96 protein-coding genes, 1 tRNA gene and 2 pseudogenes (2 of these 99 running past the window's edge) are annotated in these 115,343 nt (G+C 61.3%); 46 read left to right on the forward strand and 53 right to left on the reverse strand.

What is annotated here, in order from left to right; translation table 11 throughout:
* The 3 genes from PY254_RS13555 to PY254_RS13565 all read right to left on the reverse strand — a co-directional run.
* Positions 1–497: the beginning of a glycoside hydrolase family 30 protein gene (locus PY254_RS13555; protein WP_281012573.1), read on the reverse strand. The gene continues 1,354 nt to the left of window position 1, outside the view; only the first 497 of its 1,851 coding nucleotides appear in the window; the start codon lies at positions 495–497; its stop codon lies beyond the left edge, outside the window.
* 54 nt (positions 498–551) lie between these two features.
* Complete coding sequence (locus PY254_RS13560) at positions 552–3,143, reverse strand: glycoside hydrolase family 3 protein (RefSeq protein WP_281012574.1); 2,592 nt, start codon at positions 3,141–3,143, stop codon at positions 552–554.
* A 74-nt stretch (positions 3,144–3,217) separates the two neighbouring features.
* The gene (locus tag PY254_RS13565; protein WP_281012575.1) at positions 3,218–6,154 is read right to left on the reverse strand and encodes a TonB-dependent receptor; all 2,937 of its coding nucleotides are present in this window, start codon (positions 6,152–6,154) and stop codon (positions 3,218–3,220) included.
* A 761-nt stretch (positions 6,155–6,915) separates the two neighbouring features.
* Between PY254_RS13565 and PY254_RS13570 the strand changes: the two genes are divergently transcribed.
* The gene (locus PY254_RS13570; protein ID WP_281012576.1) at positions 6,916–7,464 is read left to right on the forward strand and encodes a peroxiredoxin family protein; all 549 of its coding nucleotides are present in this window, start codon (positions 6,916–6,918) and stop codon (positions 7,462–7,464) included.
* A gap of 7 nt (positions 7,465–7,471) precedes the next feature.
* Here the strand turns inward: PY254_RS13570 and PY254_RS13575 are convergent, their stop codons facing one another.
* A complete protein-coding gene (locus PY254_RS13575; protein ID WP_281012577.1) occupies positions 7,472–8,311 on the reverse strand; it encodes an endonuclease/exonuclease/phosphatase family protein in 840 nt (279 codons plus the stop codon).
* 387 nt (positions 8,312–8,698) lie between these two features.
* Between PY254_RS13575 and PY254_RS13580 the strand changes: the two are divergent.
* The 3 genes and pseudogenes from PY254_RS13580 to PY254_RS13590 all read left to right on the forward strand — a co-directional run.
* Positions 8,699–9,598 (forward strand): annotated as a pseudogene (locus tag PY254_RS13580) (bifunctional enoyl-CoA hydratase/phosphate acetyltransferase); the annotation flags it as partial.
* Positions 9,595–10,782, forward strand: coding sequence for an acetate/propionate family kinase (locus tag PY254_RS13585; protein WP_281012579.1), 1,188 nt, complete (start codon positions 9,595–9,597; stop codon positions 10,780–10,782). The pseudogene PY254_RS13580 and the gene PY254_RS13585, both read left to right, overlap by 4 nt.
* Before the next feature lie 121 nt (positions 10,783–10,903).
* Positions 10,904–11,251, forward strand: a complete 348-nt coding sequence (locus PY254_RS13590) for a RidA family protein (RefSeq protein WP_281012580.1) — start codon at positions 10,904–10,906, stop codon at positions 11,249–11,251.
* A 42-nt stretch (positions 11,252–11,293) separates the two neighbouring features.
* Here the strand turns inward: PY254_RS13590 and PY254_RS13595 are convergent, their stop codons facing one another.
* From PY254_RS13595 to PY254_RS13610, 4 genes are all read right to left on the reverse strand, one after another.
* On the reverse strand, positions 11,294–11,686 hold the full coding sequence (locus PY254_RS13595) for a VOC family protein (protein WP_281012581.1): 393 nt from the start codon (positions 11,684–11,686) through the stop codon (positions 11,294–11,296).
* A gap of 174 nt (positions 11,687–11,860) precedes the next feature.
* A complete protein-coding gene (locus PY254_RS13600) occupies positions 11,861–13,750 on the reverse strand; it encodes an amidase (protein ID WP_281012582.1) in 1,890 nt (629 codons plus the stop codon).
* Between the two features lie 175 nt (positions 13,751–13,925).
* Complete coding sequence (locus PY254_RS13605) at positions 13,926–14,690, reverse strand: Npun_F0296 family exosortase-dependent surface protein (protein ID WP_281012583.1); 765 nt, start codon at positions 14,688–14,690, stop codon at positions 13,926–13,928.
* 481 nt (positions 14,691–15,171) lie between these two features.
* The gene (locus PY254_RS13610; protein ID WP_281012584.1) at positions 15,172–16,782 is read right to left on the reverse strand and encodes a tetratricopeptide repeat-containing sulfotransferase family protein; all 1,611 of its coding nucleotides are present in this window, start codon (positions 16,780–16,782) and stop codon (positions 15,172–15,174) included.
* Positions 16,783–17,018: 236 nt separating this feature from the next.
* Between PY254_RS13610 and PY254_RS13615 the strand changes: the two genes are divergently transcribed.
* Together PY254_RS13615 and PY254_RS13620 are read left to right on the forward strand one after the other, a co-directional pair.
* Positions 17,019–18,257: a hypothetical protein gene (locus PY254_RS13615; protein WP_281012585.1), complete on the forward strand. Its 1,239-nt coding sequence runs from the start codon at positions 17,019–17,021 to the stop codon at positions 18,255–18,257.
* A 3-nt stretch (positions 18,258–18,260) separates the two neighbouring features.
* Positions 18,261–19,103 (forward strand): hypothetical protein, encoded by an 843-nt coding sequence (locus PY254_RS13620; RefSeq protein ID WP_281012586.1) that lies wholly within the window; start codon positions 18,261–18,263, stop codon positions 19,101–19,103.
* 375 nt (positions 19,104–19,478) lie between these two features.
* Here the strand turns inward: PY254_RS13620 and PY254_RS13625 are convergent, their stop codons facing one another.
* Positions 19,479–20,054 carry a PEP-CTERM sorting domain-containing protein gene (locus PY254_RS13625; protein ID WP_281012587.1) on the reverse strand — a complete coding sequence of 192 codons (576 nt, stop codon included), beginning with the start codon at positions 20,052–20,054 and terminating at the stop codon, positions 19,479–19,481.
* A gap of 396 nt (positions 20,055–20,450) precedes the next feature.
* Entirely contained in the window at positions 20,451–21,521 is a 1,071-nt protein-coding gene (locus tag PY254_RS13630; protein WP_281012588.1) for an alpha/beta fold hydrolase, read from the reverse strand.
* A gap of 690 nt (positions 21,522–22,211) precedes the next feature.
* Here PY254_RS13630 and PY254_RS13635 point away from each other — a divergent pair.
* Complete coding sequence (locus tag PY254_RS13635) at positions 22,212–22,799, forward strand: PEP-CTERM sorting domain-containing protein (RefSeq protein WP_281012589.1); 588 nt, start codon at positions 22,212–22,214, stop codon at positions 22,797–22,799.
* Positions 22,800–23,604: 805 nt separating this feature from the next.
* Here the strand turns inward: PY254_RS13635 and PY254_RS13640 are convergent.
* Both PY254_RS13640 and PY254_RS13645 read right to left on the reverse strand, forming a co-directional pair.
* On the reverse strand, positions 23,605–23,829 hold the full coding sequence (locus PY254_RS13640; RefSeq protein ID WP_281012590.1) for a hypothetical protein: 225 nt from the start codon (positions 23,827–23,829) through the stop codon (positions 23,605–23,607).
* 128 nt (positions 23,830–23,957) lie between these two features.
* Positions 23,958–24,323 carry a DUF6164 family protein gene (locus PY254_RS13645; protein ID WP_281012591.1) on the reverse strand — a complete coding sequence of 122 codons (366 nt, stop codon included), beginning with the start codon at positions 24,321–24,323 and terminating at the stop codon, positions 23,958–23,960.
* A gap of 597 nt (positions 24,324–24,920) precedes the next feature.
* On the opposite strand from PY254_RS13645, the gene PY254_RS13650 reads away from it, so the two are divergent.
* Complete coding sequence (locus tag PY254_RS13650; protein WP_281012592.1) at positions 24,921–25,493, forward strand: hypothetical protein; 573 nt, start codon at positions 24,921–24,923, stop codon at positions 25,491–25,493.
* Between the two features lie 179 nt (positions 25,494–25,672).
* Here PY254_RS13650 and PY254_RS13655 read toward each other — a convergent pair whose 3' ends face one another.
* The 3 genes from PY254_RS13655 to PY254_RS13665 all read right to left on the reverse strand — a co-directional run bounded on the left by PY254_RS13655 (position 25,673) and on the right by PY254_RS13665 (position 29,295).
* Positions 25,673–27,439, reverse strand: coding sequence for a DUF2207 family protein (locus PY254_RS13655; RefSeq protein ID WP_281012593.1), 1,767 nt, complete (start codon positions 27,437–27,439; stop codon positions 25,673–25,675).
* A gap of 8 nt (positions 27,440–27,447) precedes the next feature.
* A complete protein-coding gene (locus tag PY254_RS13660; protein ID WP_281012594.1) occupies positions 27,448–28,284 on the reverse strand; it encodes an alpha/beta fold hydrolase in 837 nt (278 codons plus the stop codon).
* A 312-nt stretch (positions 28,285–28,596) separates the two neighbouring features.
* Positions 28,597–29,295, reverse strand: a complete 699-nt coding sequence (locus tag PY254_RS13665; RefSeq protein WP_281015224.1) for an EAL domain-containing protein — start codon at positions 29,293–29,295, stop codon at positions 28,597–28,599.
* Between the two features lie 1,149 nt (positions 29,296–30,444).
* Between PY254_RS13665 and PY254_RS13670 the strand changes: the two genes are divergently transcribed.
* The 3 genes from PY254_RS13670 (at position 30,445) to PY254_RS13680 (ending at position 34,132) form a co-directional block, all read left to right on the forward strand.
* Positions 30,445–31,176, forward strand: a complete 732-nt coding sequence (locus PY254_RS13670; RefSeq protein ID WP_281012595.1) for a hypothetical protein — start codon at positions 30,445–30,447, stop codon at positions 31,174–31,176.
* Positions 31,177–31,577: 401 nt separating this feature from the next.
* The gene (locus PY254_RS13675) at positions 31,578–32,558 is read left to right on the forward strand and encodes an MBL fold metallo-hydrolase (RefSeq protein WP_281012596.1); all 981 of its coding nucleotides are present in this window, start codon (positions 31,578–31,580) and stop codon (positions 32,556–32,558) included.
* 344 nt (positions 32,559–32,902) lie between these two features.
* Positions 32,903–34,132, forward strand: a complete 1,230-nt coding sequence (locus tag PY254_RS13680) for an FG-GAP repeat domain-containing protein (RefSeq protein WP_281012597.1) — start codon at positions 32,903–32,905, stop codon at positions 34,130–34,132.
* Positions 34,133–34,284: 152 nt separating this feature from the next.
* Here PY254_RS13680 and PY254_RS13685 read toward each other — a convergent pair whose 3' ends face one another.
* On the reverse strand, positions 34,285–34,698 hold the full coding sequence (locus tag PY254_RS13685; RefSeq protein ID WP_281012598.1) for a BLUF domain-containing protein: 414 nt from the start codon (positions 34,696–34,698) through the stop codon (positions 34,285–34,287).
* Between the two features lie 665 nt (positions 34,699–35,363).
* Here PY254_RS13685 and PY254_RS13690 point away from each other — a divergent pair.
* The 6 genes from PY254_RS13690 to PY254_RS13715 all read left to right on the forward strand — a co-directional run bounded on the left by PY254_RS13690 (position 35,364) and on the right by PY254_RS13715 (position 43,432).
* The gene (locus PY254_RS13690) at positions 35,364–36,332 is read left to right on the forward strand and encodes an SOS response-associated peptidase family protein (protein ID WP_281012599.1); all 969 of its coding nucleotides are present in this window, start codon (positions 35,364–35,366) and stop codon (positions 36,330–36,332) included.
* Positions 36,333–36,523: 191 nt separating this feature from the next.
* Positions 36,524–36,916 (forward strand): DNA-binding transcriptional response regulator, encoded by a 393-nt coding sequence (locus tag PY254_RS13695; protein ID WP_281012600.1) that lies wholly within the window; start codon positions 36,524–36,526, stop codon positions 36,914–36,916.
* A gap of 238 nt (positions 36,917–37,154) precedes the next feature.
* Complete coding sequence (locus PY254_RS13700; protein ID WP_281012601.1) at positions 37,155–37,772, forward strand: SOUL family heme-binding protein; 618 nt, start codon at positions 37,155–37,157, stop codon at positions 37,770–37,772.
* A gap of 417 nt (positions 37,773–38,189) precedes the next feature.
* Positions 38,190–38,885, forward strand: a complete 696-nt coding sequence (locus PY254_RS13705) for a PEP-CTERM sorting domain-containing protein (protein WP_281012602.1) — start codon at positions 38,190–38,192, stop codon at positions 38,883–38,885.
* Positions 38,886–39,627: 742 nt separating this feature from the next.
* Entirely contained in the window at positions 39,628–42,411 is a 2,784-nt protein-coding gene (locus PY254_RS13710; protein ID WP_281012603.1) for a glycoside hydrolase family 19 protein, read from the forward strand.
* 184 nt (positions 42,412–42,595) lie between these two features.
* Entirely contained in the window at positions 42,596–43,432 is an 837-nt protein-coding gene (locus tag PY254_RS13715) for a hypothetical protein (RefSeq protein ID WP_281012604.1), read from the forward strand.
* 31 nt (positions 43,433–43,463) lie between these two features.
* On the opposite strand, the gene PY254_RS13720 is transcribed toward PY254_RS13715, so the two are convergent.
* Positions 43,464–43,994, reverse strand: a complete 531-nt coding sequence (locus tag PY254_RS13720) for a transposase (protein ID WP_345781814.1) — start codon at positions 43,992–43,994, stop codon at positions 43,464–43,466.
* 38 nt (positions 43,995–44,032) lie between these two features.
* On the opposite strand from PY254_RS13720, the gene PY254_RS18110 reads away from it, so the two are divergent.
* Together PY254_RS18110 and PY254_RS13725 are read left to right on the forward strand one after the other, a co-directional pair.
* The gene (locus tag PY254_RS18110) at positions 44,033–44,194 is read left to right on the forward strand and encodes a hypothetical protein (RefSeq protein ID WP_345781815.1); all 162 of its coding nucleotides are present in this window, start codon (positions 44,033–44,035) and stop codon (positions 44,192–44,194) included.
* 964 nt (positions 44,195–45,158) lie between these two features.
* The gene (locus tag PY254_RS13725; protein ID WP_281012605.1) at positions 45,159–45,866 is read left to right on the forward strand and encodes a transposase; all 708 of its coding nucleotides are present in this window, start codon (positions 45,159–45,161) and stop codon (positions 45,864–45,866) included.
* Between the two features lie 154 nt (positions 45,867–46,020).
* Here PY254_RS13725 and PY254_RS13730 read toward each other — a convergent pair whose 3' ends face one another.
* The 3 genes from PY254_RS13730 to PY254_RS13745 all read right to left on the reverse strand — a co-directional run bounded on the left by PY254_RS13730 (position 46,021) and on the right by PY254_RS13745 (position 49,430).
* Entirely contained in the window at positions 46,021–46,983 is a 963-nt protein-coding gene (locus PY254_RS13730) for a hypothetical protein (protein WP_281012606.1), read from the reverse strand.
* A gap of 332 nt (positions 46,984–47,315) precedes the next feature.
* Positions 47,316–48,296: an IS5 family transposase gene (locus PY254_RS13735; RefSeq protein ID WP_281012220.1), complete on the reverse strand. Its 981-nt coding sequence runs from the start codon at positions 48,294–48,296 to the stop codon at positions 47,316–47,318.
* A 948-nt stretch (positions 48,297–49,244) separates the two neighbouring features.
* Positions 49,245–49,430 carry a hypothetical protein gene (locus PY254_RS13745; protein ID WP_281012607.1) on the reverse strand — a complete coding sequence of 62 codons (186 nt, stop codon included), beginning with the start codon at positions 49,428–49,430 and terminating at the stop codon, positions 49,245–49,247.
* Positions 49,431–49,733: 303 nt separating this feature from the next.
* On the opposite strand from PY254_RS13745, the gene PY254_RS13750 reads away from it, so the two are divergent.
* Complete coding sequence (locus tag PY254_RS13750) at positions 49,734–50,438, forward strand: transposase (protein ID WP_281012608.1); 705 nt, start codon at positions 49,734–49,736, stop codon at positions 50,436–50,438.
* 171 nt (positions 50,439–50,609) lie between these two features.
* On the opposite strand, the gene PY254_RS13755 is transcribed toward PY254_RS13750, so the two are convergent.
* The 4 genes from PY254_RS13755 to PY254_RS13770 form a co-directional block, all read right to left on the reverse strand.
* On the reverse strand, positions 50,610–50,858 hold the full coding sequence (locus PY254_RS13755; RefSeq protein ID WP_281012609.1) for a hypothetical protein: 249 nt from the start codon (positions 50,856–50,858) through the stop codon (positions 50,610–50,612).
* 11 nt (positions 50,859–50,869) lie between these two features.
* Entirely contained in the window at positions 50,870–51,478 is a 609-nt protein-coding gene (locus tag PY254_RS13760) for a Tse2 family ADP-ribosyltransferase toxin (RefSeq protein ID WP_281012610.1), read from the reverse strand.
* A 60-nt stretch (positions 51,479–51,538) separates the two neighbouring features.
* Complete coding sequence (locus tag PY254_RS13765; protein WP_281012611.1) at positions 51,539–52,153, reverse strand: transposase; 615 nt, start codon at positions 52,151–52,153, stop codon at positions 51,539–51,541.
* A 160-nt stretch (positions 52,154–52,313) separates the two neighbouring features.
* Complete coding sequence (locus PY254_RS13770) at positions 52,314–53,975, reverse strand: GMC family oxidoreductase (protein ID WP_281012612.1); 1,662 nt, start codon at positions 53,973–53,975, stop codon at positions 52,314–52,316.
* Positions 53,976–54,136: 161 nt separating this feature from the next.
* Here PY254_RS13770 and PY254_RS13775 point away from each other — a divergent pair, with 161 nt between their 5' ends.
* Positions 54,137–54,853 (forward strand): transposase, encoded by a 717-nt coding sequence (locus tag PY254_RS13775; protein ID WP_281012613.1) that lies wholly within the window; start codon positions 54,137–54,139, stop codon positions 54,851–54,853.
* Between the two features lie 435 nt (positions 54,854–55,288).
* Here the strand turns inward: PY254_RS13775 and PY254_RS13780 are convergent, their stop codons facing one another.
* The 6 genes from PY254_RS13780 to PY254_RS13805 form a co-directional block, all read right to left on the reverse strand.
* Complete coding sequence (locus tag PY254_RS13780) at positions 55,289–55,552, reverse strand: hypothetical protein (protein ID WP_281012615.1); 264 nt, start codon at positions 55,550–55,552, stop codon at positions 55,289–55,291.
* Between the two features lie 19 nt (positions 55,553–55,571).
* Positions 55,572–56,090 carry a Tse2 family ADP-ribosyltransferase toxin gene (locus PY254_RS13785; RefSeq protein ID WP_281012616.1) on the reverse strand — a complete coding sequence of 173 codons (519 nt, stop codon included), beginning with the start codon at positions 56,088–56,090 and terminating at the stop codon, positions 55,572–55,574.
* Positions 56,091–56,688: 598 nt separating this feature from the next.
* Positions 56,689–56,988, reverse strand: coding sequence for a hypothetical protein (locus PY254_RS13790; protein ID WP_281012617.1), 300 nt, complete (start codon positions 56,986–56,988; stop codon positions 56,689–56,691).
* A gap of 568 nt (positions 56,989–57,556) precedes the next feature.
* On the reverse strand, positions 57,557–57,997 hold the full coding sequence (locus tag PY254_RS13795) for a hypothetical protein (RefSeq protein WP_281012618.1): 441 nt from the start codon (positions 57,995–57,997) through the stop codon (positions 57,557–57,559).
* 540 nt (positions 57,998–58,537) lie between these two features.
* Complete coding sequence (locus PY254_RS13800; RefSeq protein WP_281012619.1) at positions 58,538–60,793, reverse strand: ATP-binding protein; 2,256 nt, start codon at positions 60,791–60,793, stop codon at positions 58,538–58,540.
* A 101-nt stretch (positions 60,794–60,894) separates the two neighbouring features.
* Complete coding sequence (locus PY254_RS13805) at positions 60,895–64,464, reverse strand: methylmalonyl-CoA mutase family protein (RefSeq protein WP_281012620.1); 3,570 nt, start codon at positions 64,462–64,464, stop codon at positions 60,895–60,897.
* A gap of 191 nt (positions 64,465–64,655) precedes the next feature.
* Here PY254_RS13805 and PY254_RS13810 point away from each other — a divergent pair, with 191 nt between their 5' ends.
* The 5 genes from PY254_RS13810 to PY254_RS13830 all read left to right on the forward strand — a co-directional run bounded on the left by PY254_RS13810 (position 64,656) and on the right by PY254_RS13830 (position 70,202).
* Positions 64,656–65,453 (forward strand): M48 family metallopeptidase, encoded by a 798-nt coding sequence (locus PY254_RS13810; protein ID WP_281012621.1) that lies wholly within the window; start codon positions 64,656–64,658, stop codon positions 65,451–65,453.
* A gap of 115 nt (positions 65,454–65,568) precedes the next feature.
* Positions 65,569–65,904 carry a hypothetical protein gene (locus tag PY254_RS13815; RefSeq protein ID WP_281012622.1) on the forward strand — a complete coding sequence of 112 codons (336 nt, stop codon included), beginning with the start codon at positions 65,569–65,571 and terminating at the stop codon, positions 65,902–65,904.
* 214 nt (positions 65,905–66,118) lie between these two features.
* Entirely contained in the window at positions 66,119–67,222 is a 1,104-nt protein-coding gene (locus PY254_RS13820) for a Glu/Leu/Phe/Val dehydrogenase dimerization domain-containing protein (protein WP_281012623.1), read from the forward strand.
* Between the two features lie 127 nt (positions 67,223–67,349).
* Positions 67,350–68,906, forward strand: a complete 1,557-nt coding sequence (locus tag PY254_RS13825) for a phospholipase D family protein (RefSeq protein ID WP_281012624.1) — start codon at positions 67,350–67,352, stop codon at positions 68,904–68,906.
* A 138-nt stretch (positions 68,907–69,044) separates the two neighbouring features.
* Entirely contained in the window at positions 69,045–70,202 is a 1,158-nt protein-coding gene (locus PY254_RS13830; protein WP_281012625.1) for an isovaleryl-CoA dehydrogenase, read from the forward strand.
* Between the two features lie 67 nt (positions 70,203–70,269).
* Here PY254_RS13830 and PY254_RS13835 read toward each other — a convergent pair whose 3' ends face one another.
* Entirely contained in the window at positions 70,270–73,050 is a 2,781-nt protein-coding gene (locus PY254_RS13835) for a S8 family serine peptidase (RefSeq protein WP_281015225.1), read from the reverse strand.
* Between the two features lie 282 nt (positions 73,051–73,332).
* Between PY254_RS13835 and PY254_RS13840 the strand changes: the two genes are divergently transcribed.
* From PY254_RS13840 to PY254_RS13860, 5 genes are all read left to right on the forward strand, one after another.
* Positions 73,333–74,517, forward strand: a complete 1,185-nt coding sequence (locus PY254_RS13840; protein ID WP_281012626.1) for an acetyl-CoA C-acyltransferase — start codon at positions 73,333–73,335, stop codon at positions 74,515–74,517.
* 160 nt (positions 74,518–74,677) lie between these two features.
* Positions 74,678–75,103, forward strand: a complete 426-nt coding sequence (locus tag PY254_RS13845; protein ID WP_281012627.1) for a hypothetical protein — start codon at positions 74,678–74,680, stop codon at positions 75,101–75,103.
* A 157-nt stretch (positions 75,104–75,260) separates the two neighbouring features.
* Complete coding sequence (locus PY254_RS13850; RefSeq protein WP_281012628.1) at positions 75,261–76,868, forward strand: carboxyl transferase domain-containing protein; 1,608 nt, start codon at positions 75,261–75,263, stop codon at positions 76,866–76,868.
* A gap of 42 nt (positions 76,869–76,910) precedes the next feature.
* The gene (locus PY254_RS13855) at positions 76,911–78,599 is read left to right on the forward strand and encodes a molecular chaperone HscC (RefSeq protein WP_281012629.1); all 1,689 of its coding nucleotides are present in this window, start codon (positions 76,911–76,913) and stop codon (positions 78,597–78,599) included.
* Positions 78,599–79,978, forward strand: a complete 1,380-nt coding sequence (locus tag PY254_RS13860) for a J domain-containing protein (protein WP_281012630.1) — start codon at positions 78,599–78,601, stop codon at positions 79,976–79,978. Before PY254_RS13855 ends, PY254_RS13860 begins: the two co-directional genes overlap by 1 nt.
* A gap of 38 nt (positions 79,979–80,016) precedes the next feature.
* Here PY254_RS13860 and cgtA read toward each other — a convergent pair whose 3' ends face one another.
* The 4 genes from cgtA to PY254_RS13880 all read right to left on the reverse strand — a co-directional run bounded on the left by cgtA (position 80,017) and on the right by PY254_RS13880 (position 82,545).
* Positions 80,017–81,096 (reverse strand): Obg family GTPase CgtA, encoded by a 1,080-nt coding sequence (cgtA, locus tag PY254_RS13865; RefSeq protein ID WP_281012631.1) that lies wholly within the window; start codon positions 81,094–81,096, stop codon positions 80,017–80,019.
* Between the two features lie 179 nt (positions 81,097–81,275).
* Entirely contained in the window at positions 81,276–81,533 is a 258-nt protein-coding gene (rpmA, locus tag PY254_RS13870) for a 50S ribosomal protein L27 (protein WP_281012632.1), read from the reverse strand.
* Between the two features lie 20 nt (positions 81,534–81,553).
* The gene (gene rplU / locus PY254_RS13875; protein WP_056766400.1) at positions 81,554–81,868 is read right to left on the reverse strand and encodes a 50S ribosomal protein L21; all 315 of its coding nucleotides are present in this window, start codon (positions 81,866–81,868) and stop codon (positions 81,554–81,556) included.
* Positions 81,869–82,029: 161 nt separating this feature from the next.
* A complete protein-coding gene (locus tag PY254_RS13880) occupies positions 82,030–82,545 on the reverse strand; it encodes a DUF2059 domain-containing protein (RefSeq protein ID WP_281012633.1) in 516 nt (171 codons plus the stop codon).
* A gap of 140 nt (positions 82,546–82,685) precedes the next feature.
* Here PY254_RS13880 and uvrA point away from each other — a divergent pair, with 140 nt between their 5' ends.
* From uvrA to PY254_RS13900, 4 genes are all read left to right on the forward strand, one after another.
* A complete protein-coding gene (gene uvrA, locus PY254_RS13885; protein WP_281012634.1) occupies positions 82,686–85,625 on the forward strand; it encodes an excinuclease ABC subunit UvrA in 2,940 nt (979 codons plus the stop codon).
* Positions 85,625–86,071, forward strand: coding sequence for an acyl-CoA thioesterase (locus PY254_RS13890; RefSeq protein ID WP_281012635.1), 447 nt, complete (start codon positions 85,625–85,627; stop codon positions 86,069–86,071). Before uvrA ends, PY254_RS13890 begins: the two co-directional genes overlap by 1 nt.
* 102 nt (positions 86,072–86,173) lie before the next feature.
* A complete protein-coding gene (locus PY254_RS13895) occupies positions 86,174–87,634 on the forward strand; it encodes a DUF4139 domain-containing protein (protein ID WP_281012636.1) in 1,461 nt (486 codons plus the stop codon).
* Between the two features lie 19 nt (positions 87,635–87,653).
* Positions 87,654–88,412: an enoyl-CoA hydratase/isomerase family protein gene (locus tag PY254_RS13900; RefSeq protein ID WP_281012637.1), complete on the forward strand. Its 759-nt coding sequence runs from the start codon at positions 87,654–87,656 to the stop codon at positions 88,410–88,412.
* Between the two features lie 104 nt (positions 88,413–88,516).
* Here PY254_RS13900 and PY254_RS13905 read toward each other — a convergent pair whose 3' ends face one another.
* The 3 genes and pseudogenes from PY254_RS13905 to PY254_RS13915 form a co-directional block, all read right to left on the reverse strand.
* Entirely contained in the window at positions 88,517–89,368 is an 852-nt protein-coding gene (locus PY254_RS13905) for a sulfurtransferase (protein ID WP_281012638.1), read from the reverse strand.
* A pseudogene (locus PY254_RS13910) lies at positions 89,365–90,146 on the reverse strand (DUF1289 domain-containing protein). Before PY254_RS13910 ends, PY254_RS13905 begins: the two are co-directional and overlap by 4 nt.
* A gap of 27 nt (positions 90,147–90,173) precedes the next feature.
* A complete protein-coding gene (locus tag PY254_RS13915; RefSeq protein ID WP_281015226.1) occupies positions 90,174–90,914 on the reverse strand; it encodes a BamJ family beta-barrel-assembly machinery protein in 741 nt (246 codons plus the stop codon).
* A 153-nt stretch (positions 90,915–91,067) separates the two neighbouring features.
* On the opposite strand from PY254_RS13915, the gene PY254_RS13920 reads away from it, so the two are divergent.
* Entirely contained in the window at positions 91,068–91,850 is a 783-nt protein-coding gene (locus PY254_RS13920; RefSeq protein ID WP_281012640.1) for an enoyl-CoA hydratase-related protein, read from the forward strand.
* A 97-nt stretch (positions 91,851–91,947) separates the two neighbouring features.
* Here PY254_RS13920 and PY254_RS13925 read toward each other — a convergent pair whose 3' ends face one another.
* The 5 genes from PY254_RS13925 to PY254_RS13945 all read right to left on the reverse strand — a co-directional run bounded on the left by PY254_RS13925 (position 91,948) and on the right by PY254_RS13945 (position 98,394).
* Positions 91,948–92,853, reverse strand: a complete 906-nt coding sequence (locus PY254_RS13925; protein WP_281012641.1) for a DUF1684 domain-containing protein — start codon at positions 92,851–92,853, stop codon at positions 91,948–91,950.
* 32 nt (positions 92,854–92,885) lie between these two features.
* The gene (gene mutL / locus PY254_RS13930) at positions 92,886–94,697 is read right to left on the reverse strand and encodes a DNA mismatch repair endonuclease MutL (protein WP_281012642.1); all 1,812 of its coding nucleotides are present in this window, start codon (positions 94,695–94,697) and stop codon (positions 92,886–92,888) included.
* Positions 94,698–94,739: 42 nt separating this feature from the next.
* A complete protein-coding gene (locus tag PY254_RS13935) occupies positions 94,740–96,257 on the reverse strand; it encodes an N-acetylmuramoyl-L-alanine amidase (protein ID WP_281012643.1) in 1,518 nt (505 codons plus the stop codon).
* A gap of 168 nt (positions 96,258–96,425) precedes the next feature.
* A complete protein-coding gene (tsaE, locus tag PY254_RS13940) occupies positions 96,426–96,902 on the reverse strand; it encodes a tRNA (adenosine(37)-N6)-threonylcarbamoyltransferase complex ATPase subunit type 1 TsaE (protein WP_281012644.1) in 477 nt (158 codons plus the stop codon).
* Complete coding sequence (locus PY254_RS13945) at positions 96,895–98,394, reverse strand: NAD(P)H-hydrate dehydratase (RefSeq protein ID WP_281012645.1); 1,500 nt, start codon at positions 98,392–98,394, stop codon at positions 96,895–96,897. The genes tsaE and PY254_RS13945 overlap by 8 nt, the downstream gene beginning before the upstream one ends.
* A gap of 39 nt (positions 98,395–98,433) precedes the next feature.
* Here PY254_RS13945 and queG point away from each other — a divergent pair, with 39 nt between their 5' ends.
* Complete coding sequence (queG, locus tag PY254_RS13950; RefSeq protein ID WP_281012646.1) at positions 98,434–99,507, forward strand: tRNA epoxyqueuosine(34) reductase QueG; 1,074 nt, start codon at positions 98,434–98,436, stop codon at positions 99,505–99,507.
* A gap of 3 nt (positions 99,508–99,510) precedes the next feature.
* Here the strand turns inward: queG and panD are convergent, their stop codons facing one another.
* The 5 genes from panD to pcnB all read right to left on the reverse strand — a co-directional run bounded on the left by panD (position 99,511) and on the right by pcnB (position 103,621).
* Positions 99,511–99,903 (reverse strand): aspartate 1-decarboxylase, encoded by a 393-nt coding sequence (panD, locus tag PY254_RS13955; RefSeq protein ID WP_281012647.1) that lies wholly within the window; start codon positions 99,901–99,903, stop codon positions 99,511–99,513.
* A gap of 105 nt (positions 99,904–100,008) precedes the next feature.
* Positions 100,009–100,854: a pantoate--beta-alanine ligase gene (gene panC, locus PY254_RS13960; RefSeq protein WP_281012648.1), complete on the reverse strand. Its 846-nt coding sequence runs from the start codon at positions 100,852–100,854 to the stop codon at positions 100,009–100,011.
* A 49-nt stretch (positions 100,855–100,903) separates the two neighbouring features.
* On the reverse strand, positions 100,904–101,734 hold the full coding sequence (panB, locus tag PY254_RS13965; protein ID WP_281012649.1) for a 3-methyl-2-oxobutanoate hydroxymethyltransferase: 831 nt from the start codon (positions 101,732–101,734) through the stop codon (positions 100,904–100,906).
* 58 nt (positions 101,735–101,792) lie between these two features.
* Complete coding sequence (gene folK, locus PY254_RS13970) at positions 101,793–102,272, reverse strand: 2-amino-4-hydroxy-6-hydroxymethyldihydropteridine diphosphokinase (RefSeq protein WP_281012650.1); 480 nt, start codon at positions 102,270–102,272, stop codon at positions 101,793–101,795.
* The gene (gene pcnB / locus PY254_RS13975; RefSeq protein WP_281012651.1) at positions 102,269–103,621 is read right to left on the reverse strand and encodes a polynucleotide adenylyltransferase PcnB; all 1,353 of its coding nucleotides are present in this window, start codon (positions 103,619–103,621) and stop codon (positions 102,269–102,271) included. The genes folK and pcnB overlap by 4 nt, the downstream gene beginning before the upstream one ends.
* Before the next feature lie 193 nt (positions 103,622–103,814).
* On the opposite strand from pcnB, the gene PY254_RS13980 reads away from it, so the two are divergent.
* Positions 103,815–103,890 (forward strand) — tRNA-Glu (locus tag PY254_RS13980).
* A gap of 244 nt (positions 103,891–104,134) precedes the next feature.
* Positions 104,135–104,458 (forward strand): ferredoxin FdxA, encoded by a 324-nt coding sequence (gene fdxA / locus PY254_RS13985; protein ID WP_281012652.1) that lies wholly within the window; start codon positions 104,135–104,137, stop codon positions 104,456–104,458.
* 73 nt (positions 104,459–104,531) lie between these two features.
* Here fdxA and PY254_RS13990 read toward each other — a convergent pair whose 3' ends face one another.
* Both PY254_RS13990 and dapA read right to left on the reverse strand, forming a co-directional pair.
* Positions 104,532–105,122 carry a hypothetical protein gene (locus tag PY254_RS13990; protein ID WP_281012653.1) on the reverse strand — a complete coding sequence of 197 codons (591 nt, stop codon included), beginning with the start codon at positions 105,120–105,122 and terminating at the stop codon, positions 104,532–104,534.
* Between the two features lie 35 nt (positions 105,123–105,157).
* On the reverse strand, positions 105,158–106,054 hold the full coding sequence (gene dapA / locus PY254_RS13995; protein WP_281012654.1) for a 4-hydroxy-tetrahydrodipicolinate synthase: 897 nt from the start codon (positions 106,052–106,054) through the stop codon (positions 105,158–105,160).
* Between the two features lie 127 nt (positions 106,055–106,181).
* Between dapA and PY254_RS14000 the strand changes: the two genes are divergently transcribed.
* From PY254_RS14000 to PY254_RS14020, 5 genes are all read left to right on the forward strand, one after another.
* A complete protein-coding gene (locus PY254_RS14000; RefSeq protein ID WP_281012655.1) occupies positions 106,182–106,745 on the forward strand; it encodes a glycine cleavage system transcriptional repressor in 564 nt (187 codons plus the stop codon).
* A gap of 243 nt (positions 106,746–106,988) precedes the next feature.
* Entirely contained in the window at positions 106,989–107,450 is a 462-nt protein-coding gene (locus PY254_RS14005; RefSeq protein ID WP_281012656.1) for a peroxiredoxin, read from the forward strand.
* 56 nt (positions 107,451–107,506) lie between these two features.
* Entirely contained in the window at positions 107,507–108,889 is a 1,383-nt protein-coding gene (locus PY254_RS14010; protein WP_281012657.1) for a PhoH family protein, read from the forward strand.
* A gap of 141 nt (positions 108,890–109,030) precedes the next feature.
* On the forward strand, positions 109,031–109,984 hold the full coding sequence (locus tag PY254_RS14015; protein ID WP_281012658.1) for an aspartyl/asparaginyl beta-hydroxylase domain-containing protein: 954 nt from the start codon (positions 109,031–109,033) through the stop codon (positions 109,982–109,984).
* Between the two features lie 77 nt (positions 109,985–110,061).
* Entirely contained in the window at positions 110,062–110,781 is a 720-nt protein-coding gene (locus PY254_RS14020; RefSeq protein ID WP_281012659.1) for a DUF2268 domain-containing putative Zn-dependent protease, read from the forward strand.
* Between the two features lie 89 nt (positions 110,782–110,870).
* Here the strand turns inward: PY254_RS14020 and PY254_RS14025 are convergent, their stop codons facing one another.
* The 3 genes from PY254_RS14025 to grxC all read right to left on the reverse strand — a co-directional run bounded on the left by PY254_RS14025 (position 110,871) and on the right by grxC (position 112,690).
* Positions 110,871–111,884 (reverse strand): isocitrate dehydrogenase, encoded by a 1,014-nt coding sequence (locus PY254_RS14025; protein WP_281012660.1) that lies wholly within the window; start codon positions 111,882–111,884, stop codon positions 110,871–110,873.
* 165 nt (positions 111,885–112,049) lie between these two features.
* Complete coding sequence (locus tag PY254_RS14030; protein ID WP_281012661.1) at positions 112,050–112,430, reverse strand: carboxymuconolactone decarboxylase family protein; 381 nt, start codon at positions 112,428–112,430, stop codon at positions 112,050–112,052.
* Entirely contained in the window at positions 112,427–112,690 is a 264-nt protein-coding gene (gene grxC, locus PY254_RS14035; RefSeq protein ID WP_281012662.1) for a glutaredoxin 3, read from the reverse strand. Before grxC ends, PY254_RS14030 begins: the two co-directional genes overlap by 4 nt.
* 126 nt (positions 112,691–112,816) lie before the next feature.
* Here grxC and PY254_RS14040 point away from each other — a divergent pair, with 126 nt between their 5' ends.
* Together PY254_RS14040 and ppk1 are read left to right on the forward strand one after the other, a co-directional pair.
* Positions 112,817–114,436, forward strand: coding sequence for a beta-barrel assembly-enhancing protease (locus PY254_RS14040; protein ID WP_281012663.1), 1,620 nt, complete (start codon positions 112,817–112,819; stop codon positions 114,434–114,436).
* Between the two features lie 99 nt (positions 114,437–114,535).
* On the forward strand, positions 114,536–115,343 hold the start of the coding sequence (gene ppk1 / locus PY254_RS14045) for a polyphosphate kinase 1 (protein WP_281012664.1). 1,280 nt of this gene lie beyond the right edge of the window; 808 of the gene's 2,088 nt are visible here — the first part of the coding sequence; the start codon lies at positions 114,536–114,538; its stop codon lies beyond the right edge, outside the window.

The raw sequence follows: 115,343 nt of genomic DNA on the forward strand, positions 1-115,343 counted from the left end.
TGCAAGTCGGGATCAATCTGACCGACGGGCATGTCATCCAGGGTGTAGTGCTGCAAGGAAAAATCCGACGCGCCAATGGTGATACGCAACATGTTGAAGTTGAGCCCGGGCGGCGGACCGAACAACTCCTGCAACAACGCCGTGCGCTGCGAAGCACTCAGTTTGTTCTGGATCAGCCACGCCGAGGAATCGGTCAATGCCGCGCCGAAGCCGGCCATGGTTTGATACGTACGCCCCAGATCGATCAGCACATCGGCGTCGTTCGACGCAGCGCCCCGGTGATGCGCGAAGAAAGTATTCTGCGGCGCCAGACGCAGGCGTCGGTCAGCCGTGCTCAGCCATACGTGAACCGGCGTTCCGCTGGGCGTAAAAACCTTGGCGATCGTCCCGGCAAACGGCTTTGGCTGCGGCCGGTTCACCGCCCATATCGCCGCCATGGTCAGCAACGAAACCCACAGGATCGCCGTCGTGCGACTGATCCCCCGACCTTCATCCATGGCTCGCCCGCTGACAATAGACGGCCATGATGCTGCACCAACAGGTATCCCCGATCATTGCGCTGCCGTCTCCGGACATGCCGCGTTAGCAGCACTTCCTGCCTCCGCGGCGATCCGCACGTTCGCGAACGCTGCGGAATACGGGGTCGAAGCGAGCACGCCGAACGGCACATCGATATGCGCGAGATCTGCACCCGGTTTGACGAAGCATTGCAACGGGATGGATACCGCATGCCGCTTGCCGCGCTCATAGGCAGCAAATATTCCGCTGACGTCCAGCGCCCGGGTGCAGCCATCGCCACAACCCATGTAGATCGCGACCGGACTTTGCGCCGGCGTCTCAATCACCACGTCGAACTGCAGCGCAGCATGGGTGGCCACCAGCGGCATCAGGTTGGTCGGCTGCGGACTTTGCATGAAGAACCGGCCTGGCCCGTGCCAACTGACTAGCTTGGCATCCTGCTGGGTGTTGACCTGCACGGTGCGCAGGCTGAAGAGCGGATGGTTGGCCGGCCACTCGATCGCTGCATTCAGATCCGCACCTACTGGATGAACGTCGTGGCCGCTGCTGCCTGCACCCAGGTACAACGCAAACGGAGACTGTGCCAGCGTGTGAAAGATCGGCAGTGTCGACGTGCTGGCGCAGGTGCCGACATCGGCATGCGTCGGCAGCATGGGCAGGTCGTGATGGCTGGGATAGTGCAGCCCCTGACCACGCGCGAACAACCAGTTTGCCGCCTTGCCACCGTCAGCGTAAGGACACGGCACGCCCGGCCATGGCATCGCCAGGGTGCCGCTGAAGTTGAACGCGGGCATGCCATGCTCGCTGGCGAACAGCAGATCGGCAATGCCCTCGCCTTCCGAGCCCGGCAGCCACGCAGCAACAAACGCGTCGGATGCGTTGAGCAAGTCGTTGACGAACAGTGGACGGCCAGACAGGAACACCGTGACGACCGGCTTGCCGGATGCCGCGGCTGCTTTCAACACCGCCAGGTCTTCAGGGTGACGATCGCTATGGCGCAGCGTGGCCGACGGAATGATGTCGCCCATGGTCTCCGCGTAAGGCGTCTCGCCGATCACCGCGATGATCGCGTCGAACGCCTTGAGATCGACACCGTCGGTGGTGGCACGGTACGTAACGTTCGCTGAGCCATCCACGGCGCGAATACCGGCGAGCACACTGGTCGCATTCGGGAAATCGGCATTGCTGTTATCCGTACCCTGCCAGGTCAACGACCAGCCGCCAACCTGATTGGCAATCGTATCGGCACTCTTGCCAACCACCAGCACTTTAGTGCCTCGCTTGAACGGCAGCACGTCGTGGTTGTTCTTCAGCAACACCAGCGACTCGCGCACCGCGCGGCGCGCCAGTGCGCGATCCTGCAGCCGGCTCGCATCACCCGCACCGACGCGTTGCGACGGACGCTTGCCAAATTCGCCCAGTACCAGCTTGGCGCGCACGATGCGGCTCACCGCATCATCGATGCGTGACATCGGAATTTCGCCGCCCTGGACTTGATGCGTGGTGTTGGCAATGAAGGCGCGCCAGTCATCCGGCACCATCACCATGTCAATGCCGGCATTGATCGCCTGCGGACAACTCGCGTTGCTGCATCCGGGCAACTGGCCGATCGCGTTCCAGTCGGACACGATGAAACCAGGGAAGCCCATCTTGTCTTTCAGCGCACCGGTCAGCAGCGCGCGAGCGCCGCTCATCTTGCCGTAGTTGACCCCGTCGACCGCATCGTCCCAACTGTTGTAGGACGCCATCACGCTGAGCACGCCCGTTTCCAGTGCGCCCACATAACCCGAGCCGTGCACGTTGATCATCTCCAGCCGACTCACCTTCGCGTCGCCCTGATCGGTGCCATTGGCGGTCGCGCCATCGCCGATGAAATGCTTGGCCGTGGCCATCACGTTGGCGTCGCCGAAATGTCCCTGCAGTCCATCAATGTAGGCGCGCGCATAAACGCGCACCAGCGGCCCATAGTTGGAAAAACTCTCGTAGGTACGACCCCAACGCGTGTTCTGCGCGACAGCCAGGGTGGGCGCGAACGCCCAGTCGACCCCGGTGGCACGCACGGCGCGCGCGGTGGCTGCGCCGATCTGCCGGATCAGCTCCGGATCATGCGCCGCACCCAGCCCCACATTGTGCGGAAACAGCGTCGCACCAAATACGTTGCTGTGGCCGTGCACCGCATCGGTGCCCCAGATGATCGGCAGTTTCACCGGCGCATCGACGGCCATCGAAGCGTCGTAATAGCGATCCGCCAGGGCAAGCCAATCGGCCGCACTGGCGTGCTTGTTGCCCTGCGGCCACGACCCACCGCCGTTGAGCACCGAGCCAATGTAGTACTGCCGAACCTGCTCGGGCGTGATCGATTTGATCTCCGCCTGAGTCATCTGGCCGATCTTCTGTGCCAGGCTCATCTGCGCGACGATGTCGTGCACCTGCGCGTCCAGATGCCGATCCACCGCTCTCGCAGAGGTGATCCGCGGCCAGTCGCTGTAATGGCTGGGCGCAAGCGCTTGCTCGGTCACCAACCCCGGCGCAGGCGAAGCGGCAACCGCCGCCCTCGCCTCACCGCCTGACGCCAACACCCATACGCTGGCGCCTGCCAGAACCGCCCACTTGCTTCCGATCATCTGACACTCTCACTGGAATCAACCAACTTGCGGTGCACGACGCGAGCGCCGGGCACCGCCCATCTGGTTGCAGCCTACAACTTGTAGTTGATGCCGAACAGGACAGTCCTGCCCCAGGTGTCGTATTCCAGCGGCCGGGTCAACGCCACACCGTTGGGCAAGCCGGCAACCTGTACCGTCGAATCCGACGAGTTGGACAGGTTGTTGACCTGCAGCAGCAGCGACAAGCCGTCCAGACGGCCGCTGCTGAACGCGTAGCCCAGTTGCAGGTCAGTCTGCCGATTGGCGAGGATCTTGGTGTAACCGAGCTGATCGAACAAAGCCACCGCTTCACCGGTGAACGACGAGCGATAGCGTTCGGCCACCCGCACCGAGAATCCGTAGCGCTCATAGAACAACGCCAGATTGGCCACTTTGCGTGACAGGCCCGGCAAGCTGTTCGGACCACCGGGAACCGACGAAATGGAGGACAACGGAATCGAACTGTGGGTCAGCGAGAAGTTGGCCTGCGCACCGAAACCTTCCAGTGCAGATGCCACCAAGCTACCCTCAAGCGCACCGGACAGTTCCAGGCCATCCATCTTGCCGCCGGTACCGTTCTCCGGCGTGGTGAACGAACCGATGTTGCTGGTGGGCACCAGGGTCGGCGTGTCATTGGTGTAGTTGGAGAAGTTGTAGTCGAGCACGGTCTGGTTGTAGATGTAGTTGAGCAGGTTCTTGTGGAACACCGCGGCAGCCACGTAACTGGCCTTGCCGAAATACTTCTCCCACGACAGGTCCGTGCCGACTGCCACGTAGGGACGCAACTGCGGGTTGCCGCCGCTACCCGACCACAGCACCTGGCCAGCACCCGGCCCGTCGGTGATCTTCGAGACGCCGGCAGAGGTAGCTACCTTCTCGTCATCGATGCGGCCACGCGCCATGGTTTTGGCCAGGCCGAAACGCAGGTATTGCCGATTGCCCAGATCCGCCACCAGGTTGAGACTGGGCAGCACGTTGTTGTAGGTCGAACCGTCGCGGATCTGGCCGACCAGCGTGTCGCCGTTGGTCTGCAGCGCCCGCGATGACTGGTCGGTATGCACCACCTGCACGCCGACGTTGCCACGCAACGGGATATCGCCCACGTGCGTGTCGATGTTGAACTTGACGTAAGCCAGCGGCACCTTCTCTTCGACGGTGTAGTTGCGGCTCCAGTCGCCCTGCCCATTCTTCTGCACCAGGTAGAACTGGTTGCCGTACAGCGCGCCCAGCACGTTGTAGTTGAGAATGCCGGAAATGCCGCCGTAGCCAAGCGAGGTGGGGTTGTACAGCAGCGACGGATGGATCGGCGCGCTGAGGTGGTTCTGGTAGGTGCCTTGAGTGGAGCCGTTGCCGTTGAGATACGCGAACAGCACATCGGCGTGCTTGGTCTTGGTGCGGTCCGAATAGTCCACGCCGAAATCCACGTCGCTGAAGATCCCGCCGACCGGATGACTGGCCTGCAGTCGCACCGCGTGGATGGTGTCGTCCTGATGGTCAAACTCCTCACGCCCGTTGTAACCGTAGTTGTCCGGGTCCGTGAACAGCATCGTGCCCGGGTCGCTCAGGTCAGCCACCGGCCGGAAGTTCGGATAGCCAAAGCCGCTCGGCGTAGTGAACGCAACGTCGGTAAAGGCGCCATTGGCAAGCCCGCTGAACAAATAGGCGTCATGCAGCTTCACCCGGGCACTGGATGAGGACAGGTCGGCCATCAAGGTCCAGTCACCGAGATACAGCTTGTTGTTCCAGCCGATCGAGTAAAGCTTGTCGTGTTCCTTGGTGTATTCGTTCTGCAAGATCGGCGCGACGCCGAGAATGGTGCCAGCGGTGACAATCGGCAACGGCTGGCCGGGCGAGGTCTGCACGTTGTCGTAGGAAACATTGTCGTACGGGCTGCTCGACCACTGTGCACCGTTGGTGAACTTGCGCTTGGTGAAGGTGGAGTAATACATGTCCAGCTTCGAGTAGTAGACGTCGTTCGGCGCCCACTCCAGCACGGTCATCAGGCCATTGCGTTTTTCGTTCTGCGATTGTGCACGCAGCTGCATGCCTTCCTGCGAGATCACGTTGTCCGGCATGCCTGAGGTATGCGGGCCGCCCCAATTCTGGTCGATACCGGCACTGCCGTTGTCGGCGCTCCACCACCATGCCTGGTACTGCTTCTCCTGTACCGGCTGATCCACGGCGGCAACACCGATCGCCACGCCCAGCGTGTGATTGAGAAACTGGTCGACGTACGAAAAACTGGCGCGGCGGCCGTTGACACCGGTTCCCGTGCCCGGGTTCAGCGAGCCGTTGCTGTTGTGCTCACCACGCAGGTTGAAGACCAAGGTGCGCTTGGACAAATCCAGCGGGTTGATCGTGTGCAGGTCCACCGTGCCCGACAGGCCCTGTCCGATCAGGCCGGCATCGGGGGTCTTGTAGATGGTCACCCCGTTGATCAGTTCGGCGGGATACTGGTCGTACTCCACGCCGCGATTCTCGCCCACCGTGGCCTGCTCGCGTCCATCCAGCGTGGTGCCGGCAAAATCCGGCGCCAGGCCGCGAATGGAAATGGCGTTGGCATTGCCGTTGGCGCGCTGTGTCGCCAGACCGGAAACACGCGACAAGCTGTCGGCAATGCTGACATCGGGCAGCTTGCCGATGTCCTCGGCGGAGATCGCCTCGACGATGTTGTTCGAGTCCTCCTTCACCTTCATCGAACTGGCGATACTGGTGGCAATGCCTGTCACCACCACGCCGCTCAAATCCGTTACCGGCTCCTTCGATTTCTTCTTGCTCCTGGCCGCCTTGTCATCAGCTTTTGCGTTGCTGCTGTCTTGCGCTGCAGCCGTAGTGGCCTGCGCTGTCTGCTGTTGACTGGCCGCCTCCTGCGCAAAAGCAGGGCCGCCACTCGCGAGTGCGAACAAGGCAACTGCACACGCAGCCACCAAAGGACGGAGATGAAAATGGAGCGGCGTGCTTACGCCATGCAACCCGGAACGATGATTCATGAAGGCCTCCTTTGTGCCTTTGAGGAGAAGCTGTGTCTGGCGACGTGAAGCAAACATGAGGCCAGGCATCCGCTGCAAACTAGCGACGGGAACACTTTCCGACCCGTCGGCGCAGGAGCCTACTCCGTTTGCATCACTTGTCGGCCTGTACGTAAAACACTACGCGTGAGTCGCAACATTTTTCGAGACGATGCGCTACAAATTACGCCTGCGGCTCATGACCGTTTGACGTTTTCATGGGATTGCGCGAGCACTTCCGCAGGGCTCGGAAAATCGCGCTGAATGCGATGACAGTCAGTCGTGCGGCAGCTTGCGTCTCCTCACGGCACCAGCTGATCACTACGACATCCATGGCGATCTGACAGGCCAGGGCATGCAGCGAATGCAGATTGTCCGTCAGGTGAACTGTCTCGCCTGTTCCATTGGCGCGGGTCTGCCGTATCGACAACCGTGGCGAGCTGCGGAATCCACTGGCTCCGAACACAATGATTCTGCTCATCACGCTTGCACGAAGATCAAGGGTGACCGATGGACGATGGACCCTGTCCGCACCGCGGCTCCGACGTGCCCGAATGTAAGCACACGCAACATCGCACACCTGCGAGAAAGAATGAGCTTGCCCGCCTCTTTCGGTCATTCGCACCGAGCGCGTCTCGTCGCAGCGCAGCGTACACTCATGACGACACCCGATGCTGATGTCGCAGGCCATAGCGACCATGAGCTGCTTCCCATCACCACCCTCAAAGCTACCGGAGCCACGCATGCGTCTTGCCGCCCCCTGCCCAGCGATCAATTTCCGCACCAAGGATATTTATGGCAACGCTTTCCAGCTGAGCGACCATCTCGGCAAACGCATTCTGCTGTCGTTCTTTCGCGATGCCGGCTGCCCCTTCTGCAACCTGCGCGTGTATGAGCTGACGCACAACCACCAGCAGTGGCTGGATCAGAACCTGGAGATCATTGCGGTATTCAGCGACACCTCCGAGAAAGTACGCCGCTTTGTGTCACGCCACCCGCGTCCGTTCACGATGCTGGCCGACCCTGAGCTGGAGCTCTACAACCGGTACGGCATCCAGCACTCGGCCTCGGCCATGCTGAAGGCCATCCTGTTCAAGTTTCCGCGCATTCTCAAGGGACTGTTCAAGGGAGCTCGTCCCAGCAACAACCCACACCTGACCATCGTGCCCGCCGACTTCCTGATCGCGGAGGACGGCCGCATTTCAAAGGTCTGGTACGGACGCGATACCAGCGACCATATTCCACTGGACGAGATCCAGCGCTTCATCGATGAGGGCAAGGCGTCAGCCTAGGCGGGCTTTACCCACCCAATTCGGCAATCACCGGAAAATGATCCGAGGGATAACGCGCACCCTCGTGCGTGGTGATCGTTTGAACGGAGATGACCTTGAAGCCACGACTCAATATCCAGTCGATGCGCTGATCCGGCGTGCCGGTGAAGTTGTGGAAGGTCTTCGCCGGACCCGACTGCGAGACGGCTGTCGTCCAGGCATCCTGCAGCGTGCCGGTCAGTTTCGCGTGCACCGGCGTATCGGGCCCGCAATTGAAATCACCCGCGAGGATCACCCGTGCGCTAGTGGCCAGCTTGCCGATGCGCTGCAGGATTTCGTCCGCGCTGAGCATGCGCGCATGAACGTCTTCGGGCAGGTAGGGAAAATGGGTGTTGAAATAATCGAACGTACCGCCGCCATCACGCAGGCGGAAATGTGCCCAGGTGACCATGCGCGGATAGGGCTGTCCCCAGGTCTTGCTGCCGGGCACGTCCGGCGTATCGGACAACCAGAAGTCACCGGAGCGCTCCACCTGCAGGCGGTCCGTGCGATAGAACACGCCCATGTGCTCACCCTTGCTGCCGCCGTCCCGACCCTGTCCGAACCAGGCGTAGCCGGGCAGATGCGCGGCAAGGTATTCGCCCTGCTCCTCGGTCAGCTCCTGCGTACCCAGCAGATCGGGATGCTGCGCCTTGATCACCTGCACCATCAGGTCGCGCCGGTTCTCCCACGCATTCATGCCGGTATCCACTGGCACCCGCACGTTGAACGTCATCACCCGCAGTGGTGCCTCCGCCGCCCGTCCCGGCAGGGACAGGGCAAGCAACAGCGCGCAGGCAAGCAGCGAAGACCAATGGCGCAAATTCATCACACATATCCCCATGGAAAACCACAACAGGCCGTCGAGTCTAGCGGGATTGCCGAGCGCCGCTGACTGGCTCGGCAAGAGCCGCCTTAGCCCACGCTTCGCCAGGCACGAAGCGGCAAGACCACGACAGCGTACTCCGGCTGGCGCATTCACATCACCCAGCCGCAGCCAAGTGCGCCGTGACACTTTGCCGTCCATCATTCAGTGGCATGGTGCGGCGGGGACGCCTACCCTGTACTCAAGACTCAGGGTGGCACCTTCCGTTGGACCTCTCGCTGCAGCACAGGAAATCACATGGCTGACCATTCACCGGATACCTCCCGAGCCGTCACGCCGCCGCGGCCTTGCCTGCCGTCACCACGCGCGCTGGCCAACGGCGACTTGCCACTGTGCGAACTGGCCAGGAAGCTCGGTCCGATCCGAATGGCGGTGGTGCACCCTTGCGATGAAACCAGCCTTGCCGCCGCACTGGACGCGCAAGCGGCGGGCCTGATCGAACCGGTGCTGGTGGCGCCCAAAGCGAAGCTGCTCGACCTTGCACGCAACGCCGGACTCGATCTTTCCGGCGTGGTGATCGACGACGTACCACACAGCCACGCCGCCGCCGACAAGGCTGTCGCGCTGGCTGTTGCCGGCCAGGTCGACGCGCTGATGAAAGGCAGCCTGCATACCGACGAATTGATGACCGCCGTGGTTGCGGCGCAAACCGGCTTGCGCACGGAACGGCGTATCTCGCATTGCTACCTGATGGATAGTCAGGCGTATGCGCGGCCCTTCCTGATCACCGATGGCGCCGTCAACATTGCACCCACGCTGGCGGAAAAAGCCGACATCGTGCGCAACGCGATCGACCTTGCCCACATCCTCGGCGTGGCGCTTCCCTACGTGGCAATTCTTGCCGCCGTGGAACTGATCAATCCACGCATGCAGACGACGCTGGACGCGGCGGCCCTATGCAAGATGGCCGACCGCGGCCAGATTGCCGGTGCCGTACTCGACGGTCCGCTGGCGTTCGACAATGCCATCTCGGCCGAGGCCGCACGGATCAAGGGCATTCACTCGGCGGTGGCTGGCAACGCGGACATCCTGCTGGTGCCTGACCTGGAAAGCGGCAACATGCTGGCCAAGCAACTGGAATATCTGGGCGGCGCCGCCAGCGCGGCGATTGTGCTGGGCGCGCGCGTGCCGATCGTGCTGACCAGCCGCTCCGACTCGGGCCAGTCACGCATCGTTTCGTGCGCGCTCGCCGCCTTGGTGGCCCACCACTACCGGATCAGCCCCCCATGAGCGAGACCGTCGGCAGCTCCTTCATCGTCGTGCTCAATTGCGGTTCCTCCAGCATCAAATTCGCGTTGTTCGACGCAGGCGAAGCGCCGCTGGCCCGCACACCAGCCTGGCGCGGCAAGGTTGACGCCATCACCGGCACCGCGCCGACGTTCAGTGCCGACGGTGCCGAAGCGGTGCCGCTGACGCTCGATACCAAACATCCCTATGCATCGGCGCTCACCTATCTGCGCCAGCGCATCATGACCTGGCTGGAAGGCCGCAGCATCATGGCAGTGGCACATCGCGTGGTGCACGGCGGCAGCAAGTACTTCGAGCCGGTGCGCGTGGACGCGGAAGTCCTGGCCGATCTGAAAAGTTACATTCCGCTGGCACCGCTGCATCAACCGTTCGCGCTGGAGGCCATCGCCGCGCTGCTGGATGAATTGCCGCACCTGCCGCAGGTAGCCTGTTTCGACACCGGCTTCCACCAGAGCATGCCGGTCGTCGAGAAGATGCTGCCGCTGCCCCGTTTCGCATGGGACGAAGGCCTGCGCCGCTATGGTTTTCATGGACTGTCGTATACGTATCTGGCTCAGGTTCTGGGCGAGCGCTATGGCGCCGACGCACGCGGCCACACCATCGTGGCGCACCTTGGCAGCGGCGCCAGCCTCTGCGCGATGTGCAACCTGCACAGCGTCGCCACCACCATGGGCTTCTCGGCGCTGGATGGGTTGATGATGGGTACGCGTTGCGGCTCGCTCGATCCCGGTGCGCTCATTTACCTGATGGAAATTCGCAAGCTGTCGCTCGAACGCGTCGCGCACATGCTGTATCACGAGTCCGGCCTGCTCGGCGTCTCCGGCGTTTCCGGCGATCCGCGGATGCTGTTGCCGCGCGAAAATGAAGATCCGGTGCAACAGGCACTGGAACTCTATGTCAGGCGCATCGTGCGCGAAGTCGGTGCGCTGGCAGCCAGTTTGAACGGGCTGGACATGCTGGCCTTCACCGCTGGCATCGGCGAACATCAGTCGGTGATACGCGAACGCGTCTGCGCCAGCTTGAGCTTTCTCGGCGTGGTCATCGATGCACAGGCCAATGCCGTCAATGCTTCGGTGATCTCCAGCACGACCAGCAAGGTGAAAGTCGTGGTGGAACCCACCAACGAAGAATGGGTGGCTGCAACAGCTGCTGTCTCGATTTGCTGAGGCAAGTCGGCACCGGCAACACGCGGTTCCATCGCTATGGGTTGATTCAATACGACCCGGCTTTCGCCGTCCCGCTTTCACGGCAACCATGCCGGTGATATCTCCAACAGGAAACCGCTCCATGATCCAGCGTTTCGATACCGGTCCACGCATGTCTGAAATGACCACCCACAACGGCGTCGCCTATCTCGCCGGGCAGGTTCCCGAGGACACCCGCATGGACATCGTCGGTCAAACCGAGCAGGTGCTCCATGCCATCGACGAGCTGCTGAAGCGGGCAGCGACCGACAAGACCCACATTCTACGCGCGGAGATCTTCCTGGCTGATATGGCCGATTTCGACGGCATGAACGAAGCCTGGGGCCGCTGGGTTCCGCACGGTGCTTCGCCTGCGCGTGCCACCGTGCAGGCAACGCTGGCCAGGCCAGACTGGAAAATCGAGATCGTGGTTACCGCGGCGATTCCGTAGTCACCTGCGCTGACTTCTTTCCGCCGACGCTTTTCCTCCCTGCTAGCCCGCCCGATGGATCGCGCACAACTTGTGGCCATCGGGATCACGCACGTAGGCCAAGTGCATCGGTCCCATCGGGCTTTCGCGCAAACCCGGTGCGGCTTCGATCGAGGTGCCGCCGTGGGCGACGGCAACGTCATGGAACTGCTGCACCTGTTCGGGCGAGTCGCACTTGAAACCGATCGTGCCACCGTTGGCGCAGGTAGCGGCGTCGCCGTTGATGGGCTCAGTGACGCAGAAGGTGTTGCCGTCATGTCGATAGAACAGTCGGGTTTGTCCGGTTTTTGCGTCGTTGCGCAACGGCTTGCCAGCACCGAGTACACCCAGCACGGCATCGTAAAAGCGCTGTGAGCGATCGATATCGTTGGAACCGACCATGATGTGACTGAACATGTGCGTTGATCCTGTATGGCCGGCGTCGGACCGGCATGAGTCAAGGTTGATCAGGTGAATGAGCCTGATCACGTTTTGTGCAGATCTTGCTTGAATGACGCTGCCTAGTCCTGATGCAAGCGGATCAAGGCGCTGCCACAAGAAAACCGACAGCAAACCTGCTCCCGCGCAAGCTCAGAACCCGGCAGGCCGCTCGCTGGCCACCCCGGCTTGCTGCTCCATCGCCTGGCCGACGCGGGCCAGGGTGCCCTCCTCGAATAGCCGTCCCAACAGTGTCACGCCGTACGGTACGCGATGCGGCGCGGTCAACTTGGGTAATGGATGCGCAGGATCGGGTGCCCAGTCGCTGCGCACCTGGCTCACCTCGACAAAACCGGTACGCAGGGTCAGCGAGGGGTGGCCGGTCATATTGGAAATCACCATCATGTCATCGCGCAGCGAAGGAATCAGCAGCAGGTCTACTTCGCCCATCACGCGCGCCATTTCCAGCGCCACCTTGCGGCGCAAGCGATCCGCCTGGACGAAGTCCACAGCCGACAGGAAGCGCGCCTCGCGAAACAAATTCGGCCAGGAGTCAGCCGTCTGTTCGCTGAGCTGGTCGGCCTTGCCGGAAAGCGTCAGCTCCTCGAACGCGGCGGCGGCCTCGGCGAACAGCAGCAGATTGAGCGAATCGTATGGCCAGTCCGGCAAAGTCACTTCAGTCGGTTTCAAGCCCAGCTTGCGCAGGTTGGCCAGCGCCTGGCGATCCAGCTCGGTCGCTGGCGCCTCGTTCATCCATTTCGGGAAGTAGCCAACCTTCAAGCCTTTCACTGATGCCTTGGCATCGTAGTCGAGGTGGCTGGGGACACTGGCCACATCACCAGCATCGGCACCGCTGATCGCGTGCAACACCAGCATGGTGTCTTCGACCGAGCGGGTAATCGGGCCGAGCTTGTCCATCGTCCAGCACAAGGTCATGGCGCCAGTGCGTGGCACACGACCGTAGGTCGGGCGCAGGCCGGTAGTGCCGCAGCGCATGCACGGGCTGATGATGCTGCCCTGGGTTTCGCTGCCGATGGCAAACGCCACCAGACCCGCGGCCGTAGCTGAGGCCGGGCCCGCACTGGAGCCGGATGAACCTTCCTGCGGCAGCCACGGGTTCATGGTCTGACCACCAAACCAGACATCGTTGAGCGCCAGGGCACCAAGACTGAGTTTCGCCACCAGCACCGCACCGGCTTCATTGAGTCGACGTACCACCGCCGCGTCCTCGGCCGGCACACGATTCCGATAAGGATCGGCACCGTAGGTGGTGGCGATGCCGGCGGTATCGAGCAAATCCTTCGCGCCCCACGGCATCCCATGCAGCGCGCCACGATAGTGACCGGCAGCGATTTCAGCATCGGCCTTGCTCGCCTGCGCCAGCGCGTGTTCCTCACACAGTGTGATCACGCAGTGCAACTGCGGATCGAAACGCTTGAGTCGATCGAGATAGATCCTGGTGAGGCGGGTCGAAGTGAGCTGGCGAGACTTGATCCACTGTGCGAGCTGCGCAACGGAGGCAAACGCGATGTCCTCGTCGCGAGCAGCCAGCGGCTTGGCGGCCATCGATGCCGGCATAAAGCGATCATGCGAAGGACCCGCCGACTGGCCGCCGAGCACGGGATGCCAAACCGTGGCGGGTGCCAGGCTGTCCGCCAGCGCGACCTTGTTCGGGCCGGTGCGACGCTCCAGCAAGCCAGCCATCGACGTCGGCCAACTACCGACCGCCATCGTACGCTGCGCGTCGGTCATCGCCACTTGCTGCAACTTCTCGGCTTCCGCAAATGTCGAGGTGGTCAGCGCAGGCCCGACGGGAGGGGCTGTGTTGAACGCTGCCGGCGAGCCCGGCGGAGGCGTGGCCGGCTCGCCGGTCTGCGCCATCGTGCGGGTGGCGACCACGGCGCCCAGCAGGCCCAGCGGTGCGTTGGTAAGAAATTCGCGACGCGTCTTCATGGCTATCCCCTTGTGTGCCGGCAGCCCGCCATGCGGCGCCTGCCTTGATGACTGATACGGCGTCTGCGCCTGTTCGGATGTCGCGACCATGGCGCCAGGCTCCCGAAGCCTTTCGGCCGGGCAGTCCACTGTGGACGAGCGTGGGCAACAAGACAACGGGAAAATATCCACAATTCGACTTGCACGTCCCCGCAGGCACTGCCTGCGGGCGCAGCAAAAGAAAACGCCCCGTCACCGGGGCGTTTTTCACCATCCGTCGAAGGCCTCAGCCCTGCTTGCGCGCCTTGAACCGGTAAGTCGAACCGACCAGCAGCAAGCCCACGCCGAACATGCCCAGAATACCCGGCTCCGGCACGCCAATCGGTGCGGAACTGAAGGCAACGTTGTCGAACTCAAATGCATACGAGCCGCTGGTGGCGACAACCCGGTCGAACGAGCCCTGCAGGAAATTGATGTTGACGTAGCAGGTGCCAATCGTCGTCTGATTACCGTTGACGCAGTTGCCCGCCCCCGCTACGGCTGTCACGGCTGCGCCCCAAAAAGAGGCTACCGACGTGCCGCCACTGAAGAACTCAAGGTTGTTGTATCCGTCAACAGACCCCCACAGCAGACCCAGGTAACGCTGAGCCGTTGCGAACGTCAGCGTCGTCGAGCCGTTCGGACCGCCGCTGGTGAGATAGGTCGTGGTATCCGTGCCGTCAGGTTGGCCACCGAAGTTCGCACCGTTACCACTGGAAAGCACTGGCGCCGCGTACTGGCCAGTTGTGCCCTGAACGGCTTTTCCATCGGGTGCAAACGAGACCGTAAGACCGCTGGGAAGCGCGGTGGTAGTCGAAGTGCCGTCTGCGATGCTGTCGAAAGTTTCGTAATGATCAGCGCCTGAAGGAACGCCACCGACCGAACCGGAGAGCAGGACACTAGCGCTGGCTGTCGTCGTTACCAGGCCCATGCCGGCAACCAGCATGGCTGCACCGAGCAGTGAGCGCAGAAGGCGCGGGGTTTGTAATTTGATACTGGCATTGCTGTTCATCGTGATGTCTCCAGGTAGTGAGAGCGAACGGAATGACCTGCTTGCCTGTTGATGGGCCTACTTGCAGCTTGTCGGCGGAAACGCTCATCTGTCGATCGACCTGCGCAAATGTAGATGCACGATACGAGCCACAATGCAAGTGACTGTTTACAATACGAAAGCCTGGACACTCATCAGAAATGATGGACGGTTTCGTAAGGCATTTCGACGCTTTATGCGAGATCGCGCGTGGCGAAACTGCGCTGACGTGGCTGCGCAAGCTGGCGCCCGCAGTCGACGCAAGGAAACATGCGCACATCAAGGGCGGCCGGGCGGCAAGACGCTGGTTGCTCAGCCGTCAGCTGGAAGCGATGTAAAGCGTTGCTACAACCTGCCCCGATCGGGAAACTGAGGCGTGCGTGCGCTCGACGTGCATCCCAGGAGGACACCTGCAGATCGCGCTGCAACCGCCGCGCCGTAACCACGCATCAACCCGCCTTCCTCAGCCGCACGGTTCCATTCCCGCCAGGTTCTCACGCAGCACATCGAGGTGTTGCGCGTAACGATGCCAGCGGTCAAGACCTCGGGTGTGAACAGCCTCGCGCACCTGGATGCTACTGGGCGTGGCCACCGGCGCCGTGTTGCGCTCAGGATGCAGACAGGCATCCTCCAGCGGCAACCCGCAGTGCTCAAGAACCTTCTGCAGGGTGGTCTCAGGCTCCCGCACCAGATCGGCATAGCGAACCTCGAACATGGCATCCGGCAGGCGGCTCCGCCAATGCTGTGCGAGCCGCACGTATTGAGCGTAATAGTGAGCCAATGCAGGTTGGTCGTAGCTATACGCAGCGATGCTTCCGAACATCACGCTGAAGTTCGAGAAGCACACCTCCATCGGGTCACGCACCATGTGCAGGATGCGCGCATGCGGCAGCGCGCGACGGATATGCGCAACCATCCGGATGTTCGCCGGCAACTTGTCCACGAAATATCTGCAACCCGGCGCTCGCCACTGCGTCTGCGCCAGATAACGCGCCCCCAGCTCTGCAAAGTCTATGTCCACACTGCGCTCGATCGCGCTCAACAGGCCCTGCACGCCTTGCGCGGGCGCATCGGTCACCTCATGCAATTGACGAAGAAAGTCAGTGATCTCGCCCGCGGAAGCCACTTCCGAATGGCTGGAAAGCATTCGGTCCAATAGCGTTGTTCCCGAACGCGGCATACCCACGATGAAGATCGGTTGCGGACCTTCTGCATCGGCGGCCGAGGAAGACGCCCGCGCCGTCAGCAAGACCGATGTCTTGATCAAGGCATCAGCTACCGCGGATTCACCAGCGGCGTCGTAAGGGCTGACCTGATGCATGAGCGCGTTGCATCGAGCCAAAGCCTGCCAGGCCTCATCCGGTCGGTCCAGGTCATCCAGCTCCTTGAACAGCGCCGCTTCGAACGCCGCTCGGTTCGCAAGCTCGGCTGGAACCCTGGTAGTGGTGGGCACGCGTTCCAACTGACGACGCAGGAAATCGAGGTGGTTCGTTTCCGGCGTCTGTCGCCACAGGCTGGATCGCGCCAGCGCCGCATCACCAAAGGCTGGCCAGCGTTGCAGGCACGCCTCCAGGACGCGGCCTGCCGGCTGCAACTCACCGGCAAACTGCATCAACATCGCCTGCAGGTGATATTCGCGCGGACTATCCGCACCGGCAACAAGCGCTCGATCGATCAGGCGTCTCGCGGCGGCAAGGTCCTTCATCATCCATCGCAGGTAGGCCTGTTCGGCCAGCAGTGGTGCCGGCAGGTCCGGGGGCAGTTCCAATGCGTCCAGACAGGATCGCGCCGCCACGACTTCACCGACGGATAAAAGCACGCGCGCCAGATGAAGGCCGAACTGAGGGTCCACCGAAGCCCCCCGCGCTGCCTCAAGTAATTGGGCCGTTCCATCACGCAAACGACCGCACCGAAGTAACACGGTGGCGAGATCCATGCGCACGAAAGGATTCTCTGGAACGTCGTGAACCAGCGTTTCGAGCACCGCACATGCCGCATCGAATTGCTGCTGCTCGAAGAGCTGTCGGGCCTGGCGGCCAAGGGCGAACTCCCGCGTGTCCGGCGGTAGATTCATTTCAGGAGCATTCCAACAGAAAGATGTTCGAGTAGATCAAAAAATCCGCAGCGGAGGAAGTTCGCGATCGAAAACCCGAGCACTGCCCCGTTATGTACGGCGCGCGTCAGTGATATCGTCAACCACGCATGCATTTGGCGACGCGACCTCGAGCCGCTGCGCTGAAGACTCGCAACCGGAAGGCGTGCCAAACGCGTTTCCTCCCAATCGCTGCACCATCACAAGGATTCGTGACGATGACTCGACAACTGCTGACTCGCGAGCAGCTACAGAAGTGCGCCACACAACACCATTCCTGGCATGACGCGGCAGCCAAGGCGCCGCAGATCGCCGCGTTGTTCAAGATCGGAAGCCTGCCTTTCGTCACGCTGGACAAGAAGATCGTGCTTGGCGACCAAGCCTTTCGAATGCTGCGCGCGCTCAATGATTTCGATCGCCGCAAGGTAGCGGACGAGCTGCTGGAAATTGCCAGCAACCCCAAGCGACTCGACGCCGATACCGGCCACAGAAACTGGTTTCAGCGACTACTGCCAACCCGTTATCCGTTCAAGGGCTATCACTACAAGGTGAGCTACTCGATCAGGCCCGGCATGCCGGTGCTGATTGTGGACATCTTCATGGATCGGGACGTGCTGAAGCCTACGTTGCCCGATTCCATGCAGCGCAATGCGCTATACCGCGTCGGCAAAACCGGCACTGCGCAGTTTACGCCCGACTTCAAACAACTGGGCAAAAAATCAAATGAGGTCGCCGTCGCACTGGAGGCCAGCTGGGGTAGCGCACATCCCATGCCAACGCATCGGATCGAAACGCTTCACGCAGCTGTCAACGGCATGCAGAACAACCTGACCAAGGCCGCCTGGTTGATGGGCACTCATCTCGAAACCGCCTACGTCGATGGTGCGTCGCCGCTCGCTAACTTCACGCTCTTCCACAACCCCACCGATGGCATGCGTCAGGATCTATTCGAGTGCGCCTACGACAAACAAGGCGTATTTCCGTGCAGCCACAACAGCCAACACCTCGCAGCCGTGCTCAAGGAGGCGCAAGAACGCAAGCACCGCACGCGCTGGGTAGCACATAGCCAAGGCGCCATTATCTTCAGCACTGCCGTAGAGTTTGCGCTGAAGCATTACGGCATGCGTCTTGACTGCCATAGCGTCAGCCTGCACGCCGTCGGCTGCAACATCAAGCGAGCCGAACTCGCCTGCGAGCGCGCAGGCATCACGATCGAGCGTGTGCGCAACAATCCGTTCGATCCGGTGGCGAACCTGGCCGGTGCGAACGATCTCAGTTGCAGCGGACTGGCCCGATCCCTGAAATTCCGAGGCCTGCTGCTCGGTGACGATCCGCTTGCCAGTCCACACACGTTGCCCTATCTGGGGCTGGACACCTACGTGGAACAGCTGACATTCACGGGGCACCACGAGTTGGCCCGGTATGCGACGCAGTTCCACCCTTCGGAGACGGCCTGAGCCATGACCCACTTTCCGGTACCCAATGCCCCTTTCGCCCGCAAACCGTGGCCTTGGTACAAGCGAGTCACGGCAGCCTTCACAGCTCCACAAGGTGGCATTCCAACCGCCCGTGCCATACCCCGGCAGGTTGACTGCGGGCCCTTCATCCTGGCCTTTCTCGAACCTTCATCGGCCTTCGGCGAGACCATCGGCGCCGCAGACAGCGTCAGCCTCGGCGAAGACGCCTTCACCGGAACGAACCTCAGCGACTGGCGGAGTTACCACAAGACAATCAAATTGGCGGTCAGCAACTGGGTCTACCAACTTCCGCGGTGGAACATCGCACGCCTCTTTCCGGTTCCGCATCCGCCTTACGCGATCATAACGGCGTATTGGCAACTCGAACGCGTCAAGCATGGCATTCAGCTCGACCCCGAAAACGTGGCCATGCTCGAGGACTACCTGCGACACGATTACGTGTCCTATCTTGACTCCGAGGGTGGCCCGAACTGGCAGTTGCGCGACCAGACTTATCGCGGCAAGACCATCAGCGGTGACCCGCTTCCGCAGTACCAGATCGACAATATTCTGGACAACAGCCTGCAACGTCCGCCGGGCAGCTACGAGGTAGTGACAAGTAACGGCTTGCGTTGGCTGCGTTATCTTTGGGAGCCGGCAGGCATGCGGAATACACTCAACTACACCACGATCCTGTTGCCCGACGTGCTGTTGACGGCAAGCTTCCATATCACGCACATGAACTCCGAGCCGGGGGCCGACTGGTGGAGTTTGTTTATGGAAGACTGCGAGATCCTGGTAAAAACGATTGCCTGTCAGCGCAAGGCGCTGCCGCACGCCGATTGAACCTGCAGATCAGAATGCAGACAGAAGGGGGTTTCATTTCCCCAGTTCACAGCGCAGTACAAGGCAGTGGCGAAAAGCGCCTGACCCGCAGGTACCACCACCTTGCATCCTGATGCGGAAGCGAAAACGCGCGGCGATACGCCACCCGCGCCTGGATCTCGCCGGCATTCACCTGACTATGCAGCCAGCAACGAACGCCAACCTGCTTCGCAGCGAATACGGACTACCGGTGCTGCCTGCAGGCTATTTGCACTGCCGGCAGGCAGCGGTGGCCAAGTACGACCGTGCCGTTTTCGCGCTCGTTGACGACAAACTACCTGCACCTCGGCACGCGGCGGGCGAAGGAAATTTTCTTCGCCCTGGTTGCTCAGGCAACTACGCCCTGCGATACCGCACGGTCACACCGATTAGGCCGATACCAACAAGCATCAGCAAAAGCGGATTGGGTTCCGGCACATCGGTGGGGCCTGAAGTCGTATTTGTGAAGGAAAAGCTCAGGTCGTTGAATTCGAATGGACCGTTGAACAAGTCTTCGAAGCTGACCAGGGTCTCACCAGGCTGCCAGTTGGCTTGAACGCGCGCATGAGCATGCCCATCGGGATTTCTTGAATCGGGCCCGGTGAAGTAGCTGTATCCGGTGTTGTTCACAAACAACTCGAAAATCAGTTCGGTTCCAATGGCAAAGCTGCCGAGATCCACCGAAGCACCGACGGGGGTCGTGTGATTATTGAAGATAAAGTTGCCGTTCAAACGCAGGTCGTTGCTGTACGAAGCCGTGTTTCCCTGATAGGTCGCAATCACATGATCAGTGCCTGAAACGATGACTTTCTGTCCCTCGGTACCGGGCGCACCAATCGGAATGGCGTTGGCTGCCAGGGCGAAGAACGCCAGCGTTGTACCAACGACTACACGGGTGAGCGCGTTCATGCTCTTCGCTGCAATTGTGTTCATGGGAAACCTCCAGGTGGGTTTGGCAAATCCATTGTCTTGAACAGCGACAGATGCAGTACGCAACGTCTGAGTTGTCGCTATCTCAAAAGTACATACATGTTCCATGCCAATCTTTAAGTGCATGATTCCACTATCATTGAACTTACAGCAAAGCTCTTGTATGTAAATTTGACCGACACCCACTCCTGAAACTGCAGCCATTCTGCCCAGCGCAACCGTTGGCATGCCTGAAGCTGCACGATCGAGTGTGAGCTGTAGAGCTATGCCGTCCCACCGGAAGACAGCGACGGCACACAGCAAGGCAAGCGAATACGTAACGACAGACGTCTTCAGGTCGACATACTGGAGCAGTGAGGCGCAGGCGTCAGACGTCGCGGAAGTCCGGCAGCGTTGACGTCACTCAACTTGTACGCGGCCATCAGAAACAAGAACAGAACCCTTGCGGACCTGCTGAATGAATATCGCCACGGCACGGTTCAGCACGTCGGGTCGGTCCAATTGAATGTAGTGACCACTGCCTTTGGCGATGATCCGCTGACCATGCGTGGACAGTTGGGCAAGTTGCTGCTGCAGTCCATCCCAGATCAACATGCCCTGCCGTAGTTCGGCCGCAGTGACAGGGGCAGGAAGCTGCGACGGCAGCGATGCGTTCGGGTCACGCGAAAAAACCAGAATCGGCAGGTCACCATAAGGCCCGGTTTGCGCTGTTTCCAACAGCGAAGCTGACCAATCGGCCTGCTCACCTTGGTAAGCGTCGACCTGAGCAGGAATGCATGCGTCTGCCTTCAACAAACCTGCCTGCGCTTCGAAGCCTGGTGGTACTTGGTCGCACACGCCCAGCACCCGATCCACGCCCAGCCACATCAGCGCCTTCATCAGCGACACCTGCAAGCCACCGCGTTCATCCAGCGCCCTCAAGTTCGCCGGCATCACAGAGTCCTGCGTTGGCGAACTGGCATCCACGAACACCAGTCCGGCCACTTCATGGGGGTAACGGGAAGCGTATGCGCGAATATAGATGCCACCGGCAGAATGCCCCATCAACAGCAGTGGCCCTTTGACCTGCGCCTGTTGCAGCAGCTCATGCAACTGGCTGGCGATAGGCGTTGCGTCGCGTGGCCCTGACTGCGGCTCACTCCAGCCCAATCCGGCACGGTCGTACGAGCACACCCGCGTGGCGAGGGACAATGCGGGTTGCACCTTGCCCCATGTGAGAAAATCGTCACCTAGCCCGGATTCAAGCACTACGGTAGGCGAGCCGGCGCCGCTGCAATAAAGGTGCATCTGGTTTCCGTTCACCGTAAACAACTTGCCGGGCGGCGGAAACGCCTTGCGGTAGTGGCGGATGGCCAGAACATTCCACACCGCGCCGGCAGTACCAAGCACCAGCAACAACACGAGCGTGACCCGTCCAATGCGGCGCAGAGTGCGCCAGCCATGCCGGCCTTGTTGCAAGCGTCTTTCCATACTGCATTTCACCTGCGCAATGTTGAGAAGGCTGCAGCAAGCCAGCCTGACCACGCCATGCTCGTGGGCCATGGAAAATCGTACTGGACGATTCGGTATTCGATTGATGCAATCATCTGAATACGCCCGATCGGTTTTCTATCCTGCGACCCGTTGTGGCCGAGCGCGGTTACGGCGATACGGCGTACGGAATCGAACCGATCCACGCATTCACACAACATCCAGAATGAGTGGCTTTGCGTCGACACCTTCCTGCTGACTATAAGCAGCGGCTCAGCAGCGCGGCACCGTGATGCGTTGAAGCGGTGGGTGGATGCGATCAGCCGGGCAATATTCGCCAGCGAAGCAGGCCGCAAAAGTGCCGTGGCCACGGCTTGTCTGGCAAGAACAGCACCGAAAGACGGCTTGAGGACCCATGCTTACTCACCGCCGTCATAGTCGCCGGCTGCCCAATCCAGCGATCAACACCTTCGCTCGCGAAGCGCGAAGAAACCGGGGGGAGATGCTCGACCTCTGATTCCCTGCTCCGCCACCTCGAAAATCATCCAGAAAACGTCGGAATATCTTACAACTCGGCTCTTGCAACCCTCGTGGCATTCGCCACAACTCACTGTCTTTGATGACTTTATGTGCTTGGCCCGAATCATGCTTTGATTCCTGCACGTTCAGCACATTCAACAGGGAATCACGATGCGCAAGATCACCACATTGGCACTCGCCGCCGTTACGGCGCTGGTCTTCGCCGCTTCGGCTGGCGCCACCGTCGTCAACCTCGACGGCCATGCCAATGCCTCGACGGATGGCTCAACGGCCAAGACCCTGAGCCTCGGCGCGGGCACGTACGAAGTCATGTTCACCCAAGACCAATACATGGCGTTCAGCCGCTGGAACAGCAACATGAGTTGTGCCGGGGACGGCACCCATTGCAGCCAGGGCTGGGAAAACAGCGCCGTCTTCACTGCCGGCGCGCAAACTTTCTATTTCGGCGATTCGGATGGCAATGGTGGCTACGGCCCCAATGCCGATGGCAGCTACTATGACAGCGCAGCACGCTCATTTGCGCATGCCGGCATCTATTCGCAGCTCTTCACCCTCGGCACCGCCGGCAATGTTTCGTTCTACATTTTTGACGACAACCTGAGCGACAACCGGGGTGGCATTTCGCTCTCGGTGACCAAGGTTGACGTACCGGAACCCGCTGGCCTGCCCTTCCTGCTCGCCGGCATCGGCGCGATCGGTCTGCTGGCCTACAAGCGCCGGAAGTCTGCGTCGCTCTGAAGTACGCATCTCAGATACGTGCCTGACCCTCGTTCCGAAGCGTCAGGCACGCGTTGGGCACACACTCTTCGTGAGACGCGCCAGCTGAAGCCTAACGTGGCGGCTTGCCCTGCCGCCCACGCGCCTCAGCTAAGCCAACGCCTGGAAGCCGGTCCGCGCTGAGCACGTTCCAGCGCCTTCGGGTTTTTACCTCGGCCAGAGCGCAGCCAAGCCGTGGGCACGACGCCTGATCACGGCATCCATTTCGTCCAGAAACCGGCGCGCAACGCGCGGCAGGGTCAGTCAAGACACGTCAGCATTTGCTGGTTGTTCTGGCTAACGTCCTGGCCGGTGGACGCGCTGCTGGCGCGAGATCGGTTCGATATCGCACCCGGATTCGAGGGCCGATGCCGGATGGCCGAGCACCTGTAGCGTTACAGGATCGATCTCGAAGCGCTCTCCACGATCGCTCTCGATCGGCAGCTTGCCGTCTTGAGCGCACAGTGAGCGAAACCCTACATGCTGCACATCGCCCTCCCGTTCGGGACGGCGTGGGTTTTCGTAAACTTTGAGGCGCCACAATTACCGCCGGGAGGCGTCAAAAGCCGCAAGAACACCGCCGACATGGCCGTCCGTTTCAGCGTCACCAGAAACCTGCGCATAACGCACGCCTGCGATCAGAACGGAAGCAGGTAGTGGCGGCGGGATGCGACTGGCTCCGGGGTTCGGGTTCTCTGCCATGGTCTGCCTGTCGGCACCGAACCGCAGTTCGCGGCCACAGCGAAAAGCATCAATGCCGCGTCATGGCGACAGTACGGACAGCCTCTCAAAGGTCGGGCACATCCCCGGACTGAAACAGCACTCGCGGTGTGCCGTAGTCGCCGCCATCTTCATCCACGTCCATGCTGTACGCCACGATGCCAGCGTGCTTTTCGGCCAGTCGCTCTGCCCGGCGTGCCGCTTCATCCGCCGTCTTGAACTGCAAGACCTGCCCCGCTACCAAGCGTCGACCGACCTGGTCGAATGGCTGCACTATGTGGATGGTTTCCATATTCGCTCCTGAGTTGCGGCAAGTATGAGGGCCGCGACACCCAGCAAAACAGGAAAACGTTGCCGCTGATTGAGAAAGTGCATCCTCAGCGGAATGCGCCCTGCCAAAAGAGTCCTGGATACGGTTGACTACCTGCGCAACAGGAAAAACGGAATCGTCACCAGACCCAGCGCAAACAGGATGCCCAACACACTCATCACCACGCGCACGGGGTCCGCACGAAGCAGCGTGACAAACGTTTCCGCCGTACCTGCCTGCTTGGCAGCGGCGTACTCGGCACGGACACGGGCGCTACGTTGCTGCTGGTAATCGTCCATCGCGTGCCTGGCGGCAGCGAACGCAGCGTCTTCCGTCACCCAGATTCCGCCAGCCGAGACGCCCCACAGGCTGGGCCTGGTTTCGTAGTACGCGATCTCTTGCGCGTCGAGCAGCGCGCGCACGTCGTCGGCCTCGTCTTCGGGCACGTTACGCAAATTCAAAAGCAGCTTGGACATGCCCTCATGATAACCGCGAATCAGGGCCGGCCCGAGGATGTGCGACTGATGTCTTGCGTGGTGCCGTGCAACCGCTGGGCGGATACGCGTGCAACGGCCATTCACCACGACCATTCCGCACTGGGGCCACCCGTGTCTGTTCCCTCACAGGATGCGGCATCCCACTATCCGACAAGACTTACGTATCGGGGCAAGTCCGCACCTTCCGCGCACGCCTTTTCATAGACCTTCGCAGCTCCATGGACGCGATTTCGCAGGCATCGATAATCTCATCGTGATCCGCCTGCCGGCGCCCGCCGACTGCATTTCGTTGCGTGCTGCGCTGCTCGGCAACCTGATGGATCGCTTGAATCGCGGTCATCCTGGTGCTCTCGCTGATATCGGGCAGCTGTCATTCTCCAGAAGTCCGCCCCGCCCCGCCTCAGCCGAGGCCGATGCACGACGCGCGCACCACGACGGCGAGCCGCTTTCTCCAACGGTCCATAACGGCATCCACTCAGAAGCAAGGAGCCGCGTCGACGGAGTCAGGATGCAAATTGTCCCGGGAGTCGGCTTTTGCGCTCGTATCATGACGCCACGACCAAAACAGGATTATCCATGGCCATGGAAGCACAGAACACTCAATTCGAGTTCAAGCAGAACATCATCGAATTGTTGTGGAACGACGGCACGCTGCAAGCCGCCGAGAAGGTGGTAGCGCGGTGTACTTCGGACGAACAGCGCGAGCATGCGTTGTGGATGGCGGTGGCCATGCAGCGGGCCGCTGTCGTGAGTGCGCTGCTGCAAGCAGGCATCAGCGCTTCGGCACGCGAGGCCGCCGTGTCACTGCTGTGTGGCGGGCTTGCACGGGCCGGTGTACCCGCCAAAACCGACAATCACATCATCCAATTGGGCAGCTGCAACACGACCACCATCGACACAGCGGTCCGAGTCGGAACCTCCCGGTTCTGGTTCGAGGCCGAGAAATTGATGGGCATCTATCAGCAGCAAGGGCTCATCAAGGGAGACTGGCTGGTCATGCTGCCCGCGCTACGTGAGGGTGTTGAACCCGCCAGCCTGCAACGATTCATCCAGACCCTGCACCAGGCCAACAGCAAGGAAATCACGGTCGCGTTGGCGCTGCTTCAATCAGAGATCAATCGGCACGTGCCGCAGGGCGCAGTGAGCTAACGAAAGCCAGTGCAGCCCAGCATGAGAGGCCGATCGCACGTTTTGCGCGCCAGCGGACGCCCCTCCTGTTCGCGCTGGCGATGTGTTGCCAAACGCCGGGCATGAAACGCGGCCTCACCATCCTGCGGGTCGGAAGCACGATGCTTCAGCGACAACTGAGCCCTCGGCAGCCGAACCTCTTAACTACCCTCATCGCTGAGTTCGTCCGATCCGATCTGCTGCTTGATTGATTGCGCATAGGCCAGCAGGTCGAGTGAAGCCTGTTCGTGTTCGGGGTTCATGCTGGCCAGGAAATCCGTCGGCCCTTCCGCCTTCACCAGCGCCTGCGCGAAGTGGGCGTTCCAGGTCACTTCCACATCCAGGGCCATGGCGTACGGCAGCAAGCTGGCTTGAAGTTCAGGGTGCAGTGACGGTTTGTAGCGCGCATCCATTTCCTGCTGTTCGGCCGTGCCGAGATACCAGCGGAAGCCGCGCAACGTGCGCAACAACGCCGTGTCGTTCGGTGATTGGCGAACCAGCCACCAGCTTCCGGCGACCTGGCCGGCCAGCAGCGCGACACCCATCAACCTGTCCAACCAATCGCCCCCACCCAACAGACCGGCGACGCAGATCAGGCCGACGAACAAGAATTGCGCGCGTGTGGCGCGCAGCACATTCAGCGAAACCGCTCCGCGGAGCATCGCCAGTCCAAGCGCGCACAAGAAGCTGACGACGACGATCTCAGCAATCGTCGCGAAACGACTGGCAATGCCAAAGAACAACAGAGTTGCCGCCGGTAGCGCGATGAACCATCCAGGGAACAGCAGCAAGGCGGGGTCCATGGGGCGCTCGCTGGCACAACGCGCCTCCAACACTCGCCGGAAAGCCATCTCGGCAAGGCCAATGCTATCGGTGCTGGCATCCGACAGCGGCGTGATGCAACCAAAGGTGAACAACGCGGCGCGCAAGGAACGTTCGTCGGCCGTCAGGCTCGGCATGGTGTCATCGCCCGCACGCGTTGCCGTCCAGCTGCCATCGGCTTGTTGACCGAGCGTGAGCCCGCCCTTGGCCGCGATGCCAAGCACCCCGGTGGCAAAGCATTGGCGATCCCAGCTGCCATGCCACAGCAGTCGCACGGCGCCGGCAGACCAACCCGCCGGCGGCTCGTACTCAACGATGACCGGCTTCCCGTCGCCAACGCCGCTGACGATGATTTTCGCCACGAAGTAATACAACGCCAGCAAGACCAGCCACAGCGGTCCGTTGAACATCCACGCCGGCGCTTTCGGTGGGTCGAAACCCCAGGGCTCGGACACCCGCGGGAACGTCACCACTGCATCCAGCACCTGACCCGGCGCGACGGCACCGGGCCAGTCGAGGGACACCCGGGTTCCACTGAGCTGAAACGTCCCGTCTTCCACCGGCACACCATCGAGCTCGAGGTGCGCGTGAATCTGGTCAGTCGGCGTTTCCGCCGGCAAACTTACTTGCAGGTGGGCGTGTTGCAGCGGCAGGCGGTCGCTGGCCAAAGTCAGCGGCCAGACGAGCCTGCCGTCGTCGCCGACAGCGACACCGTGCAGGATGCGGAAATAGATCTCGAATTTCCGCGGCATGATCTGCCGCTTGGGATGCACACGAATACTCAAGCCGTCACCCCACGGAACAACGTCGGCGTTCACCACTTCGTCGTTCTCGCTGGCGCCCACGGAAGGCACATCGACGGGATTGAGCTTCCGGCCGGGAAAGATCAACTCCCGATGGAACTCCGCTGCGACCGCCGCGTTGACCCACGTGGTCTCGTCGACATCAATCGCATGACCGTAGCCGACCTGAATCTCCGTATTGCGCGACACCAGCGCGGGCTGGGTGTCGGGCGGACTGGCGTCTTGCGCCATCGCACCGGTGGTAACCAGCAGCATGGCGAACAGGCAGAACAGGCGAGCGATCCGTCGCGGTTGACGATGCATTCCAGGCCTCACCCGTTGTCCCCTTCACTATCCAATTTGCCACTCGAAACAGCGGTTTTTCCACAGTGGAGAAGTGCTTCGACGTATTCGTGGAAAGCGTTCGTCACCGCCACCGGATGGTCGATCCACGGGAAATGACCTGCGCCCGGAATGACTCGCGTCATGACATTGCTAGTCGCGTATTCATCCGCATCCCAACTTTGTTGACTGACGATGCGATCACATTCGCCCCACAAACGCAGTAGCGGAATATCCACCGGCCACCAGGCGGCCTTGTAGGTGTGATCGAAATGCGCTTCCGACCATGCCACTGCATCGCCGTTGTATGGCAGCCGCGCGAGCAATGCTCTGCCTGCATTCAGCGATTGCGGCGGAAAGTTCCACTCCGCAGAGGCTACCGCAAGCCGCATCAGGTTCGTCGCAGAAGGCTCGAGCTGGTAAGCGGCAGCAGCCTGATCAAATGCCGGCAAGGGATGCTGTTGCGTCATCGCTGCAAACTGCGCATGCCACGAGCAGTCAGCCGCCGTATCGAGCAAAACCAGTCCACGGATCAGACCATGCAATTGCGGCGTCGCCAGCAGGTACATGCCGCCGGTTGAGTGCCCCACGAAAACGACATCGGTAACCGCCTGCGCTGCTTCAACCAGTACCTGCGGCCAATCCGCAAACGGATCACGACCATCCCGCGGCGGGTTGGACCCATCGCCGGGAAGATCAACCAGCCAAACCGAACCAGGTACATCCAGCACATCAGCAAGTTCGCGCAGGCTCTCCGAACCCAGACCCGGACCACCCGGCAAGAGCAGCCAGTTAAGTTTGCCCGCCGTCGAAGAATGAAGGCGCATCCGCACACCGGATGGCGTAGCGCGTGTTGTCAACGGACACTCCCTGTGAGTGACAAGCGGCCGATCCGAAAGTCAGCTCAGCGGCAGGCGTCGGCCATGGGAGCATCAATACGAACGGAGTCTAATTCAGAATCTACCGAGCCCTGTCCCTGACTCCTGCGGTTTCCACGACGCGACGGTTCATCGGCGAGCGCCCCGCCTATCCGTCAGCCGTCCCGCAGAGATCCAAGCGGTTGCAAGTGAAGCAGACTGCGCTTTTCGCGAGCTCTAATCCAGCGAGCTCTAATCCAGCGAGCTCTAATCCAGCGAACTCTAATCCAGCGAGCGCCAAACCTCGTCGGATACGACAGGCAATGCTTCCAGGGCTGGCTTGGCAAACAGGTAGCCCTGGAACAACTTGATGCCCATTCCTCGCAGCACGTGGTATTCCTCTACCGTTTCCACGCCCTCACCCAACACTTCACAGCCAAGTTCGCGGCAAGTCGCAACGATGCCACTGGTAATGGAGCGGCGCACCCTGTCCTGATCGATATTGCGAATCAACGCCATGTCCAACTTGACGACGTCGGGCTGAAATTCGGCAAGCAGGTTCAGACCGGCGTAGCCCGCTCCAAAGTCGTCGATCGCGGTGAGGAACCCGCGTCCCTGGTAATCCTTGATGATGCGCAAGACCCGAGGAATATCCGTGATGCGTTCGGACTCGGTGATTTCGAAGATCAGCATGCGCGCGTCAAAATTGCAGCGTTCCGCCGCAGCAAGCGTGAGTCGTATACAGGTAGCCGGCTCGTACACCGCGTTCGGCGAAAAGTTGATCGACAACCGCGTATCCAGGCCCAGACTGGCCGCGGTGCTGATTGCTTTGACACGGCAGGTCTGGTCAAAGCGATAAAATTGCTCTGGGCGCACGCGCGCTATGACTTCGCCTGCGCCTTCGCCATTGCTACCACGCACCAACGCCTCGTAGGCGTATATCGTGCGCGTGGTGGTGTCCACAATCGGCTGGAACGCCATCCGTACTTCGAAGTCCAACAAGTTATCCCCAGCGCACTTTCCGCAGGGATGCGGGTTGCTCACTTCGCCAAAAAATCGCTTCAGGAACATGGTTAAACCCAACCGTTCGACCAGACATTTTTGCATCAGAGTTCGCAAAAATGCAAAAAATTGACAACCGCTGTTTGCTGAAATGGGGGGACATAGCCATTTACCCACAAGCGCAGTGAGCCGGCCCACACGACGAGCAAAGCGTGAGGTTTTATCGGCACGGCACGCTCGCGTTGATCCTGATGCGCTGGCCAGACAACCACGCTTCAACCTGCCCGAGCTCAAGCTGCAGATGGACCAAAGCACGAAAACCCCGTGGCGTGCTTTCTCGACAACGAGAATCGACAGCGCCTGCCTGAGCCTGCTGCGCGAGGCGTTGCTCGGCATAGGCGACAGACCGCACGCTTACCCACGTTCATCAGCTGACGACGCCATCTAGCATTCGGGCCGTCGCTCATCTCATGCGGAAGCCCGAACGTGGCCATGTCGGACAGTTCAACGCTACTGACCACCGTAGCGGAACGTTATGGGAAGGGCGGCACAAAACAAGCCGGATCGACAGCACAAGCGAAAGCGACATCTTGAACTGGCATCGCCAATAACGAAATTGGCTCACTCCGCCCCCACCTGGCCGGCGACCCAGCAGCATTGCCGTGGTCGAAGTGCGCCGTCCATTGCGGGCCAGGTACCGCGTTGTCGGTAGCCGCTCGGAAAAATTCCCCAACAACCTCGGCAGCAACCCATGCAGGGTGGCTTGGGAATCGCTCAAACGCATGCAGATGAGCGCCGTCGTTTCAGGGTTCATCAAAAGTCAGGAATAAATGAACCTGCACCCGTCGTTTGCCCGTCCAGCATTGATGGATCACTTGGGCGAGCCTGCATCACGACGTCGCAAAACATCAGACTCCGATCCGTTTTGCCTCGAAGACACGGCAGCTGAATCCAAACGGCCCGCCTATGCGTATAGGCCCGGTCAAACCACAGCACGGACGTGATGCGATCCACTACAGAGGCGGCTTCGGGAGACTCCAAAGCACGCCTCTGCGTCGACAAACCGGCCCATCAGGTGGCCCGGAAATCCAGGGATGGACAACTCCACTTCCTATTGAGGACTTTCTTGTGGTCAAGCTCGCGATCCTGCATCAGACACTGCCGATCTACATGGAACAAGATCCGCCCGAAGAAACCAAACACATGGAAGTTGTGCTGAGTTCATCGGACCTGGAATCGTTTCAAAAAGATCTGCAGAACGTGCGGCCACGAGTCTTGGTGCTCGATCTGCCGCTGCTGGGCAGTGACCCGGAAACGGTGGTGAAGGCTCTTGAGGACGCCGCGAAACCCGAGCTGACCATGATTGTCTACGCGTTCGCCAAATGGGACCTCATCCAGGCACTGAGAGGCGAGGGTCGCCATGTGTTGCGGGCGCCGATCAGCGTGCGCGCCCTGCGCGCCAACCTGATCCATCTCATCGTACGCAGTCTGCTGGACAAGCCCGCACCCACGCCGCCACCGGCAGTCGCAGCGGGCACCCTGCCGACCGAGCCGGCACCGGCACGGCGTTTCGATGACGTGCAACTGGCACATCTGCAGGAAATCATTTCCACAGTCGATTGCGAATGCCCGAACCAGGTGGCTGATCTGGTACTGGCCTTGAACGCCTTCGAGAACTACTCGCACGACTGCAAGAATCGCAACGCCGATGACGCCAAAGTTCACGCGATGCTGGCTCGGGCAACCGGTCACGCACGCGCGCTGATGGAGGCAGCCATGATCGAGTTGTGTGCCTTCGAGAAAATCGACATTGAACACCTCGCGCATCGGGACATTCCGACACCGGTACTGCCCCGATAGGGAGGGCTCGATGGCGACGAAAGTCGCTGTCGGAACGGGGCGGCTTCCCGCACATCCGCTGGATCGCGAAGGCAACAGAGAAAGCGGGTGTCGGGGAGCGCAACCGGTCAAGTTCGGTCTTCTTCACCCATTCGAGCCGTGAGTCAGCGAGCTGGAGGCGTGCTCGAGACAACAACGAGTTCGTCTGGCATCGATCCTGACGCAGTCAAACGCCGCGGGAGATCACCATGACGGATCAGCCTGCTGTTGATGTACACCGCATTCCGCGATTCGTGGTTCAGCCTCAAGCCGCGCGAGCGAGAACGCACGCCGCCCCAACCTCAGGAATAAACGAACCTGCCACCTGCGCTTTCGCCTAGTGATCTACCTGACATCTCACCGTGACAACAAGGACTGGATAGATGAAAAACCAACACCACCTCGTGCGCACCGCGTTGATCACAGCTCTGGTTGCCAGCAGCGGATTCGCCCTCGCGCATACCGACTTAGCCTACGCCGCTGCGCCGATGGTCAAGACTTCCGCGCCCGGCTATTACCGCGTCATGCTGGGCGACTTCGAAGTCACCGCCCTGTCCGATGGCACCGTCGACCTGCCGATGGACAAGCTGCTGATGAACACCACGCCAGCGGCCGTAGACAAAGCGCTTGCCGCATCATTCGAAAGCTCGCCGCTGGAGACCTCGGTCAACGCGTACCTGATCAATACCGGCAGCAAGCTGGTGCTGATTGATGCCGGTGCCGGCACGCTGTTCGGCCCCACGCTAGGCAAGCTGCTGGACAACCTCAAGGCGTCCGGTTATCAGCCCGCTCAGGTCGACGAAATTCTGATCACCCACATGCATCCCGATCACGTCGGCGGCCTGATCCAGAACGGCAAGATGGCGTTTCCCAACGCCGTGGTGCGCGCAGACCAGCGCGATGCCGATTACTGGCTGAGCCCGGCCAATCTGAAAAAGGCCGCAAAAGCGGACCAAGGCTTTTTCGAGGGTGCCATGGCGTCGGTCAATCCGTATATCGCTGCGCACCAGTTCCAGCCGTTCCAGGCGGGTAGCGAACTGGTACCGGGTATTCGGTCCATTGCCACGCCGGGTCACACGCCTGGCCACACGTCCTACATGGTGCAGAGCGAAGGCCACAAGCTTCTGGTTTGGGGCGATCTGGTCCACGCACAGGCAGTGCAGTTTGCCGATCCGTCGGTCACTATCCATTTCGACAGTAGCCCGGTGAAGGCCGAAGCCGAGCGCAAGGCGGAATTCGCCGACGCCGCAAAGCAGGGTTATCTGGTAGCCGGCGCGCACATCGCGTTTCCAGGGCTGGGCCACGTGCGGGCCGACGGCAAGGCGTATGACTGGGTGCCTGCCAATTACACCAACGTTCGCTGATCCACAGCATTCTGATTCGCCACAAGGAAAGGGCCGCATTGCGGCCCTTTCTGTTGATCAAAAGACTGCACGATCAGATTCCTTTACCGACATGCGACGCACGACCGCTCGCCCGGCCACAAGGTTCGAGGGTGATACCGCCCAGGCATGCTCACGCCGATCCCGAGGCGATGGGCCGACAACCACGATTCGGTATGACGGCCCTCCCGCAGCGCCTTGCGCCGCGCGGAAATTCAACTAGGTGCAAGTGAACCTGACCCCGCCTTCACCGAGATTTCGACCCACCCGTCAATGGATTTGTCGCCTCCCTGTTTCCGACATACACTCTGAATCTTCGCCGGCGCGTGGCGGGCGAACAGGGGGAATATCGCATGACACTCCGTATCGGAGCCTTGCTGGCCGCCCAGGCGCGCCATGGCAGCGGGCTGATCGTCGCGTTTCTACTGCTTGCCGGCTGCCAGGGATTGCACCGCGCGCCAGCACCAAAAGCGATGGCGTTCGCGCCCGACTTCAAGCAGACCGTGTTTCTCGAAGACGTCGCTGAAACCACGGCGAACGCCAGCATCGGCGATCTCGATGGCGACGGCGACCCGGATATCATCCTGGCGAAAGGCCGTCACTGGCCGCTGCACGACCTGATCCTGCTCAACGACGGGCATGGCCACTTCACTGAGCGGCGTCAACTCAACGGCCCGGCGGATCGCAGTTACACGGCCGCCCTGGCCGACCTGGATGGTGACGGCGACCTGGACCTGGTGGTCGGAAACGACCGGCCAGACCCGAAGCGGATCTACTTCAATGACGGACACGGTGACTTCCAGCCTGCGGGCACCTTTGGCAATCCCAAATGGTCGACACGCAATATCAGCCTTGCCGACCTTAACGGGGACCATCGAGCGGACATCATCGTCGCCAACCGTGGTGGCCCCAACAACCTCAGCCAGAATCAGGTCTGCCTGAATGATGGGACTGGGCACTTTCCAGCGTGCGTCGCGTTGTCGGGCGAATCGGCATCGACGATTGCCGCAGGCGATTTTGATGGCGATGGAACCATCGACCTGGTCGTCCCGCATCGGGATCAGGGGCAGAGCTACATTTTTCTGAATGACGGAACCGGCCACTTCAAGTCCAGGCAGCCCATTGGACCACCCAATTCCGCGACCCGCGCAGTCGCCGTGGGGGATCTGGATGGCAACGGTTTGCCCGACCTGATCATGGGCGACGATGGCACGGGCGGCGTGCGCATTTACCTCAACCAGGGCGGCGGCAGGTTTTCCAATCCGATCTCAGCAGGCGACGAAAAAGACATCGTGTATTCGATCGCCACCGCCGACCTCAACGGCGACGGCAGGATCGACGTGGTACTCGGCAACCAGAGCACACCCGGCGTGGTGCTGCTGAATCGTGGCGACGGGCGCAGCTTCGACAGCGTTCGCTTCGGCGACGGCACGGGCGCCACCTATGGCCTCGCCATCGGCGACCTGACCGGCGATGGCTGCCCGGACATCGTGGCCGCGCGTTCCGAAGCGCGCAGCGCGCTTTACATCAATTCCTGCCGATCAAAAGGTCACTGAGGCGCGTACCGCTGGCTTAAACCCGGTGCTCAAAAGATGCGCAGTCAGGTTGGCCACCGGCTCGGCTTCACTTTCCCCGCGAGCCGCCAGTGAAGCTGTTCCAGCGACTGTAAGCGAACCTGACTCCGTTTTTGCTCGCTCCGCAGCTTCGGTCAACTCTGGAAAATCTTGAGTATCGTGGCCGCAGGCGAAGCAGCGCCAATCTTGCGATTCGCCTTGGCCGCTTCGATCACTTCGACCAACTCGTTGTACTTGTCCGCCTGCCGGTCATCCAGGTTGATCATGTTCATGCTCCAGCGGCCGAAGGTCCGGAACTTCGCTGGCTCGTTGTAGATCACCCGGGAATTCTTATGCCGCGGGTCTTTCTCGATCTTGCTGTACAGGCTATCAAGGGTTGCCAGCGGACCTTCCAGAATCTGCAGGAACCACCCGCCGTTGTAAAACAGGCTGCCGGTGACGTCGATCGGCTGATTATTGGTCTTCGCTACGTTCTGGATCGAGTCCAGATCCGCACGGGACATCTTTTTCACAGCTTCGCTGAGATAGACAAGTTGGTTGATGGACATATGCGCAGCCTGCAGTGGGAAGGATGGAGACGGCAAAGCGCCCTGCATGAAACCGGTGCTTCGTCGCGGTCGTGTACGCAAAGGGGTGAGAACCCAAGTGCTACGGCAAGCAAGCAAGGCAGCGGTCGTCATGGCTGCTTCGCACACTGTCGGTCAACCGGCTGGTTGGCCGCGAGAATGCCGGAGCCGCCAATGCACCCGTCCAGATAGAGCGCCAGGCGCCGCCCGGACCATCCGTTGCAGCCAATGCCGATTCCGCTGTTTGCCAACGTATGTCTATCGGCGCCGACGCGACCGACTTTAGTGGCGACAAGGCAGTAGAAGCTGAAGCAGCGAGCCTTCCCGAACGCATGCGAATTCACGCCTTGCAGGGGAGGCGAACGGGGGACAGGACGGGGGCAGCCGTTCTTCCGATGAGCGGAACCTGCTCAACGCTGTGCCCGCTCGAAACAGGCAAAGCAGTCGAAGCAGTCGAAGCAGTCGAAGCAGAAATCAGAGCGGATTTTCTACAGGCCTCGCACAATTCAAGTGCGCCGTGCGCCTCTGTATGGACCCCTTGGCCCGCTTTCCGCCGGCCATCTTGAATCGCCCCGTTCAACGGTTGCAAGGGAAGCTGACCCTGGTTTTGCTACGCTGACCCCGATGCCTTCCCGATGGGTTAATTCATGTGCTACTCCGCCCAGATCAAAGCCGACTACCACGACTTCCTCCGTGAATACGGCGCGGTGTTGAGCTTGAAGCGCTTCTCCGAGGTGTTCTGGGAAAAGCGGCAGGACGGCGGATGGTCGAAGATTCCCAAGGCAATGCGCGACGCGTTCCGTCGTCCTCGTGGGGAAAACGAATTTGAGCTTGCCAAACTCGTGGCCGAGGCGGACCGGGAACAGGCCGACAAGTACGAAGCCGAACTGTCGGCACAGACTGAGCGGCTGGTCAAAGCTGAGGCGGTATTGGCCAGTGCGAAGCCAACCAAGAAAGCCGCCGAAGATCAGCGCATCGCCGGCAACAAGATCAACGCCGCACAACGCAGCCTCGAGGAGTTGCAACGCAAGCAACTTGTCGACAAGGACTCGCGCATCTACCCGGGCCAATACGCTGCCGTGATGATCGAGCAGGCCGGACAACGCCTTGTGGTGCCGATGCGCTATCAATGCCGGCTGCCTGACTGGGATGAAGCTACCGAACGAAAATATCCGGGAACGTACAACGCCCGCCGCGACAACCTGGAGAAGTCCTGGGGGAAACTGTTCGGCTATCGCCACGGCATCCTGGTCGTCACGCGTTTCTACGAGAACGTTTCCCGCCACAAAATGGAAGGACGCGCGCTGACGCCGGATGAGCAGGAAGAGAACGTCGTCCTGGAATTCAATCCGCAACCCCCGCAGGAAATGCTGGTGGCCTGCCTGTGGAACATCTCCAAGAGAGCCGACCACGGCACCGACCTGCTCTCCTTTGCTGCCATCACCGACGAGCCACCACCCGAAGTTGCCGCCGCCGGACACGACCGCTGCATCATTCCGATCAAGCCGGAATACATCGATCGCTGGCTGAGTCCCGATTCAAAAAACCTGCAGGCGCTGTACGCCATTCTCGATGATCGCGCGCGGCCGTATTATCAGCATCGGCTGGCGGCCTGATGGATCAGCGACAAAGGCCGCGCCGGTCCTGGAATGAGTTCGCCAAGGAACGCAAGCCCCGAACGCAGCGTGATCCTGCGCTTTGGAGCCGAGCTGATATCAATAGTGGTGCGTGATACCGTTTTCTATCTCGTGATTTCACCGACATGCGAAAGTCTCCATCCGACTTTGGCAACAAGATGAGGAATGCCATGGACAGATTTCGGCGCGACGGCGTAGCCATTGTCATCGAGGCCCGAAAGGACCTGGCCGACACAGTGTGCGATTTTTTGTCCACGTACGGCTATCGGGCGATCGCTGCTCCGACCCATGCGGAGGCCGCGAAACGGGCGGTAGATCATCACGAGGTGGCCCTTCTCGCCGCGTCGGTCCCTGCTCCGGACGAGACCCGCGCGGGCGTCTACCTGGAAGATGCTGCACGGAAGAATCCCGGCATGGCCGTGGTCTTGATGCTCAGTGATCCACTGGAAGTAGCGGACGATGCCCCTCCGCAGTCCATTCGCATCGTCAAACCCTTCGATCGGGAGGCCTTGATCGTCGCCATCACCTCTTCCGAGGCGCTGGCTCGGAGCCTCCGCGACTGAAGGCCGACGCATCCGCAGACGAAGAAGATAGCGGGCGAAGGACTCGGGTTCATCTAAACCGTTCACTAAAACGAAACTGAGTTCCTGATGTGTGGGGAAAACTGCTCCTTACGCCTTTTCCGTTGATCACGCTTTGCTCATTCTCGAGCGCGTAACAGATAACGCACGCGGCGCCTGTGCAGCGCGAACCGGTCATTCACGGGGCAAACGATGAGACAGCTTGGAGTGCCAGACAGCCATGAAACGATTGATCGCTGCTGGTCTGATCGTCGCAGCCACTCTGGCAAGCGCCGCGATGGCCGTTGAAACGTCTGCTTTCAAGCAAGTGCTTCGCGACGGTGACTTCGAACTGCGTGACTATCCCGCACTCGTGGTTGCCGAGGTGACCGTGACGGGCGACCAGAAAGAAGCCGCCAGCAAGGGGTTCCGTCTGCTCGCCGGATATATCTTCGGTGGCAACAAGAAACGACAAAGCATTGCCATGACGGCACCCGTGGCACAGCGGCCGGTCAGCGAAAAGATCGCCATGACCGCACCGGTCGCCCAGACGCAAACCGCTGTCGACACATGGGTGATCCGCTTCACCATGCCAAGCACCTGGTCACTGCAGACGCTTCCAATACCCAACGACTCCAGCGTCAAACTGCGCGACACCGCACCTGCCCGTTTTGCTGTCTTGCAGTTTTCCGGTGTGGCCGCGCCCGACAGTGTGGTGACGAAATCCAGCGAACTCCTGGCATGGGTGAAGTCACATGAGCTGGACGCCATCGGCCCGGTAACACTTGCCCAATACAACCCGCCGTGGACGCTGTGGTTCATGCGACGAAATGAAGTGATGGTTGAGGTCAAACGCTAGGCAAAAGCCTGGGTCAGCCGCACTCGCCTGAAAAGAGAAAGGCCAGCTGCGGCAACGAAGTTCGACCGGCACATAGGGCTCGCCCACGTCAGCACAGGCATCACGGTCAACCTGTTGCGAAGCTGCTCTCGGATTCCGGTTCCATTCCGTCCGTGCCCTTTGGTGCGAAAAAGTGTCCCCGACACCTCTTTTCAGCGCATCCCCTTTTCTTCGGTGTATGACCTCAGCTTTTGGGTGTGCAGAATGTCGAGTTTCCTTACGTTGCCAACTGGCTTGAGTGGCTTTTATGTATTTAAATTATTGATGTGTATGACTTTTAATATTGGCGCGAGTTTTGCATGAGAATCGACACTGCGAATAATCGGCTTCGCACGGTTCCGTTACTGCCGAAAGAACGTTCCAGAGGGGAGAACGACCATGCGCAAGTTCTATCGTTTATCGATGATCGGCATCATCTGCTCGGCCGCAATGATGGCTGCCAGCGTCAGCTCAGCCACAACGGTTCTTACATTCGAAGGCGTCGGTGACCAATGCGCCGTCAATGACTTCTACAATGGCGGGACCGACAGCTGCGGGCATTCCGGGGTCAATCACGGTGTCAATTTCTCAAGCTCCAGCTTGGCGATCATTGACTCAGATGCTGGCGGTGGCGGAAATATCGCCAACGAGCCGAGTGCCAGCACGGTCTTGTTTTTCCTCTCGGGCGGTGCCGCGACGATGAATGTGGCGTCCGGCTTCAATACCGGTTTTTCGTTCTACTACTCGGCCAGCACTACGGACACCTTCGTCAGTGTCTGGAGCGGTCTGAACGGAACAGGCGACCTCTTGTCCACCCTTAACTTGAACGCCAACTACGCAGCCGACAATTGTTCGGGCGACCCTACCGGTATCTACTGCCATTGGGACCCGATCGGCGTGCTGTTCGACGGGATCGCCCATTCGGTCAACTTCGGTGGCACCGCCAACTACGTGGCATTCGACGACATCACCCTGGGTTCGGATAACCCAGGAGGCGGCGGGGTCAACGTTCCCGAGCCTGCTGCGCTGGGCATGTTCGGGCTGGGCGTGCTCCTGATTGGCCTGTTCGCGGGCCTGCGGCGCCGCTTCGTCTAAGACGACAACCCACTATCAAGCGACCTTCTGCAACCCTCGGCAACGGGGGTTGTTTTTTTTGGCGTCGTGTAAAACTGGAATGGTGTCAGGGACAATTCAACGAGCCTGCTCTGCAGGCGCTCAGGCCGCTTCGGCATCACCTCACAACCGTCCGGCGAACTGCAAGCGCTGTCGCAACGACTCCGCATTCAAATCAAACACGTTCGGCCAAACCAGCGCGCCGCGCTCAATGAAGTGTGGCGCAAAGAGCGCCTGAAGTGCTGCCGATCCTCGTTATCCAGAAAGCACGGCAGGCGATTGTTCACCCGCTGCACCACGTGCCGTGGAATACCGGCAAGTTCAAGACGTGGAAGTCGAGCCCTACCCGGCAGCGTCACAGACCGCGTGTGCCGCGACGATCAGCGCAAGCCGCGCATGGCTCTCCCCCCAACCACCCACACCTTTTCGGAATTTGTCCCTGACACCTTTTTTGGTTGGTTCGGAAGGCGGGTGCAAAACGACCCGATGGCGCGAGCGAGCGGGTCAAACAACACCCGGTTCGGCAGCCCGCCCATCGCCACGGACGCGCAGCAACGGCTTCCGCACAGGTCGAGGCGGTGGCACGTCATTTGCTGAGACAGGGTGTATCCATTGGCCACCTGTTCCGCGCGCTGATTGCGGACAGCCACGCCGATCCAACCAGCAATGTCCCGGCAGCTGTCCTCCGGCCGACGACACCACATCGCCTGCAGGGAGTCCTCTGATGCTGACCGATCTCCAACTCGCGCAGATCATGCGCAACGCCTCGCAGCGCCGGCGCGCACTGTTTCTTCAGCCACTGAACAATGCGATGGATACGCACGGCATCGGCACGCCTCTGCGCGTGGCCGCCTTTCTTGCGCAGCTGGCGCACGAGTCGGGTGAGCTGCAGTTCATGGAGGAACTCTGGGGGCCGACCGCTGCGCAGCAACGCTATGAGCCGCCCAGCGACCTCGCACGCCGGCTGGGCAATAGCCAGCCCGGCGATGGCCGGCTGGGCAATAGCCAGCCCGGCGATGGCCGGCGCTTCAAGGGGCGCGGGCCGATCCAGATCACCGGGCGCGCCAATTACAAGACCTTCGGCGACCTGATGGGGCTGGACCTGGTCGGCAACCCGGAGCTGGCCGCCACGCCCGATGTGGCGTTTGCCATTGCCGGACTGTTCTGGGAGCGCAAGGGCCTCAACGAACTGGCGGACGCGGGCAACTTCACCGAGATCACGCGGCGAATCAATGGTGGGCAAAACGGCGCGGCCGACCGTGAGCACTTCTACGCGGTGGCCAAACAGGTGCTGGGCGCGAGCGCGCCGGTGCAGCGTGCCGGCGGTGCCCGCGCCGCGGCAGGTGCCAAGGCGCGCGCCGGCGCGGCGGCCATCGAGGCGCTGGTACGAGGGCCCGAGATCATCGCCGCGGACACAGCGGCGCAGGCCACGAAGAGTGTGAAGCCGGTCAGGCCGTCCAAGCTGACCAAGCTGACCAGCGGCCAACCGAAGCCCACCGCCGAACCGGTACGCGTGCTCGATGCCCGGCCGGACACACTCGACTTTCGTGACCTGATGTACACGCCAACGCTGATCGAGGTGCCCACCCACGTGCCGCTGGGCGACTACATGGAGATCGGCGCGCCCATCCTCGATCAGGGCAGCGAGGGCGCGTGCACCGGCTTCGGTCTTGCCACGGTGGCCAACTACCTGCTGCTGCGCCGCCGCGTGGTGCCCGACAACGTGCCGGTGAGCCCGCGCATGTTCTACCAGCTCGCGCGTCGCTACGACGAGTGGCCCGGCGAGAACTACAGCGGCTCCAGCGCGCGCGGCGCCATGAAGGGCTGGCACAAGCACGGCGTGTGCTCCGAGTCGCTGTTCCCGTACAAACCCGCGAAGAAGAACGACCCGCTCGGCCTCACCGACGCGCGCACCTCCGACGCGCTGGGCCGTCCGCTGGGCGCCTACTTCCGGGTGAACCACAAGGACATCGTCGCCATGCATTCGGCACTGGCCGAGGTCGGTGTGCTGTACGTCACCTGCACCGTGCATGCGGGCTGGAACGACGTCGGTGCCAACGGTCTCATCACGCAGTCATCCACCATCACCGGCGGCCACGCCTTCGCCATTGTGGCGTTCGACGACCAGGGCTTCTGGCTGCAGAACTCGTGGGGCCGCTCCTGGGGCCGACAGGGCTTTGCGCGCATCAGCTACGACGACTGGCTGGAGAACGGCACCGATACCTGGGTAGCCAGACTCGGCGCGCCGGTCACGCTGCGCAAGCTCGAATCGATCGCGTCAGTACACGCGGCCACGTCCGCGCAATCCAACGCGTATTCGTTTGCCGACCTGCGCCCGCACATCGTCAGCGTGGGCAACAACGGCACGCTCAAGGCAGGCGGCGACTACGGCAGCACGCCGGCCGAGCTGGCGCAGATCTTCGAGCAGGACATGCCACGCGTCATGCAGGATTGGGACAAGCCGCGGGTCCTGCTCTACGCCCACGGCGGGCTGGTCAGCGAGCAGGCCGCCACACAGCGGCTCGCCGAGTACCGCCCGGCCCTGCTCGGCGGCAACATCTACCCGCTGGCCTTCATCTGGCGCACCGACTACTGGACCACCATCACCAACATCCTGAAGGACACGATCAGCCGTCGCCGGCCCGAGGGTGTGCTCGATGCCACCAAGGACTTCATGCTCGATCGGCTCGACGACGCGCTCGAACCGCTGGCGCGCGTGCTTACCGGCAAATCGGCGTGGGACGAAATGAAGCAGAACGCGCTGGCCGCCAGCGACCCCGGCGGTGCGGCGGTGCTGGTCGCCGATCAGTTGAAGGCACTGGCGAAAAAGATGCCCGGTCTGGAGATCCACATGGTCGGCCACAGTGCCGGCTCGATCCTGCTGGCGCCGCTAGTCAAGCTGCTCAACGACCGCGGCCTCAAGGTGGAAACCTGCACGCTGTGGGCACCGGCCTGCACGGTGGACCTGTTCCGCTCGACCTACCTGCCCGCCATGCAAAAAGGCACGCTCGCCAAGCTGGCCGTGTTCGCGCTGAGCGACAAGACCGAGCGCGACGACAACTGCGCGAAGATCTACAACAAGTCCCTGCTGTACCTCGTGTCGGCGGCCTTCGAGAAGACATCGCGCATTCCGCTCTTCCGCGAAGGTGAGCCCATCCTGGGCATGGAGCGCTGGATCGATGCCGATTTGCGCAAGACGTTCCAGTCACTCGGCGCCGAGTTGGTACTTGCGCCCAACAATGCATCTGACGATTCGCAAGACGCATCGAACGCGATGCATCACGGCGACTTTGACGATGACGAGAAAACGGTGACGTCGACCTTTCGGAGAATCGTTGCGGGAGCGAAGGCGCCTGCCGGTGCCGCGCGTGGTGCCCGTGTTGCAGGCTCCAAGGCGATGCCCGCGCAGGTGGCCACGGAGAGGGACGGTGCCACGCCGATGTTTCGTCGCTCCGAGTCGTCGTTGCGCGATCAGCGGGCGCAGATTGATCGGAAGACGATGGGCTAGGAACCAGGGTGTCAGAACAATGGAGCACAATGGTATCAGGAACAATTAAATAGCTCCGACTGACGCCTGAAAATTGTCCCTGACACCTTTTTCGTGCAAACGGTTGTAAATGAACCTAACCCCTTGGTTGTTCTCTGATACCGGCTATAGAATGAAAAGTTGAATCCACGGAACGGACAACCACATGGCAATGAGCCGAAAGCCAACTTTGTTCATCATCGCGCTGCTTGTCGCTACACCATGGTATTCACTGTCGGTAGCGGCGACGCCATCGCCTTCCTCAACGGCACCCATCAAGCCCCTGCTGCTAACAGAAGGCTTGCTTGACCGAATGATCGCCGTGGCCCGCGAAAGCAAGACTATCGACGCGCTTCAGCCGCGCGATGACGACGAGAACCATGACGACAGCGATGAAGTTCCGTCAATTGCATCCATGGGAGATCAGATGGATGCCAACCCCGTCGCCCGCGCGATGCTTGCGCGACATGGCTTCACCGGGCAGAGCTATCTGCTCGCGATGACAACGTTGGCGCGTGCCGGTGCACAGGCACGGATGGCCGGAACCCAATGGGCTTCGAAAATGCCGGATGCGGCAATGGTCGATCCACGCAACGTCGCCTTCTACAAAACGAACACCGCAAAAATTCATGTCTTGACCGCGCTCAACAATCCTGACTATTCACCGGAGGAAGACGCACAGATGACACGCGAATTGCGCAGCATCGACCCTGCAGATTTCGGCGACTGCGTACTGCTGGTTCCAACCATCTTGTCGCTCACGCCGCACGTGGTCCCGGGTAGTAGCGCGGTAGATCCTTCATCCCGCATCGAACTGGCTCGCTCCACCAGCCCGCTGGCGACACACTTTCATTCAGAGCGCCTGAAAAAGGATTTCACCGTCATTGCGGCTGAAGTCAGGCGCCATGCCCATGAGCCAAAGCTGGAGTCAGCCGGCTTCGAAACCTCGCTTGGCGACGCGAGGGACTGGGCCTCCAGCCACTGCAAAGGGAATGGAAAATAGCCGCCAGAAAAGGTTTCACACAGAAAGGGTGTCAGGGACAATTTGAGCTTATTGGTGGACGACCGCTCGGCCGCACGGTAGCGAACCGTCCGCTCCTCGCTTCGACCCATGACCGAAACCGATCCGTCCCCGGCACCTTCTGCTGCTGCAGGTGGATACGGATTTCTTCGACAAATGCGTTGGGCAAGGCCGCAGCGAACAAAGCCTGGTAGACCGAGGCAAGACTTGCCGGATCGTAGCCGAGCTCAATGTACGCGAGATGCACAGTGAGCAGCGGGTCGGCACTTCCGCCCGCATGGGCACGCCAGCTCGACCACGCATACTCGTACGGCTGCGCCACCATCCAGGCGCGAACCGGATTGAGTTCGATATAACCACTACAGGTCAGCAAGTACCGCCCCGAATCCACAAGACAAGCCTTGTAGCGCCCTTCCCACAGCGTTCCCGCACGTCCGTGTCGACCCTGGAACGAGCCAACGTAATTGCGCGCGAACGCGGGCATGAGCCGCGACACCCAACCCGCTTCGCCGAGCGTCAGCAGCAGGTGTACGTGATGACTCATCAACACATACGCATGCAGCCTGAAGCCGAAGCGCAACCATGCTTGCCAAGGCATTGCAGGGAACGCTGGCGATCCGCGTCGTCCAGAAAACAGGGCAGACAATTATTTCCCCGCCGCACCACGTGCTGCGGAATACCGGCGAGATCGAAGCGTGGAAGTCGGGCCCTGTCCGACACGATCGCGCAGCGCCCTATTCCTGACTATCAGCGAGAACCGAACGTTCCCGCCCGCCTCAAAGCCACCCGGCTGTCAGCAATTGTCCCTGACACCTTTTGCTCACCTACTTTTGCTGTGTCTTGCCTCAATCCCAAAATGCCTCACATTCCACTCCGCCCCATATGCCCCATAGATAGCTTCCGACCCGCACCAAGCCTTCTCGCTCCTGTCTGGCGGAGGAGTCCCAAACTCGGATGCGCATGAATACCTGGGATCGACTGGTAGTCCAAAAGAACTTCCACGGAGGGAACCATGCTCGACGACAATTGATTACTTTCAATCCCTGGGTTTGCGCCCACTGATTAACCACGTAAAGCGCGCGCCGGTTGTACCAAGACATGTAAAAAGGCGAACCCATAAGCACCAAAATCAAGAACGCCAAAAAAACATTGGATGATGTCATAGGCGATGCGCTCGGAAGGACACAACAGGTTGGGATAAAGGGGATGGGCGCAGAGGGGTCGGAGGAAACCCGGCGACAAAGCTCACCGTCTCCGGCTCGCAACTGCTTCACCCGGCACTGACTCGAACAGAACTACGGAGATGGCACGCTGTATCCATGCCGCGCTGCCCTCTCCCCGAAGTGACAGACCCCGTGCCGTATTATCCAACATGAGTGAATCGCTGTGCTGTCTTCGTGGCCGTGGTGACCGACGACGCGGGTATGCGTTGCTCCGCCTTGCCGCAAAATCCTGCGGGATCGCCATCCACGCCTCTGTCTTCTACTGACTTCCCCGGCATTGCCGTCTAGCAGATCGTTGATGCGCGTCACCCGGTCGTCGGGTAAACGGTGCTCAGGCTTCCGGGCAAAAATGGTCCGAAACGGGGACGAAGGAAGTTAAACGACTTGCAGCGGCGGTTGACGCCCACCCATCCCACATCGTCCCGCCGATGCGCTTGGCAAATCAGCATGTCGAAACTGAGGCGTTCTCGTCCAGGGTCAGTTACATGCCTCGCCAAGCTCGCCTGGAAATCCCCGGAGTTCCACTCCACATCACTCAGCGCGGAGTGAATCGTTGCGCAATCTTCCTGCACGATGACGACCGCCGGCATTACCTCCGCCTACTGGGCGAGAGCGCCGCGAGCCACGACATGCAGATTCACGCCTATGTGTTGATGGGCAACCACGTGCACCTGCTTGTCAGTTGCGGTGCCGCGAGGAAGGTATCGCTGGCCATGCGCCAACTCGGCCAGGCCTACGTCACCGGGTTCAACCGACGGCATCGACGCAGGCGAACGCCTTGGGAAGTTCGTTTCAAGTCCTGTCTGGTCGATTCGGACCGCTATCTGCTCACCGCGTATCGTTACATCGAGCTCAACCCGGTTCGCGCCGCAATGACCGAAAAGCCACAAGATCACCACTGGTCCAACGTGCACGCCAATCTGGCACTCTGCGAGGATTCACTGGTGACACCGCATGCCTGCTTCCTTGCGCTGAGAGATACCAGGCAATCGCACGCAGAGACGTATCTGGCGTGGCTGGAGCAAGGCGTCAGCGACGACGAGCTGATGGCCATTCGCAAGCACCTGCAACAGGAACGCGCCTTTGGCACCAAACGCTTTCAGGCGATTGCTGAAAAGGCGCTGGGACGGCCGGTGAGCGTGCGGCGGCCCGGGCGACCGAGCCGTGACGAAAACGACGGAGGTGGCACTTAACTTCCTCCGTCCCGGTTTCAGAACCCAGATCCGCGCCGGTGTCGGCGTGAGGAAGCGCTGACACGCATCTGAGGGGGAACAGAGAAAACAAAAGGGGACGCACTGTTTTAATCGCATCCGTTCATTTTGCACGCTCTGTGCGCTCCCTTCTTGACTAGTTTCCGTTTATTCCCACCCCCTTTATTCCGGATCCGCTTGGCTTCGGAAATGGAGTTGCCATACCCGGCCCGCAATCGGCCGGCAAAGGGTAATAGTCTCTCAATTGGCTGACAATCCGATACGCGAGCGATGCTTCGCTGTCGCTCATGTCGCCGTTGGCGGCCAGTGCCAATAGTGCATTTCCGGCTCGATCGTCGCCTCGGAAGTAAGCAAGCGCTAGGCCGCCTGCCAAAACCTCACCATGGGCCTTCGGGTCATCAACCCAAGTTGCATAACTCGCTTCCAGATAGCCCAAGTATGGGCTGTCGCTCAAGCGCACAATTTTGTACATCCGATCCACCTCTGCGCCCAGATTGCCATGCGCAGCGATTAAATCCGAAGCGATTCCAACCTGCTTTTTTACGTCTGGAAACGGCGTGTTTTTTTCACCAATGATTCGTTCGTAATAGAGAAACTTGGCTTTCATGCTCCCAAACTCTGCGGCATCCCGTAATTGCTTATCGCTCATGCCAGCAGCCGCAATGACATCTTCGGGCATCGGAAAACCGTTGGCCGCCATCCAGGATATCTGATTTGCGGAAATGACGTTCCAGACATAAGGGTGCGCGAGATTGAATTTGGTCAAAATTGGCATGTCTTCGTGAGGATACGAATTCAGCCATTTCATGCTATCGCTTGCCGTTCTGGTTGCAGTAATGCCCTCGAACTGCCATCGCGCGGGAATGATGGCAAAGGCGCCAGCCTGGACATGGGTCGCGTTAATCGAGGTTCGTTCAGACTCGGCTGGCGCGGGCTTCTCTTCGCCTAGTGTTTTGTTCGTTGTGCTTGTTGCAATGGATTGTGGCAACAATACGGTTTGCGGCAATGTGTGCCATGTGCTCAGGTAAACCAATTCGCAGGCAACGACTAGCAGAGACATTAGCCAGAATGCGCCTTGGCGTATGTGCGATATTTTCATAAGTTTTCCATCCCTTGATTTGCAAGCTGATCCCGTAGCAACTACATCACATAGCCAGTATGCCCGGAAAAGCGAGCAAAGGAAGCGAGCAAAGGGGACGAAGGCGATTAACCCACGCACCGAATCACCACCAGCCTACTCACAGTTCTTCATGCACCGACTGAGCAAAACGTGGTCAGGTTCACTTAGGATGCTCTGATCAATTAAGTTCAAAATGGCCGTCCAGACGGCCGTGCTAAAAATATGGATTGACTACGACGAAAAGGCAGATTGTGAGGCATATCGCCGCCATCGCCGTGCTGGGTTACCCCCAATCGCCTCGATTTCCCGCCTCACAGGCGCACCTCCCCTGCGGACGCTAGCAACGTTCGTCGCACCATCCACAGATTCGATAGCGCGAACAGCGTGAGTATCTGAGCGGTGTTCTTGAGCAAGCCCTTGAAGCGCACCTTCTGATAGCCGAACTGCCGCTTCACCACCCGGAACGGATGCTCCACCTTGGCTCGAACCGCGGCCTTCATGTGCTCGGTGTGCTTGACCGCATCCTTCAACTCGCCCTCGGGCATCGCCTTCACGCTGCCGCGTTTGGCCGCGATATGCCACGTGCGGCCGCGCTTGGGTGCCCGTTTCTCGGCGCCTTGGTAGCCGGCATCGGCATGCACCGTCTTCTCTTGGCCGTGCAGCAACTTGTCCACTTCCGTCACGTCGCCCACGTTGGCAGGTGTCGTGGTTACCGTGTGCACCAGCCCCGATTCCACGTCCACCCCGATGTGCGCTTTCATGCCGAAGTACCACTGCTGGCCCTTCTTCGTCTGGCGCATGTCCGGGTCACGCTGTTTGTCCGCATTCTTGGTCGAGGACGGCGCCTGAATGATCGTGGCATCCACGATCGTGCCCTGGCGTAGCAACAGGCCCTGACCGCTCAGGTGCGCATTGACCGCTTCGAAGATCTTCACCGCCAGGCCGTGCTGCTCCAGGAAGCGACGGAACTTCAGGATCGTCGACTCGTCCGGAATCGCGTCCTCGTTCAGCTCCAGCCCGGCAAACCGGCGCATGGACTCGATCTCGTACAACGCATCTTCCATCGCTGGATCGCTCAGTGCGTACCACTGCTGCATGAAGTGGATCCGCAGCATCGTCGATGCCGCCATCGGCGGGCGACCGCGACGACCGGAGGTCGGATAGCTCGGTTCGATCAGCGCCAGCAGGTCGGCCCACGGCACGACTTTGTCCATCTCACCCAGAAACCGCTCACGACGTGTCGGCTTCTTCTTGACTTCAAAACTCAACGAGGCGAACGAACGCTGCTTCATCGGCGATGGGCTTCCTGGGGACTGCTGGCTATGATGCCGCAGACGGGGAATAAATCAGAGCATCCCTTACCGACAGAACAGGCCAGCTCCCACGAGGTGCAACGTTCGTGGATGCTACCGGCGACGCATGCTCTCGCCGATCCTGAGGCAATGGCCAGACAACCACGACTCGACCTTCCCGGTATTCCGCAACACATTGTCCAGCGCGGCAATCATCGACTGCCCTGCTTTCTCGACGACAACGATCGCCAGCGTTATCTGACGCTGCTACGTGAAGCCTTGCTCGACACAGGCTGCAAATTGCACGCATACGTATTGATGGACAACCCGCGTGCACCTGCCCGCCACGCCGCCGAAACTTGGAGCTGTTGCCCGCTTCATGCAAAAGCTCGGACGCGGCTACGTCGGTCAGTTCAATGCTCGTCAGCGGCGTACGGGGACACTGTGAGAAGGCCGCTACAAAGCCAGCCTGGTTGACACCGAAAGCTACGTCTTGCGGTGCCACCGCTATATCGAACTCAACCCTGTCCGCGCACGAATGCCAGATGATCCCACCAGCTATCCGTGGTCGACCTGCACCGACCATTGCGGCCTCCGCCAGGATGTCCTTCTCTCGCCTCATCCCGAATACACCGCGCTCGCCGCCACACCGGGCTCGCGAACCGCAGCCTACCGACAGTTGCTACACGAAACCCTGTCCGACGACGAGTTGAAGGCCATTCGCACGCACCTGCAACAACAGCGGGCCTTGGGTCTTGGGCCTTGGATGACTTCCGAGCGATGGTAGAAGCCAAGACCAACCGTTTCGCCGGCGTCAGGCCCGCGCATCGGCCACCACGCACCGATTCAAACCGTTGTAAGTGAACCTGACCCCGTTTTTCTGACCCCGTTTTTCTGCCAGTTTCCGGTCCCAGTTTCCGGACATCTTTTCCCGCTTTCCTTTGTCAGCTAATTTGGCTCGTGCTTGGCTGCTTTCAACGCAGCCAGCACGCTCTGCGCCACCAGATAATCCTCGTGCTCGCCACCCTCGGGATCGTGGTTTGCCTTCCGCAATAGATCTTCCATATAGCTCTGGATTGCCACCACGGCATGGGACAGCTGCATGTCTGTCAGTTCAACTTTGCGATAAGTCATCGGCCCTACTCCAGAGTGCGCTTACTTCTTCATTCCAAAATAATCGTTACCAGCTGCAGAAAAGCTGATACTGGCGACCAAGCCCAGAAACTGTTTGACGGATAGCTGGCGGTCTACCGTCAGTTTGCAGTGACCGGGGGGCACGCCGTCGTAGAACCAAGAACGGGATCAGGTTCACTTACCAAGCAAAAGCAAAAGCACGGGGTCAAGTGCGCTTGCCGACAAGCGGGGTAGGCCAGCTCTCACGAGGCGCAACGCTCCAGGATGCTACCGGCGAAGCATGCTCCCGCCGAGCCTTACGCGATGGCCAGACAACCACGACTCGACCTGCCCGGTATTCCGCAGCACATTATTCAGCGCGGCAACAATCGACTGCCGTGCTTTCTCGACGACGACGATCGCCAGCGCTACCTGACCATGCTTCGCGAAGCATTGCTCGACACAAAGTGCAGGCTGCACGCGTACGTATTGATGGACAACCACGTCCATCTGCTGGCGACGCCACCCAAAATGGGAGCCATCGCTCGTCTCATGCAAAAACTCGGGCGTGGCTATGTCGGGCAGTTCAACGCACGCCATCGGCGTACCGGAACACTGTGGGAAGGCCGCTACAAGGCAAGCCTGGTCGACAGCGAAAGCTACGTCTTGCACTGCCACCGTTACATCGAACTTAATCCCCTTCGCGCCCGCATGACCGATGATCCGGCAGCCTTCGCGTGGTCAAGCTGCGCCAGCCATTGCGGGCTTCGTCCAGACGCCATCCTCTCGCCGCATCAGCAATACACCGCGCTCGCGTCCACACCAGAAGCGCGCGCCCATGCCTATCGCCAACTGCTGAATGAAACCCTGTCCGACGACGACCTGAAAGCAGTCCGGGCCCATCTTCAACAGCAGCGAGCCCTCGGTCGCGATGCCTTCCGCGCGATGGTTGAAGCCAGGACTCGACGCTTCGCCGGCATCAGGCCCGCGCATCGACCAACCCGCGACAATTCAAACGGTTGCAAGTGAACCTGCCCCCGTTTCTGCGTGCACCGCGCAATAGTAGAAGCCAAGACCAAACGCTTCGCCGGCGTCAGACCCGCGCATCGGCCATCCCGCGGCGATTCAAACGGTTGTAAGTGAACCTGACCCCCGTCCTTGGTGCTGTCGCCGCGACCAAACAGCCCCCTCAACGCAGCCTTAACCAGCCTCCACCGCTTCAACCAGATCGTCCCAGCTCGGGAATGCCACGTCGCTGGCGGCCAGTGCCTCGGTGTAGGCGTCGTACAGCTCGCCTTCCACTTTGATCATCTGGACCAACTCGTCGCCCAATTCATGTGCGTCGTCAGACTCGGGGTCCATCTGTTGCAGTGTGTGTTCAAGCGCAGCGCGCTCGCGCAATGCAGCCAAAGTCACGCGCTGCAGGGCTTCCAAAGAGAGATTTGCCATCGTTGTTCTCGTCAGACTGGAACGGCGTCTTTGCCGAGGGTGCGGAGCTGCACCAGGTACAGCGCCAGCGTCATGTCATCTTTGGGTGCCACGGTGTAGTGCACCACGCCCTTCTTGCCCACATCCGCATCGCGGGTCACGGCCAGGCCGTCAGGAATATCAGTACCCGCCTTGATCTGGAACCAGCTGAAAGGCAGCGCCTTGTTCAGGCCGTTGAAGAGTGACAGGCCGCGGTGGTGATCGGCTGCGGCCATGGTGCGGCAGCCGCTGACCATGTAGTCGTCCGCGTTTCTGATCATCTCGTCGGTGATCTCCATCTTCTTGCGGTTCTCTTCCAGCAAGATTCCCTTTGTGGTGCCGCCTTGATACTGCGGCGACACGCCCGTCTTGGCATGGGTGACCAACACATCGGGCGCCCTGCCTTGGGTGTAGTCGGGGACTTTGGCCTGGGGCTGCTGAGGATCAGGCTTGCGCTTGTAGAAGCCCACCAGCGTAGGCTGCATCAAGGCCACCTTGGACCCCTTTGGGATGCCGCGCAGTAGTTCGCACGGCGTGGCGTCGCCAAAGTAGCGGTCCATCTTGTTGGCTGCGCGGTATATGTTTTTCAGCTCATCGCTCATCGAAGTTCCTCAAGACCGCCCCCAAATGCCCAGCCTCAGCCAAGTCGGTACGGGGCGAGTCTAGCAGGCTGTTGAAAAGCGCCGATCGCAGGTGACCGGCGCCGCATTGCGTCCATTTTTGCTCAGGCTGGTGATGTGTCGTGATGCATGTTCATGTGCTTGGCGTCGCCGCCGCCGAGGCGTATGTGGCCATGCAGGCTCATGGCCCGCTCGTGTCCCGCTCGTGGCCAGAATGTTGCGCATCCGCACCAGGTTCCAGCCCATCATGGTGGTCTGGAACAACGCGTTGACCCGCGGCTTGCCGCGCTGTTTGACCTGCCGAATCGGACCGATCACCTTGGCCCAACCAAAGGGTTCCTCCACGCACTTTCGCTTGCGTTGGCTGACCTCGTAGCCGGCGTGGCGTCGAGTGCGTTCATCAATCGCACTGCCTTTGTCCTTGGCGGCCACGTGGGCGGTGATGCGTAAGTCTCGGCAGCGCTGCACAAACGATTTCAAGTCGTAACCCTTGTCCGCTCCCACCGTCTTGCGCCGTTTCTTGGGCAAGGATTGCAACAGTTCCAGCGCCGTGTCCCGTTCGGCGGTGCCGCGGGCATGGCTGACCGCGGCGCGCACCACCAACCCGTGGCGGTTCTTCACCACCGTATGCCCGGGAGACGTCAAGTTCCAGAACATGGTTCAGAAAGCCTTGGGTCGGCCAGCTTCAGTACGGGCTCGTGGACGCCCGCCACCAGCGACGGCGACAATGAAGGCAGAGGCAGATGAGGGGAAGACTTAATTGCCTCCGTCCCCTTTAGTTTCCTTTTCCCTTTAGTTTCCTTTTTCCAGGCAAGCGTCATGCTCGTGGTTCCGGGTAATAGTCAGGGGGGTTGGACACCAAGGGCATCTGCCAGTCCTGGCGAATCATCTCGGCGCCTTTCTCGCCAATCATGATCGACGGCGCCATGGTGTTGCCGCCGACAGTCTTCGGCATGATCGAGCTGTCCACTACGCGCAGACCTTGCAGGCCGTGAACGCGAAGACGCGCATCGACCACTGCATCGCACTTGCTCGGCCCCATGCGACAGGTGCCGACCGGGTGATAGTTCGTACCGGCTGCATTTCGGGCGAACTGCGCCCAGTCGGCGTCGCTGCGGCAATGGGCGGTACGCAGGTCGCGCTTGATGCGGCCGGCGAAGGTCGGCGTCTGCGTCATGATCGCGTGCACGCGCTTGAGGCCCTCAACCATGGTCGCCACATCCCGTGGATCGGAGAGGTAATTGAACTGGATCAGCGGGTCGGTATGCGGATCCGCGCTGGCCAGACGCACAGTGCCCCGGCTCTCTGGGTGCAACAGCAGCACATGCACCGACATGCCGTGCTTAAAGTACATGTTGCGCCCGTGATTGGTGGCCAGGGCGTTGAAGAACTCGTACTGGATCTCCGGCGTGCGCGAGTCCGCCGCCAGGCTCATGAAGCCGGTTACCTCGACGAAGTTGGTCGCCAGACGCCCCGTGCCGTCACGCCTCCAGTCCCACCAGCTCTGCCACATCACACCTGCGGCGGTGGGCGAGATGCCGATCAGGTCGGCATCGCCGGGAATGTGAAACCCCATGATCACATCCGCGTGATCCTGCAGGTGTTTGCCCACGGCAGGCAGTGTATGCACTGGCTCGATGCCCACCGGCAGCAGCCACGCAGGATCGCCCACCCCGGAGAGCTGCAGCAGCTTGGCCGAGAGAATGCCACCGCCGGCGACTATGACCTCCTTGCGGCAGCGCACGATACGTCGTCGGCCCTGCTGTTCGATTTCCACCCCCACCGCGCGCTTGCCCTCAATGAGGATGCGTGTGCACTGGGTGTCGCTCCACAGCTCAAGGTTGTTGCGGCGTCCCAGTAGAGGATGGATATAGGCCTTGCCCACGCCATGGCGCACGCCGTTCTTCATGAACACCTGAGTGCGCCGGCAGCCTTCCTGGCTGGTACCGTTGAGATCGGAATTCTGCGGCAGGCCGGCCTCCTCGCAGGCGCGGAGGCACAGCTCCTGGTAGGGATTGCCAGTGCGTAGCTCCTCCACCCACATGGGTCCATCGACGCCGTGCAACGGGTCGTCGCGAAAGGTCTGATTGTTCTCCGACTTGCGGAAATAAGGCAGGACCTCGTCCCAGGACCAGCCGGGGTTGCCCATGGCGGCCCAGTCGTCATAGTCCTGCTGGTTGCCACGCATGTACATCAGCGTATTGATGCTGGAACCGCCGCCGAGGCCTCGCCCCAGTGGATGGAAATCGCGGCGCCCATTGAGGCCTGCCTCGGCCTCGGTGCGCAGGCCATAGTTGTTGCGGCTCTTGCGCGGCACCAGGGCCAGAGTGCCCAGCGCGAGGTTGTCGGCCAAGAGGCCGCGCCGATCCGGTCCGGCTTCCAGCAGCAGCACCCGGCAGTCCGGTACTTCACTCAGGCGCGCAGCCGTAACGCAGCCACCCGGCCCGCCACCGATCACGATGAAATCGAAACTATCCATTGCCTTGCCTTGCCCGAGTTGTGTTGAGTTTTGCCTAATGATGCGTCGGCCGGCAACAAACCGGGGTCAGAGTAGACTTTCCGACAGGAGATCGTGGAATGCCCTGACAGACCGTGTTCGGTTGCATAGGGAGACTGGACAGAGCCAGCACGGACGCCACCATGCCTCGCCAACCACGCCTCGATCTCGCGAACATTCCGCAGCACGTCATCCAGCGTGGAAATGATCGCCAGCCGTGCTTCTTTACCGACGTTGACCGCGTGCGCTACTTGCAAGACTTGCGGGAGATCGCACTGCGCGAAGGCTGCAATGTCCATGCTTACGTACTCATGACCAACCACGTGCATCTGTTGATGACGCCCGCCGCCAGCGGCCAAGTGTCACGCCTGATGCAATTCCTGGGGCGACGTTACGTGCGATACATCAATGATCGCTACCTGCGCACAGGCACGTTGTGGGAAGGACGCTACAAGTCATCACTGGTAGATCGGGAAACCTACTTGCTGCACTGCTATCGCTACATCGAGTTGAACCCGGTCCGCGCCCACATGACCGCCGACCCGCTGGACTACGCCTGGTCCAGCCACGCACACAATGCGTTCGGGCACGATGACCCGCTGATTCATCCCCACCCTGCCTATCTCGCGCTGGGCAGCACGGACGCCGAACGACAAGGCGCATACCGAGCGCTGGCGATGGAGAACCTTTCCAAAGATGATCTCGCAGCCATCCGTGTCCATCTCCAGCGCCAACACGCCTTGGGCTCGGACCGCTTCCGAATCGCCATCGAGAAGCAGCTATCGCGCCGCGCAGGGCCGGCGAAGATCGGACGACCGCGCAAAGCAACTCAAGAGCAAAGCTCGGAAAGTGCACTCTGACCCCAGTTTTTCATCCAGGCACGACACGATAACCAATGGCATTGCAGAGCGCTTCGACTGCGAGAGCGCTCATCACCATCGCAGTTAAGATATGAAACTCCCGCCCGCGAGTAGCGCTCCCTTGAGCCTCCATGATCGACGCACTCGCCGCGCGCAACAACAGATGATGCGCTGAGAAATAGCGCTCTTCAGTTATTTCGACATCAGGGCACGATTCAGTCGATGCCATATAACTGACCTTGTAAAAGCAAGAAAAGAAAATCACATAACTGGTCAGAGCCGTTTAATTCGTCCGAATAATGTCTCTGACCCCTTTTACTTCGCTCGTTGCGATGATGCCTCAGATGGGGAATAGATCAGAGCATCCCTAATAATGTCTCTGACACCTTATTCGATCTTGCCCCCTGCTTCCATCGAGAGAGAGCCCGTTTTTGATCACACGAATCGACTAGTCAACTTCTCAAAGCTTGGAAGAAGCGTTCCTTCCGCAAGCCCAGCCTCGTACTCTTCTTGAAGCCTATCCAATATTCTGTTGTAGGACACCAGCAGATCAGAAGCCTCCGTTTGCTCATCAAACTCTTCATCGGTCATATCATCTTCACGCCCATCACCCTTGAGAAGTTCCTGCTTGATGTCCCGAATCTTTGCCGCAAGCAGGGGAATGATAGCTGCAAGGTCGTTTTCGCTTATTGAACGCATGGCCATTTACTCGTGATGATCAAGAAAAACAGTGTGATGGAATACCAAGTTCTACGGCTTTCGCAATCGCATTTCGTGCAAGTGTATCCAATGCGTCCTGATAGGCTTCTTGGGTCAACTGATTCTTCAACCTTATGGAATAGTGATCAGGATTAGATCTACTTGGGGTAGGTTTAACGTCGAGCGATGCTGGAATAGAGGTACCCTTGGGCAACAAGAAGTCGAACCAGCCCTTAGAGTAGGGCATCGCCTGCTTATTTGATCCAACCGAAACACCTTCTTTCCAAGAAACCCAATGCTTTCCGTCCGGCCTGATGTCCTCGACCCCACGAACCCAGGTCTTCCCATCCTTACTAAAACGCGTTACATCGGAAGGTCGTTCGCTTCCATCTGTTCTAGTAAAACCATAATTTGGATGCAAAGAGGTTTTGCCATCCGCAGCAAGAAATTCCTTCGAACGCGAGCTATCACTCGCTTTTCTAGTGCCCCAATCACGACTCTTGCAGCTACGATAGAGGTCCAATTCTATATTCGACATTTATTTTCCTAAAGAATGAAGTAAAGCCAGACTTTGATAGTTCAAGACCCGGATCGTACCAATTTCGGACAAAGGAAACGAAAGCAATTACGTCAGGCGATTCTAACGTTCACATGCTAATAATGTCTCTGACCCCTTTTGTTCCCAGACCTAAGAGGTCACGAAGGAAACATGGGTCAGAGTCGACTTTCCACGAGCCTCGTGCAATTAAAGTGCACTCTGACCCTCACTCTGACCCCTTTTTCTCGACAAAAAGTGCACTCTGACCCGTGTTTTCGATGATGCGCTGAGAAATAGCGCTCTTCAGTTATTTCGACATCAGGGCACGATTCAGTCGATGCCATATAACTGACCTTGTAAAAGCAAGAAAAGAAAATCACACAACTGGTCAGAGCCGTTTAATTCGTCCGAATAATGTCTCTGACCCCTTTTACTTCGATTCTGAGCCCATTTTTAGGAATTAAATGAACCTGACCCCTTTGTTTGGACCCCTTTGTTTGCATCGATCCACCAGCACCGATTCAAACGGTTGTAAGTGAACCTGACCCCGTTCTTGACCCCGTTTTTTCTTTTTTACTGAAGATAGACCCCGTTTTGCTCACTGGCAGTCAGATAGCCACATCGCAATGTCGTCATCAATATGCAGGCGATTATCTTCGAAAATAAACGGTTTAAATCCGGTGTAACCGCCGTAGCTATTTTTGGCATTGTATTCGCCGCAGATTACGGGATGCTCTTTACCCCAAGAATCCTTTCGTGGTTGCGCGCGAATGTCTCTCCACTGCACGGATGCTGGATCCTTGAGAGTGGCCATCACCGCTTTCTTAGCTTGGTCTGATTGATCGTGGCACCCGGCGACAAGCATCGCCAAGGCAATCGCTGCCAATATCCTTTTCATGTCCATGGTTCCCGGTTAATTGGCAAGTTTGCCATGAGCGAAAGGTGCGAAACCAGAAACAGGCAGAAACAGGGGTCCGTAACAAGGGTCAGAGTCGACTCTCCACAGACCTCGTGCAATTTAAAGTGCACTCTAACCCTGAGGTTTCGCACGAGCAATACATCCAGCTTGGCTCAACACCAAGCACGCGGCAGTCCGCTTACCGTGCCCTGATCGCAGAACACACCGAGGAAAAGCACCTCGACGATCTGCGACTCCACACCCAGCAACAGCGTGCCTGGGGTAGCCAACGCTTCCAGCAACAAATCGAAGCGCTGACCCAGCGGTCAGCCAGCGTCAGACCACGCGGAAGGCCGCCGAAATCACCCCAAGATCAGGATTAAATGAACCTGACCACTTTTTTTAAAGCAATTACGTCAGGCGATTCTAACGTTCACATGGTAATAATGTCTCTGACCCCTTTTGTTCTCGCGGGAGACCGGCGAAAGCGTCCAAGACTCAGGATTAAATGAACCTGACCCCTTTGTTTGGCTATGTTCTTAGTTTTTTTGACCCCGTTTTTGCTTTGTTATAAGCCTGCAGCGATCTCACCGCGAAATCGCACCAAGATCCCGGAGAAGCCTCGAAACCCTTCTTGATTCTTAGCCTCCCAGAACTTGATGATCTTGAGGGCATCTGCTTCTTGCCAACAGTGCAGGTAAGTGAAGTCGATCACCAAGTCCGCGCCCTGGTGAACGAAATCCATCATTGCGTAAGGCAAACAAAAGTTGACCTCGAACTTTAGCGCTTGGGCGGCCTCGGCAAATCCAAAGAGCGTTTGCCGCGTACGCTGATGTTTGATCGGGCTGGAAATGTAGCGTTCGTAGAAACCTGCCCACCCCACGCCGCGATCGCCTGAGCGATCGTCCCCAAATGCATCGTCGCGACTACCCCAACCTCGCGACTGATGGTAAGCGTCGTTGTTTGGATTGAGCTGGTTGGAGCGATTGTCCTCGTCTGCCTTTCCCATGATTTGCTCCTCTCACTATAGCTTCGGGTATAAACCTGACGAAGCTTTTACACTGACACCGACTATCAAGTTACGTCAGAAAAAGTAAATTCTGACCCCTGTTTCGACGAGTAAAACGTCTGTAAGTGAACCTAACCCCGTTTTTTGAGAAAAAAGCAATTACTCTCTCGTGAATATCCATCTACCCCTCCTACGCGGCCGAATAAGTCGCCAAGGTGGGCAACGAAATTTCATCGCAGCCATCTGCACCGGATATCAGCGTCCAAGTTCAGGTGAGAAAGAACAGGGAAGTTTCACTTCCGGACGCAACGCTCTCTCCGTGATAATTCAAACGACTGTAAGTGAACCTGACCCCGTTTTTATCATGAGACGCCATACCATTAATTTTAGAAGAAGAACAAAGAGACCGAAGGACACACCTAATTGCCCTCATGGCCTTTAGCTTTCGTCAAGACCAGCTCTCGCTGAGAAGTGCACTCTGACCCCTGCTTTTGTAAGTGAACCTGAGCCCGCTTTTTTTCCTGACACCTTTTCCTTGCGCTACTCCCGACTACTCCGGTCGAAATAGTCGACGATCGCATCAATACCATTTACCGCGCGCCCGCCCGAGTCTGAATCATCCCAACCATGCGACGCAGAGCTAACGTTGTCGTTGATGATGTCGACCACATCAATTCGAGAGACGAAATCCTCAGCCTCTTCTTCTGAAAGAGGGAACCCCAATCCTTCGAAGAATTCTTCGATGCATCTCTGTGCATCGTACCGGGCAGAACTGGCGTCACCCTCGTACATGTATTCGTCAAGTACTGTGGACTCGACAATGAATTCTTGAGCATAATCAAACACTGCCGTGATAAGCGCTTCGCGCAAGCGCAGTTCCGCTCCTCCAATCCCGTTTTCTTGCAACCACAGCGCACAAGGACGCAGTGGCTTTAGACGCTCAGCCTCCAAGGGGCACGTTTCGATCTCCTCAAGGAGTTCTTCGAACCGCCTCGCGGACTCCTGGACCGACCCAGCCGTCAACGCCGCCGCAAATATGCGCACGCGCGCGGCGCTCCTGCATATCGTACCCGGAGCAAACGAGTTGGCTACCAGACCGACAAACTCAGCGTCAGCATTAAGCGTAGCCTGAGGCGCGAGCAGATCAGCGATCCGCACTGATACATCACCTCCGACCTCGCCCTGCGCCGTCACGTCCGTTGCTATCGACCGAAGCGTTTCCGCAACCCTCCCGGCGCTGAGATAGCCAGCTTCGGTTAGTGAAGCGAGATAGTTCACCGAATCGACAGTCTGCAAAGTGCGCGCGATCTCCGGCGCGCGCGAAAGCAAGGCTTCGTCTTTCAACAGGAAATCAGCGATTGATGGATTGAACAGCTCGCATTTTGCGTCGGCAGGGCTAGCAACTGTTCTCGTTATCACTGACCCTAGAGCAAGTCGCAGCGCGTCGCGGAATCGAACTGCAAACTGGACCGGATTGTCTGTACCCGATTGATTGAGTCGCGCAAATGCCGCCTCTAGGTCGGCCTCGTTAATGTCCTTGCCATTGAACGCAACAAGCACGGCAAGGTCACGGGTATCCGGACTAAGCTGCCGCTCGAAGACATGGCGCCAAATGGCTTCTGGATTGTCTAGCGTTGCCGTGACATATGTCCAAAACTCATGCGGTGCCACGTCCGCAATCCGCTCTGGATCAGTGATGAACGCTACTAGTCGCGGATTAAAATTTGCGTGATCTATGACGTCGAGGTACCGGTGTTCCTCATACAGCGCCTCAATCGCCCATTCGGGTAAACCAGTATTCCAAATGTGCGAGTAGAGGATCATTCCCTTCTCTAGACGCGACAGCGCCCCGACCGTCAGCTCGAACTCTCTCTTCCCAATGTTCTCGATACGAAAAAATTCGGAAAGCTGCTTGCCACGGTCCAAAATGTGCGTACGAGACGTGAGGACAAAACGCTTGTTCTCGTTCCGGAGGACCCTCCGGATAAACGCCAAGACATGCGAATCCTTGTTGTCGGTGAAGACCTCCAGGAAGTTCCTACCTAGAAAGTCGTCGAAATAGAAAATTTGCTTTTCTTCAGGGTCGAGCAGCACGCCTTCGGCCTCGCTCAAATCGGATTGGATCTCTACGAACTGGTAACCGTCTCCGATAGATTCCATCACCAGATGCTGAGCAAGTGTTGTCTTGCCAACGCCGGGCTCACCCTTAATTATCAGAACTCTTGCATTAGCAAGCTGCTTGCGTGCCCTTCTGCAGTCCTCTGTCTCTACAAACTTCGCTAGTGCGTGGCGAATATCGTCTACAGAGTCGGCACTTCGCCCTAACACACTATGGTTCAGCAGCGTCACTAGCACGTTGCTACTGGCCAGCCAGAGCTTGTAATGCTTCCGCTCGACAGACTTGTGGGCAGATATGAGGCGCTGCAGGTCTTCATAACCCAGCACGTCGTCTGGCGAGACGACATAGGGCAGGAATGCCTCTGAGATGGCGCCTTTATTCTTCCTCGACAGAGGAAGACTGCACACAAAAATGTATCGTGAAGGGTTTAGCGCAATTACTTTTGCCTTTTCTTCGGACGATATTTTTCGAACGATAGCAGCGACGTTTGATCGCGGCCAATGTTTACATTGGACAATTACCTCGCTCCCAGGCGACGCAAACCAGCGCGCATCAACCCCAGCGTCTCTGCCAGGCTTGAAGCGCTCGACGGGTGCACCGATCTCGGCGGTGAGTAGGTCTGCGACCAGGACCTCAAACTCCTTGTCATTAAGGACCGTAAGATCATATTCGCGCATCAGCTAGATCATCCTGTGGTCGAGTCGCGGGGCGGCATCGATCAGAAACTGCGGTGAAGGCAGCGCTACCGCCCCACTGGAACTGCGCAGGAGAGGATGACTCACATATTCCTCCGATACTCCCCCCCCACCTCATACAAGGCATGACTAATCTGCCCCAACGAGTTGTACTTCACCGCCTCCATCAACCGCTCAAACACATTCCCCCGCTCCCTCGCCGTCTCCTGCAGCGTACGCAGACTCCCGGGAGCAAGCGAATTCCGCGCCTCACCATACAACTTCACATTGGCAATCTGCGCCCCCTTCTCTTCAGGGGTAGACCGAATCAACTCAATCTCGGTAGCAATCTCCCCGCCATGATCCTTCGGCAAGAACGTGTTCACGCCAATCAACGGCAACGACCCATCATGCTTCTTGTGCTCGTAATACATCGACTCTTCCTGAATCTTCCCGCGCTGATACATCGTATCCATCGCCCCCAGCACCCCGCCCCGCTCACTGATCGCCTCAAACTCCTTGTACACCGCCTCCTCGACCAGGTCGGTCAGCGTGTCGACCACGTAGCTGCCCTGCCACGGGTTCTCGTTGAAGTTGAGGCCCAGCTCCTTGTTGATGATCATCTGGATCGCCACCGCGCGGCGCACGCTTTCCTCGGTGGGCGTGGTGATCGCTTCGTCGTAGGCGTTGGTGTGCAGTGAGTTGCAGTTGTCGAACAGCGCGTACATCGCCTGCAGCGTGGTGCGGATATCGTTGAACTGGATCTCCTGCGCGTGCAGTGACCGACCGCTGGTCTGGATGTGGTACTTCATCATCTGGCTGCGGCTGCTGGCGCCGTAGCGCTCGCGCATGGCGCGCGCCCAGATGCGGCGGGCGACGCGGCCGATGACGGTGTATTCCGGGTCCATGCCGTTGGAGAAGAAGAAGCTGAGATTGGGCGCGAAGTCGTCCACCTTCATGCCGCGGGCGAGGTAGTACTCGACGATAGTGAAGCCGTTGCTCAAGGTGAAGGCGAGCTGGCTGATCGGGTTGGCCCCGGCTTCGGCGATGTGATACCCGCTGATGCTGACCGAGTAGAAGTTGCGCACCTTGTGGTCGACGAAGTACTGCTGGATGTCGCCCATCATGCGCAGCGCGAATTCCGTGCTGAAGATGCAGGTGTTCTGGGCCTGGTCTTCCTTCAGGATGTCGGCCTGCACGGTGCCGCGTACGGCTTGCAGGGTGGCGGTCTTGATGCGGGCGTAGGTTTCGGCATCGACCAGTTCGTCGCCGGCCACGCCGAGCAAGCCCAGGCCGAGGCCTTCGTTGCCCTTGGGCAGCTCACCGAGGTATTGCGGGCGCTGGCGACCCTCATACATTTTGTCGATTTTCTTTTGCGCGGCGGCCCAGCGGGCGTCGTCTTCGCGCAGGTACTTTTCGATGTTCTGGTCGATGGCGGTGTTCATGAACATCGCCAGGATCATCGGCGCGGGGCCGTTGATGGTCATCGACACCGAGGTGCTGGGCGCGGACAGGTCGAACCCGGAGTACAGCTTCTTCATGTCGTCCAGGGTGGCGATGTTGACGCCGGAGTTGCCGATCTTGCCGAAGATGTCCGGGCGGGGCGCCGGGTCTTCGCCGTACAGGGTGACCGAGTCGAACGCGGTGGACAGCCGCGTGGCGGCGCCGCCCTGGCTGAGGTAATGGAAGCGACGGTTGGTTCGCTCGGGCGTGCCTTCGCCGGCGAACATGCGGGTGGGATCTTCGCCGCTGCGGCGGTACGGATACACGCCGCCGGTGTACGGGTAGTGGCCGGGCAGGTTTTCCTTGCCGAGGAAGGTGACCAGCTCGCCCCAGTCTTTGGATTTGGGCGGGGAGACTTTCGGGATCTTCTGGTGGCTGAGCGATTCGCGGTAGTTCTCGACCTTGATCACCTTGTCGCGGACCTTGTACTGGTTGACGTCGGCGGTGACGGATTCGTACAGGGCCGGCCACTGGCGCAGTTGCTCGACGGCTTCGTGGCTGAGTTCCTTCAGCGCGGCGTTGTAGCGCTGGCGCAGCAGGAGCATGGAGCGGTCGATGGAGGCCGACGCTTCGACGTCGCCGTGCTGACTACGCTCGGCACGAACGGCTTTGTGTTCGCTGCTGGCCTTGCCATCCGTGGGTGCCGAACGCAGGTGCGCGGCAGCGGCATCGGACGGCTGGTGCACGTCATCGCTGGCGTACATGTCCAGCGGCTTGGGCAGTTTGTCGTCGCCCAGTTCCTTCAACGACTCGTAGTAATGCTGCGCCTTGCTGGCGTATTCCGCCTGGGTTTCGATGCCCTTGTTGATGGCGCGACCCTGCTCGGCGATCTCGGCGAGGTAGCGCACGCGCGGGCCGGGGATCAGCACGGTGGCGCGGGGTTCTTTCAAGGTGGTGTCGAGGTTGGGCGTCCACTTGTCGGCCGGCAACGACAGCTTTTCGCGCATCAGCCGGCACAGGTTTGAGAACATCCAGGTGACACCCGGATCGTTGAACTGGCTGGCGATGGTGGGGTACGCCGGCACGTCGTCGTCCTTGACGCTGAACGCAGTGCGGTTGCGCTTCCACTGCTTGCGGATGTCGCGCAGCGCGTCTTCGGCGCCGCGTTTGTCGAACTTGTTCAGCACAATGAGTTCAGCGAAGTCGATCATGTCGATCTTCTCCAGCTGGCTGGCGGCGCCGTAGTCGCTGGTCATCACGTAGGCGGGGAAGTCGACCAGGTCGACGATCTCCGAATCGCTCTGGCCGATGCCCGCGGTTTCCACGATGACCAGGTCGTAGGGCTGGCTTTTCAGGAAGTCGATGCAGTCGTGCAGCACGATGCTGGTGGCGGCGTGCTGGCGGCGGGTGGCCATCGAGCGCATGTAGACGCGATGGCTGCGCAGCGAGTTCATGCGGATGCGATCGCCCAGCAGCGCGCCACCGGAGCGGCGACGCGTGGGGTCGACCGCGAGTACGGCGATGCGCATGTGCGGGAACGCATGCAGGAAGCGCAGCAGCAGTTCGTCCACCACGGACGACTTGCCGGCGCCACCGGTGCCGGTGAGGCCGAGCACGGGCGTGTTCTTGCCGGCCAGTTTCCATTCCTTGCGCAGGCGTTCGAGTTCGCCGGCGCTGAAGCGGGCTTCCTCGATGGTGGACAGCATGTGCCCGATGGAGATTTCGTCGTTGATGTCGACGTGGCTGGCGGCGGTTTCCACGCGCTTAGCGACGGCGACGCGGGTGCGCTCCATCACGTCCTCGATCATCTCGACCAGACCCAGCTTCATGCCGTCGTTGGGGTGGTAGATGCGCTCGACGCCGTAGGCCTGCAACTCGCGGATTTCTTCCGGGGTGATGGTGCCGCCGCCGCCGCCGAACACGCGGATGTGGCCGGCGCCGCGCTCGCGCAGCATGTCGATCATGTACTTGAAGTATTCGACGTGGCCGCCCTGATAGGACGACAGCGCGATGGCGTCGGCGTCTTCCTGCAGCGCGGCGCGCACCACGTCTTCCACCGAACGGTTGTGGCCCAGGTGGATCACCTCCGCGCCCTGGCTCTGGATGATCCGCCGCATGATGTTGATCGCCGCGTCGTGACCATCGAACAGACTGGCGGCGGTGACGAAGCGCAGCGGCGTGGTGTCGCTCTGCGGGGCGCTGGCGGGGATGTGCGTGGCGGGGGAACTCATGGCAACTCCGGACATTGATGCTTGATCTCGTCGATTCTAGTGGATCGACGCGGGGCTGGCGGCATGCGCCTGTGTACCCGGGCGTACGGTGGCGGCGGGCCGTGACGCTGCCGTGCACGCGAGCTTGATCGGCCACGTGGTGAGCTGCGGCTATGCTTTCACCGCACCCATCCCGATTTCGGAGAACCCTCATGCGATTCCACTTGCTGCCGCTGTCACTTCTCGCTGCGCTACTGGCCGGCTGCGTCACCTCGCCTACGGGCCGCTCGCAATTTATGGTGGTGTCGGACAGCCAAATGAGCCAGATGGGTCTTTCGGCATTCAATGACATGCGCAAGCAGGGCAAGTTTGTGAATGCCCCGCGCGAGCTGGCCTATGCGACTTGCGTGTCGAAGGCGCTGATTGCGGTGCTACCGCCGCCGTGGAATACCCAGCAGTGGGAAGTGCAGATCATCGGCGACGACACCGCCAACGCGTTCGCCCTGCCCGGTGGCCGGATCGGCGTGAACAAGGGGATGTTCAAGCTGGCCAGCAATCAGGATCAGTTGGCGGTGGTGCTGGGTCATGAGCTGTCGCATGTGGTGGCGCGTCACGGTGCCGAGCGGGTGTCCGACAATATGGCCGCGCAGGCGGCGGTCGCGGCGGGTACGATTTACGCCGGCAGCCGCGGCGGCGATGCCAACAGCGCCGCGGCGCTGCTCGGCGCGGGCGCCCAACTGGGCATTCTGCTGCCGTTCTCGCGCACCCAGGAAAGCGAAGCCGACACCTTGGGCCAGCGTTACATGGCGCAGGCCGGTTTCGATCCGCGCGCGGCGGTGACGCTGTGGGACAAGATGGGCGCGCAAGGTGGCGGCAAGCCACCGGCGTTCCTGTCCACCCATCCGTCATCTGGCAACCGCGCGCAGGCGCTGAACCAGCAAGCCGCGCAGTTGATGCCGGTGTATCAGCAGGCACGCGCCAGCGGCCATGCGCCGAATTGCCGAATGTAGGTGCGGTTCGGCGTGCGCCCGCTGAACGGGGCGGCCGCGCCGGGTCAACTGCGCGGGCCGCTCCTCGTTTTCCTCAAGTGCCTGCCGAACACCCGGCATCGCCAAGGAGATCACGATGACCCGCACCCCACTCAAGCTGGCCCTGCTGGCCGGACTCGGTCTGACCTTCGCCGGCGCGATATATGCGCCACCCGCTGCCGCGCGCACCCAGGTGGCGGTGGGTATCCACGTGGGTGTGGCCCCGCCGCCGGTGCGCTTCGAACGGGTACCGGCACCCCGACGCGGCCTGGTGTGGGTGCCGGGCTACTGGCGCTGGAACACACACACTCACCGCCACGTGTGGGTCGGCGGCGCATGGATGCGAGTACAACCCGGCCGGCACTATCGGCCAGCGCACTGGGTTCGCCACGGTCACGACTGGCGTTTCCAGCCCGGTTACTGGGGCCGTTGAGTGGCGTTGCGGCACCCCATACGCCGGCGACTTGTTGCGCCGCCGCAGCACCGGTCAGGGTGAAGTACTAAACTTCGCGCTTTGAACCATCGCCCCGGCCCTTGTCGGGGCGATGGCTTATGAGCGCTTTCACACCCCCTGGCGGGTCCCGCAAGTCTCCCGCCACCTTCTGTAGATGCCCACCGGCACCGTAAATCATGGAGTCACCGTTCCAATGATCTTTGAAACCATCGAAAAGACCGGTCACGAAGAAGTCGTGTTCTGCCACAACAAGGACGCCGGCCTCAAAGCCATCATCGCGATCCACAACACGGTGCTGGGCCCTGCGCTCGGCGGCTTGCGCATGTGGCCGTACAAGACCGAGCAGGAAGCCGTGAACGACGTGCTGCGGCTGTCGCGCGGCATGACGTTCAAGAACGCGGTGGCCGGCCTGAACCTGGGCGGCGGCAAGGCGGTGATCATCGGCGATCCGAGCAAGGACAAGTCCGAGGCGCTGTTCCGCGCGTTCGGTCGCTTCGTCAACTCGTTGAACGGCCGCTACATCACCGCCGAAGACGTGGGCATCGATGTCAACGACATGGAATACGTGTTCCGCGAAACCGAATACGTGACCGGCGTGCATCAGGTGCATGGCGGCTCGGGCGACCCGTCGCCGTTCACCGCCTACGGCACCTTGCAGGGCCTGATGGCCGCGCTGCAGTTCAAGCACGGTAACGAGGACGTGGGCAAGTACAGCTACGCGGTGCAGGGTTGCGGCCATGTCGGCGGTGAGTACATCAAGCTGCTGCGCGAACAGGGCGCCAAGGTGTTCGTCACCGACATCAACAAGGAAGCGGTGCAGCGCTGCGTCGACGAGCTGGGCTGCGAAGCGGTCGGCCTGGACGAGATCTACGACGTGGATGCCGACGTGTATTCGCCGTGCGCGCTGGGCGGCACCGTCAACGAGCAGACGATTGACCGGATCAAGGCCAAGATCATCTGCGGCCCGGCCAACAACCAGCTGGCCACCGACGAGATCGGCGACGAGTTGCAGAAGCGTGGCGTGCTGTACGCGCCCGATTACGCAGTGAACGCCGGCGGCGTGATGAACGTGTCGCTGGAAATCGACGGCTACAACCGCGAGCGCGCGATGCGCATGATGCGCACGATCTATTACAACCTGGGTCGCATCTTCGAGATCAGCAAGAACGAAGGCATCCCGACCTACAAGGCGGCCGACCGTCTGGCCGAAGAGCGCATCAACGCGATCGGCAAGATCAAGCTGGCCCACATGGGCAATGGCGGCACCCGCTTCCAGGGCCGCATGCGCGGTCAGTAAGCACGTTCTGGGGGCGCGGCCGGTTCACCGGCGCAGCCCTGTTTCGGCAAAGGCCTGTCGCTCACTGCGGCAGGCCTTTGCACATGTGCGCCGGCCCACCAATAATCAGGGATCGGAGGAGCCACGGATGCGCAGAATCATGATCTGGCTGGGTTGGGGTGTGGCGGCGTTGCTGCTGTTGGTCGCCAGCGGCCTGCTGCTGGCCGACCGGCTTACCCCGCCGGCCACCGGCACACCGAGCACGAGCCTGCCGCTGCAGAGTGCGCAGACCGCCATCGACCGCGAGTTGTCGCCGTATCTCGCGACCCATCCGGGCCAGACCGCCGCGACCTTGCTGCACGACGGGCTGGATGCGTTTGCCGTGCGCGCCGCTTCGGCACGACTGGCCGGGCGCAGCCTGGACCTGCAGTACTACATGTGGCACGACGATCTGATCGGGCATCTGCTGGCACGCGAGGCGTATGCCGCCGCCGAGCGTGGCGTGCGCGTGCGCATCCTGCTGGACGACATCAACACCAAGGGGCTGGACCCGCAATTGCTGGCGCTGGACGCGCACCCGAATATCGAAGTGCGCCTGTACAACCCGTTCCGAAACCGCGGCGGCGTGTGGCGCGTGCTGGAGATGGTGCAGCGTTTTTTCAGCGTCAACCATCGCATGCACAACAAGGCGTGGATCGTTGACGGCCGACTCGCCGTGGTCGGCGGACGCAATATCGGCGACGAATATTTCGATGCCGACAGCCACGTGAACTTCCGCGACCTGGACTTGCTGCTGATCGGTCCGGCGGTGGCCGATGCCAGCGGTATCTTCGATGCGTTCTGGAATTCCAGCGCAGCGGTACCGATCGCGGCATTGAACCCGCAGACCCCGCAGGCGTTGCAGGCACTGGTGGCGCAGCTGGCCAGTGAATCGGCGATGCCGGGCGCACGCGACTACCTGCAACGCGTGGCGGCCTCACCGTCGGCGCAACGTCTGGTGGACCACGAGCTGGCGGTGCACTGGAGCGCCAACATCGTGGTCGCTTCGGATCCGCCGCTGAAGTTTCGCTCCAGCGATCGCGACCACTGGCTGCAACACCGGCTGACCGCCCACCTCTCCGGCGCGCACCGCGAAGTGCTGTTGATCTCGCCCTACTTCGTGCCCGGCAAGAGCGGCACCGCGACCCTGGTGGGACTGGCGCACGCCGGCGCACAGGTAGGCGTGGTGACCAATTCACTGGCCGCGAACGACGTGCCGGCAGTGCACAGCGGCTACGAGCGTTACCGCGGCAAGCTGCTGGACGGCGGCGTGCACCTGTTCGAGATCCGCCGCAACGGCCCGAAGGTGGCCCAGGGTCTGTTCGGCAGCAGCGGCGCCAGCCTGCATACCAAGGCGTTTGTCATTGATGACGAACGCGGCTTCGTCGGCTCGTTCAACATCGACCCGCGCTCGGCCAATCTCAATACCGAAATGGGCGTGCTGTTTGCCGATGCCGGGTTGGCGCATGACCTACGCCAGGAATACCTGCAGCTGGCGTCGCCGGCGTTGAGCTACCAGGTGCAGCGTGGTGCCGATGGCGAGCTGCAATGGCTGGATGGCAGCAGCCAGCCACCACGCGTGCTCGACCACGAACCCGATGCCGGCTGGTGGCTACGGGCCACCACCCGGGTCATGAGCTGGCTGCCGATCGAGTCGCAGCTGTAAATGCCCGCAGGAGCGCACCCTGTGCGCGATAGCTCTTCGTTACGTAACGGAAGGCATCGCGCACAGGGTGCGCTCCTGCACGTCATACGATCGCTGCGTGGGTTAAAATCGCCTTTCTGCACACCCATGGAGTTCGTGATGCGACCGTTTCCGCTTGGAGAAGACATCGACCTGCTGCGCGAATCCGTGCATGCGTTTGCGGAAAAGGAGATCGCCCCGCGCGCGGACAAGATCGACCGCGACAACCTGTTCCCGGCCGACCTGTGGCGCAAGTTTGGCGAGATGGGTTTGCTCGGCGTAACCGTGGCGGAGGCATACGGCGGCAGCGGCATGGGCTTCCTCGCGCACATGGTTGCGATGGAAGAAATTTCGCGCGCGTCGGGTTCGGTCGGGCTGTCGTACGGCGCGCACTCCAACCTGTGCGTCAACAACATCTATCACAACGGCAACGAAGCACAGAAGCAGAAGTATCTGCCGAAGCTGTGCAACGGCGAATACGTGGGCGCGCTGGCGATGAGTGAACCGGGTGCCGGTTCGGACGTGGTCGGTTCGATGAGCTGCAAGGCCGAGCTGCGCGGTGACGTGTGGGTGGCGAACGGCAACAAGATGTGGATCACCAACGGGCCGGACGCCGACGTGCTGCTGGTCTACATGCGCACCGCGCCGCGCACCGCCGGCAGCCGCTGCATGACCGCCTTCATCATCGAAAAAGGCATGCAGGGTTTCAGCACCGCGCAAAAGCTGGACAAGCTCGGCATGCGCGGCTCGAACACCTGCGAGCTGGTCTTCGAGAACTGCGAGATCCCCGCCGAGAACATCGTCGGCGAAGTGAACGAAGGCGTGCGCGTGCTGATGAACGGGCTGGACACCGAGCGACTGGTGCTGTCCGGTGGCCCGATCGGCCTGATGCAGGCGGCGCTGGATCTGGCCCTGCCCTATGTGCGCGAGCGCAAGCAGTTCAACGCACCGATCGGCACCTTTGGCGTGATGCAGGCGAAGATCGCCGACATGTATACCAAGCTGCAATCCTCACGCGGTTTTGCCTACATGGTGGCGCAGCAGTTCGACGCGGGCGTGAAGTCGCGCATCGATCCGGCCGCCTGTTTGCTGAACGCGTCGGTCAATGCGGTGCAGGTGGCGCTGGAAGCGATCCAGACGCTGGGCGGCAACGGCTATATCAACGAGTTTCCGGCTGGCCGTTTGCTGCGCGATGCGAAGTTGTACGAGATCGGCGCCGGCACCAATGAAATTCGTCGCATGCTGATCGGCCGCGAGCTGTTCCACGGCAAGGCGTAAGCAATACACTCGTAAAGAAAAGGCCCGCATGATGCGGGCCTTTTCTTTGATGCGCTAACCAATGCGTTCAGAACGTCCAGCTGAAATTCGCCGTGGCCATCTGCGCCTGCTGGCGTTGGCCGGTGTAACGGTCGTAGCCGAACTGCAGGCTGGCGCGCGGCGTCATTTTCCAGTCCAGCGTGGTTCCGAGCACGCCGCCGTAACGCGACAAGCCGATGCCACCAAGCGGCGCAAACTGATCAATGCCACTGAAGCTGGCGTTGAAGACTTCGCCGCGCAAGCCGAATGACTGCTGCCACAACGCGTGGCCCTGCAAACTCAAACTGCCGGCACCGGGCAACAACCATTCGCGTGACGCACGCAAGCCAGCGCCGGCTTGCCAGCGTGCGGTGGCCTGGGCGGCGGACTTCAGGCCGAAACCATTCGCACCCACTTCATTGAAGCCATCGCGCTGCACCTGCGCATATTGCAGGTTGAAATATGGCGTGATCGCCGTGCGTCCCAGTGAAAGCCGGTAACCGCTTTCGGCGTAGGCGACACCGTAGCGACCATTGTCGTCGCTGCTCAAACCCGCTGACTGCTCGCCGAGTTGGACGCGCCGACGCATCGTCTCGCGATAGTTGCCGACGCCGAAGCGCCCCATCGCGTACCACGCATTCCGCACGACACCGCCATACAGCATGGCTTCCATCGCATGACTGTGACCCTGGTCCGCGCTTTCTTCCAGCCGGCCCAAACCCTGACTCTGGCTCAGCGCATAGCCGGCAAAACCATTGCTGCCCACGCGTTGATCGGCGCCGACCAAAAAGCCGCTGAGGTCGTAGCCGACACGGTTATAGCCACGGCGCGACATATCGCCCTGATACCCCAAACTTTGCGTCCAACCGCCGGCGACCGGCGCATCGAGCAACTGCTCGAAGCGATCGGACAGCGCCTGCGTACCGGCATCGATCGCCTGGAACGTCATCGCCGCGCTGGCCGCATGCAGCTGCCCGCTGAGACTTTGCAGCGACTGTTGCAGCGCGCCGACTGATGCGGTGTGCTGCAGACTGGCTGCACCGTCGATAAAGGAACCAGTGACCGGCACGGCCGCCGACCCACCCGAACCCAACTGCCGATTGAGCTCGTCGAACGCGCCCTGCACGCGCTGCGCGCTGCCATACGAGGCGGCGGAATAGCTCATGCCCTGCACGGCAGTGACGGTGACCTGCGAGACGTCGAGCCACGCGTCATGGGCGTCGTAATTCAACACGGCCTGCAACAGCACGTTGGACGGCGTGGTAACCGCACCGAACGTGCCGCTGAGCCCGCCGGTGGCATCCAGCACTTCGGTGCGCGAGTTCACCACGTAATTGTCATTGGTGCCGCGCACATAGAGGTTGCCGCCGTTCAAGCTCGCAGTGCCGGTAACCAGCAAGGTCGAACCCAGATTCACCGAAAGCTGTCCACCGCTTTGCTGCGTGTAGTTGCCGGTGATCGTGCTGGCCCGATTGCGCGCAACTTCGAACGTACCGGCGTTGGTCACGTTGCCCGCCACGTCGCTGCCACTGAGCGTGCCCTGGGCACCGATGCTGACATCGCCGGACAACCCATTCGCCGCCAGCGTACCGCCTTGTATCTGGGTGAGGCCGGTGTAGTTGGCGCGCTGGCTGAGCGTCAGCGTGCCGCTGCCCTGCTTGATCAGGCCACCAGCGCCACTGATGGTGTTGCCCCAGGTGGAGTTGTCGGTGAGGTTGACTGTCACGTCGCCCCAGTTGAACTGGGCCGGCCCGTTCACTGCGCGGCCAACGTTCAGCTCGCCGTAGCCGAAGATCGGATCCACTCCGGCTGCACCCAGGTCGTCGGCTGTGCCCAGCAAGGTCTGCCGCACCAGATCGTTGTTGAAATAGGGAAACGCCTGCCACACCAGCGCCGCTGCGCCGGCCACTTCCGGCGACGCAAACGAGGTGCCGCTGACGACCCAGTAAGTCGGCTTGGTGCCCGCGACGGCATTCTTGTCGCTCACGATCACGTCGCCCGGCGCAGCCAGGCAGTAATTCATCGCCTTGCCGCAGGCGTTGGAGTAACTCGCCAACTGACTGGGATGGTTGCTGTCCACCGCCACCGCCACCAGCCAGCCTTGTTCCAGTTGCGGCGCCAGCGTGGGCAGGCTGGCAATATCGCTGGGATCACCGCGCGAATCGTTGCCCGCCGCAAACACCACCAAGCCGCCGTGCTGCACTACAAAGGGCTGATAAGCCTGGGCGAAAGCCTGATTGATGCTGGCGTTGGTGGTATCCCAGTAGATGCCGCCCCAGGAATTGTTCATCACCTGCACGCCAGCGCTGACAAGTGCCGGGTTCAAGGTTTGCGCGAAGAACTGGGCGTCATCGGCGGTGACGGGATTGCCCTTGCCGGAGCCATCGTCTTTCGGCGTGGTGTCGCTGATGATGCGCGCGGAGACCAGGCTGGCGCCCGGCGCGATGCCGCCGGGAAACTGGTCAAAAGCCTGACCGGCAGCGATCTGCGAAACCCAGGTGCCGTGGCCGACGACATCGTCGATCGCCGTGTTGTTGGTGCTGGAGTCAACGTAGATCAGTTCCTTAGTCACCCGTCCGACCAGCGCTGGATGATTACGCATGATGCCGCTGTCGACCACACCGATGGTGACGCCAGCGCCGGTGTAACCCTGACTATGCGCGGCATAGGTGTTGGTGATCGACAGTTGCGCGTCCAGTGGCGGCTGGCTGCTTGGCGGTGGAGCGGGCGGCGGTGCAGGCGGCGGCGCGGGCGGCGCACTGGGAACTACCGGTGGTGGCGCCGGTTTGACGCTGCCGCCACCACCGCACGCAGCCAGGCTCAACGCCATAGCCACCAGCAACGCCAATTCGCGATGCCGCAAAACCGTATCGAAGTTCTTCACGATGCCCCCACCCGCCTGGTTTGATTTCTGCACACCAACGCATCCGCTGCGCCCCCGCAGCGTCCCTGCCGCCATCTTCGCACAACGAAATTCCAATGAAGCGGCACGCAAGTACTTGCATGCAAAGGAATCGCCACCGTTTGCCGAGCTTCCCGGCAGACTGCGATAATCGAAGGGTTTCCAGTCAGGCGTTCGCGCCCCACCAAAGTCTTGCAAGCGGAGTTACCCATGTCGGATGTCAGCGTCGTCATCGTCGGTTCGAAGCGCACAGCGATCGGCTCGTTCCTGGGCCAGTTCACCGGCGTCCCCACTCCCAAGCTGGGCGCCGTTGCGATACGCGCCGCACTGGCGCAGTCCGGCGTGGCGCCGGCTGACGTGAGTGAAGTCATCATGGGTTGCGTGCTGCCCGCCAACCTTGGCCAGGCTCCCGCGCGTCAGGCAGCACTGGCTGCCGACCTTCCCGTCGGCGCCGGCTGCACCACCATCAACAAAGTCTGTGGCTCGGGCATGAAGGCGATCATGCTGGGTCACGACTTGATCAAGGCCGGCTCGGCCACCGTGGTGGTAGCCGGCGGCATGGAGTCGATGACCAACGCACCGCACATGGTCAACGCGCGTACCGGTATTCGTTATGGCGATGGCCAGCTGGTCGACCACATGGCCTGGGACGGTTTGACCAACCCTTACGACGGCAAGTCGATGGGCGTGTTCGGCGAACTGTGTGCGGACAAGTATCACTTCACCCGCGAGGATCAGGACGCGTTCGCGATCGAATCGGTCAACCGCGCCAAGGCCGCGCAGCAGAACGGCGCGTTCGCCGGCGAGATCGTGCCGGTGACGGTGAGCGGCCGCAAGGGCGACGTGGTGATCGACACCGACGAACAACCGGGCCGTTCCGACGTGGCCAAGATCCCCACACTGAAAGCCGCCTTTCGCAAGGAGAACGGCACGATCACCGCAGCCAGCTCGTCCAGCATTTCCGATGGCGCTGCTGCATTGGTGCTGCTTTCTGCCGACGACGCCAACAAGCGTGGACTGAAGCCGCTGGCGCGTATCGTGGCGCACGCCACCCATTCGCAAGAACCGGAATGGTTCACCACCGCGCCGGTCGGTGCCATGCAGAAGGTACTCGAGAAGGCCGGCTGGAAAGTCGAAGACGTTGATCTGTTCGAGATCAATGAAGCGTTCGCCGTGGTTGCGATGACGCCGATGAAGGAAATGGGCATTCCGCACGAGAAGCTCAACGTCAATGGCGGTGCCTGCGCGCTGGGTCATCCCATCGGTGCCAGCGGCGCGCGACTGGTAGTGACGTTGTTGAATGCACTGCAGGTACGCGGCCTGAAGCGTGGCGTGGCTTCTCTGTGCATCGGCGGTGGCGAGGCCACGGCAATCGCCGTCGAACGCATCGATTGATGGGCAGACTTCAACGCGCTATCGCGCAACGTTCACATGACGGCCGGTTAAATAGAGTCGTACTACACACCGCGGGTTGGCCATAAACATCTGGCGCAACGTTCGGGAAAGCGCTATTAATACACGGCCAAACGGCATTCCACGGCAAAGGAGATCCACCATGAAGTTTACGCGTACCCTACTCGCCGCCGCGCTCGTCGCGCTGTTGGCGGCATGCAGCAATGGCGCGCAGGATTCCGCGCAGGACGCCCAGAAGTCGGCTGATACCGCACAGCAAGCTGCCGATACGGCGCAGCAGGCTGCCGCGGCAGCTCCGACTCAGGCCACTGAGCAGGCTGCAGACCAGGCCAAGACCGCTGCTAACGCTGCTGGCCAGGCTGCCGATCAGGCTGCCCAGGCTGCCACCGCAGCTTCGGCGATGGCTCCGGCGAACACCGATGCGTCGAAGGACGCCATGTCACAGGCCAAGGACGCTGCGGGCAACGCGGCTCAAGCTGCCGGCAATGCTGCCGACGCTGCCAAGGACGCTGCCGGCAACGCGAAAGACGCTGCTGACAAAGCCAAGGACGCGATGAAGGGTCACTAATTCCTTCTCGGTTCGAAACAAGAAAAACGGCCGCCTCGTGCGGCCGTTTTTTTTGCCTGCAATCACCAGCCCATGAACGTCGTTTTGGTCGCGGCGCGATGGCCCGCTATCATCGGTGGCTTATCCCTGACGGGACCCCGACCGTGAGCTTCCAGCCATGAGCGTCATTGCATCGCAGATCGATCCCCGTTCACCCGAGTTCCACGCCAGCAGCCAACAGTTGCGGGCCGTGGTTGAGGACCTGCAGCGCGAGCTTGCACGTACCGCCGAAGGTGGCGGCAGCAAGGCGCGCGAAAAGCACGTTGCCCGTGGCAAGCTGCTGCCGCGCGAGCGCATCCGCGCCCTGCTCGACCCCGGCTCACCGTTTCTGGAACTGTCGCCACTGGCCGCTCATGGCATGTACGACGATGCGGCTCCGGCCGCCGGCTTGATCACCGGTATCGGCCGGGTCAACGGCATCGAGGTGGTGGTGGTTGCCAATGACGCCACGGTCAAGGGCGGTACCTATTTCCCGATGACGGTGAAGAAGCATCTGCGCGCGCAGGAAGTCGCGCTGGAAAATCGGCTGCCCTGCGTTTATCTGGTCGACTCCGGCGGCGCGTTCCTGCCGCTGCAGGACGAAGTGTTTCCGGACAAGGAACACTTCGGCCGGATCTTCTACAACCAGGCACGCATGTCCGCGTTGAACATTCCACAGATTGCCGTGGTGATGGGCTCGTGCACGGCCGGTGGCGCCTATGTGCCGGCAATGAGTGACGAAACGATCATCGTGCGCGAACAAGGCACGATCTTCCTCGGCGGCCCGCCGCTGGTGAAGGCGGCGACCGGCGAGGTGGTGGATGCCGAGACGCTGGGCGGCGCCGACGTGCACACGGCCATCTCTGGTGTGGCCGATCATTTCGCGGAGAACGACGCTCACGCGCTGGCAATCGCCCGCGACATCGTCGGCCATCTCAACCGCAGCAAGCCGATGCCGCTGGCGCTGCGCGCTCCGGTCGAGCCGAAATACCCCGCCGAGGAACTGTACGGCGTGATTCCCGCCGACACCCGACGCCCGTTCGATATTCGCGAAGTGATTGCGCGCATCGTCGACGGTTCCGAGTTCCACGAGTTCAAGGCGCGCTACGGCAAAACCCTGGTCTGCGGCTTCGCGCACATCCACGGCTACCCGGTCGGCATCGTTGCCAACAACGGCATTCTGTTCGCCGAGAGCGCACTGAAGGGCGCGCACTTCATCGAACTGTGCAACCAGCGCAACGTGCCGCTGGTGTTCCTGCAGAACATCACCGGCTTCATGGTCGGCAAGAAATACGAACAGGCCGGCATTGCGAAGGACGGCGCCAAGATGGTCACCGCGGTGGCCTGTTCCCACGTGCCGAAGTTCACCGTGGTGATCGGCGGCAGTTTCGGTGCTGGCAACTACGCCATGTGCGGCCGTGCCTATGGCGCGCGCTTCCTGTGGATGTGGCCGAACGCGCGCATCAGCGTGATGGGTGGCGAACAGGCCGCGTCGGTGCTGGCCACGGTAAAGCGTGACGGCATCGAGGCTAAAGGCGGGCAATGGTCAGCCGATGAAGAAGAAGCGTTCAAGGCACCACTGCGCGATCAATACGAACGCCAGGGACATCCTTACTACGCCAGCGCGCGCCTTTGGGACGACGGCATCATCGATCCGGTGGACACTCGCCGCGTGCTGGGACTGGCCATTTCCGCGTCGATGAACGCCCCCATTGAGCCACAGCGTTATGGCGTGTTCCGCATGTAAGCTTGCCGTCATCTGCAACCGACTTCACCGAGGAAGTCAGGGATGATTGTTGGCATTGACCTGGGCACTACCCATTCGCTCATTGGCTGCTACGACGAAGCCGGTCCGCGGCTGTTCGCCAATGCGCTGGGAGAACTACTTACCCCTTCGGTGATCAGTGTCGACGAGGCCGGTCAGGTCATCGTCGGCCAACCGGCGCTGGATCGAATGGTGAGTCATCCACAGGTGAGCGTGGCCAGCTTCAAGCGCTGGATGGGCTCACCACGTGAAACCCGGCTAGGCGTGCACAACTTCCGCCCGGAAGAGCTTTCCGCACTGATTCTGCGTTCGCTGATCGCCGACGCGGAGGCTGCGCTCGGCGAAAAAGTTCGCGAAGCGGTGATCAGCGTTCCCGCTTATTTCTCCGATGCGCAGCGCAAGGCGACGCGCGCCGCCGGCGAGCTGGCCGGCATTCGTGTCGAGCGATTGATCAATGAACCCACCGCCGCGGCGCTGGCCTATGGCCTGCGTGAAAAACCCGATGGCGCGCGCTTCCTGATCTTCGATCTGGGCGGCGGCACCTTTGATGTATCGGTGCTGGAAATGTTCGACGGCGTGGTCGAAGTGCACGCCAGTGCCGGCGACAATTTTCTTGGCGGCGAGGATTTTCTTGACCTGCTCGAACAGGCCTGCCGTGCCGATCTGGAACTTGACGACAGCCAGCTCGACGCCAGCCAGCGCGGCCAGTTGCGGCGACGGCTGGAAGTGGCAAAACGATCGCTCGGCAGTCACGGCCATGCCGGCATCGAGTTGTCACTGGGCGAACGGCAACTGAGCTGGCAGATCGACGAAGAGCGCTTCACGCGGCTAGCCGATCCGCTGATACAACGCATGCGCGCGCCGCTGGAACGGGCGATGCGCGATGCCCGCCTGAAACCGGAACAGCTGGATGAGATCGTGCTGGTCGGCGGCGCCAGCCGAATGCCGCTGGTAGCCAGAACGGTGTCGCGCATGTTCGGCCGGTTGCCGCTGCGTCACGTAAATCCGGACCAGGCCATTGCACTGGGCGCTTGCGTTGCCGCCGGATTGAAGTCGCGCAACCAGCACCTCGATGAAGTCATTCTTACCGACGTTTGTCCGTATTCATTGGGCACCGAGGTGGCTCGCCGCGATGAGCACGGGCGAGCGATAACCGGCTTTTTCGAACCAATCATCGAACGCAACAGCACCGTCCCGGTAAGTCGCGAACAAACATTCTGGCCGATCAGCGATCGCCAGAAGCAATTGCAACTGGACGTCTATCAGGGCGAGAGCCCCTTGGTGGAACGGAACATCAAACTGGGCGAACTGACGGTGGATATCGATCCCGCCCTGTCGACCCAACAGAACGCAGTCACGGTACGCTTCACCTACGACATCAATGGCGTGCTGCAGGTGGAAGCGCTGGTGCATGCCAGCGCACGCCGCTATGAACTGCTGCTGGAACAGAACCCCGGCCTGCTCGATGCACAGCAGATACGCGCACGTCTGGCCGTGCTTGACGAGATCAAGATTCATCCGCGCAGCAAGCAGGAAAACCTTGCCATGCTGGCACGTGCCGAACGTCTGTACGAGGAACACCTGCTCGCCCGCGAGCAGTTGCAGGACTGGATACTGCGTTTCCGTGCGGCACTGGAAAGCCAGGATGAGGCGATCATTCGCGAGCACCGTCGCGAATTCAGTCGTGCGCTGGACGCGCTGGAATCAGTCTGATGTCGCCATTCGACCTGCTCGGTCTGACTGACGATGCCGACGAACGAGCCATCAAACGAGCCTACGCGCAACGCTTGCGCGGCACCCGGCCGGAAGACGATGCGCCGGGCTTTCAGCGTCTGCATGCGGCGTATCAGGCGGCACTGGAATACTGCCGTGAGGCGCCGCGCTCGCCGATAGAGCCGCCTGCCCTGTTGCCAGACGAAGCCTCGGTCGTGCCTGCGACGACCACGTCGGCGATAGCTGTCGAGCCGATTGTGCTACCTCCTTTTGATCCCGCCGCCTTCTGCAGCGAGGCGTTCGAACGTGCCGCGGCCGATGAGGCAGCCGCGCTGCAACTGTGGCTGGCAGAGCAGCCAGCGCTGTGGTCACTGCAGCTCAAGATGCAGACCAGTCATTACCTGATGGAGCAGCTGTACCTGCACGAACCGCCGATGTCGGCCGCGTGCATGGAGGCGTTGCTGCGCTTCTTCGACCTCGACCACGCTCTGGCCGGGCACGATCCGCTGGCCCTGGTGCAACTCGAGCGGCGCACGCGACTGGCCTGGCAATTGCAAAGCAGCGCTGAGGCCGTCCTCGCTTCGCGGCTGGAAATTCAGACCTCATCGCAACGCTGGCGGGCGCACTGGATACTGAGCCAACTGCAACGACCGTTCGAGTGGCCTCGTGTCTTGTGGCTTGGCTTGTATCCCGCCAACCCGGGCATGATTGCCGATTTCGTGGAGAACGTCAGCGACCATCATCCCGAGGATCTGCCCGCCACGATCGATCGTACCCAACTGACCTTCTGGCGGGCTGCAGCCCGGCGTCAGCCGATCAGCCGACCGCGATTGTTTCTGGGTATTTTTCGCAGCGCGATCATCCTGCTGCTGGCGATGTTGCTGGCTCCTTTGCTGAGCTACGCGTTCACCGACAGCATTGCGCTGCAGCCGATGCTGATCGCCGTTGGCGTATTGATGATTCCCTGCGCCGCGTGGGCCTTGTGGATCGGCTGGTCGGCACTCGACCATTGGCATATCGAAGGAGGATCACTGCCCGCAGACAGATCGGCGAGGACCTATCTGGTGCCTGCGATGTGTGTCGGCGGGATCATGCTCGATGCCCTGTTTGAAGGCGGCGTCGGCCTCTTGCTGTTCGTGCCTTCGCTATGGCTGGCGATGCGCCGTTACTGGTACCAGCACCCGAGCCGGCTTGCCATCTTCCGCCCGGGCAATGTGCGACTCATGCTGGTTCTGTCCATCTTCCTGCTGCGCGGCGTGTTGCAGACGAAGCTCGGCGACGATGCTGTTTCGCTGGGCGAAATCATCGCAGCTGTGGCGATGCTGGCGTGGGCCGCGGATCTGTGGAAACAACGCAAACACCAGGTCGCCATCGACTGACCCGGTCAGCCGACGTGATGGGCCTTAGTGAAAACGACTCAGGCCTGCGGGGCTTCCCCGCGTAAACGCACGTCGGTCGGCAGCATGTCGGTGCGCTCCTTGCTCTCTTCACGCTGGGACTCGAAGAAACGCTGCACCTGCTGGCATACCGGCATGGTGTTGTCGCGGGTCGCTGCAGACACCACAAACCACGGCTCGGACCAGCCCAGCTCGGCGATGATCTTCTCCGCCGCGGCCTGACGCTCGTCCTCAGCCAGCAGGTCGGCCTTGTTCAGCACCAGCCAGCGGGGACGCTCGAGCAATTCGGGGTTGAATTTTTCCAGCTCCTGCTCGATCGCGCGCACCTGCCCGGCAACATTGGTACCGTCGATCGGCGCCATGTCGACAATATGCAACAGCAGGCTGGTGCGTGACACATGGCGCAGAAACTGGATGCCCAGCCCGGCACCCTCGGAAGCGCCTTCGATCAGGCCCGGAATATCGGCGATCACGAAGCTGGAGTCGGTGCCCAGGCTGACCACGCCGAGGTTCGGGTGCAAGGTGGTGAACGGGTAGTCTGCCACCCGCGGCGTCGCCGCCGACACCGCACGAATGAAGGTCGACTTGCCCGCATTCGGGAAGCCGAGCAGACCGACGTCGGCGAGCAGGCGCAATTCGAGCTTCAGCTCGCGCGCATCACCGGGCGTACCCGGCGTGGCCTTGCGCGGCGCACGGTTCACCGACGTCTTGAAATGGATATTGCCCAGACCACCCTTGCCGCCCTGGGCCACCAGCATGCGCTGGCCGTGGCTGGTCAGGTCGCCGATGACTTCATCGGTGTCGACGTTGGTGATCATGGTGCCGACCGGCACGCGGATCGTGGTGTCTTCGCCGCCCTTGCCGTACATCTGGCTGCCCATGCCATTCTCGCCGCGCTTGGCCTTGAAGCTGCGCTGGTGACGGAAGTCGATCAGCGTGTTCAGGCCTTCGTCGGCCACCAGCCAGATCGAGCCGCCGAAGCCACCGTCGCCACCATCGGGACCACCGAACGGGATGAACTTTTCGCGGCGAAAGCTGATGCAGCCATTGCCGCCGTCACCGGCCATAACCTTGATGTTTGCTTCGTCGACGAATTTCATGGGTGTATCCGGGTGGGAACGGGGAACGGGAAACGGGGAACGGCTAAAAAGCAGAACAGCAGAAGCATGAACCGATACAACAGGATACCGGGAACCACGCCGTTCCCTGTTCCCCGTTCCCCGCTTCAAAAACAAAAGCCCCGCCGAAGCGGGGCCTTCGCTATCGCGTCGCGAAAGGCTTACGCCTGGACGACGTCGACGAAACGGCGGTTCTTGTCGCCGCGGACGGCGAACTTGACGGTGCCGTCGATCAGCGCAAACAACGTGTGGTCACGACCCAGACCCACGCCCACACCCGGATGGAACTGGGTGCCGCGCTGACGCACGATGATGTTGCCGGCTTCGATGGCCTGGCCACCGTAGATCTTGACGCCGAGGTATTTCGGGTTCGAATCGCGACCGTTGCGGCTGGAACCTACGCCTTTTTTATGTGCCATGACTTAAGTGCTCCAGGTGCTCAGGCGTTGATGCCCGTGATCTCGATTTCGGTGAAATGCTGACGGTGACCCTGCTGCCGCTTGTAGTGCTTGCGGCGGCGGAATTTGATGATGCGGATCTTGTCGGCACGGCCGTGCTTGCGCACGGTGGCACTGACGGTGGCGCCCTCTACAACCGGCGCGCCAACGACGACCGACTCACCGGTACCGACCATCAACACCTGGTCGAAACTGATGGTGGCGCCTTCTTCGGCGGTCAACAGCTCCACGCGCAGGACGTCGCCCTGCATGACGCGGTACTGCTTGCCGCCAGTCTTGATGACTGCGTAACTCATGGGAATGCCCTTCTGTCGTTATTCTCTTGGGTATCGCCATGACCCATTCAGGTCTGGCGAACTACGGATTATAGCGACCTGCCCGCGAGCTGGTCAATTACTGACCACAACCTGAGCTGATCACCCCGCAAGGCGACCCGGTGACCCGGCAACCAGTCCGCTCAGCGGCCGGATTTCGGCGCCGGCACCGCGGCCGGCATGGCTGCTGGACTGGCTGGACAGCGGCCATTCGCCTCCAGTGTGCCTTTCTGCCGCAACTTTTCGATCATCGCCTGAGCCCGCGCACGGCCCCAGTCCTGGCCAACCTTCATACCCTCGGCCATGGTCACCGGCATTTGCGTGATGACTTTCTGACCCAGCGGCGAGCGGTAGAACTTCAGCAATCCGTCCACATCCTGCGCGGTGAAGTGGCGCTGGTAGATCGGCACCATCTGACCCAGCAACTGCTGGCGACTGCTGGCGTCCATGAAATCCTGCCAATACGACGTCGGTACGCAGGGCAAAGCCTGCCCCATCATGCCAGCCATCTGGGTATTCATCTGGGTAAACATGCCGTCCATATGCATCACGTCAAACAACTCGTGCACCTGCTTCTCGCTTGGCTGCGCGGCATGCGCTTGACCAGCGGCAGCAAACGCCAACACGGTCGCAACGGCAAAGCCTGTCCATTTGTGCATGATCCATCTCCTTCGGGGTTGAACACTCATTTAGCCACAAGCGATGCACACCACGAAAGCGATACGCCAAAGTGATCGATCCTCACTGAACGATCAAAACTCCTTGGTATAGTAATCAACCCACCCCATATACGGCGTCCATGGACACCATACGCATCCGCGGCGCTCGCACGCACAACCTCAAGAACATCGACCTCGACCTGCCACGCGACAAGTTGATCGTGATTACCGGCCTGTCTGGCTCGGGCAAATCCTCGCTGGCCTTCGACACCATCTACGCCGAAGGACAACGCCGCTACGTGGAATCGCTTTCCGCGTATGCGCGACAGTTTCTGTCGATCATGGAGAAGCCGGACGTCGACCATATCGAAGGCTTGTCGCCGGCGATCTCCATCGAGCAGAAATCCACCTCGCACAATCCGCGCTCCACCGTGGGTACGATCACCGAGGTCTACGACTATCTGCGCCTGCTGTACGCCCGCGTGGGCACGCCGCGCTGTCCCGAACACGGCACTCCGCTGGAAGCACAAACCGTCAGCCAGATGGTCGACGCGATGTTTGCGCTGGATCAGGACAAGCGCTACATGCTGCTGGCGCCGGTGATCCGTGAGCGCAAGGGTGAGCACGTACAGGTGTTCGAACAGATGCGCGCGCAGGGTTTTGTGCGTGCCCGCGTCGATGGTGCCGTATACGACCTCGACGCCGTGCCGCCGCTGATGCTGCGCCAGAAGCACACCATCGAAGTGGTGATCGACCGCTTCCGTCCGCGCGAGGACATCAAGCAGCGCCTGGCCGAGTCGTTCGAGACCGCGTTGCGGCTGGGCGATGGCCTGGTGATCGTGGCGAACATGGATGATTCCGCTGCACCCGAGCAAATGCTGTCGTCGCGCTTTTCCTGCCCGGTCTGCGACTACTCGCTGCCGGAACTCGAGCCGCGCCTGTTCTCGTTCAATTCACCGATTGGCGCGTGCCCTTCCTGCGATGGCTTGGGTGTGACCCAGGTGTTCGACGCCTCGCGCGTCGTCGGCCATCCGGAACTATCTCTGGCCAGCGGCGCGGTACGCGGCTGGGATCGGCGCAACGCGCATTACTTCCAGTTGATCCTGTCGCTGGCGGCGCACTACGGTTTCGACGTGGACACGCCGTGGCAGAAGCTTTCTGGCGAGGCACAAAAAGCCGTGTTGTACGGCAGCGGCAAGGACAAGATCGCCTTCCGCTATCTCACCGAACGCGGCGGCAAGGTCACTCGCGAGCACGCGTTCGAAGGCATCCTGCCGAACCTCGAACGACGCTACAAGGAAAGCGAATCCTCCGCCGTGCGCGAAGAGCTGGCCAAATACATCAGCGACCAGCCCTGTCCCGCCTGCGAAGGTCAGCGCCTGAATCGCTCGGCACGCAATGTATTCGTCGCTGACCAGGCACTGCCCTCGCTGACCCATCGTTCGATCGATGATGCGCTGGCGTTCTTCGCCGACTTGAAGCTGGCCGGTTGGCGCGGCGAAATCGCGGTGAAGATCGTCAAGGAAATCCATGAGCGGCTGACCTTCCTCAACGACGTGGGACTGAACTATCTGACCCTTGATCGCCAGGCCGACTCATTGTCGGGCGGCGAAGCGCAACGGATTCGCCTCGCTTCGCAGATCGGTGCCGGGCTGGTTGGCGTGATGTATGTGCTGGACGAGCCGTCGATCGGACTGCATCAACGCGACAATGAACGATTGCTCGGCACGCTGACCCGGCTGCGTGATCTCGGCAACACGGTGATCGTGGTCGAGCATGACGAGGACGCGATCCGCATGGCCGACCACGTGCTCGACATCGGCCCTGGCGCCGGCGTGCATGGCGGCGAGATCGTGGCGCAAGGCAGCGTGCAGGACATGCTGGATTCGCCGCGCTCGGTCACCGGTCAGTTCCTCTCTGGCGAACGCGCCATCGAAGTGCCGAAGGAACGTCGTCAGCCGATCGACGACGCTTCGTGGCTGCACCTCAAAGGTGCCAGCGGCAACAATCTGAAGAACGTCGACCTGGCCGTTCCCGCCGGCTTGTTCACCTGCGTCACCGGCGTCTCGGGCTCAGGCAAGTCGACGCTGGTCAACGACACCTTGTTCCGGCTGGCGGCCGCCGAATTGAACGGTGCCGGTACCCAGGCCGCGCCACACCAGTCGGTCACCGGCATGGACCTGTTCGACAAGGTCGTCGACATCGATCAATCGCCGATCGGCCGCACACCCCGCTCCAACCCGGCCACTTACACCGGCCTGTTCACGCCGCTACGCGACATGTTCTCGCAAGTGCCCGAAGCGCGTTCGCGCGGTTACACGCCGGGTCGCTTCAGCTTCAACGTGCGCGGCGGTCGCTGCGAGGCGTGCGAAGGCGACGGCATGATCAAGGTGGAGATGCACTTCCTGCCCGACGTCTACGTGCCGTGTGACGTCTGCCACGGCAAGCGCTACAACCGCGAAACACTGGAAATTCTGTACAAGGGCCACACGATTGCCGACGTGCTGGACATGACGGTGGAAGATGCGTTGAAGCTGTTCGAGCACTTGCCGAACATCTCGCGCAAGCTCGACACGTTGCGCGCGGTGGGCCTGGATTACATCAAGCTCGGCCAGAGCGCCACCACGCTGTCCGGCGGCGAAGCACAGCGCGTGAAGCTGTCCAAGGAACTGTCCAAGCGCGACACCGGCCGTACCCTGTACATCCTCGACGAGCCGACCACCGGCCTGCACTTCCACGATATCGAGCAGTTGCTCGACGTGCTGCATCAACTGGTGGATCAGGGCAACACGGTGGTGGTGATCGAACACAACCTCGACGTGATCAAGACGGCGGATTGGGTCGTCGATCTTGGTCCCGAAGGCGGCGCGGGCGGCGGGCAAATTCTGGTCGCCGGCACGCCGGAAACGGTCGCGGCAACGGCCGGTTCGCACACCGGTCATTTCCTCGCGCCCCACTTGAAGCCGGCCAAGCCGAAGAAGCCCGGTGCCGCCAAGCGGGTCAAGGCAGCCACCAAACACATTGCCTCGGCCGACAAATACAAGCCGATGCGCGGAAGCGGAAAAAAGAAGAAGCCCTGATGACTCCAAACCCATCCAGCGAGCCGGCCAAGTCGCCCACTGAATCAACGCCCCTGTTTGTCGCCCCGATCCACGTGCGCTGGCGTGACCTCGACGCGTTCAATCACGTCAACAACTCCAACTTCCTGACCTATCTGGAAGAAGCGCGCCTGCAGTGGCTGCAGCAAGTGCGTGACTGGTTCGACGAAGCGTCCATGCCGGTGCTGGCGGCCAGCGATTTGCAATATCGCCGACCGATTCCGTGGCCGGCATCGCTGCACATTGAATTGCGCTGCGCGCGACTGGGCGGCAGCTCGTTGACGATCGCTCATCGCATCATCGACGCCAACGATCCAGACCGACTGTACTGCGATGGCCATGTGGTAATGGTCTGGATGAACCCTGCCACCGGCAAGCCAGTACCGTTGCCGGCAAGCATTCGCATCGCGGCCGGCGAAACGCACTGACCTGACTTCGTCGCGCTGCCATGCACCGGCAGCAGCAGCGGACGCATGCCGTTCACACGCCCTCGTTATGATGGTGCTCCGGCCCCCAATGGAATGCGTCCGATGCAGAATGCACACCGCTCGATGCTTGCACTTGCCTGTCTCACCGCCCTTTTCGGCAGCGCGACGGCGAACGCTGCCAGTACCAGCTCACTGACCATTTATCGCAGTGACAGCGCGGCGCTGTACGCCAGCAGCGACACCGGCAGCACGAATGACGGCTATGCGGTGGTACGTGAACAACGGTCACTGCCGCTCACCGCCGGAATACACGACGTGGTGGTCGGCGACTTGCCGAACGCGCTGGATGCCGAAGCACTGGCACTGGGCTTTCCCGACGGCCAGGCCAAGCTGATCTCGCAGCGTCTGTTGCTGGCCCAGGGCGCTGGCGCGGCACTGAGCGGAATGGTCGGTCGCCAGATCACGGTGCTGGGCAGCAACGGCGAAACCCTGGCCCAGGGCATCTTGCTGCGCGCCGGTGACAGCCTGCTGGTGCGCGATACCACGGGAGTCACCGGCACCACCCTGGTGCGCAATTACGCTGGCGTACGCAGCGCCGGCGGCGACTTCCCGCTCGGTTCCAGCCTGCGCCTGCGTGTCGACGCGGCACGCGCCGGTGACGCGCGCACCGTGCTCAGCTATCCCACCTCGGGCCTGGGTTGGCGGGCCGCCTATGTGGCCACCTTGCAGCCCGGCACAGCTTGCCGCGTGCAGTTCGAATCACGCGCCAGCATTGCCAATCGCAGCGGTCGCGACTGGCACGATGCGCAGGTCACCCTGATCGCAGGCGAGCCGAACATGGCCAAGCCTGCCGCGCCGCAACCGATGATGGCAATGGCCCGCGGCTTCAGCGCAAAGGAAAGTCTGCCGCAGCAGGACAGCCTCGGCGACTATCGCAGTTTCACCCTGCCCGGCACGGTCGAACTCCCCGACGGCAGTGTCAGTCAGGTGCCGCTCTATGCCAGCCGCACACTGGATTGCACGCGCACCGCGTTGTACGAAAACGGAGGCAGCTATCAACCACCGCGCCCAATCGTGAACCGAGATTTCAACCAGGATGGCGGCAACACGGTTACCAGCACACTGGCACTGAAGGCCTTCGACAGCCTGCCGGCCGGCTACCTGCGCGTACTCACCGCCGACCGCAACGGCATCCCGCAATTCATTGGCGAAGGCCGCATCGACGACACGCCCAAGGGTAGCGATGCCACGATCACCCTGGGCACGGCGTTCGACCTGCGTGCCGAACGCGAGCGCACCGCGTTCAACGTCGACAAGGCCGGCCGCACGATGGATGAAGCCTTCCGCATCAACCTCAGCAATGCCGGCGACAGCGCGCGTACCGTGACCGTACGCGAACATCCCGGCCGCTGGCGCCAGTGGGTACTGGTATCGTCCACCAGCAAGCCCAGCCAGCAGAACCCGGACACATTGGAGTTCCGCGTCGAAGTGCCTGCCAACGGCAAGGCCGTGCTGGACTATGCGGTGCGCTACCAGTGGACCGCCGACGAACAACCGCAGTAATCATTGACCGGAGTCTTCCATGCTCAATCTGATCAATCACGCCCATGCGATCCGCGAGATCCAGCTCGCCCGCCCGCCAGTCAACGCACTGGATCTGGAACTGGTGCGCGGGTTGCGCGGCGCCATCGAGGCCGCTGTGCTCGATGACGCACGCGGCATCGTGCTTTCCGGCGCACAGGGTCTGTTCTCCGCCGGCGTGGACGTGCCCGCCCTGCTCGCCTGTGATCGGGCCGGCGTGCGCGAGTACTGGCGCGAATTCTTCGCGCTGTGCGCCACGCTGGCGCGCTCACCGATTCCGCTGGTGGCGGCCATTACCGGCCACAGTCCTGCCGGCGGCGCCGTGCTGGCGTTGTTCTGCGATTACCGGGTGATGGCTTCCGGCCCGTTCCGGATCGGCCTCAATGAAGTGCAAGTCGGGCTGATCGTGCCGGAGGCGATCCAGCTGGCGCTGCGTCGTGTGGTCGGCACGTATCGCGCGGAACGCCTGCTGGTGGCCGGCGCCATGATCGAGTCAGAGCAGGCGCTGGCCTGTGGCTTCGTCGACGAGCTGACCGGTGTCGATCAGGTCACCACGCGTGCCATTCACTGGCTCAGCGAGTTGCTGGCACTGCCGTCGCATGCCATGTTGACCACCCGCCGTCTGGCCCGTGCCGACCTGGCTGCGCCCTACGCCGATCTGGACGCGCTTCCGCTGGACGAATTCGTCGATGCGTTCTTTCATCCGGAGACGCAGGCCGTACTGCAGCAGCTGGTCGCGAAGCTGAAGAGCAAGAAATAACTTACGCGCAGGAACCCGCTCGCGGGCGATGCTGTTGTTCTGGTCGTCCATGGTGCATTCAGAGCAACCGCATCGCCCGCCCGCGGGCTCCTACGGGAGTCGGATCAGCCTTTCGCGACAGGTCGTGTCGGGTCGCTGACCCAACCACTCCACGACGGCGCATACAGACGCGAACCGTGCAGGCCCGCATATTCCATGGCCAGCAGGTTGTGGCACGCGGTGACACCGGAACCACAACTGTGGATCACTTGCGTCGGTGGCGTGCCGCGCAGCACCGCCGTGAATTCATCGCGCAATACCGCTGCCGGCTTGAAGCGACCATCACTGCCGAGGTTGTCGGCGAACGGACGATTCAGCGCGCCGGGCACATGACCGCCAACGCGATCCAAGGGCTCCACGTCACCGCGATAACGTGGCGCGCCACGGGCATCGAGCAACTGCCCGGAGGCGCCGTCAGCGACGGCCGCATGGTCAAGCAATACCTGGCTTGCATCGTAATGCCGCGCCACTTCGCTGGCCGGTCGCGATGCCGGCATACCGGACTCGACCGGAAGGCCCGCCGCCAGCCACGCCGCGTAGCCGCCGTTCAACACCGCCGCAGCGGGAATGCCGGCCAGACGCAATAGCCACCACAGCCGTGCCGCCGCCAACGCACCGCCAGCCGCGTCGTAACTAACCACCTGCATGCCGGGCTGCCAACCCCAGCGCGACAGCAAGGTGTTGAACGCCGATTCCAGCGGTAGCGGATGCCGGCCCAGACCTTCGGCCACGCGCGACAGGTCCGACAAGTCGCGATCCAGACTGGCGTAGACGGCACCCGGAATATGGCCGTCACGATAATCGCACTCACCCTTGGCCGGCTCGCCCAGCTCAAAACGGCAATCGACGATCAGTACCGCGTCCGCTGGCAGCGCGGCCAGTTCGGTGGTTTCAATCAAGCTGGTCTTCAGGGTCATGTTCGTCCCATCCTTTCAAGCAGGTTGTAGAGCATCGCTGCGGTGGCGCCCCAGATGCGATGACCGCCATGAACGAATTCCACCATCGGCCGCTGCAGGCCGCGGTACTCCATCGTGTAGCGCCGCAGGTTGGCCGGCTCCAGCAGGAAAGCCAGCGGCACCTCGAAAACCTCGGAAACTTCGCCAGGCGCCGGATACAACTGCGCGCTGCCGTCAATTTTCGCCACCACCGGTGTGATGCAGAAGCCGCTGATGGTCTCGAAGCGATCGAGATAACCCAGCGGCGTCACCAGCTTGCGGTCCAGCCCGATCTCTTCCTCGCTTTCACGCAGGGCGGTAGTCAGCGCATCGCCATCGGCAGCATCCGTTCGGCCACCGGGGAATGCCACCTGTCCGGCATGTGACTGCAGATTGTCGGTGCGCACGGTAAGCACGAGCCGTGGCTGCACGCCTTCGCGAAAACCCACCAGCACGGCAGCCGGCTTGCGCTCGCGGGTGCCCAACAATTGCGACATGTCGGCATGGTTCCAGCCCGGGCCGGCCGGTGGCGACGACAGCGGCAACAACGCGTCGACCAGCCCATCAATCATGATGGTCGACGCAAGGGCAACACGTGCTGCATCACGTGCAGGCGTTCGCCCTTGCTCATCATGCGCCAGCGCCCGATCTCCTCACCGCTGCGCTGGCAACCCACGCAATAGCCGCGCTCATCCAGCCGGCAAGTACCGATGCACGGCGTCAGCGGGGCGTCTTCAACCAGGGCAGGATCGTTCGGCATGGTCTGCCGATGTTAGCACTGCAAGCCTTATGGCTGGCCTGCAGCAGGCTTGATTGCCAGCAATTCAATTTCGAAAACCAGGGCCTCATTCGGACCAATGCGCGGCAACGCGCCGGCTTCGCCATAGGCCAGTTGCGGCGGTATCACGACTCTCCAGCGATCACCGGTGTGCATGCGCGGTATCACGTCCTGCCAGCCGCGGATTACCTTGTCGACGGTGAAACTGACTGGCGCGCCGTGCGCCCAGGTGCTGTCGAATTCGGTGCCGTCGATCAGCATGCCGCGATAGTTCACGGTAACCGTACTGGTCACCGTCGGGCTGGCCTTGCCATCGCCCTTGCTCAACACCGTATATTGAATGCCCGAAGGCAAGCTCACCACGCCCGGATGTTGCCGGTTGCTGGCCAGATAGGCAGCACTCTTGCGTGCATTGGTTGCTGCGATCCGCTTGAACTCGGCCAGCGCATCGGCATGCATCTGCTGGTCAAGGCGCTGCAACTGCAGGTGCATGTCCTGCATCGAGACACCCGGACTCCGCTTCGCGTAGGCATCCTCGATCGCCTTGATCAGCATGGGAATCTCGACATCGGGCTTGCCGTCAGCAAACTGGCTGCCGATCTGGTAACCGATCGCGTACGACAGCTTGGCCCGGTCGGAGACGTGGGCCGACTTGCCCGCCGCCGGCGTCACCTGTTGCGCGCAGGCAGCACCGGCAAAAAACACCATGCCGAACAATACGCAATGCCGATGTGTGATGCGTTGTTCCACCGATCCGTCCTGACGCGAGCGTCGATCCAAGGCAATCATCCTAAGCGGTTCGCGTGCTTTGTGCAGCGGACCACACACGTGGCTTGAGAAAGCCCACGGCGGCAAAGGTTCCCGCTGCTACCATCGGCGGCTTGTACCAGTCAGGAGCCACTCATGGCCTATCGCAATCTGGAAATCGGCAACCGCGGTGCCGTGCGCACCATCGTCGTCAACCGCCCGGACAAGCTCAACGCACTGAACCGCGACACGCTCAACGAACTGACCATCGCCTTTGCGCAAGCCGCGCAGGATGACGCGGTGCGGGTGGTGGTGCTGACCGGCGCGGGCGAAAAGGCTTTTGTGGCTGGCGCCGACATCGCCGAAATGAACGGCTATACGCCAGTGCAGGCACAAAGTTTCTCGCGCACCGGTCAGCGCCTGATGAGCTCGATCGAACGACTGGGCAAGCCGGTGATTGCACGTATTCAGGGCTTCGCACTGGGCGGCGGCATGGAGCTGGCGATGGCCTGTCATCTGCGCGTGGCCAGCGAGAAGGCGAAGTTCGGCCAGCCCGAAATCAACCTCGGCTTGATCCCCGGTTTCGGCGGCACCCAGCGCCTGCTGCGACTGGCCGGTCGTGGTGCGGCGTTGGAACTTTGCCTGACCGGTGCGGTGATCAGCGCACAGCGCGCGTTCGAGCTGGGTATCGTCACCCGCCTCGTCGCGCCCGAGGCGCTCGATGACACCACCAACGCGCTGGCCGATCAGCTGGCTGCCGCCGCACCGCTGGCCGCAGCCGGGATTCTCGACGCCGTGCTGCAAGGTGGCGAGGCTGCCATCGATCAGGGCCTGGAGTTCGAAACGCAGGGCTTCGCGCTGGCGTTCTCCACCGAGGATATGCGCGAAGGGACCAGCGCATTTCTGGAGAAGCGCAAGGCCGAATTCAAGGGGCGCTGAACACAGGCGTGTAGGAGCGCACCCTGTGCGCGATGCTTTTGTTTTCCGCCGCCACAAAGAGCTTCGCGCACAGGGTGCGCTCCTACCAAATGTCAGCTCAATGCTCGCCGGCGTACTTTTTCTCACCGGCGGTCACCCGCAGATCCAGCCGGTTTTCCGGCGGCGCCAGCGGACAGGTGGCAAAGCCGGTGAACGCGCACGGCGGGTTATAGGCCTTGTTGAAATCGAGCACCACCTTTCCGTTCTTCGGCGGGTCGATATACAGGAAGCGTGCCGCGCCGTAGGTTTCCTTGCCACTGGTGCGATCGGCGAACACGATGAAGTACTGCGTGTCGCCGGGTTCTTCGATGATTGGCAGTAGCTCGAAATGCTTGCCATCGCGAGTGAACTCCAGCTTGCCCGGCACTGGCGACTTGTCGATGGTGCCGATCACCGAACCCATTTCCAGCGTCTCGCCCGGCTGCGCCGGCACCCAGGTTGCCTCGATCCGCCACGAGGGATCGATCGGAAACGACTCGATGCCGACAAAGTGCTTGCGCGAGGGCGCTTCGCTGTCCTTGACGCGCAACCCCTTGCGACCGTCACGATCGATCACGTAGAAGCTGGCCGTGCCGAAAACCACCTTGGTTGGCGTGGCATCAGCTGCGGCATGAACATCGTCGATCAACACCGCTTCCTGGATCGTCTTGCCATCGATGGTGGCGTGGCTGTCCTTGTTCAGGGCGATCTGGATCTTGCCATCGGCATCTAGCGTGACCACGCCCAGATGCGCTGGCCCGGCGGTCAATACGATGTCATTGTCAGCAGCGCTGCCAACACGATTTGCGCCCCGCTTCAGCCACTCCAGACCGATCAGGCTGAGCCAGCCGTCGGCTGCAGTGAGACGCTCCAACCGGCCAGCATGCCACTGCTCGATGCTTTGCTTGTAGGTATCGATGTCAGTAGCGTGCACGGTAGCGACTCCCAGAATGGCGGCGGCAACAAGAAGGCTGTGACGGAACATCAGTTTCTCCAGCGGAGTTTCTCGACGTGGCGTTAGCGACCACGCATGAACAGTCGGTCCAGCTCGGCCAGGCTCAATTGAACCCAGGTCGGCCGCCCATGATTGCATTGTCCGGAGCGCTCGGTCGCCTCCATCTCGCGCAGCAGCGCGTTCATTTCGGGAATCGTCAACCGGCGGCCGGCGCGCACCGAGCCATGGCAGGCCATGGTGGAAAGCAATTCGTTCTCGAATTCCTGCAGTCGACGCGAGCTGCCGTGCTGGGCCAGCTCGGACAACACGTCGCGACTGAGCTGGGCCACATCGGCACCTTCCAGCAAGGCCGGAATGCGCCGCACCACGATCGTGGATGGGCCACTGCGCGAGAGCTCCAGCCCCCACTCAGCCAAGGCCTCGGCGTGCTCCTCGGCAGCGGCAGCCTCCTTGGCGCTGACCGCGAGGCTCAGCGGCACCAGCAACATCTGCGAGCGCAGATTGCTGCTCACACGGCCGGACTTCAGCTTCTCGTAGGTGATTCGCTCGTGCGCCGCATGCATGTCGACCAGCACCAGGCCGTGGGCATTTTCGGCCAACACGAAGATGCTCTTCAACTGCGCGATGGCGAAGCCCAATGGCGGTGCGTCGCCCTCGACCGACTCCGGCAACGGCGCCGCCGCGGTCGGCGTGAACGAAGCTGGACCGAGTAGCGCCGCATAGTCGGCCAGCGGCTCTTCGCGGGTGCCCAGGCCCAGTCGACTCTGACTGGACGCACTGGGCCATGACGGGCTGTACGACGACGCCGGTGCCGCAGCGTACACATGGGCAGGCGCCAACGGCGATTCCGTGGCCGGCAACGTACCCAGGCCTGCACGCGTCTGCGCCAGCGTCTCGTGCAAGGTGCGGAACAGGAAGTCATGCACCAGTCGCTGCTCGCGAAAACGCACTTCATGTTTGGCCGGATGCACGTTCACGTCGACGCCGGCCGGGTCCAGTTCCAGATACAACACGAACACCGCATGACGACCGTGGAACAACACGTCGGCGTATGCCTGGCGCACCGCATGCGCCACGATGCGGTCACGCACCAGCCGCCCGTTGACGTAGAAGTACTGCGAGTCGGCCTGCGCGCGCGAGGCCGTCGGCAAGCCGACCCAGCCCGACAGGTGCAAGCCTGCCGCCGCATGATCAATGCGCAGACTCTGCGATGGAAATTCATCGCCGAGCACCTCGGCCACGCGCTGCAGTTGCGACTGCTGATCACGCGCCGCCTTCCAGATGCGCACCGGCTTGCCGTTGTGGCTGAGTCTGAATTCCACCGAGCTGCGAGCCAGTGCCAACGACTTCAGCAGGTCGTCGATATGGGCGAATTCGGTGCGCTCGGCGCGCATGAATTTTCGCCGCGCCGGTACGTTGTAGAACAAATCACGTACTTCGACGCTGGTACCCGGCGGGTGCTGTGCCGGACGCGCGGCCTGCAACTTGCCGCCGTCGACTTCAATGCGGAACGCGGTGTCCTGGTCGCGCGCACGTGAGGTCAGCGAGAAACGCGACACCGACGACACCGAGGCCAGCGCCTCACCACGAAAACCCATACTGGCAACGTGCTCGAGATCGTCGAAGCTGCCAATCTTGCTGGTCGCGTGCGAGGCCACCGCCAACGGCAACTCGTCCACATGGATGCCGCCGCCATCATCGCGCACGCGAATCAATCGCGAGCCACCGGCTTCGATATCCACTTCGACGCGGGTAGCGCCGGCATCGAGGCTGTTCTCCACCAGTTCCTTGACCACCGAGGACGGCCGTTCGATGACCTCACCGGCGGCGATCTGGTTGATGAGTTCCGGGGGCAGCAGGCGAATGACAGTCATCCACCAACTTTAGCAGCGAACGTGCGAAATGCCGCCGCCAAATCAGCCGGCGGGGATGGTCAGTGTGGTGCCAGCACGGACCGTGTTGCTGTTGATCTGGTTCGCATCCTTCAGCGCACCGACGCTGACGCCATACTGGCGCGCGATGCTGCTGAGACTCTCGCCACGACCGACCTTGTGCACGTCATGCGCAGACGAGCCGGTCGATTTGCCAGCCGACTTGCCGGCGCTGGACACACTGCGGCCAGCCAACCGCACACCATTGCGCCGGGCGGCCTCAGCGGCAAACCAGGTGCCCTGCGGCGGAGTGGATTCAAAATAATTCTTCACGCCGTCCATGACCGCTTCGGCGAGCTTTTTCTGGTGGGTTGGATCGCGCAACTTGCGCTCTTCGGCCGGGTTGCTGATGAAAGCCGTCTCGACCAGGATCGACGGCACATCCGGCGACCGCAGCACCACGAAATTGGCCCGCTCGACATAGCCACGATGGGTCGGCCCCAGGCTTCCCAGCGCCTTCAACACATTGCCGGCGACCACATCGCTGGCCTGCATCGCCCAGCCCTGCTGCAGATCCAGCAATACCTTGGCCAGGCTGTCGTCCTTGTCGTCCAGCGAGGTGCCACCGATCAGGTCAGCGCGGTTTTCACGATCGGCCAGCCAGCGAGCGGCCTCGCTGGTCTTGCCGCGCGGCGACAACACCCACACTGACGAGCCCTGGGCATCGCCACTGGTGAAGGCATCCGCATGAATCGATACGAACAGGTCGGCATTGTGTTCGCGGGCAATTTTGTAGCGCTGTGCCAACGGGATGAAGTAGTCGCTATCGCGGGTCAATACCGCCTTCATGCCGGGCTGGCGATTGATCTCGGCAGCCAGCGCGCGCGCCACGGCCAACGTGACGTTTTTCTCCAGCGTGCCACCGGGACCGTGCGAACCAGGGTCCTTGCCACCATGGCCGGCGTCAATAGCGACCACCACCTGACGCTGACCATTGAGCATGGCCGCGGCCTGTTCGGCGGCGACCCGGCGACTGTGCGTGGGATTGCTGTACGACTCGATGGGCACTGACTTCGCCGACGCCGTGACAGTCACCGGCGCCTTCGCAACCGGAGCCGAGACTTTGTCGACGGCCGCCGCGACGTCACTTTCGACCTCGGCCGTAGTGGCTGCCGGGTAAAAATCCAGCACTAGCCGATAGTTGCCTTCATCGTTCGGCTTCAACAGAAAACTTTTCAGATGACTGGCGGGATCAACCTTGGCAGTTACCTGCATTCCCTGGCCCAGACGCGAGTGACTGAGGCCACGAAGCAGGCCTTGCGCAGCGGGGTCAGAAAAATCACGGTCAGGACGGCTGCCGGGCAATTCGACCACGACCTCACCATTTTTCTGGCTGATCGTGTACTGCAGCGGGCCGGAGGCATCGAGCACGACCCGGGTGTATTCGGAACCGGCCCAGACTCGAGCACTCTTCAACTGAGCCGCGCTGACTGCAGACACAGGCAGCAGCGCCGCGATTGCGACGGCAAAAATACCTACCCGCTTGTTCAGGTAAACGCTCATAGCCCGCATTGAAGCGCAGCCGCACCAGCAATGCAAGACTTTTCCCTTGAATATCCATAACCTGCAGATCATTCATCAGGTGAGATCCAGTTATAGGATGCAACTCGCGCATTCCACACGGATCGTTTGCTGAACAACACAGGCACCGAATTTCCTCAAAGGAAATAATTACTTGGCGAGTTGATCGAGCAGGCGCAGGCCACGCGGGCTGTGCGCACGCAGCGAGGCCCGACGTCCATCAGCGGCGTAATCCAGTGCCAACTCGGCATCCGCTGGCGGCAACGCGCCGGCACCTCGTTCCGGCCATTCCACCAGCACCACGGCGGCCGGGTCAGAGAGAGCGTCCAGACCCAGCCATTCCAGTTCACCGGGATCGGCAATCCGATACAAATCCAGATGCCAGGCCGGCCGACCCCCTGCCGTATAGCCCTCGATCAGACTGTAGGTGGGGCTTTTGATCCGTTCGCCGACGCCCAGGGTAATCAGCAGCGCGCGGGCGAAACTGGTTTTGCCGGCGCCCAGCGGGCCATGCAGATACAACACCAGCCCATCAGCGAGCGCCTCGGCCACCTGGGCACCCAATTGGGTGGTGGCGGCCTCATCGGCCAGCAGCCAGCTCAATTCGGTATCTACCGACTCAATCATGCTCACGCTCATAGCCCGTCATGCCATTACCCAGAATACGCAGCGGCGCCAGCAGATCACTCGCCAGCAGGCCTCGTTCACCCTGCCGGGCCGCGCGGTCGCCCGCACGCGCATGCAACCCCACGCCCATGCAGGCTGCCTGCCACGCACTGCAGCCCTGCGCCAACAGCGCCGCCACGATGCCAGTGAGCAGATCACCCATGCCACCAGTGGCCATACCAGGATTGCCCCACGGACAGACGTCCAGACGTCCATCCAAATCGGCAATCAAACTACCCGCACCTTTCAAGACCACGACCGCGTGATACCGACGCGCAAGCTCACGTGCGGCAGCGAAACGATCCTGCTCAACGGCACGGGTGGTGACTCCAAGCAATCGCCCCGCCTCACCGGGATGGGGCGTCAACACGGTTGGTGCACTGAACTGACGCGGTTCGCGCGCCAGCAGGTTCAGGCCATCGGCATCGAGCACCAGCGGCTTGTTTGCATCCAGCGCGGTCAGCCACAGCGCGTGTCCCCAGGCGGCTTGGCCCAGACCGGGACCCAACGCCAGCACGCTGGCACTTTCAAGCCTTGCAGCCAAGGCCTGCGGTCCGTCGACCCCATGCGCCATCAATTCCGGTCGCGCCGCATTCAGCGCGAAAACATGCTCCGCGCGGGTCGCCACACTGACCAGGCCGGCACCGGCCCGCAACGCCGATTCGCCGGCCAGATGCACGGCGCCCGCCATGCCGTGGTCACCACCGATCACCAGCACGTGGCCGTAGTTGCCCTTGTTGGCGTAGCGGTCGCGTGGCGGCAATGAATCCACCGTCAGCAGACAGGCATCCGCCGGCACTGCCGCACAGACGGCTTCAGGCACGCCTAGCGTTGCCAGTTCGAGAACACCCACGTGGTCGGCGGCGTGCCCCGTATGCAGTCCGCGCTTGCCGGCAATGAAGGTGACCGTGACGGCGGCACGAACGGCTGCGCCGAAACTGTTTCCGCTGTCGGCATCCAGGCCGCTGGGCACATCCAGCGCCAGTACCGGACAGCCACTGCGGTTGATCGCTTCGATCAACTGCGCGGGCAACCCCTCGGGAGCGCGATTGAGGCCGATGCCATACAGCGCATCCACGTGCAGATCTACATCCGGCAACCTCGCCTGCTCGTTCCACAACAACACCCGACTGCCGAGCGACTCCCACGCCGTTCGCGCGGCCGCAGCTTCACCGTGGGAGTCAGGCGTCAACGCCACCAGCTCCACCTGCAAGCCGGCCTCATGCGCCAGCACGCCAAGCAGGAAGCCATCGCCACCGTTATTGCCCGGGCCACAATGGATGCACAGGTGCTGCACCTGCGGCCAGTGCCGGCGCAGACTGCTCAGCGCCGCACTGGCCGCGCGACGCATCAACTCGGGGCCTGAAATACCCAGCGCCAACAAGGCCGCACGCTCAATGACCCGCAACTGTTCGACGGTATGCAGGTGGCGACTGGTGGGATGGACAGGCATGCGTGAATTATAGGCGCGCGACGCACTTACAATAGGTGCATGCCTGATGCCGAGACCTCCACCACGCCCGACTACGCTGCGCTTGCCCACGACATCAAGCGCTGGGCGCGCGAACTGGGCTTCGCCGATACCGGCATCAGCGGTACCCAACTGGCCGATGACGAGCAGCATTTACTGAGCTGGCTGGATCACGGCCACCACGGCGAAATGGAATACATGGCGCGCCACGGCACCAAGCGCACCCGGCCCGCCGAGCTGGAGCCCGGCACGCAGCGGGTCATTTCGGTACGCATGGATTACATCCCGCCCGGTACCGCCAACGCCTGGGCGGTACTCAACGACGCCGAAGCAGGTTATGTGTCGCGCTACGCACTGGGGCGCGATTATCACAAGCTGATGCGAGGTCGCCTGCAGAAGTTGGCCGAGCGCATCCATGCCGCCGTCGGTGACTTCGGCTACCGCGCTTACGTGGATTCTGCACCGGTGCTGGAAAAGGCGCTGGCGCGCAACGCCGGCATGGGCTGGATCGGCAAGCACACGGTGCTGATCAACCGTAACGCCGGCTCGTATTTCTTCCTTGGCGAGCTGTACACCGACCTGCCCTTGCCGGTGGATGAACCCGCCAGCGCGCACTGCGGCAGCTGCACGCGCTGCATCGATGTTTGCCCGACCCAGGCGATCATCGGGCCGTATCAACTGGATGCCAAGCGCTGCATTTCGTATCTGACCATCGAACTGAAAGGCAGCATTCCGGAAGATCTGCGTACACCGATGGGCAACCGTATCTTCGGCTGCGATGACTGCCAGCTGGTGTGTCCGTGGAACAAGTTCGCGCAAGTCACCACCGAAGCGGATTTCGCGCCGCGGCACAGTCTGGATGGCGCCAAGCTGGTCGAACTGTTTGCCTGGACCGAGGATGAGTTCCTCAAGCGCACCGAAGGCATGGCGATTCGCCGTACCGGCTACGAAGGCTGGCTACGTAATATCGCGGTGGCGCTGGGCAATGCGCCAGGCTCGACGGAGGTGATCGAGTCACTCAACGCACGCGCCGAACATCCGTCGGCGGTCGTGCGTGAGCATGTGGCGTGGGCGCTGGCCAAGCAACGCCGCTGAAACTCAGCCGTCAGCCATCTGCTTCGGGATCGAGCGATTGGTGTGGCTGATGTGGTTGCCCGGGCCGGCTGCAATGTAGACGCAGGTGGGCTGGTAGTTGTCCAGCTCGGCTTCGCTCAGCTGCACGAAGGCGGCGATGATCACGATGTCGCCAGTCTGCGCACTGCGCGCGGCACTGCCATTCACCGAGATGATGCCGGAGCCTTCCTCGGCGCGCAGCGCGTAGGTCACGAAACGCTGGCCACTGTTGACGTTCCAGGCGTGGATCTGTTCGTACTCGCGGATACCGGAGGCGTCCAGCAGCAGTCCGTCGATCGCGATCGAGCCTTCGTAGTGCAATTCGGCGTGGGTCACCGTGGCGCGGTGGATCTTGGCCTTGAGCATGTTCAGATGCATGGGAATCTTGGTTTCCGGCAGGATCAGCCTGCAAAGTCCGACATTATCGAACTGCTGACGCTGCATCGCAACATCGGCCGCGCATCCGCCGGACTTGCGGCCGACTCAGTCCAGCAGCAGGTTGTCGATCAGCCGGGTCTTGCCCATTCGTGCAGCTACCAGCGCAATCAGACCGCTGGACTCGCCCCCGGCCGGCTCGGCAAGGTCGTCGGCACGCCGGATCGCCACGTAATCCGGAACAAAACCCGCCCGCTGCAGGCGTGCACTTGCGGTTTGCTCGATCGCCTGCCACGGATGCCCCTGAACCAGCAGCTCGCGCATCTTTTGCAGTGTGTCGTGGATCAACGGCGCGCGCGCACGCTCTTCGGCACTCAGGTACTGATTGCGCGAACTCAGTGCCAGGCCATCATCGGCACGCAGAATCGGTGCCGCCATGACCTTCAGCGGCAGCCCCAGGTCGCGCACCATTCGTTCAATGACTTTCAGCTGCTGGAAGTCCTTCTGGCCGAACACCGCCACATCCGGCTGGACCAGGTTGAACAGCTTGCACACCACGGTCGCCATGCCATCGAAATGACCCGGTCGGTGCGCGCCTTCCAGCGTGTCGGTGATCCGCGGCACGCGCACGCTGACACTCTGCTCGGGACCAAACGGGTAGATCGTGGCGACTTCCGGCGCAAACAGCAGGTCACAGCCGGTTTCGGCCAACGCCGCCTGATCCTGCACCAGGGTGCGCGGATACCGGTCGTAATCTTCGTTCGGACCGAACTGGGTCGGGTTGACGAACACGCTGGCGACAACCCGCTCGTTGCGCGCACGCGCCAGCTTGATCAGCGACTGGTGACCGGCATGCAGGTTGCCCATGGTCGGCACGAAACCCACCGTCTGGCCCTGCGTGCGCCAGCCACGGATCGCCGCACGCAGGGCGGGGATGTCTTGTACGGTCTGCATGATCGGTCGACTCGCCAGCTCGGTTGAAACAAGCCCGGTAGAAACAGGATTAGTTGAAACAATGCTCGGGCGCCGGGAAGGCGCCGCTGCGGACGTCGTCAGCATACGCGGCAATCGCCGCGGCCACCGAGTCGCGCCCGGCCAGAAAATCCTTGCTGAATTTCGGTCGTTTGCCCGGCGTGATGCCGAGCATGTCGTGGATCACCAAGACCTGGCCATCACAATGCGGCCCGGCACCAATGCCGATCACCGGTATCGACAACGCCGCGGTCACCCGCCGCCCCAGTTCCACCGGCACACCTTCCATGACCAGCAAGTCGGCACCAGCGGCCTGCACCGCCTGCGCCTCCTCCAGCACGCGATCGGCAGCGACCTGTTCGCGTCCCTGGATACGAAAGCCGCCGAATTTATGCACTGATTGCGGAGTGAGCCCGAGGTGCGCGCAAACCGGAATGGCGCGCGCGCTCAATCCGGCAATCGCCTCCAGGATGTGGGGTGCCGCGCCTTCGATCTTGACCATCGCCGCACCGGCTTCACCAACCAGTCGCGCGCCAGCTTCCAGCGCATGCGCCACATCGCGATCAGCCATGAACGGCAGATCCGCGACCAGCAACGTGGCTGACAGTCCACGTGCCACCGCGGTGGTGTGATAAACCATGTGGTCGAGCGTTACCGGCAAGGTGCTGTTGTGCCCTTGCACCACCATGCCCAGCGAATCGCCAACGAGGGCGATATCTATTCCGGCAGATTCCAGTTGCCAGGCAAAGCTGGCGTCATAAGCGGTAAGCATGACGATGCGCCGACCTTCGGCCTTCATCGCAAGCAGGCCTGGCACGGTCACCGGCTTGCGGTCGGGGACACTGGCGTTCTGCACGTACACGGCAATTCCTGATCAATGATGCTGGGCCGCCGATTATCCGGCGCGCCACGTTGATGGCTCAAGCGACGCGTTCGCAGCCGGACAGGTCAAGTGCAGCCAGTTGCTCCGCCACGGTGGCGTTTCCGGCTACACACAAGTGCGGTGCAATATCGCCCAACGGCAACATCACGAAAGCACGCTCGGCCATACGGGGGTGCGGCAACGTCAGTTGCGGATCATCCAGCTGGACGCCTTCGACATGCAGCAGATCCAGATCCAGTGTACGCGGCCCGTTGCGTTCGGCATGCACCCGGCCGGCGCGTTGCTCGATCGCCAGCAAGGCATCCAGCAAGACACGCGGCGCCAGTTCGGTATCCAGTTCCACCACGGCATTGATGAAGGGTGGCTGCTCCAGCACACCCCAGGGCGCGGTGCGGTAAAGCGATGAACGCTGCAGCAAACGTGTCGTCGGCAATTGTTCGAGCGCGTCCATTGCGTCGAGCACCTGCCGCCGTGGATCGCCAAGATTGCTGCCCAACGCCACGTAGGCAAGACTCATGCAGAACCCGACTTGTTGCCTGGCTTGCGGCGACGCCGACGCGGCCGCGGCGGTTTGGCTGCCACCGGCGCCGGGATGTAGTCACTGCCACCACCACCGGCTGGCAACGCCGAGGCCAGCACATCTTGCGGAAGCTGTTGTGCGTGCGCCCACCACTGGCCCAACTCACGCATGGCCGGCGACTCGTCCGCACGCAGCAGGAGGAAGTCGAATGCCGCACGAAAGCGCGGATGCGCCATCAAACGGAACACGCGCTTGCGCTGGATCTGCTCGAAACGCGGTTGCAACGACCAGATTTCTTCCATGGTGAAGGTGAACCGGCGCGGGATCGCTACCCGCTGACACTGCTCGCCCACGACCCGCGCGGCAGCCTGTGCCCACGCCTCGTTGCTCTCGATGCCGCGGCCAATCAACTGGTGCGCCACGTCGCGCACTTCACCCCACAGCAACACCGCGAACAGGAAGGCCGGCGTCACCGACTTGCCTTCGTGGATGCGTGCGTCGGTATTGGCCAGGCCATTTTCGACCAACGAGCGCAGCGCCTGGTCGCCGCGTTTCAGCGCGCGTGCCGTGGCGGGAAACAGAAACTTCAGCAGGCCGCAATGCTCCAGCATGCGGAAGCTCTTCAGGCCGTTGCCGGACAGGAACATCTTCAACGACTCGTCAAACAGACGTGCCGGCGCAGCATCGGCCAGCAAGGGCCCCAGCGTCTCGAACGGCGCCATCGCCGCAGCATCGATCTGCATGTCCAGCTTCGCCGCCAGACGCGCGGCGCGCAGCATGCGTACCGGATCTTCGTGATAACGGATATCGGGGTCGCCGATCAGGCGCAACATCCGGTCCTGCAGATCCTGCATGCCACCGACGTAGTCACGTACCGAAAAATCGCTGATGTCGTAGTACATGGCGTTGACGCGGAAGTCGCGGCGGATTGCGTCCTCTTCGATCGTGCCCCAGATGTTGTCACGCACGATCAGGCCGTCGACGATGTGGCGATCACCTTCGCCGCCTTCTTCGCCGATGCCACGAAAAGTAGCCACCTCGATGATTTCCGGACCGAACACCACGTGCGCCAGACGGAAGCGTCGACCGATCAGGCGACAGTTGCGGAACAGCCTTTTCACTTCATCGGGCGTGGCATCGGTGGCCACGTCGAAATCCTTCGGCTGCAGCCCCAGCAGCAGGTCGCGTACCGCCCCGCCTACCAGATAAGCGGTATGGCCAGCCTCGTTGAGTCGGTACAGCACGCGCAACGCCGCCTTGCTGATGTTCTTGCGCGAAATGATGTGCTGGTCGCGCGGAATGATCCGCAGCGTCGGCGTGGCGTCGATCGTTGTTTGAAGATTCAAGCGGTCGGAATCCTTAGCAGAGCAAAGCTGCCCGTCGGTTGCAATATATCGCGGTGCGCCGCTCCGCGAACCGTCCCACGCAGCGCACGAAACGCGTGCACCGAAGGGCCTGTTCCGGGCAACGCAGCCTGATGCGGGGCAGGCATTGCCGGGCGGAACAATTCCGCTATACTAGCGCGCCTCGCTGCATAACGCTCCCTTCGTCTAGTGGCCTAGGACACTGCCCTCTCAAGGCGGGAACACGAGTTCGAGTCTCGTAGGGAGCACCATTACTTTTGCAATCTTCCATGATTGCCGTTTTCGGGAAAGGTCTCGACGACCCGCGGCGGGGACGGTCACTGGCTGGGTCAGAAGCGGCCATCCATGACCGCACTCGGCGTCACCTGTGCGATCATCCATGATCGCCGCACTCGGTACGCTTGCCGTCAACTGACAGCCCTGTCGTACCCGGCGGAGATCAAAGGCGGCCATCCATGGCCGCACTCTTCATAAGAGCTACGAGCGGGCTATTTCATGACTTTCGTTGTCATCGACAACTGCATCAAGTGCAAGTACACCGATTGCGTCGAGGTTTGTCCGGTCGACGCCTTCCACGAAGGCCCCAATTTTCTGGTGATCGATCCGGATGAGTGCATCGACTGCACCTTGTGCGAACCAGAATGCCCGATCAATGCGATCTATCCGGAAGATGATGTACCCGCAGGCCAGGAAGCGCTGGTGGCACTTAACGCCGAGTTGGCCAAGGGCTGGCCAGTGATCACCGAACGCAAAGACGCTCCCGTCGACGCGAAGGACTGGGAAGGCAAGTCAGGCAAGCTGGAACTGCTGCAGCGCTGATACTTCCGCGCAAACTCCCGATACGAAAACGCCGCCCTCGGGCGGCGTTTTCATGTGACGCGTTCGGCAGGCTTCAGCCGCCCAGACGTGCCTTCAACAGGTCCACCACCTTGCTTACCACAGCGGGGTTGCCGGTAGCGCGCACTTCACTGCCGGTGCTACCGCTGGTGTTGACGCTGACCTGCACCTGGCGCGAGCCGGCGGCAGGCGCCTGCAACGAGCTGTTCTTGTCGTGACCGAACATGCGACTGAAAAAGCCCTTCTTTTTCTGTTGCACGACAGCGTCCGAAACATTCAATGTGTAGCTGTGTGCGGTGTCATCGTGCGCCACCAACTCACCCATAGCACCACCTTCCAACGCCTGACCGACCTTGCGGTAGACCTCGTCGACATTGCTGGCGAGCACGAATCCGTCACTGATCTGACCGTTCATCGAACCGGTGCGCGCCGTGGCACCGCTCGAGGTGGGCAGGTTGGCGCCGGGCGGAGGAATCACCAGCGCCTCGGTGGTCGACGGCCGGTCAAGCGTAGGCGGAATCTCCAGCGGGGCCTCCTGCAGGGCGGTGTCCCAGGCCTTGTGCGAACGGAACGCACCGCAGCCGGAGAGCAACAGGCCGCTGAGGGCCACGGCCGGCAGGGCCAGGAGAAGCGAAGTTTTCTTCATGTAATCGGATTCCGTTAATTTAAGTCAGGCAACCGTCAAGCGGCCGCACTTGCCAAGGATGCCAGACTGGACAGCGCTTGGTGCAATCGTGCGCGATCCGGACCGTCGTTCAATTCCACCAGCGGCAACCTCGGCAAGGCCAATCCCAGCCCCAGCACCGGCAAGCCGGCCTTCACCGCAATCGGGTTGGGCGCGCAATTGAGCGCCTCGACCAGCGGCTCCAGCGCAGCGTGGCACGCGGCCGTACCGGTCGAGTCACCATCAGTTGCCGCATCGCACAGCGCGCGAAAAGCCCTTGGCACCAGGTTGGCTACCACCGAAATCGTTCCAGCGGCACCGGCAAGCATCGCCTGCCCGGCCGTACCGTCGTCACCGGACAGGTAGACGAAATCCGCACGCACAAGTTCCGCCAGCGCGGAAATTCGCTGAAGATCGCCGCGCGCCTCCTTGATGCCAACAATCATCGGATGGTCGCGCAACGCCGCCGCCGTCTCCGGCTGGATGTCACAACCGGTGCGCGTCGGCACGTTGTAAAGCAAGATCGGCAAATCGCCGTGCTCAGCCACGTCGAGGTAATGCCGACGCAGGCCTTCCTGGGTGGGGCGCACATAGAACGGCGCCACCACCAGGGCCGCGTCGGCGCCAAGCGCAGCAGCCCGCCGCGTCAATGCCACCGTCTTGGCGGTGCCCGCTTCGCCGGTACCCGCAATCACCGGCACGCGGCCATTCACCCGTTCGAGTGCAAACGCCAACAGGCGCTCGAACTCCTCGTGTTCAAGCATGTGGGCTTCGCCGGTGGAACCGGCCACCACCAGCGCCTGCGTGCCACCAGCGATCTGGTAATCGAGCAATCGGCCAAACGCCGCCAGGTCGAGCGCCCCGTCGGACATGAACGGAGTGACCAGCGCGCAGATGCTTCCGCCAATGTTCAAGACACGATTCCCATGCAAGGCAAGCCGTGCATGTTACTTGCCGCTTTGCGAGCCGGGCAAGTAAGCTCGATCGGAGTAATCTTCAGTGTTCCGCATCACGCGGTGGACGTTACACAGGCGGACCTCCTTGAAACCTTCTTCCGGCAACGCGCGCGCAGGCAACGACAATCAGTTGCTGATCCATGCACTGACCAGCGCGACCCAGTCCCCCCTGCTCGCATTGGCCAGACGAATTGCTGACGCTGGCTGCAACCTGTCCGAATCGCGGGTTGCCACCATCGGCACGGAAACGTCGCTGATGATGCTGGCCAGCGGTGCATGGGATGCATTGGCCAAACTGGAAACTGCCTTGGTCAAGCTGGCCCGCGACGAGAGCATCCGGCTGGTGCATTACCGGACCGGGCCACGCCAGAACAGCTCGCACCTGCTGCCGTATCTGGTCGAGGTAGTGGCAGCGGATCGTTCCGGAATCGTGGCGCACATCGTGGATTTCTTCAGTCAACACGGCATCAGCGTGGAGCAACTCAACTCCACCCGCTACCAGGCGATGCAGACCGGCGCGGAGATGTTCCAGGCGCAGTTCACTATCGGCATTCCGGCGGAAATCCACATCGCGGCATTGCGTGATGACTTTCTGGAACTGTGTGACGGCCTGAATCTGGACGCGATCATGGACCCGGTCAAGTTCTGAGCGCGCATTATCCGCCGAGCATCGCGCGAACACCTCGTTCTGACAAGGCCTGTCCGACACCCAGCCAGCCGCGCTAGTCTGGGCTCGTGAGCTTGCCAGAGGACTGTTCATTGCAGCCAGCGAGTCGACTTACCACGATCGTTGATGGCCCATCTGACGGCCTTGTCGTGCTCGCAGCGATAACCGACGCAACCCCTCTTCCCTTCATGTTTCGCGACGTTGCAACGTCGCGCAGGAGTCGTCATGCCTGAAATCGGCAAAAAGCTGCCCCCACTCAAAGGCCTCACCGGCGACGGCAGGGAATTGAAGCTGGCCAGCCTCAAGGGTCAGTGGGTGGTGGTGTATTTCTATCCGAAGGATTCCACCCCCGGCTGCACCACTGAAGCAAAGGACTTCCGAGATCTTCATCCAGACTTTCGCAAGCGCAACGCCGAGATCATCGGCGTCTCGCGCGACTCGCAAAAATCACATGCCAACTTCATCGCAAAACAGCAGCTGCCGTTCTCACTGGTTTCCGACCCGGACGAGGACTGGTGTCGGGCTTTCGACGTGATTCACGAAAAAGTGCTTTATGGCAAACGCCATATGGGCATCGTACGCAGCACGTTTCTGATCAATCCAGACGGCAAGCTCGCATCTGAATGGCGTGGGGTGAAAGTCGCCGGCCACGCTCAGGCCGTCCTTGACGCCATTCCTGCAAGCTGACGCTGCACGCCGTTGTTCCGCCCGTCCCTTCCACCCACCAGTGAGGACACTTCCGCATGACCGGAAGCAAGCGCATCTACGCTCTCGACACCAACGTCCTGCTGCACGACCCGACCTCGCTGTTCCGCTTCGAGGAACATGACGTCTTCATCCCGATGACCGTACTGGAGGAACTGGACGAAAAAAAGAAAGGGGCCTCCGAAGTCTCGCGCAACGGACGCCAGGTCAGCCGCTTCCTCAACGAGCTGATCGAACTGGGCAAACACCATGATCTCGCCGATGGCCTGGAGTTGAGCAACCCGCAAGGCATCAAGCTAAAGCGTGGCGGCTCGGTGGGCCGCCTGTACTTCCAGCATCGCACCAGTAGCAACGGCCACAGCAAGGCCGACAACCAGATCCTTGCCGCCGTCATCGAACTGCGCGACCAGAACCCCGAACGCGGCGTGATCCTGGTTACCAAGGACATCAACCTGCGGATCAAGGCCAGCATCAACGGGCTGGTGGCCGAGGATTACGAAAACGATCGCGCGCTGGACGATTTCTCGCTGCTCTACACCGGCGCCGCCGAGCTGCATGAAGACTTCTGGAACCTGCACCCGGAAGTGCGCTCATGGAGCGAGCGTGGCCGCACCTTTTACGAAGTGAACCGACGTGAGGAGGACGACTGGCACCCGAATCAATGCCTGTTCCTGCCGGGAGAAAACGCCGTCGAATTGCGCGTACTGCATCTGGACGACGTGCATGCCACGCTGGTTCTGCTGGACGATCATTCGCACGCCAACCATCACGTCTGGGGCATCGGTGCTCGCAACCGCGAACAGAACTTTGCTCTCAACGCACTGATGGACCCCGACGTCGACTTCGTTACCCTGCTCGGCAACGCCGGCACCGGAAAAACACTGTTGGCACTCGCCGCCGGACTGGCCCAGGTGATGGACCAGCAGCGTTACCGAGAGATCATCATGACTCGTGCCACCGTCTCGGTGGGTGAGGACATCGGCTTTCTTCCGGGTACCGAGGAAGAAAAAATGACGCCATGGATGGGCGCGCTGACCGACAACCTCGAAGTGCTCACCAATCCCGAAGACGGCGGCAGCTGGGGCCGCCAGGCCACCAACGACCTGCTCACTTCGCGCATCAAGATCCGCTCATTGAACTTCATGCGCGGACGCACCTTCCTGTCGCGCTACCTGATCATCGACGAAGCACAGAACCTCACCCCGAAACAGATGAAGACGCTGATCACGCGTGCCGGCCCCGGCACCAAGATCGTCTGCCTCGGCAACGTCGAACAGATCGACACGCCCTACCTCACCGAAACGACTTCCGGCCTCACCTACGCCGTAGACCGCTTCAAGGACTGGGAACATTCGGCGCACATCACGTTGCGACGAGGGGAGCGTTCGCGGCTGGCGGACTTCGCCGCCGAGTCACTCTGACAGAGCGCCTGCCGAAAGTCGCTTCTTGATGCGAGGAGCGACTTTCGGAATGGGCCGGCGAGAGCCACGAGACCGGGCAGCACAACGGCAAGCGAGTAGAATGACGGCACTCAACACCCTGCCATGGTTGTGCCGTTCGACATGATCCTCACCACTCGCCTCGTTCTGCTCGCGCTGTTCGTGTTCTTCGCGCTTTGCGTGCTGCTGGTGCATTTGCGCGGCCGCGTGCGGCTGCGCTTCGATCGCCAGCTGGTCGATCACTCGGCGATCTTCGCCCCGTACAACCTGCTGATGTACGCGTTCTCTGCGGTGCCGGCCAAACCCATTCTCGACCGCCGCGGCTTTCCGGAACTGGACCTGCTGCAGGCGAACTGGCAGACGATCCGCGACGAGGCGATGCGACTGACCGAAGACGGTCACATTCGCGGCACCACCAAAAACAACGACGCCAGCTTCAACAGCTTCATCAAACAGGGCTGGAAGCGTTTCTATCTGAAGTGGTACGGCGAGCCGCTGGCCTCGGCCCAGGCGCTGTGCCCGAAAACGGTGGAACTGCTCAATGCGATTCCCGGCATCAAGGCAGCGATGTTCGCCACGCTGGCACCGAACAGCAAACTCAACCCCCATCGCGACCCGTTCGCTGGCTCATTGCGCTATCACCTCGGTCTGATCACGCCGAACTCGCGGGATTGCCGCATCTTCGTCGATGGCGAGGAACACGCCTGGGGCGATGGCAAGGACGTGGTCTTTGATGAAACCTTCGTGCACTGGGTGGAAAACAAGACCGACCAGACCCGGGTGATCCTGTTCGCCGATGTCGAGCGTCCGTTGCGCATGCGCTGGATGAGTGCGATCAACCATCGCGTTGGTGCGTTCATGGGCAAGATCACCGCCTCGCCCAACAGCGATGCGGGCACCGAGAAAACCGGCTTCGTCAATCGCCTGTACTCCCTGAGCCAGCGCAAGGGCGCGACACATCGCTGGAAGGTGGAATTCAAGCGACGCCACCGGACGCTGTACAAAACGATCAAGTACATCGGCATCCTGCTGCTGATGTGGGTGATCTTCCTGGCGCCGTGGCCGTTTTTTCGCTAATCGGACAAGCTTGCCGTCGCCCTGAATCAACACCTCGACACATGCCATTGGTACAACACCCAAACGAATGGAATCGCATGTTCAAGTTGATTTTTGATGACCCACACCGTCATTTGTCGAACGACGATCGGCAAATTGCCGAGGAAATCTGCGCCGACACCGCCACGGAGCTGCGCACTCTTCTACCGGCATTGCCCAAGATGGTTCGCTTGCGTATCGCCAGCCGCGGACGCGTCATCCCTCAGCTTGGCTTCGGTGCCCGATCGAATACGAAGCGCAGCGTGTCGTTCTCGCTGGACCCCACTCATCCCAAGGGTAGCGCCGCCTTGTTGCGGGAGCATTTGCGCGCCGCGCTGTTCCACGAATGTCATCATCTGGTTCGTGGCTGGTGCTTTTTTGGCGGTACGCGACGCAAACGATTCATCGATGGCGTGGTTCATGAAGGTCTGGCTGTCGCGTTTGAACGCGACGCCGCAGGTCATGCCGCGCCCTGGACCCAGTACCCGAGCGACGTGCGCGATTGGGTCGATGAACTTCTGGCGCTGCCGGTCTACCCCATCCTTGCAAAGTCCTACGCCAAATGGATGTTTCATCATCCGGATGGGCGCCTGTTGATTGGCTATCGCGCCGGCTTGTTCATCGCCGACCGTGCCATCGCCGCGTCCGGCCTTTCGGCGGCGGAACTCGCGCAAACGTCTTGCGAAGACATCCTGGCCATGGCGGATATTCCTCTGCCGCCATCGTCACGATGGCAAGCCCTGTTCAGGCAACCTCGGGCAGCAAGCAGCAAAGGCTGAGCCTTCCGCCGCCTGCAACCCGGCTGCACATCTTTCACTTAGGGAAGGAAATCGCGGCTAGATGCCGCTGCCTGGCAGCCATCAAGACATCAGCCCTTGATGCGCTTCACCAGCGCATCGGCAAAGGTGCTGGTGCTGCCCTTGCCACCGACGTCCGGCGTGACGCTGTCACGGTCGTCGGTCATGGTGGCGCGGATCGCCTGGCGCAGCTGGTCACCCTTGGCCACCATGTCCAGGTAGTCGAGCATGTCGGCGGCGGCCAGCAGCAGCGCGCACGGGTTGGCGATGCCCTTGCCGGCGATGTCGGGCGCCGAACCATGTACGGCTTCGAAGATTGCCGCGTGCTCGCCGATGTTGTCACCCGGCGCCAGCCCGAGGCCACCGACCAGACCAGCGCACAGGTCGGACAGAATGTCACCGAACAGGTTGGTGGTGACGATCACGTCGAACTGCTCCGGGCGCATCACCAGCTGCATGCAGGTGTTGTCCACGATCATCTCGTTGAACTCGATCTGCGGGTATTCCTTGGCGATTTCGCGCGCCACGTTAAGGAACAGGCCCGAGCTGGTCTTCAGGATGTTCGCCTTGTGCACGGCGGTGATTTTCTTGCGACCCTTCTTCACCGCCAGCTCGAACGCATAGCGCACGATACGGGTGCTGCCCTTGCGCGTATTGCGGGCGACCGACTCGGCAATCTCGCCATCGGCAGACAAAGTCTGTCCTTCGGAACGATAGGCACCTTCGGTGTTTTCGCGCACCGTGATGATGTCGATGTTCTCGTAGCGCGACTTGGTACCCGGGAAGCTGACCGCCGGGCGCACGTTGGCGTACAAGTCGAAGTGGCGGCGCAGGGTGACGTTGACCGAGGTGAAGCCACCACCGATCGGGGTGGTCAGCGGGCCCTTAAGAGCCACCTTGTGTTCGGCGATCTTGTCCAGCGTAGCCTGGGGCAGCAGACTTCCGTGCTTGTCCAGCGCGACCATGCCGGCGTCGATGAAATCGTAGGTCAGGCCGCAGTCCAGCGCGTCGAGCACGCGCAGCGTGGCGGTCATGATCTCCGGGCCAATGCCATCACCGGGGATCACGGCTATCGTCTTGCTCATGGGGTAACTCCTTGAAACGGATGATCGAGCAGTCCGCGCATCAAGGGGGAAGCGCAGACCGAAACCCGTCGATTATCGCCCATGTACCTGCACGCGAACAGGGCTGTGCCGTGCAAGACGTTGAAAATACTCGCACGCAGCGTTGCAAAATGCCGTATTCGAAGGTTACGCGTGATCGCTGCAGGCGTCGCTTCCGCCCGCTTCGCCGGATTCGAGCTGGTCAAGCAGATCCACCGCGCGGCGTAGATGCGGGATCACGATCGAGCCACCCACCACCAGCCCGACGCTGAACACCTCAAAGAACTCGTTGCGCTGCACGCCGGCCTGCTTGCACTGCGCCACGTGATAGCTGATGCAGTCGTCGCAGCGCAACACCATGGATGCAACCAGACCGAGCATCTCCTTGGTCTTCATATCCAGCGCGCCGGCCTTGTAAGTCTGCGTATCGAGCGCGAAGAAACGTCGGACGACCTGATTGTCCTCGGCCAGAATGCGATCGTTCATGCGCTGGCGGAACGCACTGAATTCGGCAAGCTTGTCGCTCATGCGCCCTGCTCCAGCAGTTGTGCCAGCTTGCCGCTGCGATCGGCTGCCACCAAATCGTCATAACCGCCGACGTGCTGGTCGTTGATGAAGATTTGCGGCACCGTGCGGCGCCCACCGCTGCGCGCCAGCATGGCGTCACGCTGGACCGGGTCACTGTCCACGCGCACTTCGGTCCACTCCAGTCCCTTGGACTTGAGCAGGTTCTTCGCTGACACGCAGTAAGGACACACGGCGGTCGAATAGACCTCGATCTTGGGCATTGCAACACTCCACAACCTGGGAAAACGTACCCCCTCACATGGGGGCCATGAACGCCAGCTCAAGCGCGCCAGCTACAGTGAACCGACACGGCAAGCCACGGTCACAATGCTATTGTCGCCGAACCCATGACCATGTCGCCACGCCCCATGCAACGTCTGCTGACCACCCTGCTCTGCGCCGCGCTGGCGAGTACGGCGGCGGCCCAACAGGATGTGCGCCTGCCCGACCTTGGCAGCTCGGCCAACGCACTGATTTCACCCCAGGAAGCCCAGGACTACGGTGCGTCCATGCTGCGCCAGATGCGGGCGCTCGACATGGTCGTCGACGACCCGCTGCTGGACGACTACATCAACGATCTTGGCTACCGGCTGGTCGCCAACAGCGACAAGCCGAAGAACCCGTTTTCGTTCTTCATCGTCAAAGACCCGGAAATCAACGCCTTTGCGGCGCCCGGCGGCTACATCGCGGTGAACTCCGGACTGATCACCATTACCCGTGACGAAAGCGAACTGGCTGGCGTGATTGCCCATGAGATCGGCCACATTACCCAGAATCACCTGCAGCGCGCATTTGAGGATTCGAAAAAGGACGCGCCGCTGATGGCGCTGGTGCTGCTCGGCGCCATTGCAGCCGGAGCCAGCAGCCACAGTGGTGATGCACCGATGGCGGTATTGGCCGGTGGTCAGGGGCTGATCGCCCAGAAATCGATCAACTTCACTCGCAAGGACGAGATCGAAGCTGATCGCGTCGGCATCCAGACGCTGGCAAAAGCCGGTTTTGATCCGAATGCGATGGCCGGCTTCTTCCAGCGGATGCAGGACGCCATGAGCGCCGGGGCCGGCGGCGAGGATGTACCCGCGCTGTTGCAAACGCACCCGGTCACGACCAGTCGAATCAGCGATGCCAAGGCGCGCGCAAGCGCCTTGATTGCGGCGCAGAAGCTGCGCGCGGATACCACCGGCATCGAGCGGACGCAGTGGCAAAAGAGCATGGCTCCCATCGCCTTCGTGAAAGACCCGGCCACCCTGCTGGCCACCGCGCGCGCCGGCGAACTCGATACCTATGCGTTAATGCGTGAGCGCGTGCATGTGCTGGCTGGGGATGCCACCCGGCTGGCCACCTATTACGGCTCCAGCCTGAAGGCACGGCGCGACTTTGACACGCCCGCCAACCACTATGGCTTTGCCCTGGCGCTGACCCGCAGCGGTCGCGGCGCAGCGGCCATCGAACAACTTCAGCCCCTGCTCGGCAAGTATCCGCAAAACCTCATTCTGAAGCTGGCGCTCGCCGATGCACGACTTCAAGCCGGCCAGCGCGCGGCCGCACTGACGCTGTATGCCGAACTCAACAACCAGTCCCCACGCAACCGTGCCGTGGCGCTGGCCTACGCCAGCGCGCTTACGGTAGGCGGTGACAAGGCGCAGGCACAACTCGGCGCCACCCTGCTGCGCCCGCTGCTGGACAATGCCAGCGAACCGGAGATCTACAGTGCTTATGCTCGCGCCAGCGACAAGGCGGGAGACAGCGTTCGTGCCGGCGAGGCCTACGCGGACGCCAGCTATTACTCCGGCCGCCCGTACGACGCGATGGAGCAACTCAAGCGCCTGCTGAAGCGCGACGACCTGGATTACTACGCGCGCGTGCGCATCCAGGCACGGATCAGCGAGTTGACACCGCTAGTCATGGAACTGCACAAGCGCCGGATCAAGACCGATGACAGCCCTGATCGCGGGTCACCGCAGTAAGCGCTCCGCGCTCGCCGCATCCCGCTGCAAGCGGATGAAGTTGCGGGCATGGTCAAACATGTCCTTGACGGCCGCCATGGGCCAGAATGAGCCATGCCCATGACGCCAGCCCGCCCATCGCACCCACTTGATCTCGAGTCGCCGGAGCTGTACCTCGGCCGCGAGCTGGCTGCACTGGAGTTCAACTTCCGCGTGCTGGCGATGGCGCGCGATCACAGCGTGCCGCTGCTCGAACGCCTGCGCTACCTGAGCATTGTGGCCAGCAACCTCGACGAGTTCTTCGAGGTTCGCGTGGCCATGCTGAAGCACCACCACACCTACGGCTCGGCCGCGCCCGGGCCCGACGGAGTCTCCTCCGGCGAGCTGCTGACGCAAATTCGCAACCGCGTACTCGATCTCGTCACTGAGCAATATGCCACCTGGCAGGAACAGCTCGGGCCGCAGCTGGACGCCGAGCAGATCCACATCCTCACCCGCAACCGCTGGACACCAAAACAGCACCGCTGGCTGCAGGGCTATTTCGAGCACGAGGTGCTGCCCGTGCTGTCTCCCCTGGGACTGGACCCTGCGCACCCGTTTCCACGCATCCTCAACAAAACGCTGAACATTGCCGTGGTACTGCACGGGCGCGACGCCTTCGGCCACGAAGGGAACATGGCGTTGGTGCGTGCACCGCGATCGTTGCCGCGGATCATCCGTGTACCCACCGAGGTCAGCGGCCCGGGTGAGCACTTCGTGTTCCTCGCCGAACTGCTGCAAGCCTTCGTCGACCTGATGTTTCCCGGTCTCAAGGTGGTGGGTTCGTACCAGTTCCGGGTCACCCGCAACAGCGAACTGATCGTCGAAGAAGCCGAGGTGGAGAACCTCGCCCTCGCACTCAGCGAGGAACTGGCCGGCCGCGGCTATG

The sequence above is a fragment of the Rhodanobacter sp. AS-Z3 genome, assembly GCF_029224025.1.
Classification (GTDB): domain Bacteria; phylum Pseudomonadota; class Gammaproteobacteria; order Xanthomonadales; family Rhodanobacteraceae; genus Rhodanobacter.

Excerpts from the sequence above, each read along its gene's own strand:
- PY254_RS18110 (WP_345781815.1), top strand. The coding sequence starts at position 44,033 with ATGCTTGCCAAGGCATTGCAGGGAACGCTGGCGATCCGCGTCGTCCAG.
- PY254_RS13585 (WP_281012579.1), top strand. The coding sequence starts at position 9,595 with ATGAGCGAGACCGTCGGCAGCTCCTTCATCGTCGTGCTCAATTGCGGT.
- PY254_RS14010 (WP_281012657.1), top strand. The coding sequence starts at position 107,507 with ATGACCGGAAGCAAGCGCATCTACGCTCTCGACACCAACGTCCTGCTG.
- PY254_RS13620 (WP_281012586.1), top strand. The coding sequence starts at position 18,261 with ATGACCCACTTTCCGGTACCCAATGCCCCTTTCGCCCGCAAACCGTGG.
- PY254_RS13730 (WP_281012606.1), bottom strand. The coding sequence starts at position 46,983 with ATGAAAATATCGCACATACGCCAAGGCGCATTCTGGCTAATGTCTCTG.
- PY254_RS13775 (WP_281012613.1), top strand. The coding sequence starts at position 54,137 with ATGCCTCGCCAACCACGCCTCGATCTCGCGAACATTCCGCAGCACGTC.
- PY254_RS13565 (WP_281012575.1), bottom strand. The coding sequence starts at position 6,154 with ATGAATCATCGTTCCGGGTTGCATGGCGTAAGCACGCCGCTCCATTTT.
- PY254_RS13925 (WP_281012641.1), bottom strand. The coding sequence starts at position 92,853 with ATGTTCCGTCACAGCCTTCTTGTTGCCGCCGCCATTCTGGGAGTCGCT.
- PY254_RS13595 (WP_281012581.1), bottom strand. The coding sequence starts at position 11,686 with ATGTTCAGTCACATCATGGTCGGTTCCAACGATATCGATCGCTCACAG.
- PY254_RS13570 (WP_281012576.1), top strand. The coding sequence starts at position 6,916 with ATGCGTCTTGCCGCCCCCTGCCCAGCGATCAATTTCCGCACCAAGGAT.
- PY254_RS13635 (WP_281012589.1), top strand. The coding sequence starts at position 22,212 with ATGCGCAAGATCACCACATTGGCACTCGCCGCCGTTACGGCGCTGGTC.
- PY254_RS13600 (WP_281012582.1), bottom strand. The coding sequence starts at position 13,750 with ATGGTCGCGACATCCGAACAGGCGCAGACGCCGTATCAGTCATCAAGG.
- PY254_RS13650 (WP_281012592.1), top strand. The coding sequence starts at position 24,921 with ATGGCCATGGAAGCACAGAACACTCAATTCGAGTTCAAGCAGAACATC.
- cgtA (WP_281012631.1), bottom strand. The coding sequence starts at position 81,096 with ATGAAATTCGTCGACGAAGCAAACATCAAGGTTATGGCCGGTGACGGC.
- PY254_RS14025 (WP_281012660.1), bottom strand. The coding sequence starts at position 111,884 with ATGAGCAAGACGATAGCCGTGATCCCCGGTGATGGCATTGGCCCGGAG.
- PY254_RS13690 (WP_281012599.1), top strand. The coding sequence starts at position 35,364 with ATGTGCTACTCCGCCCAGATCAAAGCCGACTACCACGACTTCCTCCGT.
- PY254_RS14005 (WP_281012656.1), top strand. The coding sequence starts at position 106,989 with ATGCCTGAAATCGGCAAAAAGCTGCCCCCACTCAAAGGCCTCACCGGC.
- PY254_RS14040 (WP_281012663.1), top strand. The coding sequence starts at position 112,817 with ATGACCATGTCGCCACGCCCCATGCAACGTCTGCTGACCACCCTGCTC.
- PY254_RS13725 (WP_281012605.1), top strand. The coding sequence starts at position 45,159 with ATGCCTCGCCAAGCTCGCCTGGAAATCCCCGGAGTTCCACTCCACATC.
- PY254_RS13720 (WP_345781814.1), bottom strand. The coding sequence starts at position 43,994 with ATGAGTCATCACGTACACCTGCTGCTGACGCTCGGCGAAGCGGGTTGG.
- PY254_RS13610 (WP_281012584.1), bottom strand. The coding sequence starts at position 16,782 with ATGAATCTACCGCCGGACACGCGGGAGTTCGCCCTTGGCCGCCAGGCC.
- PY254_RS13890 (WP_281012635.1), top strand. The coding sequence starts at position 85,625 with ATGACTCCAAACCCATCCAGCGAGCCGGCCAAGTCGCCCACTGAATCA.
- PY254_RS13790 (WP_281012617.1), bottom strand. The coding sequence starts at position 56,988 with ATGAAAAGGATATTGGCAGCGATTGCCTTGGCGATGCTTGTCGCCGGG.
- PY254_RS13785 (WP_281012616.1), bottom strand. The coding sequence starts at position 56,090 with ATGTCGAATATAGAATTGGACCTCTATCGTAGCTGCAAGAGTCGTGAT.
- PY254_RS13575 (WP_281012577.1), bottom strand. The coding sequence starts at position 8,311 with ATGAATTTGCGCCATTGGTCTTCGCTGCTTGCCTGCGCGCTGTTGCTT.
- PY254_RS13760 (WP_281012610.1), bottom strand. The coding sequence starts at position 51,478 with ATGAGCGATGAGCTGAAAAACATATACCGCGCAGCCAACAAGATGGAC.
- PY254_RS13655 (WP_281012593.1), bottom strand. The coding sequence starts at position 27,439 with ATGCATCGTCAACCGCGACGGATCGCTCGCCTGTTCTGCCTGTTCGCC.
- PY254_RS13685 (WP_281012598.1), bottom strand. The coding sequence starts at position 34,698 with ATGTCCATCAACCAACTTGTCTATCTCAGCGAAGCTGTGAAAAAGATG.
- PY254_RS13735 (WP_281012220.1), bottom strand. The coding sequence starts at position 48,296 with ATGAAGCAGCGTTCGTTCGCCTCGTTGAGTTTTGAAGTCAAGAAGAAG.
- PY254_RS13815 (WP_281012622.1), top strand. The coding sequence starts at position 65,569 with ATGACCCGCACCCCACTCAAGCTGGCCCTGCTGGCCGGACTCGGTCTG.
- PY254_RS13880 (WP_281012633.1), bottom strand. The coding sequence starts at position 82,545 with ATGCACAAATGGACAGGCTTTGCCGTTGCGACCGTGTTGGCGTTTGCT.
- PY254_RS13860 (WP_281012630.1), top strand. The coding sequence starts at position 78,599 with ATGTCGCCATTCGACCTGCTCGGTCTGACTGACGATGCCGACGAACGA.
- PY254_RS13765 (WP_281012611.1), bottom strand. The coding sequence starts at position 52,153 with ATGTTCTGGAACTTGACGTCTCCCGGGCATACGGTGGTGAAGAACCGC.
- fdxA (WP_281012652.1), top strand. The coding sequence starts at position 104,135 with ATGACTTTCGTTGTCATCGACAACTGCATCAAGTGCAAGTACACCGAT.
- PY254_RS13905 (WP_281012638.1), bottom strand. The coding sequence starts at position 89,368 with ATGACCCTGAAGACCAGCTTGATTGAAACCACCGAACTGGCCGCGCTG.
- PY254_RS13750 (WP_281012608.1), top strand. The coding sequence starts at position 49,734 with ATGGCCAGACAACCACGACTCGACCTGCCCGGTATTCCGCAGCACATT.
- PY254_RS13630 (WP_281012588.1), bottom strand. The coding sequence starts at position 21,521 with ATGGAAAGACGCTTGCAACAAGGCCGGCATGGCTGGCGCACTCTGCGC.
- PY254_RS13625 (WP_281012587.1), bottom strand. The coding sequence starts at position 20,054 with ATGAACACAATTGCAGCGAAGAGCATGAACGCGCTCACCCGTGTAGTC.
- mutL (WP_281012642.1), bottom strand. The coding sequence starts at position 94,697 with ATGACTGTCATTCGCCTGCTGCCCCCGGAACTCATCAACCAGATCGCC.
- PY254_RS13945 (WP_281012645.1), bottom strand. The coding sequence starts at position 98,394 with ATGCCTGTCCATCCCACCAGTCGCCACCTGCATACCGTCGAACAGTTG.
- PY254_RS13935 (WP_281012643.1), bottom strand. The coding sequence starts at position 96,257 with ATGAGCGTTTACCTGAACAAGCGGGTAGGTATTTTTGCCGTCGCAATC.
- PY254_RS13990 (WP_281012653.1), bottom strand. The coding sequence starts at position 105,122 with ATGAAGAAAACTTCGCTTCTCCTGGCCCTGCCGGCCGTGGCCCTCAGC.
- PY254_RS13800 (WP_281012619.1), bottom strand. The coding sequence starts at position 60,793 with ATGCGCGAATATGATCTTACGGTCCTTAATGACAAGGAGTTTGAGGTC.
- PY254_RS13805 (WP_281012620.1), bottom strand. The coding sequence starts at position 64,464 with ATGAGTTCCCCCGCCACGCACATCCCCGCCAGCGCCCCGCAGAGCGAC.
- tsaE (WP_281012644.1), bottom strand. The coding sequence starts at position 96,902 with ATGATTGAGTCGGTAGATACCGAATTGAGCTGGCTGCTGGCCGATGAG.
- PY254_RS13715 (WP_281012604.1), top strand. The coding sequence starts at position 42,596 with ATGGCAATGAGCCGAAAGCCAACTTTGTTCATCATCGCGCTGCTTGTC.
- PY254_RS13825 (WP_281012624.1), top strand. The coding sequence starts at position 67,350 with ATGCGCAGAATCATGATCTGGCTGGGTTGGGGTGTGGCGGCGTTGCTG.
- PY254_RS13770 (WP_281012612.1), bottom strand. The coding sequence starts at position 53,975 with ATGGATAGTTTCGATTTCATCGTGATCGGTGGCGGGCCGGGTGGCTGC.
- PY254_RS13560 (WP_281012574.1), bottom strand. The coding sequence starts at position 3,143 with ATGATCGGAAGCAAGTGGGCGGTTCTGGCAGGCGCCAGCGTATGGGTG.
- PY254_RS14015 (WP_281012658.1), top strand. The coding sequence starts at position 109,031 with ATGATCCTCACCACTCGCCTCGTTCTGCTCGCGCTGTTCGTGTTCTTC.
- PY254_RS13645 (WP_281012591.1), bottom strand. The coding sequence starts at position 24,323 with ATGTCCAAGCTGCTTTTGAATTTGCGTAACGTGCCCGAAGACGAGGCC.
- PY254_RS13920 (WP_281012640.1), top strand. The coding sequence starts at position 91,068 with ATGGCCTATCGCAATCTGGAAATCGGCAACCGCGGTGCCGTGCGCACC.
- PY254_RS14030 (WP_281012661.1), bottom strand. The coding sequence starts at position 112,430 with ATGAGCGACAAGCTTGCCGAATTCAGTGCGTTCCGCCAGCGCATGAAC.
- PY254_RS13710 (WP_281012603.1), top strand. The coding sequence starts at position 39,628 with ATGCTGACCGATCTCCAACTCGCGCAGATCATGCGCAACGCCTCGCAG.
- uvrA (WP_281012634.1), top strand. The coding sequence starts at position 82,686 with ATGGACACCATACGCATCCGCGGCGCTCGCACGCACAACCTCAAGAAC.
- PY254_RS13675 (WP_281012596.1), top strand. The coding sequence starts at position 31,578 with ATGAAAAACCAACACCACCTCGTGCGCACCGCGTTGATCACAGCTCTG.
- rpmA (WP_281012632.1), bottom strand. The coding sequence starts at position 81,533 with ATGGCACATAAAAAAGGCGTAGGTTCCAGCCGCAACGGTCGCGATTCG.
- PY254_RS13810 (WP_281012621.1), top strand. The coding sequence starts at position 64,656 with ATGCGATTCCACTTGCTGCCGCTGTCACTTCTCGCTGCGCTACTGGCC.
- rplU (WP_056766400.1), bottom strand. The coding sequence starts at position 81,868 with ATGAGTTACGCAGTCATCAAGACTGGCGGCAAGCAGTACCGCGTCATG.
- PY254_RS13835 (WP_281015225.1), bottom strand. The coding sequence starts at position 73,050 with ATGGCGTTGAGCCTGGCTGCGTGCGGTGGTGGCGGCAGCGTCAAACCG.
- PY254_RS13900 (WP_281012637.1), top strand. The coding sequence starts at position 87,654 with ATGCTCAATCTGATCAATCACGCCCATGCGATCCGCGAGATCCAGCTC.
- grxC (WP_281012662.1), bottom strand. The coding sequence starts at position 112,690 with ATGCCCAAGATCGAGGTCTATTCGACCGCCGTGTGTCCTTACTGCGTG.
- PY254_RS13820 (WP_281012623.1), top strand. The coding sequence starts at position 66,119 with ATGATCTTTGAAACCATCGAAAAGACCGGTCACGAAGAAGTCGTGTTC.
- PY254_RS13745 (WP_281012607.1), bottom strand. The coding sequence starts at position 49,430 with ATGACTTATCGCAAAGTTGAACTGACAGACATGCAGCTGTCCCATGCC.
- PY254_RS13640 (WP_281012590.1), bottom strand. The coding sequence starts at position 23,829 with ATGGAAACCATCCACATAGTGCAGCCATTCGACCAGGTCGGTCGACGC.
- PY254_RS13845 (WP_281012627.1), top strand. The coding sequence starts at position 74,678 with ATGAAGTTTACGCGTACCCTACTCGCCGCCGCGCTCGTCGCGCTGTTG.
- PY254_RS13855 (WP_281012629.1), top strand. The coding sequence starts at position 76,911 with ATGATTGTTGGCATTGACCTGGGCACTACCCATTCGCTCATTGGCTGC.
- panC (WP_281012648.1), bottom strand. The coding sequence starts at position 100,854 with ATGCAGACCGTACAAGACATCCCCGCCCTGCGTGCGGCGATCCGTGGC.
- folK (WP_281012650.1), bottom strand. The coding sequence starts at position 102,272 with ATGAGTCTTGCCTACGTGGCGTTGGGCAGCAATCTTGGCGATCCACGG.
- PY254_RS13605 (WP_281012583.1), bottom strand. The coding sequence starts at position 14,690 with ATGAACAGCAATGCCAGTATCAAATTACAAACCCCGCGCCTTCTGCGC.
- PY254_RS13700 (WP_281012601.1), top strand. The coding sequence starts at position 37,155 with ATGAAACGATTGATCGCTGCTGGTCTGATCGTCGCAGCCACTCTGGCA.
- PY254_RS13755 (WP_281012609.1), bottom strand. The coding sequence starts at position 50,858 with ATGGCAAATCTCTCTTTGGAAGCCCTGCAGCGCGTGACTTTGGCTGCA.
- PY254_RS13660 (WP_281012594.1), bottom strand. The coding sequence starts at position 28,284 with ATGCGCCTTCATTCTTCGACGGCGGGCAAACTTAACTGGCTGCTCTTG.
- PY254_RS13830 (WP_281012625.1), top strand. The coding sequence starts at position 69,045 with ATGCGACCGTTTCCGCTTGGAGAAGACATCGACCTGCTGCGCGAATCC.
- PY254_RS13665 (WP_281015224.1), bottom strand. The coding sequence starts at position 29,295 with ATGGCGTTCCAGCCGATTGTGGACACCACCACGCGCACGATATACGCC.
- queG (WP_281012646.1), top strand. The coding sequence starts at position 98,434 with ATGCCTGATGCCGAGACCTCCACCACGCCCGACTACGCTGCGCTTGCC.
- PY254_RS13795 (WP_281012618.1), bottom strand. The coding sequence starts at position 57,997 with ATGGGAAAGGCAGACGAGGACAATCGCTCCAACCAGCTCAATCCAAAC.
- PY254_RS14020 (WP_281012659.1), top strand. The coding sequence starts at position 110,062 with ATGTTCAAGTTGATTTTTGATGACCCACACCGTCATTTGTCGAACGAC.
- PY254_RS13615 (WP_281012585.1), top strand. The coding sequence starts at position 17,019 with ATGACTCGACAACTGCTGACTCGCGAGCAGCTACAGAAGTGCGCCACA.
- PY254_RS13850 (WP_281012628.1), top strand. The coding sequence starts at position 75,261 with ATGAGCGTCATTGCATCGCAGATCGATCCCCGTTCACCCGAGTTCCAC.
- PY254_RS13840 (WP_281012626.1), top strand. The coding sequence starts at position 73,333 with ATGTCGGATGTCAGCGTCGTCATCGTCGGTTCGAAGCGCACAGCGATC.
- PY254_RS13895 (WP_281012636.1), top strand. The coding sequence starts at position 86,174 with ATGCAGAATGCACACCGCTCGATGCTTGCACTTGCCTGTCTCACCGCC.
- PY254_RS13695 (WP_281012600.1), top strand. The coding sequence starts at position 36,524 with ATGGACAGATTTCGGCGCGACGGCGTAGCCATTGTCATCGAGGCCCGA.
- PY254_RS13705 (WP_281012602.1), top strand. The coding sequence starts at position 38,190 with ATGCGCAAGTTCTATCGTTTATCGATGATCGGCATCATCTGCTCGGCC.
- PY254_RS13780 (WP_281012615.1), bottom strand. The coding sequence starts at position 55,552 with ATGCGTTCAATAAGCGAAAACGACCTTGCAGCTATCATTCCCCTGCTT.
- PY254_RS13590 (WP_281012580.1), top strand. The coding sequence starts at position 10,904 with ATGATCCAGCGTTTCGATACCGGTCCACGCATGTCTGAAATGACCACC.
- panD (WP_281012647.1), bottom strand. The coding sequence starts at position 99,903 with ATGCATCTGAACATGCTCAAGGCCAAGATCCACCGCGCCACGGTGACC.